This is a genomic window from Exiguobacterium sp. s127 (assembly GCF_018618695.1).
In the GTDB taxonomy this organism is placed as follows: domain Bacteria; phylum Bacillota; class Bacilli; order Exiguobacteriales; family Exiguobacteriaceae; genus Exiguobacterium_A; species Exiguobacterium_A oxidotolerans.
In genome coordinates this window covers 57,672-173,014 of record NZ_JACSMO010000003.1, presented here as the reverse complement: position 1 = coordinate 173,014, position 115,343 = coordinate 57,672, and the positions used below count along the sequence as shown (strand labels likewise).

The 115,343-nt window shown below is 47.5% G+C and carries 117 protein-coding genes, 1 pseudogene and 1 riboswitch (2 of these 119 cut by a window edge); of the genes and pseudogenes, 6 read left to right on the top strand and 112 right to left on the bottom strand.

Annotated features, from left to right (window positions below):
* The 78 genes from KNP98_RS05825 to smc form a co-directional block, all read right to left on the bottom strand.
* Positions 1 to 881 carry the 5' portion of a ribonuclease J gene (locus KNP98_RS05825; protein WP_029330716.1) on the bottom strand. The gene continues 784 nt to the left of window position 1, outside the view, so only the first 881 of its 1,665 coding nucleotides appear in the window; the start codon lies at positions 879 to 881; the stop codon falls past the left edge of the window.
* A 153-nt stretch (positions 882 to 1,034) separates the two neighbouring features.
* Positions 1,035 to 1,697: a M15 family metallopeptidase gene (locus KNP98_RS05820; RefSeq protein ID WP_088837339.1), complete on the bottom strand. Its 663-nt coding sequence runs from the start codon at positions 1,695 to 1,697 to the stop codon at positions 1,035 to 1,037.
* Positions 1,697 to 2,956 (bottom strand): lipid II:glycine glycyltransferase FemX, encoded by a 1,260-nt coding sequence (locus tag KNP98_RS05815; protein WP_029330720.1) that lies wholly within the window; start codon positions 2,954 to 2,956, stop codon positions 1,697 to 1,699. Before KNP98_RS05815 ends, KNP98_RS05820 begins: the two co-directional genes overlap by 1 nt.
* A complete protein-coding gene (locus KNP98_RS05810) occupies positions 2,953 to 4,416 on the bottom strand; it encodes a UDP-N-acetylmuramoyl-L-alanyl-D-glutamate--2,6-diaminopimelate ligase (protein WP_088837340.1) in 1,464 nt (487 codons plus the stop codon). The genes KNP98_RS05815 and KNP98_RS05810 overlap by 4 nt, the downstream gene beginning before the upstream one ends.
* Positions 4,417 to 4,477: 61 nt before the next feature.
* On the bottom strand, positions 4,478 to 5,710 hold the full coding sequence (locus KNP98_RS05805; RefSeq protein ID WP_214810849.1) for a M16 family metallopeptidase: 1,233 nt from the start codon (positions 5,708 to 5,710) through the stop codon (positions 4,478 to 4,480).
* A 74-nt stretch (positions 5,711 to 5,784) separates the two neighbouring features.
* Positions 5,785 to 8,004 carry a polyribonucleotide nucleotidyltransferase gene (gene pnp, locus KNP98_RS05800; protein ID WP_088837342.1) on the bottom strand — a complete coding sequence of 740 codons (2,220 nt, stop codon included), beginning with the start codon at positions 8,002 to 8,004 and terminating at the stop codon, positions 5,785 to 5,787.
* Between the two features lie 137 nt (positions 8,005 to 8,141).
* Complete coding sequence (gene rpsO / locus KNP98_RS05795) at positions 8,142 to 8,411, bottom strand: 30S ribosomal protein S15 (protein ID WP_023468676.1); 270 nt, start codon at positions 8,409 to 8,411, stop codon at positions 8,142 to 8,144.
* Between the two features lie 123 nt (positions 8,412 to 8,534).
* Positions 8,535 to 9,464, bottom strand: a complete 930-nt coding sequence (locus KNP98_RS05790) for a bifunctional riboflavin kinase/FAD synthetase (RefSeq protein ID WP_159172422.1) — start codon at positions 9,462 to 9,464, stop codon at positions 8,535 to 8,537.
* Positions 9,465 to 9,480: 16 nt separating this feature from the next.
* Positions 9,481 to 10,389: a tRNA pseudouridine(55) synthase TruB gene (gene truB / locus KNP98_RS05785; RefSeq protein WP_214810847.1), complete on the bottom strand. Its 909-nt coding sequence runs from the start codon at positions 10,387 to 10,389 to the stop codon at positions 9,481 to 9,483.
* Between the two features lie 56 nt (positions 10,390 to 10,445).
* A complete protein-coding gene (gene rbfA, locus KNP98_RS05780; protein ID WP_029330730.1) occupies positions 10,446 to 10,787 on the bottom strand; it encodes a 30S ribosome-binding factor RbfA in 342 nt (113 codons plus the stop codon).
* Positions 10,788 to 10,822: 35 nt separating this feature from the next.
* Positions 10,823 to 12,997 (bottom strand): translation initiation factor IF-2, encoded by a 2,175-nt coding sequence (gene infB, locus KNP98_RS05775; protein WP_251135141.1) that lies wholly within the window; start codon positions 12,995 to 12,997, stop codon positions 10,823 to 10,825.
* Positions 12,998 to 13,012: 15 nt separating this feature from the next.
* Positions 13,013 to 13,315 carry a YlxQ family RNA-binding protein gene (locus KNP98_RS05765; protein ID WP_029330734.1) on the bottom strand — a complete coding sequence of 101 codons (303 nt, stop codon included), beginning with the start codon at positions 13,313 to 13,315 and terminating at the stop codon, positions 13,013 to 13,015.
* Complete coding sequence (gene rnpM / locus KNP98_RS05760) at positions 13,308 to 13,577, bottom strand: RNase P modulator RnpM (protein WP_029330736.1); 270 nt, start codon at positions 13,575 to 13,577, stop codon at positions 13,308 to 13,310. The genes KNP98_RS05765 and rnpM overlap by 8 nt, the downstream gene beginning before the upstream one ends.
* 3 nt (positions 13,578 to 13,580) lie before the next feature.
* Entirely contained in the window at positions 13,581 to 14,693 is a 1,113-nt protein-coding gene (gene nusA, locus KNP98_RS05755; RefSeq protein WP_029330738.1) for a transcription termination factor NusA, read from the bottom strand.
* A 16-nt stretch (positions 14,694 to 14,709) separates the two neighbouring features.
* A complete protein-coding gene (gene rimP, locus KNP98_RS05750) occupies positions 14,710 to 15,177 on the bottom strand; it encodes a ribosome maturation factor RimP (RefSeq protein WP_088837345.1) in 468 nt (155 codons plus the stop codon).
* A 129-nt stretch (positions 15,178 to 15,306) separates the two neighbouring features.
* Positions 15,307 to 19,578 carry a PolC-type DNA polymerase III gene (locus tag KNP98_RS05745; RefSeq protein WP_483298136.1) on the bottom strand — a complete coding sequence of 1,424 codons (4,272 nt, stop codon included), beginning with the start codon at positions 19,576 to 19,578 and terminating at the stop codon, positions 15,307 to 15,309.
* 150 nt (positions 19,579 to 19,728) lie between these two features.
* The gene (locus KNP98_RS05740) at positions 19,729 to 21,429 is read right to left on the bottom strand and encodes a proline--tRNA ligase (protein ID WP_214810842.1); all 1,701 of its coding nucleotides are present in this window, start codon (positions 21,427 to 21,429) and stop codon (positions 19,729 to 19,731) included.
* A 30-nt stretch (positions 21,430 to 21,459) separates the two neighbouring features.
* Positions 21,460 to 22,701 carry an RIP metalloprotease RseP gene (gene rseP, locus KNP98_RS05735; protein ID WP_088837348.1) on the bottom strand — a complete coding sequence of 414 codons (1,242 nt, stop codon included), beginning with the start codon at positions 22,699 to 22,701 and terminating at the stop codon, positions 21,460 to 21,462.
* A gap of 13 nt (positions 22,702 to 22,714) precedes the next feature.
* Entirely contained in the window at positions 22,715 to 23,869 is a 1,155-nt protein-coding gene (locus tag KNP98_RS05730; RefSeq protein WP_214765126.1) for a 1-deoxy-D-xylulose-5-phosphate reductoisomerase, read from the bottom strand.
* A gap of 12 nt (positions 23,870 to 23,881) precedes the next feature.
* Complete coding sequence (locus KNP98_RS05725; RefSeq protein ID WP_088837350.1) at positions 23,882 to 24,682, bottom strand: phosphatidate cytidylyltransferase; 801 nt, start codon at positions 24,680 to 24,682, stop codon at positions 23,882 to 23,884.
* A 19-nt stretch (positions 24,683 to 24,701) separates the two neighbouring features.
* Positions 24,702 to 25,439: an undecaprenyl pyrophosphate synthase gene (locus KNP98_RS05720; RefSeq protein WP_029330752.1), complete on the bottom strand. Its 738-nt coding sequence runs from the start codon at positions 25,437 to 25,439 to the stop codon at positions 24,702 to 24,704.
* Positions 25,440 to 25,523: 84 nt separating this feature from the next.
* Positions 25,524 to 26,081 (bottom strand): ribosome recycling factor, encoded by a 558-nt coding sequence (gene frr, locus KNP98_RS05715; RefSeq protein ID WP_029330759.1) that lies wholly within the window; start codon positions 26,079 to 26,081, stop codon positions 25,524 to 25,526.
* Between the two features lies 1 nt (position 26,082).
* Complete coding sequence (gene pyrH, locus KNP98_RS05710; protein ID WP_088837351.1) at positions 26,083 to 26,802, bottom strand: UMP kinase; 720 nt, start codon at positions 26,800 to 26,802, stop codon at positions 26,083 to 26,085.
* A gap of 110 nt (positions 26,803 to 26,912) precedes the next feature.
* On the bottom strand, positions 26,913 to 27,794 hold the full coding sequence (tsf, locus tag KNP98_RS05705) for a translation elongation factor Ts (protein WP_088837352.1): 882 nt from the start codon (positions 27,792 to 27,794) through the stop codon (positions 26,913 to 26,915).
* Positions 27,795 to 27,876: 82 nt separating this feature from the next.
* Positions 27,877 to 28,611: a 30S ribosomal protein S2 gene (gene rpsB, locus KNP98_RS05700; protein ID WP_012370721.1), complete on the bottom strand. Its 735-nt coding sequence runs from the start codon at positions 28,609 to 28,611 to the stop codon at positions 27,877 to 27,879.
* 129 nt (positions 28,612 to 28,740) lie between these two features.
* Positions 28,741 to 29,172, bottom strand: a complete 432-nt coding sequence (locus KNP98_RS05695; protein ID WP_214810840.1) for a hypothetical protein — start codon at positions 29,170 to 29,172, stop codon at positions 28,741 to 28,743.
* 11 nt (positions 29,173 to 29,183) lie between these two features.
* A complete protein-coding gene (locus KNP98_RS05690; protein ID WP_029330769.1) occupies positions 29,184 to 29,957 on the bottom strand; it encodes a FliA/WhiG family RNA polymerase sigma factor in 774 nt (257 codons plus the stop codon).
* 13 nt (positions 29,958 to 29,970) lie between these two features.
* Positions 29,971 to 30,453, bottom strand: coding sequence for a chemotaxis protein CheD (locus KNP98_RS05685; protein WP_029330771.1), 483 nt, complete (start codon positions 30,451 to 30,453; stop codon positions 29,971 to 29,973).
* Positions 30,446 to 31,093 carry a chemotaxis protein CheC gene (locus tag KNP98_RS05680; RefSeq protein WP_214810839.1) on the bottom strand — a complete coding sequence of 216 codons (648 nt, stop codon included), beginning with the start codon at positions 31,091 to 31,093 and terminating at the stop codon, positions 30,446 to 30,448. The genes KNP98_RS05685 and KNP98_RS05680 overlap by 8 nt, the downstream gene beginning before the upstream one ends.
* Positions 31,086 to 31,514 carry a chemotaxis protein CheW gene (locus KNP98_RS05675; protein ID WP_029330774.1) on the bottom strand — a complete coding sequence of 143 codons (429 nt, stop codon included), beginning with the start codon at positions 31,512 to 31,514 and terminating at the stop codon, positions 31,086 to 31,088. Before KNP98_RS05675 ends, KNP98_RS05680 begins: the two co-directional genes overlap by 8 nt.
* Before the next feature lie 11 nt (positions 31,515 to 31,525).
* The gene (locus tag KNP98_RS05670) at positions 31,526 to 33,523 is read right to left on the bottom strand and encodes a chemotaxis protein CheA (protein WP_088837354.1); all 1,998 of its coding nucleotides are present in this window, start codon (positions 33,521 to 33,523) and stop codon (positions 31,526 to 31,528) included.
* Between the two features lie 21 nt (positions 33,524 to 33,544).
* Positions 33,545 to 34,396, bottom strand: a complete 852-nt coding sequence (locus tag KNP98_RS05665; protein WP_034800809.1) for a MinD/ParA family protein — start codon at positions 34,394 to 34,396, stop codon at positions 33,545 to 33,547.
* Complete coding sequence (locus KNP98_RS05660) at positions 34,396 to 35,442, bottom strand: flagellar biosynthesis protein FlhF (RefSeq protein ID WP_088837355.1); 1,047 nt, start codon at positions 35,440 to 35,442, stop codon at positions 34,396 to 34,398. The genes KNP98_RS05665 and KNP98_RS05660 overlap by 1 nt, the downstream gene beginning before the upstream one ends.
* 3 nt (positions 35,443 to 35,445) lie before the next feature.
* The gene (gene flhA, locus KNP98_RS05655) at positions 35,446 to 37,470 is read right to left on the bottom strand and encodes a flagellar biosynthesis protein FlhA (protein WP_029330780.1); all 2,025 of its coding nucleotides are present in this window, start codon (positions 37,468 to 37,470) and stop codon (positions 35,446 to 35,448) included.
* 14 nt (positions 37,471 to 37,484) lie between these two features.
* Positions 37,485 to 38,576, bottom strand: a complete 1,092-nt coding sequence (gene flhB, locus KNP98_RS05650) for a flagellar biosynthesis protein FlhB (protein WP_029330781.1) — start codon at positions 38,574 to 38,576, stop codon at positions 37,485 to 37,487.
* 1 nt (position 38,577) lies between these two features.
* Entirely contained in the window at positions 38,578 to 39,345 is a 768-nt protein-coding gene (gene fliR, locus KNP98_RS05645) for a flagellar biosynthetic protein FliR (protein ID WP_029330783.1), read from the bottom strand.
* Positions 39,342 to 39,614: a flagellar biosynthesis protein FliQ gene (gene fliQ, locus KNP98_RS05640; protein WP_012370733.1), complete on the bottom strand. Its 273-nt coding sequence runs from the start codon at positions 39,612 to 39,614 to the stop codon at positions 39,342 to 39,344. Before fliQ ends, fliR begins: the two co-directional genes overlap by 4 nt.
* An 11-nt stretch (positions 39,615 to 39,625) precedes the next feature.
* Complete coding sequence (fliP, locus tag KNP98_RS05635) at positions 39,626 to 40,294, bottom strand: flagellar type III secretion system pore protein FliP (protein ID WP_029330785.1); 669 nt, start codon at positions 40,292 to 40,294, stop codon at positions 39,626 to 39,628.
* Positions 40,291 to 40,713, bottom strand: a complete 423-nt coding sequence (locus KNP98_RS05630; protein ID WP_239456731.1) for a flagellar biosynthetic protein FliO — start codon at positions 40,711 to 40,713, stop codon at positions 40,291 to 40,293. The genes fliP and KNP98_RS05630 overlap by 4 nt, the downstream gene beginning before the upstream one ends.
* Positions 40,714 to 40,778: 65 nt before the next feature.
* Entirely contained in the window at positions 40,779 to 41,144 is a 366-nt protein-coding gene (locus KNP98_RS05625; RefSeq protein ID WP_029330789.1) for a response regulator, read from the bottom strand.
* A gap of 12 nt (positions 41,145 to 41,156) precedes the next feature.
* Positions 41,157 to 42,332 (bottom strand): flagellar motor switch phosphatase FliY, encoded by a 1,176-nt coding sequence (fliY, locus tag KNP98_RS05620; protein ID WP_088837357.1) that lies wholly within the window; start codon positions 42,330 to 42,332, stop codon positions 41,157 to 41,159.
* Position 42,333: 1 nt separating this feature from the next.
* Positions 42,334 to 43,317 (bottom strand): flagellar motor switch protein FliM, encoded by a 984-nt coding sequence (fliM, locus tag KNP98_RS05615; RefSeq protein WP_088837358.1) that lies wholly within the window; start codon positions 43,315 to 43,317, stop codon positions 42,334 to 42,336.
* Between the two features lie 9 nt (positions 43,318 to 43,326).
* Complete coding sequence (locus KNP98_RS05610; protein WP_029330792.1) at positions 43,327 to 43,776, bottom strand: flagellar basal body-associated FliL family protein; 450 nt, start codon at positions 43,774 to 43,776, stop codon at positions 43,327 to 43,329.
* Positions 43,751 to 43,987: a flagellar FlbD family protein gene (locus KNP98_RS05605; RefSeq protein ID WP_088837359.1), complete on the bottom strand. Its 237-nt coding sequence runs from the start codon at positions 43,985 to 43,987 to the stop codon at positions 43,751 to 43,753. The genes KNP98_RS05610 and KNP98_RS05605 overlap by 26 nt, the downstream gene beginning before the upstream one ends.
* Positions 43,984 to 44,880 carry a flagellar basal body rod protein FlgG gene (gene flgG, locus KNP98_RS05600; RefSeq protein ID WP_088837360.1) on the bottom strand — a complete coding sequence of 299 codons (897 nt, stop codon included), beginning with the start codon at positions 44,878 to 44,880 and terminating at the stop codon, positions 43,984 to 43,986. Before flgG ends, KNP98_RS05605 begins: the two co-directional genes overlap by 4 nt.
* Positions 44,880 to 45,347 carry a flagellar hook capping FlgD N-terminal domain-containing protein gene (locus KNP98_RS05595; protein ID WP_029330801.1) on the bottom strand — a complete coding sequence of 156 codons (468 nt, stop codon included), beginning with the start codon at positions 45,345 to 45,347 and terminating at the stop codon, positions 44,880 to 44,882. The genes flgG and KNP98_RS05595 overlap by 1 nt, the downstream gene beginning before the upstream one ends.
* Positions 45,340 to 46,446, bottom strand: a complete 1,107-nt coding sequence (locus tag KNP98_RS05590; RefSeq protein WP_214804421.1) for a flagellar hook-length control protein FliK — start codon at positions 46,444 to 46,446, stop codon at positions 45,340 to 45,342. The genes KNP98_RS05595 and KNP98_RS05590 overlap by 8 nt, the downstream gene beginning before the upstream one ends.
* 15 nt (positions 46,447 to 46,461) lie before the next feature.
* Complete coding sequence (locus tag KNP98_RS05585; protein ID WP_251132447.1) at positions 46,462 to 46,980, bottom strand: MotE family protein; 519 nt, start codon at positions 46,978 to 46,980, stop codon at positions 46,462 to 46,464.
* A gap of 35 nt (positions 46,981 to 47,015) precedes the next feature.
* Positions 47,016 to 47,450 carry a flagellar export protein FliJ gene (locus tag KNP98_RS05580; protein ID WP_088837363.1) on the bottom strand — a complete coding sequence of 145 codons (435 nt, stop codon included), beginning with the start codon at positions 47,448 to 47,450 and terminating at the stop codon, positions 47,016 to 47,018.
* A 12-nt stretch (positions 47,451 to 47,462) separates the two neighbouring features.
* Positions 47,463 to 48,776, bottom strand: coding sequence for a flagellar protein export ATPase FliI (gene fliI, locus KNP98_RS05575; protein WP_088837364.1), 1,314 nt, complete (start codon positions 48,774 to 48,776; stop codon positions 47,463 to 47,465).
* Entirely contained in the window at positions 48,769 to 49,494 is a 726-nt protein-coding gene (locus KNP98_RS05570) for a FliH/SctL family protein (protein ID WP_214765148.1), read from the bottom strand. Before KNP98_RS05570 ends, fliI begins: the two co-directional genes overlap by 8 nt.
* A complete protein-coding gene (gene fliG / locus KNP98_RS05565; protein WP_029330812.1) occupies positions 49,478 to 50,485 on the bottom strand; it encodes a flagellar motor switch protein FliG in 1,008 nt (335 codons plus the stop codon). Before fliG ends, KNP98_RS05570 begins: the two co-directional genes overlap by 17 nt.
* 4 nt (positions 50,486 to 50,489) lie before the next feature.
* Positions 50,490 to 52,058 (bottom strand): flagellar basal-body MS-ring/collar protein FliF, encoded by a 1,569-nt coding sequence (gene fliF, locus KNP98_RS05560; RefSeq protein WP_088837366.1) that lies wholly within the window; start codon positions 52,056 to 52,058, stop codon positions 50,490 to 50,492.
* 28 nt (positions 52,059 to 52,086) lie between these two features.
* Positions 52,087 to 52,377 carry a flagellar hook-basal body complex protein FliE gene (gene fliE / locus KNP98_RS05555; RefSeq protein ID WP_088837367.1) on the bottom strand — a complete coding sequence of 97 codons (291 nt, stop codon included), beginning with the start codon at positions 52,375 to 52,377 and terminating at the stop codon, positions 52,087 to 52,089.
* Positions 52,378 to 52,392: 15 nt separating this feature from the next.
* Positions 52,393 to 52,791, bottom strand: a complete 399-nt coding sequence (flgC, locus tag KNP98_RS05550; RefSeq protein WP_029330818.1) for a flagellar basal body rod protein FlgC — start codon at positions 52,789 to 52,791, stop codon at positions 52,393 to 52,395.
* 2 nt (positions 52,792 to 52,793) lie between these two features.
* Entirely contained in the window at positions 52,794 to 53,156 is a 363-nt protein-coding gene (gene flgB, locus KNP98_RS05545) for a flagellar basal body rod protein FlgB (RefSeq protein WP_214765150.1), read from the bottom strand.
* Between the two features lie 244 nt (positions 53,157 to 53,400).
* A complete protein-coding gene (codY, locus tag KNP98_RS05540) occupies positions 53,401 to 54,180 on the bottom strand; it encodes a GTP-sensing pleiotropic transcriptional regulator CodY (protein WP_029330822.1) in 780 nt (259 codons plus the stop codon).
* A gap of 16 nt (positions 54,181 to 54,196) precedes the next feature.
* On the bottom strand, positions 54,197 to 55,576 hold the full coding sequence (gene hslU, locus KNP98_RS05535) for an ATP-dependent protease ATPase subunit HslU (RefSeq protein WP_029330824.1): 1,380 nt from the start codon (positions 55,574 to 55,576) through the stop codon (positions 54,197 to 54,199).
* Entirely contained in the window at positions 55,563 to 56,114 is a 552-nt protein-coding gene (gene hslV, locus KNP98_RS05530) for an ATP-dependent protease subunit HslV (protein ID WP_029330826.1), read from the bottom strand. The genes hslU and hslV overlap by 14 nt, the downstream gene beginning before the upstream one ends.
* A 13-nt stretch (positions 56,115 to 56,127) precedes the next feature.
* On the bottom strand, positions 56,128 to 57,006 hold the full coding sequence (locus KNP98_RS05525) for a tyrosine recombinase XerC (protein WP_214765153.1): 879 nt from the start codon (positions 57,004 to 57,006) through the stop codon (positions 56,128 to 56,130).
* Positions 57,007 to 57,177: 171 nt separating this feature from the next.
* The gene (trmFO, locus tag KNP98_RS05520; RefSeq protein ID WP_214765154.1) at positions 57,178 to 58,482 is read right to left on the bottom strand and encodes an FADH(2)-oxidizing methylenetetrahydrofolate--tRNA-(uracil(54)-C(5))-methyltransferase TrmFO; all 1,305 of its coding nucleotides are present in this window, start codon (positions 58,480 to 58,482) and stop codon (positions 57,178 to 57,180) included.
* A gap of 3 nt (positions 58,483 to 58,485) precedes the next feature.
* Positions 58,486 to 60,582 (bottom strand): type I DNA topoisomerase, encoded by a 2,097-nt coding sequence (gene topA, locus KNP98_RS05515; RefSeq protein WP_088837373.1) that lies wholly within the window; start codon positions 60,580 to 60,582, stop codon positions 58,486 to 58,488.
* Positions 60,583 to 60,629: 47 nt separating this feature from the next.
* On the bottom strand, positions 60,630 to 61,457 hold the full coding sequence (dprA, locus tag KNP98_RS05510; RefSeq protein ID WP_214768595.1) for a DNA-processing protein DprA: 828 nt from the start codon (positions 61,455 to 61,457) through the stop codon (positions 60,630 to 60,632).
* Positions 61,458 to 61,521: 64 nt separating this feature from the next.
* Positions 61,522 to 62,439, bottom strand: coding sequence for a succinate--CoA ligase subunit alpha (sucD, locus tag KNP98_RS05505; protein ID WP_088837375.1), 918 nt, complete (start codon positions 62,437 to 62,439; stop codon positions 61,522 to 61,524).
* Positions 62,440 to 62,452: 13 nt separating this feature from the next.
* Complete coding sequence (gene sucC, locus KNP98_RS05500) at positions 62,453 to 63,613, bottom strand: ADP-forming succinate--CoA ligase subunit beta (RefSeq protein WP_029330843.1); 1,161 nt, start codon at positions 63,611 to 63,613, stop codon at positions 62,453 to 62,455.
* An 88-nt stretch (positions 63,614 to 63,701) separates the two neighbouring features.
* Positions 63,702 to 63,962 (bottom strand): EscU/YscU/HrcU family type III secretion system export apparatus switch protein, encoded by a 261-nt coding sequence (locus KNP98_RS05495; RefSeq protein WP_088837376.1) that lies wholly within the window; start codon positions 63,960 to 63,962, stop codon positions 63,702 to 63,704.
* Entirely contained in the window at positions 63,959 to 64,840 is an 882-nt protein-coding gene (locus tag KNP98_RS05490; RefSeq protein ID WP_214765157.1) for a flagellar hook-length control protein FliK, read from the bottom strand. The genes KNP98_RS05495 and KNP98_RS05490 overlap by 4 nt, the downstream gene beginning before the upstream one ends.
* A gap of 13 nt (positions 64,841 to 64,853) precedes the next feature.
* Positions 64,854 to 65,606 (bottom strand): ribonuclease HII, encoded by a 753-nt coding sequence (locus tag KNP98_RS05485; protein WP_088837378.1) that lies wholly within the window; start codon positions 65,604 to 65,606, stop codon positions 64,854 to 64,856.
* 61 nt (positions 65,607 to 65,667) lie between these two features.
* The gene (ylqF, locus tag KNP98_RS05480) at positions 65,668 to 66,534 is read right to left on the bottom strand and encodes a ribosome biogenesis GTPase YlqF (protein ID WP_088837379.1); all 867 of its coding nucleotides are present in this window, start codon (positions 66,532 to 66,534) and stop codon (positions 65,668 to 65,670) included.
* A gap of 244 nt (positions 66,535 to 66,778) precedes the next feature.
* On the bottom strand, positions 66,779 to 67,318 hold the full coding sequence (gene lepB / locus KNP98_RS05475) for a signal peptidase I (RefSeq protein WP_088837380.1): 540 nt from the start codon (positions 67,316 to 67,318) through the stop codon (positions 66,779 to 66,781).
* Positions 67,319 to 67,418: 100 nt separating this feature from the next.
* The gene (gene rplS, locus KNP98_RS05470; RefSeq protein WP_088837381.1) at positions 67,419 to 67,772 is read right to left on the bottom strand and encodes a 50S ribosomal protein L19; all 354 of its coding nucleotides are present in this window, start codon (positions 67,770 to 67,772) and stop codon (positions 67,419 to 67,421) included.
* Between the two features lie 112 nt (positions 67,773 to 67,884).
* Complete coding sequence (gene trmD, locus KNP98_RS05465) at positions 67,885 to 68,613, bottom strand: tRNA (guanosine(37)-N1)-methyltransferase TrmD (protein ID WP_088837382.1); 729 nt, start codon at positions 68,611 to 68,613, stop codon at positions 67,885 to 67,887.
* Positions 68,610 to 69,119 carry a ribosome maturation factor RimM gene (rimM, locus tag KNP98_RS05460; protein WP_214765161.1) on the bottom strand — a complete coding sequence of 170 codons (510 nt, stop codon included), beginning with the start codon at positions 69,117 to 69,119 and terminating at the stop codon, positions 68,610 to 68,612. Before rimM ends, trmD begins: the two co-directional genes overlap by 4 nt.
* 86 nt (positions 69,120 to 69,205) lie before the next feature.
* Positions 69,206 to 69,481 (bottom strand): 30S ribosomal protein S16, encoded by a 276-nt coding sequence (gene rpsP, locus KNP98_RS05455; protein ID WP_012370770.1) that lies wholly within the window; start codon positions 69,479 to 69,481, stop codon positions 69,206 to 69,208.
* A gap of 93 nt (positions 69,482 to 69,574) precedes the next feature.
* Positions 69,575 to 70,927: a signal recognition particle protein gene (ffh, locus tag KNP98_RS05450; protein WP_214765163.1), complete on the bottom strand. Its 1,353-nt coding sequence runs from the start codon at positions 70,925 to 70,927 to the stop codon at positions 69,575 to 69,577.
* Positions 70,928 to 70,939: 12 nt separating this feature from the next.
* Positions 70,940 to 71,260 (bottom strand): putative DNA-binding protein, encoded by a 321-nt coding sequence (locus KNP98_RS05445; RefSeq protein ID WP_088837385.1) that lies wholly within the window; start codon positions 71,258 to 71,260, stop codon positions 70,940 to 70,942.
* 101 nt (positions 71,261 to 71,361) lie between these two features.
* Positions 71,362 to 72,366, bottom strand: a complete 1,005-nt coding sequence (gene ftsY / locus KNP98_RS05440; protein ID WP_214765165.1) for a signal recognition particle-docking protein FtsY — start codon at positions 72,364 to 72,366, stop codon at positions 71,362 to 71,364.
* Positions 72,363 to 75,932 carry a chromosome segregation protein SMC gene (smc, locus tag KNP98_RS05435; protein ID WP_214765168.1) on the bottom strand — a complete coding sequence of 1,190 codons (3,570 nt, stop codon included), beginning with the start codon at positions 75,930 to 75,932 and terminating at the stop codon, positions 72,363 to 72,365. The genes ftsY and smc overlap by 4 nt, the downstream gene beginning before the upstream one ends.
* 126 nt (positions 75,933 to 76,058) lie before the next feature.
* On the opposite strand from smc, the gene KNP98_RS05430 reads away from it, so the two are divergent.
* Positions 76,059 to 76,259: a DUF1128 family protein gene (locus tag KNP98_RS05430; RefSeq protein ID WP_029330856.1), complete on the top strand. Its 201-nt coding sequence runs from the start codon at positions 76,059 to 76,061 to the stop codon at positions 76,257 to 76,259.
* 59 nt (positions 76,260 to 76,318) lie between these two features.
* On the opposite strand, the gene rnc is transcribed toward KNP98_RS05430, so the two are convergent.
* The 11 genes from rnc to KNP98_RS05375 form a co-directional block, all read right to left on the bottom strand.
* A complete protein-coding gene (gene rnc, locus KNP98_RS05425) occupies positions 76,319 to 77,089 on the bottom strand; it encodes a ribonuclease III (RefSeq protein ID WP_088837388.1) in 771 nt (256 codons plus the stop codon).
* A gap of 57 nt (positions 77,090 to 77,146) precedes the next feature.
* The gene (gene acpP, locus KNP98_RS05420; protein ID WP_012370777.1) at positions 77,147 to 77,386 is read right to left on the bottom strand and encodes an acyl carrier protein; all 240 of its coding nucleotides are present in this window, start codon (positions 77,384 to 77,386) and stop codon (positions 77,147 to 77,149) included.
* A 68-nt stretch (positions 77,387 to 77,454) separates the two neighbouring features.
* Positions 77,455 to 78,186 (bottom strand): 3-oxoacyl-[acyl-carrier-protein] reductase, encoded by a 732-nt coding sequence (gene fabG, locus KNP98_RS05415; protein WP_088837389.1) that lies wholly within the window; start codon positions 78,184 to 78,186, stop codon positions 77,455 to 77,457.
* Positions 78,183 to 79,106 carry an ACP S-malonyltransferase gene (gene fabD, locus KNP98_RS05410; RefSeq protein WP_088837390.1) on the bottom strand — a complete coding sequence of 308 codons (924 nt, stop codon included), beginning with the start codon at positions 79,104 to 79,106 and terminating at the stop codon, positions 78,183 to 78,185. Before fabD ends, fabG begins: the two co-directional genes overlap by 4 nt.
* Positions 79,107 to 79,125: 19 nt before the next feature.
* Positions 79,126 to 80,112, bottom strand: coding sequence for a phosphate acyltransferase PlsX (gene plsX, locus KNP98_RS05405; RefSeq protein ID WP_029330860.1), 987 nt, complete (start codon positions 80,110 to 80,112; stop codon positions 79,126 to 79,128).
* Complete coding sequence (gene fapR, locus KNP98_RS05400) at positions 80,112 to 80,678, bottom strand: transcription factor FapR (RefSeq protein WP_029330861.1); 567 nt, start codon at positions 80,676 to 80,678, stop codon at positions 80,112 to 80,114. The genes plsX and fapR overlap by 1 nt, the downstream gene beginning before the upstream one ends.
* 86 nt (positions 80,679 to 80,764) lie before the next feature.
* On the bottom strand, positions 80,765 to 82,795 hold the full coding sequence (gene recG / locus KNP98_RS05395; protein WP_088837391.1) for an ATP-dependent DNA helicase RecG: 2,031 nt from the start codon (positions 82,793 to 82,795) through the stop codon (positions 80,765 to 80,767).
* Positions 82,779 to 83,675, bottom strand: coding sequence for an L-serine ammonia-lyase, iron-sulfur-dependent, subunit alpha (gene sdaAA / locus KNP98_RS05390; protein ID WP_088837392.1), 897 nt, complete (start codon positions 83,673 to 83,675; stop codon positions 82,779 to 82,781). The genes recG and sdaAA overlap by 17 nt, the downstream gene beginning before the upstream one ends.
* A gap of 4 nt (positions 83,676 to 83,679) precedes the next feature.
* Entirely contained in the window at positions 83,680 to 84,342 is a 663-nt protein-coding gene (sdaAB, locus tag KNP98_RS05385) for an L-serine ammonia-lyase, iron-sulfur-dependent subunit beta (RefSeq protein WP_088837393.1), read from the bottom strand.
* Positions 84,343 to 84,434: 92 nt separating this feature from the next.
* Positions 84,435 to 86,108, bottom strand: coding sequence for a DAK2 domain-containing protein (locus KNP98_RS05380; protein ID WP_483298135.1), 1,674 nt, complete (start codon positions 86,106 to 86,108; stop codon positions 84,435 to 84,437).
* Between the two features lie 25 nt (positions 86,109 to 86,133).
* Positions 86,134 to 86,496, bottom strand: a complete 363-nt coding sequence (locus tag KNP98_RS05375) for an Asp23/Gls24 family envelope stress response protein (protein ID WP_029330866.1) — start codon at positions 86,494 to 86,496, stop codon at positions 86,134 to 86,136.
* 284 nt (positions 86,497 to 86,780) lie between these two features.
* On the opposite strand from KNP98_RS05375, the gene rpmB reads away from it, so the two are divergent.
* A complete protein-coding gene (gene rpmB, locus KNP98_RS05370; protein WP_023468758.1) occupies positions 86,781 to 86,969 on the top strand; it encodes a 50S ribosomal protein L28 in 189 nt (62 codons plus the stop codon).
* A 139-nt stretch (positions 86,970 to 87,108) separates the two neighbouring features.
* On the top strand, positions 87,109 to 88,521 hold the full coding sequence (locus KNP98_RS05365) for an amino acid permease (RefSeq protein ID WP_214810837.1): 1,413 nt from the start codon (positions 87,109 to 87,111) through the stop codon (positions 88,519 to 88,521).
* Positions 88,522 to 88,738: 217 nt separating this feature from the next.
* Here KNP98_RS05365 and KNP98_RS05360 read toward each other — a convergent pair whose 3' ends face one another.
* The 13 genes and pseudogenes from KNP98_RS05360 to gmk form a co-directional block, all read right to left on the bottom strand.
* Positions 88,739 to 89,338: a thiamine diphosphokinase gene (locus tag KNP98_RS05360; protein WP_088837396.1), complete on the bottom strand. Its 600-nt coding sequence runs from the start codon at positions 89,336 to 89,338 to the stop codon at positions 88,739 to 88,741.
* 2 nt (positions 89,339 to 89,340) lie between these two features.
* On the bottom strand, positions 89,341 to 89,901 hold the full coding sequence (thiT, locus tag KNP98_RS05355; protein ID WP_029330869.1) for an energy-coupled thiamine transporter ThiT: 561 nt from the start codon (positions 89,899 to 89,901) through the stop codon (positions 89,341 to 89,343).
* Between the two features lie 64 nt (positions 89,902 to 89,965).
* Positions 89,966 to 90,072, bottom strand: a riboswitch (TPP riboswitch).
* Positions 90,073 to 90,092: 20 nt separating this feature from the next.
* Positions 90,093 to 90,749: a ribulose-phosphate 3-epimerase gene (rpe, locus tag KNP98_RS05350; RefSeq protein WP_029330870.1), complete on the bottom strand. Its 657-nt coding sequence runs from the start codon at positions 90,747 to 90,749 to the stop codon at positions 90,093 to 90,095.
* Position 90,750: 1 nt separating this feature from the next.
* On the bottom strand, positions 90,751 to 91,656 hold the full coding sequence (gene rsgA, locus KNP98_RS05345; protein WP_088837398.1) for a ribosome small subunit-dependent GTPase A: 906 nt from the start codon (positions 91,654 to 91,656) through the stop codon (positions 90,751 to 90,753).
* Between the two features lie 36 nt (positions 91,657 to 91,692).
* Positions 91,693 to 93,609 carry a Stk1 family PASTA domain-containing Ser/Thr kinase gene (gene pknB / locus KNP98_RS05340; protein WP_088837399.1) on the bottom strand — a complete coding sequence of 639 codons (1,917 nt, stop codon included), beginning with the start codon at positions 93,607 to 93,609 and terminating at the stop codon, positions 91,693 to 91,695.
* A 2-nt stretch (positions 93,610 to 93,611) separates the two neighbouring features.
* Positions 93,612 to 94,346: a Stp1/IreP family PP2C-type Ser/Thr phosphatase gene (locus tag KNP98_RS05335; RefSeq protein WP_088837400.1), complete on the bottom strand. Its 735-nt coding sequence runs from the start codon at positions 94,344 to 94,346 to the stop codon at positions 93,612 to 93,614.
* A gap of 61 nt (positions 94,347 to 94,407) precedes the next feature.
* Positions 94,408 to 95,736 carry a 16S rRNA (cytosine(967)-C(5))-methyltransferase RsmB gene (gene rsmB, locus KNP98_RS05330; protein WP_214810835.1) on the bottom strand — a complete coding sequence of 443 codons (1,329 nt, stop codon included), beginning with the start codon at positions 95,734 to 95,736 and terminating at the stop codon, positions 94,408 to 94,410.
* Complete coding sequence (gene fmt / locus KNP98_RS05325; RefSeq protein ID WP_251135145.1) at positions 95,733 to 96,653, bottom strand: methionyl-tRNA formyltransferase; 921 nt, start codon at positions 96,651 to 96,653, stop codon at positions 95,733 to 95,735. The genes rsmB and fmt overlap by 4 nt, the downstream gene beginning before the upstream one ends.
* 33 nt (positions 96,654 to 96,686) lie before the next feature.
* A pseudogene (gene def / locus KNP98_RS16020) lies at positions 96,687 to 97,118 on the bottom strand (peptide deformylase); the annotation flags it as partial.
* Between the two features lie 9 nt (positions 97,119 to 97,127).
* Complete coding sequence (gene priA / locus KNP98_RS05320; RefSeq protein ID WP_214765178.1) at positions 97,128 to 99,452, bottom strand: primosomal protein N'; 2,325 nt, start codon at positions 99,450 to 99,452, stop codon at positions 97,128 to 97,130.
* On the bottom strand, positions 99,449 to 100,639 hold the full coding sequence (gene coaBC, locus KNP98_RS05315) for a bifunctional phosphopantothenoylcysteine decarboxylase/phosphopantothenate--cysteine ligase CoaBC (protein WP_214801877.1): 1,191 nt from the start codon (positions 100,637 to 100,639) through the stop codon (positions 99,449 to 99,451). The genes priA and coaBC overlap by 4 nt, the downstream gene beginning before the upstream one ends.
* Before the next feature lie 56 nt (positions 100,640 to 100,695).
* Positions 100,696 to 100,899 (bottom strand): DNA-directed RNA polymerase subunit omega, encoded by a 204-nt coding sequence (rpoZ, locus tag KNP98_RS05310; RefSeq protein WP_029330878.1) that lies wholly within the window; start codon positions 100,897 to 100,899, stop codon positions 100,696 to 100,698.
* Between the two features lies 1 nt (position 100,900).
* Entirely contained in the window at positions 100,901 to 101,518 is a 618-nt protein-coding gene (gene gmk, locus KNP98_RS05305) for a guanylate kinase (protein ID WP_200872407.1), read from the bottom strand.
* A 169-nt stretch (positions 101,519 to 101,687) separates the two neighbouring features.
* Between gmk and KNP98_RS05300 the strand changes: the two genes are divergently transcribed.
* The gene (locus KNP98_RS05300; RefSeq protein ID WP_214765182.1) at positions 101,688 to 103,382 is read left to right on the top strand and encodes an Rqc2 family fibronectin-binding protein; all 1,695 of its coding nucleotides are present in this window, start codon (positions 101,688 to 101,690) and stop codon (positions 103,380 to 103,382) included.
* A gap of 112 nt (positions 103,383 to 103,494) precedes the next feature.
* Here KNP98_RS05300 and KNP98_RS05295 read toward each other — a convergent pair whose 3' ends face one another.
* The 4 genes from KNP98_RS05295 to KNP98_RS05280 form a co-directional block, all read right to left on the bottom strand.
* Positions 103,495 to 104,406: an FUSC family protein gene (locus tag KNP98_RS05295; protein WP_214765184.1), complete on the bottom strand. Its 912-nt coding sequence runs from the start codon at positions 104,404 to 104,406 to the stop codon at positions 103,495 to 103,497.
* On the bottom strand, positions 104,403 to 105,302 hold the full coding sequence (locus KNP98_RS05290) for a DUF4097 family beta strand repeat-containing protein (protein ID WP_214765186.1): 900 nt from the start codon (positions 105,300 to 105,302) through the stop codon (positions 104,403 to 104,405). Before KNP98_RS05290 ends, KNP98_RS05295 begins: the two co-directional genes overlap by 4 nt.
* A 202-nt stretch (positions 105,303 to 105,504) precedes the next feature.
* Positions 105,505 to 106,194 carry a metal-dependent hydrolase gene (locus tag KNP98_RS05285; RefSeq protein WP_214810832.1) on the bottom strand — a complete coding sequence of 230 codons (690 nt, stop codon included), beginning with the start codon at positions 106,192 to 106,194 and terminating at the stop codon, positions 105,505 to 105,507.
* Positions 106,195 to 106,229: 35 nt separating this feature from the next.
* Complete coding sequence (locus KNP98_RS05280; RefSeq protein WP_214765190.1) at positions 106,230 to 106,532, bottom strand: winged helix-turn-helix transcriptional regulator; 303 nt, start codon at positions 106,530 to 106,532, stop codon at positions 106,230 to 106,232.
* Positions 106,533 to 106,639: 107 nt separating this feature from the next.
* On the opposite strand from KNP98_RS05280, the gene KNP98_RS05275 reads away from it, so the two are divergent.
* A complete protein-coding gene (locus tag KNP98_RS05275; protein ID WP_029330885.1) occupies positions 106,640 to 107,131 on the top strand; it encodes a lactoylglutathione lyase family protein in 492 nt (163 codons plus the stop codon).
* Between the two features lie 2 nt (positions 107,132 to 107,133).
* Complete coding sequence (locus KNP98_RS05270; protein WP_214810831.1) at positions 107,134 to 108,105, top strand: zinc-binding dehydrogenase; 972 nt, start codon at positions 107,134 to 107,136, stop codon at positions 108,103 to 108,105.
* Between the two features lie 205 nt (positions 108,106 to 108,310).
* Here KNP98_RS05270 and KNP98_RS05265 read toward each other — a convergent pair whose 3' ends face one another.
* From KNP98_RS05265 to carB, 6 genes are all read right to left on the bottom strand, one after another.
* The gene (locus KNP98_RS05265) at positions 108,311 to 109,123 is read right to left on the bottom strand and encodes a GNAT family N-acetyltransferase (RefSeq protein WP_088837412.1); all 813 of its coding nucleotides are present in this window, start codon (positions 109,121 to 109,123) and stop codon (positions 108,311 to 108,313) included.
* Between the two features lie 152 nt (positions 109,124 to 109,275).
* The gene (pyrE, locus tag KNP98_RS05260) at positions 109,276 to 109,908 is read right to left on the bottom strand and encodes an orotate phosphoribosyltransferase (protein ID WP_088837413.1); all 633 of its coding nucleotides are present in this window, start codon (positions 109,906 to 109,908) and stop codon (positions 109,276 to 109,278) included.
* Positions 109,905 to 110,603, bottom strand: coding sequence for an orotidine-5'-phosphate decarboxylase (gene pyrF, locus KNP98_RS05255; RefSeq protein WP_214810830.1), 699 nt, complete (start codon positions 110,601 to 110,603; stop codon positions 109,905 to 109,907). Before pyrF ends, pyrE begins: the two co-directional genes overlap by 4 nt.
* Positions 110,578 to 111,507, bottom strand: coding sequence for a dihydroorotate dehydrogenase (locus KNP98_RS05250; RefSeq protein ID WP_214810829.1), 930 nt, complete (start codon positions 111,505 to 111,507; stop codon positions 110,578 to 110,580). Before KNP98_RS05250 ends, pyrF begins: the two co-directional genes overlap by 26 nt.
* Positions 111,504 to 112,235, bottom strand: a complete 732-nt coding sequence (locus tag KNP98_RS05245) for a dihydroorotate dehydrogenase electron transfer subunit (protein WP_214765203.1) — start codon at positions 112,233 to 112,235, stop codon at positions 111,504 to 111,506. The genes KNP98_RS05250 and KNP98_RS05245 overlap by 4 nt, the downstream gene beginning before the upstream one ends.
* On the bottom strand, positions 112,232 to 115,343 hold the 3' portion of the coding sequence (gene carB / locus KNP98_RS05240) for a carbamoyl-phosphate synthase large subunit (protein WP_214765205.1). The gene runs 101 nt beyond the window's last position; the window shows 3,112 of its 3,213 coding nt (coding positions 102-3,213); its start codon lies off the right edge, out of view; its stop codon occupies positions 112,232 to 112,234. The genes KNP98_RS05245 and carB overlap by 4 nt, the downstream gene beginning before the upstream one ends.

Sequence of the window (115,343 nt, the reverse complement as noted above, 5' to 3'; positions counted from 1 at the left end):
ACTTGGTTATCATCGAGGCGATTGATTTCTGATAACTCAATCAATGTTTTTTGCTTGAACCGTAAATAGTTCAAACGTTGCGCGACTTCGACGATGTTGACCATACTTCGTCCGACGACTGCAACTTTCCGGTTATTCGCTTCGGCCGCTGCGAATACTTGTTGCAAGCGGTGAACGTTCGATGCGAACGATGCAACGATAACACGACCTGGTGCTTCATAGATGACGTCGTTCAATTCGGACCCGACCGTCGACTCTGAACCGGACATCCCTGGCCGCTCTGCATTCGTTGAATCAGATAGAAGACATAAAACGCCCCGTTGCCCGATTGCTGCAATCTTACCGAAATCTGCTTGTTTCCCGTCAACTGGTGTGTAGTCAAACTTGAAATCCCCCGTATGAACGATGGCTCCTTGTGATGTTTGGATACAAACCCCGACCGCATCCGGTATCGAGTGGTTGACGCGGAAGAACGTAATGAAATGTCCCGCAACGGTTAATTTCGTCTTGGCATCAATTGGACGAAGATCTGCCTTCTTCAATAAACCGGCTTCTTTTAATTTGATTTCAATCAATCCGAGTGTCAGGCGTGTCCCGTATACAGGCACTTTCAAGTCACGTAAGACGTAACTGAGTGCGCCGATATGGTCTTCGTGACCGTGCGTGATGAAAATCCCTTGAATCCGTTCTTTGTTTTCCTTCAGATAACTTATGTCTGGAATGACTTTGTCAATTCCAAGCATCTCATCTCCTGGGAACATCAAGCCAGCATCGATTACGAAGATGTCCTCGTCGAGTTCGACGACGTACATGTTCTTACCGATTTCACCAGCCCCACCAAGAGCAAAGACGCTTACTTTTTCCGTCTTTTTCTTTGACACAACATGACCTCCTATTTGTATTCACTTTTCGTGAGCCGTCCACTTATCACTATCACTATTCTAGCCGAACTTTGCCTTCCTGCCAACAACGGGACTAGGAAAATTAAAAAAAAACGTCATACCGAATCAGAACATGTCCGGTATGACGCTTCATCAGGATTCAAGCAAGTGCTCGATTTCCTCAGTTCGATTGGCCTTTTCTTGCTTACTCGGTCGTGCACCGGACTTCAATTCACTTAAAGAATAATTGAAATTCATCTCGAAATGCGGATAATCAACAAAACGCTTCCAGTCGCCACCCCACTCAAATCCAAGGGCTTTACCAACATCGGCGACCTCTCGCCAATCACTCTTGCCTGTTTGATTGCCATCGTAGTCAATGTCATATGAAATCCCGCCATCAATCATTTGTACGAAGTCAATCGCTAGACCGTAGTTATGCATTGATTCCCCGCCACGCGCATTTGTTACGATGTCACCAGGCGTTGAACGACCTTGTGCATAGAGGGCATCCTGTTGTTTTTCAGTGCGATAACCTTGCGTGATTCGAATATCGATATCGTAGCAAGAGTGGCTAATTCGAATCAAATCCTCTGCCCCTGCTTCGACTGCCGGGTGGAGCTGTTTGAGGTTGTCGCGACTAGCATTAATCAAACGGTTCTCCCCTGCTACATCCCGGGGACAGCTGTCAATTCCTAAATCTGGTTGGTCTAGTAGAACAGACGGTAAACGATTTGTTGAAGCGGCAAGAAACAACCCGACCGCGAACATCGCGAATAAAAACAAGATCCAGGCAAAGATTGTCCCTCTCTTCATTAGCGACGGAACTTCTTCCGTAATCGCTTCAGAATCGGTAGACCTGTTTCAAGCACAAGATAAAGAGGTTTGTTGAGAACGTAATCAAATTCTCCGATTTTTTCAATCATCGTACTGCCCCAGCCCGACTTGAATGCGTATAACCCTGCATAGTGATCATCCGGGTCCGTCGATCCACTGACGCCACCAAAATCATACGATACGGCGCCGTGCGCTTTGGCATATTGCATCATCGTCCACTGCATCAAGTGATTCGGCATGAACTCACGATACTCATTTGACGACGCACCATATAAATAGTAAGAACGACGACCGGCAAGCGTCAATAATCCGCCAGAGAGAATGACGCCGTCCGGATGCTTCGCGGCAATTGCCATCAACTCAGTTTTTGATTTCTCAGCCTTGTCGATTTGTGCTGTCGTCTGTTCGAGACGATTGTTCAGACTCTTGATTTTTTTCTCCGTCGTCTCCTTTTCAAGCTGTCGGTGGATTTTTGCCAATTCGCGATCAGCTTGTAACAATAATGCTTCCGTGCTTTCAAGTGCCTTCGCCGCATCAAGTTTTGTTAAAAAGAGTGCCGCATCCCCGTTCGGACGCAAATGATCATAGAGATTTTCGAAGTAGTCAAGACCACGGATCGAGAACCCGTCCCGTTCGCCCGTTTCGACCATCAACTTCGCGAACGTTTTCAGTTCTTCACGACTCGCTTCATAGCAAACAATTCCTTTTCGTTCAGCCAGTCGGACGTTGTAGCGAAACTTTGAATGAAACCGATCAAAGATTTCTTTCTCCGTTCCTTCAAGGCTCGTCTCCATCGTAAAACGCGGTTGCGCATGATCGAAGCCGCCACCAAAACCATTGTGCTTAAATCCGAGGGCCATCATTTCTGTCAGCAGTGTCGGGTCCTCATCACGATCAATGTTCGGATCCAATTTGATGGCGATGGCTTTATGTTGTTTTGCCACCTTAATCGCGAGATCACGCAGTGCTGTGACGGCTTCTTTATTTGCATAATCGACGACAAATCCGCGCGGTGCGTAACATAACGTAAACGGTAGTTTCGGCACTTGCTTAAATAAGAGTAAAGCGACACCGATTGGTTGACCGTCCGGCGTTCCAACAGCAATCCGCTGATGGGTCCATCCTGTCGCCTGTTTGACGTCTCCCCATGCCGGCAACTGTAATAAGTCCCCTTTTGGATGTGTTTTAACAAACGCTTCAAATCGTTCTGTCGTTAATTCAAGTGGTTGATAATTCACTGCTTTTCCTCCAATTGGCGTATCATCTCTTTGACGATTTGTTCTTCGTCGAGTGGTGTTTTTTCGTCACCAATGATTTGATATTTTTCATGCCCTTTTCCTGCGAGAATGACGATATTATCGGGACGTGCAAGACTCGCTGCATATCGAACGGCTTCGACTCGATCGCCAATTTCGACGAATTGGTCATGAAGCATCCCTGACGCAATCCCTGATGTGATCGACTCATAAGACTCAAAGCGCGGATCATCCGTCGTGACGATGACCGTCCCGGCATAGGTCGATGCCAATTGTCCCATCATCGGACGTTTCGTCACATCCCGATTTCCACCTGTTCCAATCAAGAAAATAATCTTCTCTTTCGGGACATCGACGAGTGCCTTCAGACATTGCTCGATTCCATCTGGTGTATGGGCGTAATCGACATAGACATTATACCCGTCGATCGGTAAACGTTGCATCCGCCCTTGGGCTGGCTGAATCTGAGTGATCGCGTTCGAAATCTCAGGTAAACGATAGCCGAGTGATAATAAGATACCTGTTGCGAGCAACAAGTTATAGACGTTAAAACGACCAATGAATTGGACCGTCAATTCAATCGACTCTTCTTGATAATCCATCGTAAATGTCGTCTCTTGAAGTGTCTGTGTAATGTTGTGTGCCTGCAAATCCGCGGGCTGATCAATGCCATATGTTAACACGCGCGCACCCGTCATCATCTCAAACAATTCACTTGTCGCATCGTCTGCATTCAAGACGGCTACCTTTTCATCCGATAGGCGCTGTCCGAGTTGTGCAAACAATAACCCTTTTGCGCGGGCGTAGTTTTCGAACGTCTTATGGAAATCGAGATGGTCATGCGTTAAGTTCGTAAATCCTGCCACATCAAAATCCGCGCCCGTGACACGTCCTAGCTCTAATCCATGCGACGATACCTCCATAATGACGTCTTCAACGCCCTCTTGGTACATCTGATGGAAAAATGCTTGCAGTTCCGAGCTTTGTGGCGTCGTATTCCGACTTGGAACGACACGGTCACCAATCTTCACTTCGACGGTCCCGATGATTCCTGTCTTACGCCCTAGGCGCGCCAAGACGTCACGAACAATCGTCGTCGTCGTCGTTTTTCCGTTTGTTCCTGTAATGCCAATCATCCGCATTTTTTCGGAAGGATAATCATAGAATTTCCCTGCAAGTTCAGCGATTGCCCGCGTCGTACTTCTGACAAGAATGACAGGAATCGTCACATCGAGCGCGTGTTCAGCGATGATTGCAATTGCTCCGCTCGATTCAGCCTGTCGAGCGTAATCGTGTCCATCTACTGTATATCCTTTAATCGCGACAAATAATGTCCCAGGCTTCACGTCACGTGAATCTGTCGTCAAAGAGACGACTTCCGCATCTACCATCCGTTCAATTTTTTGAATTTGGATGGCTTCGATTAATTCAGCTAAATTCAAGGGTATTCCTTCTTTCTCGACAACATGTTTTCTGTATGGTTTTTTTAGTTGAGAGCTTCTCTCACACGGTTTCTTCTTCCATTTCCGGTAAGATATACGCTTTTGCTGGTGGTTCTTCGAAGATATGTGTGATCAATCCTTGAATATCTTCTTTAGTGATGCGCTCCACCTCTTCGATGACTTCTTCTAACGTCGGGTGTTTTTCCAGATGAAGTTCATTTCGTGCATTTCGGTTCATGTGACTTGATGTTCCTTCATTCCCGAGAATGAGTGAACCTTTCAGTTGCTCGATGCCATCTTCAACTTCTTTATCCGTCAAACCATTCGCGAGCAACAGTTTGATTTCTGCTTCTAAGACATCTTCGACTTCCTTCAGTGTTTCGTGTGAAGTACCGACGTAAATCGTGAACGTCCCATGGTCGTCAAATGTCGTGTAGTACGAAAAGACAGAGTACGCCAGTCCGCGTTCTTCACGAATGGATTGGAACAAGCGGCTAGACATCGTCGCTCCGAAGGCATTATTCAATAATGCAAGTCCCGGTAAACGATCGTCCGTAGAATCGATTGCACGGAAATTATAACAAAGATGGACCTGTTCTGTATCCTTTTCCTTACGGATTACATCATTTTTTAGTTCGGGAAGCTGAATCGGACGCGAGATTTCACTCGGTGTCATGACACTGAACCGCTCCTTCACTTGTTCCACTAAAGCATCCGATACGTGACCCGCAATCGAGATGACGATTTGGTCCGGTGCATACGCCTGTTTCATGTATTCCGTAATCATCTGCCGATTGATTTTAAGAACACTCTCTTCCGTCCCAAGGATTGGTCGCGCCATGACGTCCTCGCCATAGGCTGCGATCGCGAGCAGTTCATGGACGAGATCATCTGGTGTATCTTCGTACATCTTGATTTCTTCGATGACGACCCGTTTCTCTTTTTCGAGTTCTTCTTCGTCGAACGTCGAGTCGAGGAACATATCCGCTAGGACATCAAATGCCGTCGCTGCATGTTCATCTAATGTCTTAACGTAATAACACGTTTGATCCTTACTTGTGAATGCATTAATATTTCCACCAAGTCGGTCGAAGTAAACCGCAATCTCTTTCGCCGAGAACTGTTCTGTCCCTTTAAAGACCATATGTTCGATTAAATGACTGATTCCATGTTCCTCAAGCGTTTCTGTTCGTGAGCCGGCCTTGATGAAAATTCCTGTTGCTATGCTCCGCGCGCTCGGCATCCGTTCGATGATGATTCGTACTCCGTTTTGTAGCTGTATCCGTTCGACCATAATAGTTTCCTCCTGAATCGGAAACAAGGTGGCCCTCGTTGCGACATCCGCACCGTTGAGCCACCTTGTTTTCATTAGTTACGACGTGGTGGACGTTGTCCGTCACGTGGTGGGCGAGATCCTGTATCCCGACGTGGCGGGCGGTTGTCACGCTCTGTTTTTTTCTTTTCATCGTATGCTGCACGGTCTTCCGCGCTCATTCCTTCAACGAGAAGGATTTTATGTGAGGCGTTGACACGACCTTTATCATCAACTTCTGTGACACGGACTTTCAGCTTGTCGCCGAGTTTGACGACATCTTCCGTTTGACCGACACGATCAAGTGCAAGCTCAGAGATGTGGACGAGTGCGTCTTTTCCTTTGAACAACTCAACGAACGCTCCGAATTTCTCAATCCGGCGGACTGTCCCGTCAAACTCTTCACCGATGACGACTTCACGAACGATGTCCTCGACGAGTTGACGTGCACGATTAATGCCATCTTGATCTGTCGATGCGATAAAGACCGTACCATCTTGGTCGATATCAATCTTGACGCCTGTTTCATCGATGATTGCATTGATGACTTTACCGCCGGGTCCAATCACATCACGGATTTTATCCGGATTGATTTTGAGGGTTACGATTTTCGGTGCATATTTCGACAACTCGACACGTGGTTCTGCAATGATCGAATTCATGTGTTCAAGAATGTGCAAACGGCCAAGGCGTGCTTGTTCGAGCGCCTCTTCAAGAATTTGACGCGTGATGCCGCCAATCTTCATATCCATTTGTAAAGCAGTTACACCATCTTTTGTTCCTGCGACTTTAAAGTCCATGTCGCCGAGGTGATCTTCCATACCTTGAATGTCTGTTAAGATTGAATAATTTTCGCCTTCTTTAATTAATCCCATCGCGATTCCTGCAACTGGTGCTTTAAGCGGGACACCGGCATCCATCATCGCGAGGATTGATCCACAGATTGAGGCTTGTGAAGAAGATCCATTTGATTCAAGCACTTCCGAGACGAGACGAATCGTATACGGGAAATCTGTTTCTGATGGCAAGACAGGCTGTAAGGCACGCTCTCCAAGTGCTCCGTGACCAATTTCACGACGACCTGGTGCACGCATTGGACGCGCTTCCCCGACTGAGAACGGCGGGAAGTTGTAATGGTGCATGAAACGTTTTTCTTCTTTCAAACCAAGTCCATCGATGATTTGTGCGTCTCCAGCGACACCAAGCGTCGCGACAGACAAGACTTGTGTTTGACCACGTGTAAAGAGTCCAGAACCATGAGCACGTGGCAAGAGACCGATTTCTGAGTCGAGCGGACGAATTTCAGCAAGTCCACGACCATCCGGACGTACTTTATCTTCTGTGATGAGACGACGAACTTCCGCTTTGACGAACTTATTCAATACACCAGAAACTTCAGCAAGTTGTGCTTCCGTGACCGACTCGTCGGCTGCGTAAAGATCAATATATTTTGAGATGACTTCGTTGATCGCGACGTCACGCGCTTGTTTTTCTTCGACTTGAACCGCTGTCGTGACTTCTGCTAATGCTTCCGTCTTCAGACGCGCAACAAGTGCTTCATCAAATGATGACACCGTGTAGGCAAATTTCTCTTTCCCGACGGCAGCAACGATTTCCTCTTGGAACGCAATCAATTCTTTGATGACGTCATGTCCGAGAAGAATCGCTTCGAGCATCGCTTCTTCCGGTACTTCCTTCGCACCGGCTTCGACCATGTTGACGGCATGTTTTGTCCCTGCGACTTGTAAATCGATATCGCTTGCTTCCGACTGACTTGCCGTTGGGTTGATGATGAACTCTCCATCAACGCGACCAATCGTCACACCAGCGATTGGACCGTCAAACGGAATATCCGAGATGGAAAGGGCAATCGAAGCACCAATCATCGCTGCGACTTCTGACGAGTTGTCCGCATCTGAAGAAAGAACTGTCGTCGCGACTTGAATGTCATGACGGAATCCTTCTGGGAAGAGTGGACGAATCGGACGGTCAATTAATCGTGATGTTAAAATCGCGTTTTCTCCAGGACGGCCTTCACGTTTTAAAAAACCTCCTGGAATTTTACCTGCTGCGTATAATTTTTCTTCATAGTTCACTGTTAATGGGAAGAAATCCAAGTCTTTCGGTTGCTTCGACGCAACGACTGTTGCGAGGACGGCTGTCTCGCCATAGCGAATCATCGCTGCCCCGTTCGCTTGTTTGGCCAGTTGACCGATTTCAATTGTTAAAGTACGTCCACCGAGTTCGGTCGAAAACGTCTGTTTTGTTTGTGACATGCACAAATCTCCTCTCACTACTATCCGTTTTTTCATTCAAATCTAATTATGTAGGTTCTTGCGCCAAATGTCCACGAATCGGCAAAAAAAAGAAACAGGAGACAATGCTCCTGCTTCCACTTGTCCTTTTAGTCGGATTAGCGACGAAGACCAAGACGCTCGATCAATGAACGGTAACGAGCAACATCCTTGTTACGAAGGTATGTGAGCAAGTTACGGCGACGACCGACCATTTTCAAGAGACCACGACGTGAGTGGTGATCCTTTTTGTGTGTACGTAAGTGATCGTTCAAAGTTGTGATCTGTTCAGTTAAAACAGCAACTTGTACTTCCGGCGAACCAGTATCGCCTTGTTTCGTAGCATAAGCTTCGATAATTTCGTTTTTACGTTCTTTAGTGAGTGCCATTGTCACTCCACCTCCATCTTTTGAATGACCGTATTGCCGAGCATCGGATGGTGAGACCTGATGCCAAGTCAATCGGCTGTACGTGATCGTACTGACTTATCATAACGAACCGCTATTCTTCTGTCAAACGTTTAAACGACGTGCCGCTTCGATTTTATCTTGAGCGAGTTGTGCTTTTAAGCTCTCGATCCCGTCGAATGCCCGTTCGTCACGTAAATAGGCGATCCACTCCAGTTTTAATTCTTGGCCGTATAAATCTTCGTCAAACTGAAGTAAGTGGGTTTCCACACTGACTTCTCCTGTTTCATAAAAGGTCGGTCTCCGTCCGATGTTCGTCATCGCGGGGAATGTCCGTCCATCTTCTAAATGGACATGTGTCGCGTATACCCCGAGTTTCGGAATGACATACGCAAACTCCGGACGGATATTAGCAGTCGGAAAGCCGATTTGTCTTCCTCGTGCATCGCCATGAATGACTGTCCCTTTAATTTGATACGGTTCCCCGAGTAAACTCGCTGCCGCTTCGACTTCACCAGCCGCTAACAGCTTTCGAATCCGCGTCGAACTGACTTTTTCATCATCTGCTTGCTGTTCAGCGACAGTCGTGTGTGTGAATTGACCGCGACTATGGAAATCGAGTGTTGCCATCTTTCCAGCTCCGAATCGTCCGTAAGAATAGTCAAATCCGGCGACGATATGTTTCGCACCCGCCGCAATCAAGTACGTATCGACGAACTCTTGCGGGGACAACTCGGAAAACGCAATCGTGAACTCAATCACGTAAGCCCGGTCGATTCCGAGGTCCGCCATCTTCTCGAGCTTTCGATCAAGCGGGGTGATGTAACGGATTTGATCGTCACTTTTTCCGAGGACCTGCTTCGGGTGCGGGTCAAACGTCATCACAGTGACAGGGAGATTGAGCTCCTCGCCTTTCTCGATTGCCGTTTGCAAGACATGTTGATGCCCTAGGTGAACCCCATCAAAGAATCCAAGTGCAATGACTCCCGACTCCGCTACCGGTTTTTCCGGATATGTTAAATGAATGATTTCCATCCCTATCTCTCCGATCTTAATCGATTTGTAACATGACCTCGACACGCCCCATATTGATTTCAGGGTCTCGGCGATAAATCGCTAACGGTACGTCCTCTTCATTATAGACAGTAAACAGTTCGAATTCATCCGGAATGCTTGCAAGCTTTGCTCCGTTTAAAACCCGAGTTGCCGTTTCAGCGTCAACAGTCATCCGTGGCCACTTTTGAATGACTTGTTCAATTGGTAAAACGTACGCCATCCGCTCCTCGACCGTCTCACAGCCTTCGAGCATCGCAAGTGTGACCGTATCACCCTCTTCAATCGCACCCGACGCTGTTCGTCGCAAGTGACTCATGTGCGCTGCATAACCGAGCAACTCTCCGATTTGAACAGCAAGCGTCCGGATATATGTTCCTTTTCCGCAGGCAATCTCCATGTGAAAGCGGCACGTGTTGTGATCGAACGTCAAAGGAGACGTTCGTTTTAATTCGTGAATCTCAACGATGCGCGTTGGTCGTTCGACTTCGATTCCTTTTCGTGCATATTCGTATAGCTTTCTTCCATTGACTTTAACAGCAGAGTAGTACGGCGGGGTCTGTTCGATTTGCCCAGTCAATTGCCCGAGAACTAAATCGATTTGCGCTTCCGTCACTGCCCCTTGCATCACGCCAGTCGTCTCGACCGTTTCCCCATGGGCATCTTCTGTCGTCGTCGAAAAACCAAGCGTCACTTCCGCTACATACCGTTTTCCTTCATCCGTGATGAACCGTGCAAGTTTTGTCGCCCGTCCTAAACAAATCGGTAAGACGCCTGTGACTTCAGGATCAAGCGTGCCGGTATGTCCGACTTTCTTTGTTTGAAACAAACGGCGCAATTTAAATACACAATCGTGACTCGTCATACCCGCTGGTTTGTCTAACGGTAGTACACCAATCGGTTCCATCTCTCATCATCTCCTAAAAAAAGGGCAACCACGCCTGTGGTTGCCCTGTTCATGTGTCAATCCTTGTTCAAGTTCCGGAGCAACTCATCAATCCGCGATCCATACTCGACCGATGTATCAATCTCGAACATCAATTCAGGAGTTTTGCGTAACCGGATGCGTGACCCAATTTCTTTACGCATGAATCCTTTTGATTTTTCAAGACCGATCCGTGCCTCTTCGCGTACTTTCTCGTCACCAAGCACTGAATAAAAAATCGTTGCTTGCTGTAAATCACCCGTCACTTCGACACCTGTTACGGTAATCGCTTTGACACGGGGATCATTGACGTCTTTGATGAGCATTTGCGTAATCTCTTTACGAACTTGTTCTGCAACACGATTTGAACGTACACTCATGTGAATTCCCTCCAGTTCGGATATTCTCCGTTCTGTTACTTCCGTTTTACTTCTTCCATGATGAAGGCTTCGATAACGTCATCGACTTTGATGTCGTCATATTTCTCAATCTTGATTCCACATTCGTAGCCGGTTGCGACTTCTTTGACGTCGTCTTTAAAGCGACGTAGTGTATCAAGTTTCCCTTCATAAATAACGATGCTGTCACGGACGACACGAACACCTGCTGCACGTGTCAGCTTACCTTCAGTCACGTAACCACCAGCAATCGTTCCGACTTTCGAAACTTTGATGACGTCACGGACTTCAGCTTGTCCAATGATTTTCTCAACGAATTCAGGGTCAAGTAACCCTTTCATCGCTTGTTCGATTTCTTCAATCGCATTGTAGATGATTTTGTGAAGACGAATCTCAACTTTTTCTTGATCTGCCATTGATTTCGCGTTGCCGTCTGGACGGACGTTGAAACCGATGATGATCGCGTTCGCTGCTGAAGCGAGGATGACATCACCTTCTGTGATGGCACCAACACCTGAGTGAACGATGTTGATTTTAACGCCTTCGACATCAATTTTCTTGAGTGAACCAGCGAGGGCTTCGACTGAACCTTGAACGTCACCTTTGATGATGATGTTTAAGTCCTTGACTTCGCCTTCTTTGATACGATCAAAGAGATCTTCGAGGCTGACTTTCGCCGAATCGCGACGTTGTGCTTCGATTTCACGTTGGTAACGTGCTTCACCGATTTGACGCGCTTTTTTCTCATCTTCAAACGCGAAGAATTGATCACCGGCTTTTGGTACATCGTTTAAGCCTGTAATTTCGATTGGTGTTGATGGACCGACTTCTTTCACACGGCGACCGATATCGTTGACCATTGCCCGGATACGACCGAACGTATGACCGACGACGACTGGATCTCCAACGCGAAGTGTCCCGTGCTGGACGAGTAACGTCGCAACCGGTCCACGACCTTTATCGAGTTTCGCCTCGATGACCGTACCACGCCCGTGCATTTCTGGTGTTGATTTGTATTCTTGAACTTCTGAGACGAGAAGAATCATTTCGAGTAACTCATCGATTCCTTCGCCTTTAAGAGCAGAAACCGGTACGAAAATCGTATCGCCGCCCCAATCTTCCGCAACGAGTTCGAACTCTGTCAATTCTTGCTTGACGCGGTCCGGATTCGCTCCTTCTTTATCCATCTTGTTGACGGCAACGATGATTGGTACGCCTGCTGCTTTAGCGTGACTAATCGCTTCTTCCGTCTGTGGCATGACACCATCATCTGCTGCAACGACGATGATTGCGATATCCGTCACATCTGCACCACGTGCCCGCATCGTTGTAAACGCTGCGTGACCTGGTGTATCGAGGAATGTGATTTTTTTGTTATCGATTTCAACTTGATATGCTCCGATGTGCTGCGTAATCCCACCTGCTTCGCCCGCTGTTACTTTCGTATTACGGATCGAGTCAAGAAGTGTTGTTTTACCATGGTCAACGTGACCCATGATCGTAACGACAGGAGGACGTTCCGAGAGTTCGTAGTTATCAAGGTCGAGTTCATACGCATCGAAATCCGTTTCGTCGACTTGGACTGATTTTTCAACTTCGAAACCGAAGTCTGATGCTAACAATTCAACCGTCTCATCGTCGAGATCTTGGTTGATTGTCGCCATGACGCCCATGCCCATCAATTTCATGATGAGTTCGTTTGGTTTTTTCGCCATTTTTTCAGCAAGTTCACCGACCGTCAAGTTATCCGCGTATTGAACGACGTTCGCCATCGCTTCTTCTTGTGCACGGCGTGCTGCTTTCCGTTGACTTGATTTCGAGTTCGGGTCAGCGACTTCTAACTTGCGTGGTTCTGTTTTTTTCTGGTTCGGACGACGTTTTCCACCGCGGTTGTTGCGGTTTCCGAATTCTGGACGTCCGCCTTTTGTATTACGTGATTGATTGCCTGCTGGTTTATTAGTAGTAGTTCCTGGTCTGTTCGGTTTATTGTCTGATTTCACTTGTTTTGGAGCCTCCGTTTTTTGAGCCCGATGTTTCTCGGGATTAAATACTTTGTCGAGTTGCTGTACTGTCTGTTCATCTAATACTGCCATATGATTCTTGACGGGTTTCTCAAGCTTTTCAAGCTGTGCGATGACCTGCTTACTTGTTACGTTTTGTTCCTTAGCGAATTCGTATACACGTTTACCCAAAGGATCCACCTCCAATTAGTCGTTCGAGAGGAGTTCAGTTAGCTTTTTCGCAAATCCGGCTTCATTGACTGACACGACAACACGCGCATCTTTTCCTAGTGCATGGCCAAGAATCGAACGATCCCCGACTTCAAGATATGGGACATGATAACTTGTACATTTATCCGTAACCTTTTTACGCGTGGCAGCCCCCGCATCTGCTGCTAAGAGGACAAGCTTCGCTTGTCCTCCCCGTACTTCTTTCAGCACGAGTTCTTCTCCAGTCGTCACTTTCCGCGCTCGGTTCGCGAGACCAAGTAGCGATTCCCATTTACTCATGTATACCTCCCGCGATCTCAAGCAATTGATCATACAATTCATCTGTCGTCTTGACTTTTAAATGATGATCGAGCGTTCGCTTCTTTTTCGCCTTAGTAATGACAGCTACATCTTTCGTTAAATAGGCACCTCGCCCATTCATCTTACCATTAAGATCGATGACAACCTCACTGTCAGGTGTTCGAACGACGCGAATTAGCTCTTTTTTGGTTTTCATTTCTTGTGTGATGACGCATTTACGTAAAGGTACCTTCTTTTGCACGAATTATTCCTCGCCTTCGACTTGGACCGCTTCCACGTCAACTGCTTCATCTTTAAGGAACACATCACGAAGACCCATCGATTCTGCTTCTGACTCACTCTTGATGTCAATTTTCCATCCCGTCAGTTTCGCCGCAAGACGTGCATTTTGTCCGCGTTTCCCGATTGCGAGTGACAATTGGAAATCAGGCACGACGACGATTGTCGCCTTCGCCGGTTCGTTGACATACACGCCTACGACTTGAGCAGGACTCAAGGCATTGGCCACGTATTCTTTCGGATCATCGGAATAGCGAACGATATCAATTTTTTCACCGTTCAACTCGTTGACGATGTTTTGAACACGTGCCCCTTTTTGACCGACACACGCACCAACCGGGTCGATATCATCTGACGCGACCGCGATTTTTGAGCGATCTCCGGCTTCACGCGCAACAGATTTCACTTCGACTTCGCCATCAGCGATTTCCGGCACTTCAATCTCAAACAAGCGTTTGAGTAAGCCAGGGTGTGTCCGTGATACAAGAATCGATGCGCCAGACCCTTTCACCATTGGGTCGACTTTCGTCACGTATACTTTGATGTATTCCCGAATACCGAACCGTTCATTCGGCATTTGTTCATGTGTTGATAGAACCGCTTCGATTCCCTCGAGATTAACATAGAGGTTACGTGCGTCTTGGCGTTCGACCATCCCCGTCATGATTTCATCTTCACGATCCGCAAAGTGATTGTAGATGCGCTCGCGCTCTGCTTCACGCATTTTTTGTGTGACGATTTGTTTTGCCGTCTGTGCCGCGACACGTCCGAAATCTCCCGGTGTGACTTCAACTTTATGGAAGTCTCCTAGTTCATAGGTCGGATCGATTTCATGCGCTTCTTCTAGCGAAAGTTGCTCTTCCGGTTGTGTCAACCGTTCGACGACTTCCTTCAGTGCAAAGACACGAATCTCTCCTGTTTTTTGGTCGAACTCAACCTTGACTGCCTCCGACTCTTTACCGAAGTTCCGGCGGTAAGCTGAAATCAATGCTTGTTCTAACGCATCGATGATGATGTTCTTATCGATTTCTTTTTCTTTTGCAATTTGCTCGATTGCTTCGAGTAACTGTGGTCCCATCGTTCTCTTCCTTTCCTTAGAACAGTACCGCAAGTCGCGCCATCGCGATCTTGGTCACCGGTATTTCAATTTTCAATTTTCGTGTTTTTACGCGGACTTCGATTTCAAGCATTTCGTCGTTATACGCAAGTAACGTTCCTTCAAATTCGGTAGCATCTTTAACCGGATCATTCGTTTTGACGTAGATATGTTTACCAATCGCCTTTTCGAAATCTTCCGCTTTTTTGAGTGGTCGTTCTGCACCTGGACTGGCAACATCTAGATAATAGGGTTCGTCAATCGGATCATCATTATTCAATGCTTCCGATAACTGTTCGTTGATGTTGACACAATCTTCAAGGTCAACGCCACCTTCCTTATCGATGGAGACACGTAGGAACCAATCCGCCCCCTCTTTGACGAATTCGACGTCGACAAGCTCCATCCCCTCTCGTTCCACGATTGGTTTTGCGAGCGCCTCGACCTTCTCAGTTACGTTCGTCATCTTCATCCTCCTTCAAAAAACAAACAAGAAAGGAGCAGGTCCCCCTACTCCTTCCAAGTCGTAGTATAAAAAACATTTCCTCACTCAATATAGCATAATGAACCGCTCTAAGCAAGTCTCCGCCTGGCTTTACAGGTCAAATAACGAAAGCTGGTTCTCGTCCGGAAGACCTTCGAGACAACCAAGATTGTCGAGCGTTTCGATAATCGTTTTCGATAATTTGGCACGTTTCTGTAAATCTTCTTTCGACAGGAACTCGCCACCTTTTCGGGCCTCGACGATTTGTTTTGCCGCATTTGTTCCGAGCCCTGTCACGGCGTCGAACGGTGGTAACAGCGAATCACCTTCAATTAAGAATTCACTGGCGCTCGACTTATACAAATCGACTTTTTGGAACGTAAAGCCGCGTTCAATCATCTCAAGCGCAATTTCAAGAACCGTATAGAGTCCTTTATCCTTCGCCGTCGCCTCGAATCCTTTATCTTTGATATCTTGTAAAACTTTTCGGACGGCAGCTGTTCCTTTGTTCATCGCGCCGATGTCAAAGTCACCCGCCCGGACCGTGAAGTACGATGCGTAGTAGTACATCGGATGGTGGACTTTGTAATAAGCAATCCGGACCGCCATCAAAACGTAAGCTGCAGCGTGGGCTTTCGGGAACATGTACTTGATTTTTTTACACGAGTCGATGTACCAAAGGGGTACACTGTTTTCAATCATCGCTTCTTCCATCTCAATCGAGAGCCCTTTCCCTTTACGGACGGATTCCATGATTTTAAAGGCAAGCGACGGCTCAAGACCGGCATAAATCAAGTAGACCATGATGTCATCCCGGCAGCCGATGACGTCTTTCAGTTCACAGGTTCCGTTATAAATCAACTCACTGGCATTCCCGAGCCAAACGTCCGTTCCGTGCGACAGACCGGAAATCTGGACGAGTTCCGAGAACGTCGTCGGTTTCGTTTCTTCAAGCATCTGTCGAACGAACTTCGTCCCGAACTCTGGAATCCCGAGCGTTCCGGTTTTCGAATCAATCTGTTCCGGTGTGACACCAATCGATTCCGTCGAACTGAAAATTTTCATGACCTCGGCGTCATCGACGGGAATCGTTTTCGGATCACGACCGGATAAATCTTGCAGCATCCGAATCATCGTCGGGTCATCGTGTCCGAGAATATCAAGTTTCAGTAGATTATCGTGAATCGAGTGGAAGTCAAAGTGTGTCGTTTTCCATTCCGATCCCATATCGTCCGCCGGGAACTGGATCGGACTGATATCATAGATGTCCATGTAGTCCGGGACAACGATGATACCGCCGGGGTGCTGTCCTGTCGTCCGCTTGACACCTGTCACCCCGCTGACGAGCCGGTCGACTTCCGCGTTACGGTAATTTAAATCATTTTCCGACTGATACCCCTTCACATACCCATAGGCCGTTTTTTCGGCGATCGTCCCGATCGTCCCTGCACGGTAGACATAATCATCCCCGAACAAGACTTTCGTATAGGCATGGGCTTTCGGCTGGTACTCCCCACTAAAATTCAAATCGATATCCGGTACTTTATCCCCCTTGAACCCAAGGAACGTTTCGAACGGGATGTCGTGTCCGTCTTTCGTCAATGGAATTTGACACGTCTTACATTCCTTATCCGGTAAATCGAATCCGGATCCGACCGACCCATCATCAAAGAACTCGGATTCTTGACAGTTCGGACAGACGTAATGCGGCGGTAATGGATTAACTTCCGTGATCTCCGTCATCGTCGCGACGAGACTCGATCCGACAGAACCACGCGATCCGACAAGGTACCCATCATCAAGCGATTTTTTTACGAGTTTATGCGAAATCAAATAGATGACGGCAAAACCATGGCCGATGATTGATTTCAATTCCTTTTCGAGTCGGGCTTCGACGATTTCCGGTAACGTTTCCCCATAAATTTTATGTGCCATGTCGTAGGACAGATTGCGAACCTCATCATCAGCACCGTCAATTTTAGGAGTAAAGAGATCTTTCGGGATGATATCGATGTTTTCGAACATCTCAGCGACTTTCTGACTATTCGTGACGACAAGACGTTCTGCAAGATCCGGTGCAAGGAACCGGAAGTCTTCCATCATTTCCTGCGTTGTCCGGAAATGAGCCGGGGGAAGCTGTTTCCGCATGTTGAGCATATTTGCCCCACCTTGCGTCCGAATCAAAACTTCACGGTACGTCGCGTCATGGCGATCGAGATAATGTACGTTCCCTGTCGCGACCGGCAGGATGTCGTTTTCTTCTGCGACCCGGATGACTTTTTTGATCAACTCACGAAGTTCGAGTTCATTTTGAACGATTTCCCGCTCGATTAAATGACCGTACATCGCCGGCGGCTGAATTTCGATGAAATCATAAAACTGCATGACCTTCGCTAAATCTTCATCCGATTTATTGAGCGCCGCATCAAACACTTCTCCATTGTCACACGCAGAGCCGATGATTAAACCTTCCCGGTGCGCAACGAGCTGCGAACGTGGCGTCCGAACGACACGATGGACGTGTTTCGTATGCGCAAGCGAGATGAGCTGGTAGAGATTTTTTAGCCCCGTCCGATTTTTAGCATAGACGGTCGCATGATATGGACGCGTCCGAGAAATGTCTTTTCCCATTTCCCGGTTGAGCGACAAGTGCGTTGTCATGTTGAACATCTCATCTGCCATTTGCAATAACTTCAACATCAAGTAGCCGGTTGCTTCCGCATCATAAATCGCACGGTGATGTTGTGTCAGTTCGATATCAAACCGTTTCGCGAGCGTATTCAAACGGTGATTCTTCAGTGTCGGCATCAAGACACGTGCCAGTTCAAGCGTATCGATAACGGGCAATGCCGATTCGTCATGTTCACCAGAACGAAGCGTCGCATTCAAAAACCCGATGTCAAAGGCCGCATTATGGGCGACAAGAATCGAATCCCCCGCCCAGTCCATGAATTCCTTGACGACTTGTTCCGGATCCGGTTTCCCACGGACCATGTCATCGGTGATGCCCGTCAAATCGATCGTCGTCGCAGATAATAAGTGTTTCGGATCAGCGAATGCCTCGAATTTATCAATCACGTCTCCGTCATAAATTTTTACGGCAGCTAATTCGATGATTTTGTTATACATCGCTGATAATCCGGTTGTCTCGACGTCAAAGACGACGAACGTCGCGTCCTCAAGACTGCGATCGACCGGGTTATAGGCAACTTGGACACCATCATTGACGACGTTCGCTTCGATTCCATACAATACCTTAATGTCATTTTTCTTTCCGGCATAATAGGCATCCGGGAAGCTTTGCGCTCCCGCGTGATCTGTGATGGCGACGGCCGGGTGTCCCCAAGCAGCAGCACGTTCGACGTACTTCGTCACGTTCATGACAGCATCCATCTGACTCATTTGCGAGTGCGCGTGCAATTCGACACGCTTCTCACCTGTCCAAGGGTCACCCGGAAGTTCAACCTTCACTTCAGACAATTGTGCAATCATCATACAGAGATCGCGGAGGAAGGTGTCGAACTCGACTCGTCCAGCCACTTGAATCCACATGCCCTTTTTGATTGCTGATAGGACTTTGACGTCCGTTTCATCTCGTGCAAACATCTTGACGACAAGCGAATCGGTATAGTCGGTCAATTTAAACGTAAAGATCGTTTTTCCACTTCGTAATTCCCGGCTCTCTGCTGAGAAGACAAGTCCCCGAATCGCAATCCGACGTTCTTCATCTTGAATCGTCTTAATCGGCACGATTTCATCTTGAATCGGTTTTCCGATCCGAATGTCGACCGGTCCCTCATCATCATCGCGCGACTGCTCACGTTTGAATTGAAGCTCGAGCATCCGTTTCGCTTCCTCGATGTCCTCTTGTTTGACTTGATTGCGTAACGCCTCTTGCGTCGATTGATCCATCTGGACAATCGGTTCACAAACAAACTTCGGAAATCCATAGGCACCGTATAATAATTGCATCTCTCCACACAGATCATTCTTTAAAAAACCAGCTTCCGGTTCACTCCGAACAGGGATGAAGAGTTTATTTTCCCTAAACTCTGGCAAAACACGACTGAGCTGGGTCCGCATTGCTGCAGACGCATCAGCTAAATCCTGAACGACGTATGGCCAATAGTCGATGAAAAGTTTGCTTTCCGGACGATCGTCCGAAACGAGGTTTAATTTGACTTCCGCAAATTGTTGATAACGACTCGTCAAACGACTGAAAAACATCTGATAGACGTTTTGCGGCAAAATCTTTGGAATTCGAATTTGGAACGTCCACGTTGAATTGCTTTTATTGACACGGAGCTTCTCAAGGGTAGCCCCCGTAAAATATTCTTCAGTAATTCCTGTCGGTAAATCTAAATCACTCATTAAAAGCGACATGCGTTGTTGTGTATCCACTCGCAATTGTGCTGTCCTATCGCATCACACCGTGACAGCAACTCCTCCTCCTCTTGCAGATTGCCCAAGGGGCGAATGGGTGTGAGACAAGAAAACAGTCACTTAAACGTTTTAAGTGACCGTTCCCATTACTTATTCTAAACCTTCATACAGCGAACGAACAGCCTGAACGAGATTTCCTTGTTCAAATTCTTCTGCTTCGCCGCCGCGGCGTGCTTTCAGCTCAACGATTCCGTCTGCCGCTTTTTTCCCGACGTTGATTCGAACAGGTAAGCCAACTAAATCAGCATCTGCGAATTTCACGCCAGCCCGTTCTTTCCGATCGTCAAACAGAACAGAGAATCCAGCAGCCGTCAGTTGACGGTAGACGTTTTCTGCCACTTCCATTTGCTCAGCGTTTTTCCCATTGACGGCAATCAAATGCACATCATACGGAGCAATCGCTTTCGGCCAAATGATACCACGCTCATCATAATGCTGTTCGACGACGGCAGAAAGTGTCCGTGAAACACCGATGCCGTAACAACCCATGATAAGGGGTTGCGCTTTTCCACCTTCATCAAGGAACGTCGCACCCATTCCTTGCGAGTAGCGTGTCCCGAGTTTGAAGACTTGTCCGACTTCGATACCGCGGGCGAACTTGACGTGCCCCTCGCCGTCTGGTGAAGCATCGCCTTCTTCGACGAAGCGTAAATCTGTATATTCCGCTTCAAAATCACGACTTGGATTTACATGGATGTAATGCGTTTCCGCTTTATTCGCTCCACAAACTGCGTTCGTCAAAGCGCGGACAGCATAATCCGCCACGACCTGCATGTCTGCTCCAATCGGACCGAGCGTGCCCGGTTTCGAATGCAGTGCTTGTTCGATTTCCTCATCAGAAGCCATCGTGATATCAAGCGCACCAAGGTAGTTTTTCAATTTAATGTCATTGACTTCGTGATCACCCCGGACGAGGGCCATGACGAGACCTTGTTCCGTCTTGAAGACGACCGTCTTGATTGATTCGGTTGCCGGTACCTGCAGGAACTCGCCTACCGCTTCAATCGTTTTTGCTTCTCCTGTATTAACGGTTTCCAGTGCTTCCGGTGCTTTGCCTTGTACGTCGTACGCGTCAACAGCTTCTGCCATCTCCAGGTTTGCTGCGTAATCCGACTGATCGGAATAAACAATCGTATCTTCACCGATTGCTGCAAGTGCATGGAATTCATGTGTGCCACTTCCACCAATCGCACCCGAATCGGCAACGACAGGGCGGAACTCTAATCCGACACGCGTAAAGATTTTATTGTATGTTTCAAACATGTTTTGGTATTCGTCATCCAGGCTTTCTTGTGTCGCATGGAACGAATACGCATCTTTCATGATGAACTCACGTCCGCGCAAGAGACCGAACCGTGGGCGACGTTCGTCACGATACTTCATTTGAATCTGAAACAGATTGACCGGTAATTTTTTGTACGAGTTCAACTCATCCCGAACGATTGACGTAATTAATTCTTCATGTGTCGCACCGAGCGCGAACCGTCGATCATGACGGTCTGTCAAGCGCATCAATTCAGGTCCGTAAATGTCCCAGCGCCCGGTTTCTTCCCATAGCTCTGCCGGTTGAATAGCTGGCATCAATAGCTCTTGTGCCCCAGCCGCATCCATCTCTTCACGAATGATCGTCTCAATCTTCGCTAAGACACGTTTCGCAAGTGGCAAGTATGAGTAAATTCCTGCTGCATTTTGACGGACAAAACCCGCACGTAATAAAAGTTGATGGCTAATAGCATCTGCGTCTGATGGTACTTCACGCAATGTTGGCATAAACATTTTCGATTGTTTCATAATGAGTCGTGAACCCCTTTGATTGAAAGATTAAAAGAACTTCTGGATGTCATTCCATGTGACGACGAGCATCAAGAGCATGAGCAGTGCAAATCCAACGAAGTGCACGAGCCCTTCTTTTTGCGGGTCGACCGGTTTGCCGCGTAACGCTTCGAGGAAGAGGAAGAGTAATCGACCACCGTCAAGCGCGGGTAGTGGTAATAGGTTAAAGACCGCTAAGTTGACGGACAATAGAGCTGTCCACGTCAAGAGCATCGAAAATCCGCTGTCCGCTACCTGGTCCGTCATCTTGACGATTCCGACAGGACCTGATAGTTGATCGACACCAACGACCCCTGTCACTAAGTCACCGACTGCGCCGACAATTAACGTCGACATCCGCCATGTTTCCGTTACACCCGTTTCGAGTGCCGTCCCGAACGACTTTTCCGTCTCGTTCGTCACACCGATGATTCCGACTTTTTGATCGCCTTGTTGTTGAATTTTCGGCGTAATTTGTGTTGTTGTTTCTTGACCATCCCGCTCATAGACGACGGTCGTTTCTTTTCCAGCTTCATCTTGGAAGCCAGCACGAAGGTCTTCCCATTTTGTCGTCTCGTCTCCGTTGACGGAAACGATCCGGTCGCCTTCGACGAGCCCTGCTTGGTCCGCCGGCGAATCTTTTTGGACGGTCCCGATGACACTTTCACCCGTTGGAGAACCGTTGTACAACGCTAATCCAAATAAGATGATGAAGGCGAGAACAAAGTTCATCGCTGGTCCGGCAGCAATCGCAAGTACCCGTTTAAAAACGGATTTCGAACCAAATGTCCGGTCGTACGGCGCAATTTGTGTTCGTGTCTGCCCTTCGACGAGGAAGGCGGTTTTTGAAATATCGTATCGTGTCGAGACTTCGTCTTGTAACCCAACGAGCTCTAACTTGTGCAATAAATCAATCCGTTCGACCGTCACGACTTGGTCTGCCTTCGGATGGCTTGCATCTAAATAGATCGCGTCGACAAGGCCCTCGTTCATGCCTAAGCCAACAGCCTGACCAGGTTTGACTTCAACGAACTCTGGTTCTTCGCCAGCCATCTTAACATATCCGCCAATTGGCAAGAGGCGAACCGTATACAATGTCTCATTTTTGAAAAACGAGAAGATTTTCGGTCCAAAGCCGATCGCGAACTCCCGGCAAAGGATTCCAGCGCGCTTCGCCATTACGAGATGACCCCATTCATGTACGGCAACAAGTACACCGAACATCAATACGATCGAAATAAAGGTCGTCATTGCTATCCCATCCTTAGTTAGCGAGTGAAAGTGACGCGACAAACGCACGTGCCCAGCGATCCGCCTCTAAAATTTGATCCAAAGACGGATCGTTGATCAGTTCATGCGCCCGTAACGCAGCTTCAACACTCACTTCGATTTCTAAAAAGCTGATTTCCCCTTTTAAAAAGCGGTCAACGGCTTGTTCGTTCGCGGCATTAAGTACTGAAGGCATCGAACCCCCCGCACTACCCGCTTCAAAAGCGAGGCGTAATAAGGGATAGCGTTCAAATGAAGCTTCAGCAAAGTTCAAGCGTCCGATTTCTTTTAAGTTTAACCGTTCTCCCCCTTTGATTTCAAGGCGGGACGGATATGTAAGGGCATATTGAATCGGTTCACGCATATCCGGCATACCGAGCTGTGCCATGACGGCACCATCATTGAACTCGACCATCGAGTGAATGATTGACTCTCGGTGAATGACGACATCGATTTCTTCATACGCAACATCAAACAACCAGTGGGCTTCAATGACTTCGAACCCTTTATTCATCATCGTTGCAGAATCAATCGTAATTTTCGCCCCCATCGACCAGTTCGGATGATTCAGCGCTTGCTCGACCGTAACATCCGCCAATTGATCGCGCGTCATGTCACGGAAACTACCGCCAGATGCCGTTAAAATAATTTGACGGACATCTTCACGTCGTTCTCCATTCAAACATTGGAAAATCGCTGCATGCTCACTATCGACAGGTAAGATAGCAACACCTTTTTCACGTGCTTTTTTCATGACAAGATGTCCAGCAGTAACCAAGGTTTCTTTATTCGCGAGACCAATCGTTTTTCCTGCTTCAATCGCTGCGAGCGTCGGACGGAGACCGACTGCACCGACGACTGCCGTGATGACAATATCTGCTTCTTCCATTGTTGCGACGTCAATCAAGCCTTGATCGCCCGTCAAAATTGTCGGACGATAGTCGAGTAGCTTTTGCAACTGTCCGCGCGTCACTTCGTCCATGACGGAGACAAGCATCGGACGTAAACGATTCAACCATGGAACTGCAACGTCAATATTTTTCCCGAACGCAAAACTGACGAGTTGAAACTGTTCAGGATTGGCGGCAATGACGTCCAGCGTCTGTGTCCCGATCGAACCTGTTCCCCCAATAATACTGACTTTCTTCATGTAACTTCCTCCTCAACTGAAGATGCCGAGTGTGATCAATACCGTAAAGACGATTAACATGCTATCAAAACGATCAAGAATCCCACCGTGCCCCGGAAGTAAACTTCCGGCATCTTTCACGCCATAATGTCGTTTGTATGCTGATTGTACGAGATCACCCAGTTGACCGACGACAGCCACGATCAGTGCTAATAAAACGACTTCTGCATACCCGATTGTCGGTGTAATCGCTTCAAAAATCACACCAAGAAGTACCGCGAGTAAAATTCCGCCTGCCGCCCCTTCAATCGTCTTATTTGGACTGATTGCCGGCCATAGTTTTGTTTTGCCGAAACGTTTCCCGACAAAATAGGCACCTGAATCTGTGAACCAAATCAAAAGAATGATTAACAGCGATAACGTCAGGCCATTATCCAGTAAACGGATGAACGCGAACGATGCAAAACCAACACCGACATAAACACTCGTTAGTAGCAAAAAAGCCACGTCGTCAAACGTGAACACATTTTTTGAAAATACAGTCCAAAATAGACCGACTAAAATAATCAGCATTCCCCAAGCAAGTGGAGATAATCCGCTTACCACTGTTTGTTCACTCGTTAATTCATAGACACGAATGAAGGGAAGCAATGTCCCAATCCCGAACAAGAGAACGGGAATCGACGAAAAGCTCAGTTGTCTCATCTTGACGAGTTCTGTATAACCGATCACTGTTAAGATTGCCATGAAGGCAAGAAATGGAAGACCACCCAAGTAAAGTAACCCTAAAAAGATGGCACCTGCCCAAATCCCTGTAATAATACGCGTTTTCATAAGCTATGTCCTCGTTTAGTCAGACGCCGCCGAATCGGCGTGTCCGTTGATTGTAATCCTCGATTGCTGTCAAAAATTGTTCCCGTCGAAATTCCGGCCACAAGACATCGGTGAAGTAAAACTCCGCATAGGCTGCTTGCCATAACAAGAAATTCGATAACCGCTGTTCTCCGCTCGTTCGTATGACGAGATCGACATCTGTCATGGAACCCGTCATCAATTCGTGTTCGATGACCTCATTTGTAATCTCAGTCGGAAGCAGTTGTCCGGCTTGTACTTTTTCAGCAATCTTTTGCATGACTTGAACGATTTCATCTCGCCCGCCATAATTTAATGCAAAAATTAACCGTAGTCCAGTATTGTCAACTGTATCCTGTTTCGCTTGTTGAACTGCCTCCCGTGTATAGACGGGTAAACGCGATATTTCACCAGCGACTTCTACTTTGACATTGCGTTCATTCAAGTCTTTTAAATCCGACTCTAAAAATTGAGCCGGTAACTTCATCAAGAAACTGACTTCTTCTTCAGGACGCGTCCAGTTTTCGGTCGAGAAAGCGTATAAGGTCAGACTCTTTACCCCTAACTCATTAGCGACACGGACGACTTCGCGAACTGATTTCATCCCCTCACGATGCCCCATGATGCGGGGAAGTCCTCGTTTTTTTGCCCAACGTCCATTTCCATCCATGATGATCGCGATGTGATCAGGTACGTGTTGTTCGATCACTTCTTTTGTCTGGTTTAACCATTGAAACATGTACTTCTTCCTCCCCTCATTCATTTATAAGAAGAAGGGGACTCTTCGTGTGACAAAGAGTCCCCAACATGACGACGATTCGCGTCATACTTCCATAATTTCTTTTTCTTTATCCGTCGCTGTTTGATCAAGCGCTTTGACGAATTTATCCGTCAATGTTTGGACATCTTCCGTATAACCACGTAAGTCATCCTCTGTTAACGCTCCATCTTTTTCTTCTTTCTTCAGTTGCTCATTCGTATCACGGCGAATGTTACGTAATGCAACTTTTCCTTCTTCCGTATACTTCTTGACGAGCTTAACAAGTTCTTTTCGGCGATCTTCCGTAAGTGGCGGAATCGCTAAGCGAATGACCGTACCATCTGAAGATGGGGCTAATCCTAAATCTGCACGCTGGATTGCTTTTTCGATTTCTGTAACCATCGATTTATCCCAAGGTGTGATTAAGATGAGGCGCGCTTCCGGTGTATTCACGTTCGCGACTTGATTAAGTGGTGTCGGTGAACCGTAGTAATCGACATGAACAGGGTCAAGGATTGCAACGTTCGCACGACCCGCACGGAGTGTCGCAAGTTCTTTTTTAAGTGAAAGATGCGCTTTTTCCATCCGATCTTCGGCTTGTTTCATGATTTGCTGTGACATATTATTTCCCCCTTACGAGTGTTCCAATTTCGTCGCCAACGACGACGCGTTTAATATTTCCTTCTTCCATCAATGAGAAAACGATGAGCGGAATATCATTATCCATGCAGAGTGACGTTGCAGTCGAATCCATGACTTGCAAGCCGTCTTTTAATACATCGAGGTAAGACAATGTCTCGAATTTTTTCGCATCCGGATCTACGTTCGGATCGGCCGAATACACACCATCGACATTGTTTTTCGCCATCAAGATGACTTCAGCTTCAATTTCAGCGGCACGAAGCGCTGCTGTCGTATCTGTCGAGAAGTACGGATTTCCCGTTCCGGCCGCAAAAATGACGACCCGACCTTTTTCTAAGTGACGCATCGCACGACGACGAATGTACGGTTCAGCAACTTGTCGCATTTCGATTGAAGTCTGAACGCGCGTTTCAACGCCTACTGACTCTAAGCTATCTTGTAATGCGAGCGAGTTCATGACCGTCGCAAGCATCCCCATATAATCGGCATTTGCCCGGTCCATTCCAAGTTCTGCCCCTGTTTTACCACGCCAAATGTTACCTGCACCTACAACAACGGCAACTTGTACATTCAATTCTACCAATTCGCGAATCTGTTGAGAAATTGAATTGACGATTGCGGGGTTGATTCCGAACCCTTGATCACCTGCGAGCGCTTCTCCGCTCAATTTTAACACAATCCGGTTATATTTCGGTTGCATGACTACGTCCTCCTTGCTAAATTCCGTAAAAAAGGAACACGAACCACTTCCACACGAAAGTGGATTGAAGCATACGTGTTCCTTCTCTTGTCATCAGGAAATCCTGATTCTTATTTTTTAAGTTGGTTCATAACTTCTTCAGCGAAGTTTTCTTCACGTTTTTCCATACCTTCTCCAACTTCGAAGCGTACGAATGAAACGACTTTTCCGCCTTTAGATTCTACGTATTTACCAACTTTGAAGTCTGGGTCTTTAACGAATGTTTGGTCGACGAGGCAAATTTCCTCGAAGTACTTGTTCATACGTCCAGCAATCATTTTTTCAACGATGTTAGCAGGTTTGCCTTCGTTGATTGCTTGCTCTGTCAAGACTTTTTCTTCACGTGCTTTTTCTTCTTCTGTTACAGAAGAACGATCGACGTAAAGTGGGCGTGCCGCTGCGATGTGCATCGAAACATCTTTTGCAACTGCTTCGTCTGTTGTTCCTTCGATGACGACGACAGAACCGATACGTCCACCCATGTGGAGGTAAGAACCGAACGCTGCGTTGTCTTCTTTCGTGAAGAGTGCTACACGGCGGAGTGAAATTTTCTCTCCGATTGTAGAAGCTTCTTCAGAAATATACGTTTCGATTGTTTTACCCGCTTCGTATTCAGAAACGAGAGCTGCTTCAGCCGTTTCAGAACCGTTACGGAGAACTGCATCCGCGATGTTTTGAACGAGTGATTGGAAACGTTCGTTTTTTGCAACGAAGTCTGTTTCTGAGTTGATTTCGACGAGTGCTGCTTTGTTTCCGTCAACTGCGACTGCTGTCAAACCTTCTGCTGCGATACGATCGCCTTTAGCTGCTGCTTTTGCGATCCCTTTTTCACGCAAGAAATCAACTGCCGCGTTCATATCCCCATCCGTTTCAACGAGCGCTTTTTTGCAGTCGAGCATACCTGCACCTGTTTTTTCACGAAGTTCTTTTACCATTGCTGCTGTAATAGCCATTCGATATTCCTCCTTATAACGTCCTTATTTTCAAAAAAAAGGTGATAAAAGGTCAATTCCCTTTATCACCTGGCATCACGAATTACTCAGCGTCTGCTACTACTTCTTCAGTAGTTTCAGGTGCTACGTTATCTTCGCCTTGTTTAACTTCGAGGATTGCGTCAGCCATTTTACCAGTGAGCAATTTGACTGCACGGATCGCATCGTCGTTCGCTGGGATGACGTAGTCGATTTCGTCTGGATCACAGTTAGTATCAACGATCGCAACGATTGGGATGTTGAGTTTGTGTGCTTCTGCAATCGCGATACGCTCTTTGCGTGGGTCAACGATGAAGAGTGCATCTGGAACGCCTGGCATATCTTTGATACCGCCGAGGAATTTCTCAAGACGAGTCATTTCTTTTTTAAGAATGATGACTTCTTTTTTAGGAAGAACTTCGAACGTACCGTTCTCTTCCATTTTTTCGAGTTGTTTCAAACGGTTAATCCGTTTTTTGATTGTAGAGAAGTTCGTGAGTGTTCCACCTAACCAACGTTCGTTGATGAAGTATTGACCAGCACGGATCGCTTCTTCTTTCACAGTGTCTTGAGCTTGTTTTTTCGTACCAACGAAAAGAACGTTTCCGCCTTCAGACGCTACTTCACGGATGAAGTTGTAAGCTTCGTCTACTTTTTTAACCGTTTTTTGTAGGTCAATGATGTAGATTCCGTTACGTTCTGTGAAGATGTATTTTGCCATTTTTGGGTTCCAACGGCGTGTTTGGTGACCGAAGTGTACACCAGCTTCTAACAATTGTTTCATCGAGATTACTGCCATGATGAATTCCTCCTTTTGGGTTTTGGATGTCCTCCGCGATGATCGTTGTCCCAGCTAACCTATTAAAGGCACCGCAGCCGGCGATACATGCGTGCGTAATTAACACCGTAGACTAATATAGCATAAACTTTACCGTCGGGCAACCTTCGTTTTTGAAGAAAGTTTCGCAATCAATGCCACTTCATCCGTTCCTCGATTTAAAGAACGCGCGAGTTGATCCAGATCGGCCCCTGCCGCAAGTTGATCTTTCACATCTGTCAGTACTGGCTGAACGGATTCAGCCGATTCTTCCTGCGCCTGTTCGAACTGTGGGAGTTCTGTTACATCAGGACTGACGACCGTTTCATATGAGGACTGGGCAGGCGCAGCCTCAGCAGTCGGTTGCTCCTCGCGTTCTGCCAATCCGTTCACTTGTTCCATGAAGCGAAGCAAGATTTCTTCCGTCTCTTGTTTTTGACGTTCAAGATCGGTCACACGATCTTTTAACAATGCTTGTTGTTTAAATAGAAGCAACAGACCATAACTAACGACCGCGGCCAGTAAAATATAAAAAATTGTCATAGTAGTTCCTTTCACATCGCGACACGATCAGACAAATAGGCACTTCCTAGCGCTTGCTTTAATTTACGTAACGCCTTCGAGTGGATTTGTGAGATACGTGAAGTCGACAGTCCTAGCACTTCTCCGATTTCCGTTAACGTCAGTTCTTCAAAGTAGAAAAGGGACACAACATATTGCTCTTTTTCCGATAGTTGCTCGACTTCTTCTGCAAGCTTCGAAATCAATTCACGCATCAGTAACGTATCTTCCGGCGTCGCTGCTTCCGGGTCGAGATACGATACGGCCATTGCTTTTCCCTCATCTTGGAGCGTCACCGCCTCGTCGATCGAGAGGACATTCGCAAAGTAACTTTCTGCAAGCGCCGTCTTGACTTCGTCCGGACTCATTTCGACGATAGACGATACTTCATCAAGCGTCGGCGTCCGTTGTAAGCTCTGCTCGAGAATTTCGACGGCCGCCTCGACACGTTTTGATTTTTCACGCAAAGAGCGTGGCAGCCAGTCAATTTTTCTTAATCCATCTAAAATGGCTCCACGAATTCGAAAGGCTGCGTATGTATCGAATTTATTGTTATGATTTTGATCGAACTTTTGCAGTGCGTCGTAAAGACCCATCATACCAAGACTTTTTAACTCATCACGATCGACACTTTTCGGAAGTGTCGCACTAAGACGTTGAACGTGGTATTGAACTAGAGGTTCATAATTCAGAAGTAATAGGTCAGCTACCGCTATATCGCGCGTCGATAGCCATTTATCCCAAAGTTGTTGTAGTTCCTCACGCATGACCATTCCTCCTCTAAATTTCCAGCGTTCCGACGTTGACCGTCCGAATGACGAGACGACCAGAGCTTGAATGGAACTCGATCGTCCGACCGTTCGTTCCACCAACATCTTCCGCGACGAGTGGGATTTTCGCTTGTTGCAATGCTGCTTTAACAGCAGCGATGTTCCGTTCACCGATACGCATCGATTCATGTTCATATTTGAATTGAAACATTTGCGCTCCCCCGGCAATCTTTGCCCGTAACCGAATCGCGCCACCTTGTCGTAAGCGCTTTACAAGCTCAGTTACTGCAGTATCTGCGAATTTCCCGACTTCAACGGTGATATCGCGACTGATTGCCGAGTCTGGAAGCATGACGTGTGCCATGCTCGATAGACCACGTTCTTGATCATAAATGATGACGCCGACACAGGAACCTAATCCTGCAGTACGAAGGACGACCGGTTTTCGACTAACGGCATATTCCGCTATTCCAATCCGAATGACTTCATCCATCAACTTCCACACCCAATCGTTGAAAGACCGCTGCAAAAGCATCTGCTTCTGGCAATAATAATAAATGACCGTTTAAGTCGTTGCCTAAACTTGAAAGACGCGTATCGATGTATACTGCCATGTTACCAAATTTTGTCGACTCAAGTAAGGCAACTTCCAAAATTGCTCCAACCATATCAAAAGCGGAGGCAGGAACCGTCACATGAACGGATAAATCCAGCCAGTCAGAAATCGCGCGAGCGTAAGCGCCGATTAAGATATTGCCGATTTCTTCCCAAGCGGAAACACCGATTAAGATATTGCCGATTTCTTCCCAAGCGGAAACACCGATTGCATGATGTTCCGAAAAAAACTGAAACGGCTGTTGCATCAACTGAGAAATCAGTTTTTCCGCATCTTGGAGCGGCATCAAAAAGAGTAGAGACGCCTTGATATCTCCTGTAAAGCGAAGTAAGGCTCCGGCAGTGTAAGCTTCCGCTCCGCCTACACGATCAATAATCGTCGAAAAGTGTTCGAGTTCTGCTGACGGTACTTCAATTTCAACAGGCTGTCCAAGAAGTGTCGATAATGCCGTAGCTGCATGCGCTGCCCCGATGTTTCCGACTTCCTTGAAAATGTCCTGTTCCATCCGATTAAGCATGAACGATGTCCTCGAATAAACGGTTCGGCTCAAGTAAGGAGAACAATTGATCTTCCCCTTTAGCGATTGCTGTCAAATAATTGGTTTCTTCTTGTTTTTGATCAGTCAACGGTTCAATCCGGACATCGATTGCTTCGACGACTTCATTCGCCCGATCGACGATGAACCCGGCATCTCCATGTTCGAGCGTCGCGATGATGATTCGTGTTTCTTCCGTTCCTTCGATTTCCTCAAAACCAAGACGTGTCCGTAAGTCAATCACCGGTGTCACGACCCCGCGCAAATTGATGACGCCTTTTACGTAAGGTGCAGCGTTCGGGATTCGTGTAATCGGAATCACGCGTTCGATGGAGCGGACCGATTGAACATCAATCCCGTAAGCATTTTGTTCCAGTTGAAAAACGACCCATTTTTGTTCCATTATCTATTCCCTCACTTTCGTAGCAGTGCATTGCTATCGATGATTAACGCGACTTGACCGTCCCCAAGAATCGTTGCGCCAGAAATCGCGCGAATTCCTTCCAAATAACTTCCGAGCGGCTTCATGACGATTTCCTGTTGACCAATTAATTCAGTGACCATCAATCCGGCTAATTTTTCACCACTTCGAACGACGACAACTGAGTAGGCTTCTGCTTCTACTTGTGGAAGACCATACACTTCATTCAACGAAATCAATGGAACGAGTTGTCCACGGAAATCAAACACCTTTTCACGATGCGCTTGTAAGATGGCATCTTGTCGAAGCGATGTCGTTTCGATGATTGCCGTCAGCGGAATCGCATACGTTTCTTGACCGAGCTCAACAAGCATCGCGGAAATGATTGAGAGCGTCAATGGAAGACTGATTCTAAAGATTGTCCCTTCGCCACGTTTCGTCTCGACGAAAACTTCGCCACCGAGCGACTCAATCTTCGATTTGACGACGTCAAGACCTACGCCACGTCCCGACAAGTCGGTTACTGTTTCTGCCGTTGAGAAGCCTGGTGCAAATAGTAGCATCGACGCTTCTTCCGGTGTTAAGACAGCAGCTTCTTCTTCCGTTAGCAACTCTTTCTCAATCGCAATCCGTGTGACCCGCTCATGGTTGATTCCTGCCCCGTCATCTTCAATCTCAATGAAGACCCGGTTTCCAGAATGATAAGCACGTAACGACAGATTGCCTTCGACTGGTTTCCCGGCTAAAATTCGATCCGTCTTGCTTTCAATGCCATGATCGACGGCATTACGGATTAAGTGAACGAGGGGATCACCAATCTCGTCAATCACTGTTCGATCAAGCTCCGTCTCTGCACCCGTGATATGCAATTTAATATTTTTACCGACATCTTTTGAAACCGATCGGACCATCCGTGGGAAACGATTGAAGACCTGTTCAATCGGCATCATGCGTAACGTCAAGACCAGCGATTGTAATTCATTCGTGCCGCGTTTAATGCGTTCGACGGTTTCCGTCAATTCAGATGAACCGACTTCGGCAGCAATTCGTTCTAAACGACCACGATCAATGATGAATTCTTCGAATAAGTTCATCAAACGGTCAATTCGTTCCAAGTTGACACGAATCGTTTTCGAGGCGACTGGTGCTGTTACGTCTGTTGTTTCGCTGACGACTTTCGTTTCTGACTCGACTGTTGATTTAGGTTCAACTAACGTGGATGTCGCAACTTCGGCTTCTATCGTTGTTTCAAAAGGCTGAATCGAGACATGTGCCACTTCCGACACTGACTGGATGCCTTCAGTCACTTCTTCCTCTGATTTCATCGTGACGAACAAGACATCGAAGCTTGTTTCAAATTGTTCTTGCTCTAATTCATCTGAAGTCGGATTCGAAAGGATGACATCGCCTAGACTTTGAAGACGGTCGAACACCATGTAGACACGCGCCGCTTTTAAAATGACATCTGCCGATAGTTCGACCGTGATGACGTATGCATGGTAACCGGACGCAATCGATTGTTTAACGACAGACTCTGAATAGACATCACATTCAAAATTACGTTTCGTCGCCACAGCCGTCGCTTCTTCAGTCGTCTCTACAGCAGTTTCTTCTGCTTGAATGAATCGTTTTAATCGTACGACCGTTTCTTTCACGTCGAGCTTTCCGGTTCCACCTTGACTGATGTCCTCAACCATCGTTTCGAGTTGTTCCGCCGCGATGAACAAAACATCAATCAGCTCTTGTGTAGCAGGTTGCGTCTTTGAGCGCACTAAGTCAAGCGCACTCTCCATTTCGTGTGTTAAATCCGCGATGGCATCGTACCCCATCGTACCGGACATTCCTTTTAATGTATGGGCAGAGCGGAAAATCTGATCGATGACGGCTTCATCATCGAGACGCTGTTCAAAAATGAGCAGACTTGAATTGATAGCTTGCAAATGTTCAATCGATTCGTCTAGAAACAATCCTAAATATTCATTTAAATCCATTGGTGATACCCTCCTTCATGATTAGCGCACACGATTGTTTCGATTTTTCAAGCGACTTACCAATCGATCTAAAAATTTCCGTTCCTGCACGCGAAGACCTGTTAATGCGGTGGTAATATGATCGAGTCGCCAGCTAACATCACTCGTCCGATCAAAAAGATAGAACGGTTTTTGTGCTTTGACGGCTCTGACGACTGTTGGGTCATCTGGTAAAAACCCAGCGAATCGTAAAGGTTTGTTCAAAAATTGTTTACTGACCAGTTCGAGACGATCAAATGTTTCGAGTGCCTCTTCACCGTTCATCGCACGATTGACGATGACACCGATCGGTAACTCCGTTGCATGATGGTGCGACAATTTAACGAACGCATAACCATCCATGATCGATGTTGGCTCTGGTGTAACAACGAGCCAGGCTTCATCGGCACTACTAATGAAATCGAATGTCTGGTGTGTTGCTCCAGCACCCAGGTCGAGGATGACAAAGTCGTATTCATAGAAAAAACGAAATTCTTTCATCATGAACGCAACATCCGGATCCGTTAAATTCGTTAATTCAGTAAAACCACTTCCACCATGGATGAAATGTAAGGTTGGTGAAACTTCAACCACTGCATCTGCCAAGGATTCACGACGCTTGACACAATCCATGAGCGACGTCTTCGATGATTTTCCTAACAGCACCCCGACGTTCGCCATCCCGATATCAAGATCGATGATGAGGACACGTTTTTCTTGAAGCGATAAGGCGACACCCAGGTTTACGGCGACGTTCGTTTTTCCAACGCCCCCTTTACCACTGACGATCGCAATCGTTTTTGTTTCTTTGACTGACACTTTTGAACGTAAGACACGCGCTTGATCATCTCGCATCACCTGCCCCCTCTTTCTACAATCATTCGAGACATGTCGGATTGATCGACCCACGTGATATCTTCTGGTACTTCTTGACCCGTCGTGATGCAGAGCACCGGCAGCTTCGCTTCGACGGCTAGACCGTAGATGGACCAAAACTCCGTCGTTTCATCTGCTTTCGTAAAGATAAACCCGTTGAGTGGAACTTGTTCAAAACGTCGTCTAATCTGCTCTAAGTCCCGGTATTTTGCCGTTAAGCTTAAAACAAGAAAAACATCCGTATTTGAAAAATCATGACGTGATTCAAGCTGTGTGATATAACCTGCGTCCAAGAAGTTCCGTCCAGCTGTATCAATCAAAACGATGTCACAATCTGCTAATTGTTCTTTCGCTCGTTCAAACTCTGCTAAATCGTAGGCGATATGTAGCGGAACATCGATGATTTCAGCATAGGTTTGCAACTGTTCGATTGCCGAAATCCGGTACGTATCCGTTGTAATCAATCCAACCGTCTTACCTTCCGTCAATCGGTAGTAAGCAGCAAGTTTAGCGATTGTCGTCGTCTTGCCGACCCCTGTCGGTCCTGTCAACATCACGTAACGTGATGTCACGGTCGTTACTTGTAACTCATGTTCAATCGTTTGGGCGAACGCTTGTTGAACTTGTTCAAGATCGTCTGTTTTGTAATACGTCGATAACAAAACGTCGTGCAATTGCTCCACCCGTGCCTGTAAAGCCGGTTCGGACAAAATCGCTTCATATGCCCCTAACTCTTCCGGTAAACGTCGAGAGGAAAACGAAATGATTTTCGGGACTGGCATTTCAATCGTTTTCTTAAGCTGCGGGGTCCGTTTAGGAGCCGGTTGCTGGACATCTTTTTCATGAATGATTGGATGTTCGTCAACAGAAGCAACGAGTTCGACCTTTTTTTGTGCAAACAATCCGAAGAGTCCACCCACTTTGATATGTCGTGTGTTTAAAATAATCGCCTCTTCGCCTAAATCACGTTTGACAAGTTCCATTGCTTCACTGACTGAATTTGCAATAATTTTTTTAACCATCATGTGTTAAATCACCCCAATGCTCTTGACTTCAATCGTCGGAATTAATTCGTTGTATGACAGGACAGGTACATCTGGGAAATAGCGCTCCGTCAACTGACGAACAAACATCCGAATGCTTGGTGAGGCCAAGATGATCGGTTGTACTCCATAACGTTCGAACTCTGACGACAGTTCATTAAACGACTCGATGAACCGTGTCGCTTTTTCCGGGTCAAGCGCAAGATAATTTCCGAACTCTGTTTTTTGAATCGCGGACTGAATATCGATTTCCATTTCACTCGATACCGTCACGACGTGTAAGACATCCCCTTGCAGCACCTGTTCCGTAATTTGCCGTGATAAGGCTTGGCGGACGTATTCAGCAAGCAATTCGCTATCTTTCGTCACGGCCGCATAATCAGCTAGTGTTTCAAAAATCAATGGCAAATTGCGAATCGATATTTTTTCTTTTAGTAATTGAACGAAGACTTTTTGCAGTTCTCCAATCGTTAAGAGTTGCGGCGTGACTTCATCGACTAAAATTGGATGTGTTTCTTTCAAGTGATCAACGAGTTGCTTCGTCTCTTCTCGTCCCAGCAAGTCTGCAGCATGTTTTTTAAGCAGCTCCGTTAAATGCGTTGCGACGACCGATGGTGGATCGACGACTGTATAACCAGACATTTCTGCCCGACTTCTCGTCTTTTCATCAATCCAAAGCGCCGGCATTCCAAATGCCGGTTCGACCGTTTCGATGCCTTGGATTTCAGGATCATCGACTCCGGGACTCATTGCTAAATAATGATCGAGCAAGAGTTCTCCCGTCGCCATCTCACTGCCGCGAATCTTAATCCGATAATGATTCGGCGGGAGTTGTAAGTGGTCGCGAATCCGAACGGTCGGGAGGACGAAACCAAGTTCCAATGCTAACTGGCGACGAATCATGACGACACGGTCGAGTAAATCGCCACCTTGTGCTTCGTCAGCAAGTGGAATCAATCCATAACCGAATTCAAACTCAATCGTATCGACATTTAAAAGCGAAATGACCGATTCACTTGAGCGTAGGTTTTCCGTCGATTCTTCTTCGACGGCGACTTCTTCCGTGGTCGCTTTTGGCGTCCGTCTCAGTTGCCAAGCAAAGAAGCCGGCTGCTGCTGCGACAGGAATTGTCACATAGTCTGGAATCGCCGTGAACAGACCAAGTAGGAAAATCGCGCCTGCACCAATCATGACGAGCAATGGCGTCCGCGTTAACTGACCGATGATGTCTTCACCTAGATTGCCGTCCGACGTCGAGCGTGTGACGATAATCCCGGTTGCGACAGAAATCAACAGCGCTGGAATCTGACTGACTAATCCATCTCCGACTGTCAAGAGCGTATATAAGTTGATTGATTCTGTCATCGGTAACCCTTGTTGGACGACTCCGATGACCATCCCGAAAATCAAGTTAATGATGACGATGATGATGCCGGCGATTGCGTCTCCTTTTACAAACTTTGACGCCCCATCCATCGCCCCGTAAAAGTCGGCTTCGGATTGAATTTTTTGCCGGCGTGTCCGTGCCTGGAGTTCATCAATCATGCCGGAGTTCAAATCGGCATCAATCGCCATCTGTTTCCCTGGCATCGCATCCAGTGTAAATCGGGCCGATACTTCCGAAACCCGTTCCGACCCCTTTGTAATGACGAGAAACTGGATCAAGACGAGAATCAAGAAGACGACGAACCCGACGAGTGCGTTCCCGCCGACGACGAAGCTCCCAAATGCTTCAATCACTTCGCCCCCATTCCCGTTCGAGAGAATCGAGCGGGTCGTCGAGACATTTAATGCGAGACGAAACAGGGTGACGATTAACAATAAAGTTGGGAAAACTGAAAATTCCAATGCTTCTTTGGCATTCATCGAAACGAGTAAGACCATCAAAGCAATCAAGATGTTGATGATGATTAAAAAGTCGAGTAAAAAGCCTGGCAGTGGAATGACCAGCATGAAGACGATCATGATGACGCCTAGCAGTACGGAAAGATCTCTTGTTGAAATAGTCATGATGCTTCATCCTTTCATTTTGCTTGTTTCATTTGGTAGACAAAGGCGAGTGTTTCAGCGAGTGCCTGATAAAATGATTCATCCACTGCCATACCTATCTCTGATTTTGCGAACAAGGCCCGCGCGAGCGGACGATTTTCGATGATTGGGATGTCAGCTGCTGTCGCCTTCTCCCGAATACGGAATGCGACAGCATCCACACCTTTTGCGACGACGATTGGTGCCGCGTGTTTTCCATCATCGTATTGAATGGCAACTGCATAGTGGGTCGGGTTCGTAATGACGACGTCTGCATTCGGTATTTCTTGCATCATCCGCCGCATCGCCATCTCCCGTTGTTGCTGTTTGATTTTACCTTTGATTTGAGGGTCACCCTCCGTGTTCTTATGTTCGTCTTTTAAGTCCTGTTTACTCATCCGAATCGATTTTTCAAAATCAAACTTTTGATAGGCAAAGTCTAAAACGGCAAGTGCAATCAACGCGATGCTGACCGAGAGACCCAGTAAAAAGGTCAAATGACCAATGATGGCTAACGCATCTCCAATCGGCTCAGACGTCAAGCGTGAGATTTCGACCTTGTTGTTCCATAAGATCGTCCCGCTCGTCATTCCGATGACAAGTAACTTAAAAACAGACTTTAAAAATTCGATCAGTGCTTTCATACTGACGATGCGCTTGACCCCTTGGAGTGGATTGATTCGATCTAACTTTGGTTGAATCGATTCTGCACTGAGTAAAGCACCAATCTGGACGAAGTTTCCTAAAATCCCGATGGTGACAGCCGTTAAAAAAAACGGGGCGACGAGAATCGCCATTTGCCCTAACATCTCAATTAATATCTGCTCGACACGCCCTTCCTCTACTGCAACAAGGACGGTCCTTGCACTCAATCCATTTTCTAAAACCAAGACGAAACGTTTGCCGAGAAACGGTCCAAAGAAAAACAAGACGAGGAACATCGCGAATAACATTAAACTACTCGTTAAATCAGCGGATTTTGCGACTTGCCCTTTTTTTCTTGAATCATCCCGCTTACGCGGTGAGGCTTTCTCTGTTTTTTCACCAGCGAAGTACTGGAGGTCGAGTTTTAAACGATATGTATTCATCTCAACCTCCCAGTAATCGAATGGCATCCGCTAAAACGTCTTGCAGTAGCGGAATGAACTTTGAAATCCCGGTAATCGTCGAACCGGCAAGTAAAAATAAAATCGCATAGCCCATTAGTAATTTGACTGAAAAACCAATCGCAAAAATATTGAATTGCGGTGCTGTCTTTGCTAAAAATCCAAGTGCAAGATCGACCAGGAACAAGGACACGATGAGCGGCATCGCCATTTGAAGTGCCGTTAACATCGCCAGACCGACGACTCGAACGACAAGACTCATACCCGCCTCGCCTGAAACTGCAATCGAACTGCCGGGTGGAAAGATTTGAAAACTGGTGTAAATGCCATCGAGTAAAATCAAATGCATGTCAGAGGCAAGTAACACGAGTAGTGTCAACATGTAATAAAACCGGCCAATGATTGGTGATTGACCACCGAACATCGGATCATAAGCTGATGCCATTGCGAGTCCCATCTGTAAATCGATGATGGAACCGGCGATTTGTGGGGCAAATAAAAGGAAGCTAGCTAACAAGCCAAGCGATAATCCAACAATGACTTCCGTACCCATCCGAAAGAAAAAATTGAAATCATCGACTTCAACGGTCGTTTTGACGGCATAGCTCGCAAAATAGGCAAGACCGGCAGCTAATGCTAATTTATGTTGGGCCGGCAGTTGTTTTGATGAAAACAACGGTGCCGCGACCAAAAATCCGACGATGCGACCAAATACGAGTAAAAATACGCTGACAAAAGACAATAACGTCATTTCCTTGAAACCTCAGCAATCTGTTTAAAGATTTCAATCGTAAACGTTTTTAATTCTTCCATGATCCATGGTCCGAAAAAGACGAGTGCTAAAAATACAGCAACGATTTTCGGGACGAACGAGAGGGTCTGCTCTTGAATTTGTGTCGTCGCTTGTAAAATACTGACGAGCAGACCAACAACGAGTGAGACGAGCAAGAGCGGTGCCGATACCTTTAACAAGGTCCAGACGGCCGAACTCGCTAGTTGAATAATCATTTCCTGCGTCATATCGTTCCTCCCTACTTCATGCTGACAAGCAATGACTCGACAATTAAATGCCAACCATCGACGAGGATGAATAGTAATAATTTAAACGGTAAAGCAATCATGACAGGCGGTAACATCATCATCCCCATCGACATCAACACACTTGAGACGACCATGTCGATGACGAGAAATGGAATGAAAATCATGAACCCAATCTGAAAAGCCGTTTTCAACTCACTGATGGCATAAGCAGGAACTAACGCGACAAGCGGGATGTCTTCGACTTTTTCCGGCTTATCGTAATTTCCATACTTCAAAAATAATTCTAAGTCATTGGTACGTGTATGTTTTGACATAAAACGTTTCATCGTTCCACCTGCTCGATCAAACGCTTCGTCCTGACTAATTTTTTCACCCATGTATGGTTGAAGTGCCGTCGTGTTGAGTTCCGTCAGCACCGGTGACATGACGAATAATGTAATGAATAAGGCAAGACCGACTAGCAACTGGTTCGGTGGTGTCTGTTGCGTCCCGAGCGCCGAACGTACAAAGGATAAGACGACGACAACGCGCGTAAAACATGTCATCAAAATCAATAACGAGGGTGCTAAGGATAATAATGTCAACAAGACAAGTAACTTAACTGATGTCGCTGTTCCTGATGGTGTGTCTAAAGAAATCAGACTTTCAATCGTTGTCATGAACGACCTCGTTTCTTCTGGAATTGATCAAGTTGTTGCTTGAACGACTCCAAGAAAGGCGATTCGCTCGTCGACTGTTTCATATCATGCATCTCTTCAGTCGACCATTCCGTATCCGCTTCGAGCGTGTCGAGTAGCTCAATGTTTTGCCCGACACCGACGACGTAAACTTTATCGTGGACGCGTACGAGTTGCACCGATCGATCTTTTCCGAGCGGCACACCTCCGAGATGGGAAAGTTGATTGGATTGGCGGACACCTCGCGTCCGATCATTGATCAATCGGACAGCCAGGAGAAATCCCCCGATTAAGACCACGAGCGTGACGATGACTTTAATGACCGTCACAATCGTCGACGACCCATCGACCTGTTGAGTTGTTGGTTCACTCTTCTTAGATGGATTCAAATTCTCTTCCACTGTTTCTGCCCCAACTTGTGCTGAGAGCAGAAACAACAGGAGACAGGTCAAAAAGGTCAGTCTTTTCATGACGAAACAGTTTTCGAAACGGCTTCAAGCACACGGTCTGCTTGGAACGGTTTAACGATGAAGTCTTTTGCACCGGCTTGAATCGCATCGATAACCATCGACTGTTGTCCCATTGCCGAACACATGATGACTTTTGCTGCTGGGTTAAAGGCTTTGATTTCTTTTAGTGCTGAAATGCCGTCCATTTCTGGCATCGTGATATCGAGCGTTACGAGATCCGGTGTTAATTCTTTGTATTTCGCTACGGCTTCGCGACCATTTTCTGCTTCACCGACGACGTCATATCCATTCTTCGATAAAATTTCCTTAATCATCATTCGCATGAAAGCTGCATCATCTACGATCAATACTTTTGCACTCATCTTATTTCCTCCTTAGAACATCCGAAGACGTTCTTTTGTATTTACGATTTCTGTAATTCGTACTCCAAAGTTTTCTTCAATGACTACGACTTCACCTGTCGCAATCAATGTATTGTTGACAAAAACATCAACCGGCTCTCCAGCCAACTTATCGAGTTCGATGATTGAACCTTGTGTCAATTCCAATATGTCGCGTACAGAGCGACGTGTTCTGCCAAGTTCGACGGTTACATTCAGTGGTACATCATACAACATCCCGATGTTACCCGGTACGCCTTCTTGTTGCACTTCTTCAAATTGACCAAACTGGACCGGGCTGACACCTACCGGTTCCTTCTTCGGTGCAACAGGCGTTTCATAACGTTGTTCCTGCTGTGGCATTTGTTGCGTTTGTTGCGTTTGTTGCGTTTGTTGCGTTTGTTGCGTTTGTTGCGGTGCTACTTGTGGCGACGGTTGAACCGGTTCATGCGTCGCACCTTTTGCTTCTTCAGTCGTCGTCGTACTTGCGCTGAATAATTTCTGAATCAACTGCTTTGAAAATTCGAGTGGTGCAAGCTGAACGATTTTCGAATCGATCAACGTCCCGATTTTTAAATCGAATTCGATGATGACCATGCTTTCCCATAAAGAAAAGCTGTCGACAATACTTTTCTCTTGCGAAAAGTCGAAAATTTCAACGGCTGGTGGCGAAATATCAATTCGCATCGAGAAGACCGTTGACATCGACGTCGCCGCTGCTCCCATCATTTGGTTCATCGCTTCTTGAACGGCAGAAAGGGCGATTGGCTCCATTTCATGGTTTTCCTCGACCATCCCGTCGCCGCCCATCATCAAGTTCGCGATGACAGATGCGTCACGTTGCGTCAAGATTAAGACGTTTTCACCTTTGAAGCCTTCTGTGTACCCGACGCGCAAAGCAACGTGCGGAATCGGATAGCGACTGCGTAATTCGTCCATCGTGATCATCCGCACATGTGGCGTCGTGATCTCGACCTTTTGGTTGAGTAATGCAGATAACGCTGTTGCTGAATTCCCGAGTGAAATATTCCCTACTTCACCTAAGGCATCAATTTCCATCTCGTCTAATTCTTCTAATCCATCATCCGAACTTGTATCAGTCGGCTCATCATCCGACGGGGTCCCGCGTAATAACGCATCGATTTCATCTTGCGAAAGCATATCGCTCATGTTATTCCTCCTCAATTCGTTGTATGACTTGTAAAGCGAGATGCTTCCCATTCAGACCAGGTCGCGCTTTGAACATTTTCCGATCATCAACAAACAATTCAACCGGGTCGGATGTACGTGTCTTCAGGGACAGGCAGTCGCCTACCTCGAGGTGTAACAATTCTCCAAACGACAATTCCGTTTGGCCGAGCACAGCTTTTAAATCGACGATTGACCCCATCAACTGAGTTTGCATCTGTTCAGATTCTTGGTTATCGACCGCTTTACGTTTTTCTTGTTGCATCCAAAAATGACTCGATAGCTTCGGAATGATCGGTTCGAGTGTGACGAACGGAAGACAGACATTGAGCGTCCCACTGACTTCTCCAACCGTCACATAAATCGAGACGAGGATTACCGTCTCATTCGGCGAAACGAGTTGAAGGAATTGCGGATTGATTTCTAAATCGTCATACTCTGCTTCTAGTTCTGTGATTGACTCCCAAGCTTCGCCATATTGTACGAATGCCCGCTTAAACAATTGTGTCAAAATGCGTGTCTCGATTTCAGTCAAATTTTCAATCTTATTCATCCCTTCGCCAGGACCACCGAGGAGACGATCGAGCATTGCATAGGCGATGTTCGGGTTGACTTCAAAGATAACTTTACCATCGAGCGGTTTCAGGTTAACTAGATTGATTAAGGTCATGTTCGGAATGGAATGGATGAATTCATCGTATGGCAACTGTTCGACCGTATTGACCGTGAACTGGACGTACGTTCTCAGCTGCGCTGAAAAGTGTGTTGTCAGTACACGTGCGAATTGCTCATGAATTCGAGTCAAGTTCCGCATTTGATCTTTTGAGAAACGAAGTGCCCGTTTGAAATCATACACTTTGACACGCCGTTCCTCTTCTTGACTTCGTATCTCCTCGACTTCCATATCTCCGCTCGAAATGGCTGATAGCAAGGCGTCAATTTCATGTTGTGATAATACTTCGCTCATGCTGCCACCTCACTGGATGATTTTTTTCGTCGTATAGACGCGTTGAACATCGCCTTCTTGAAGAAGTTTTTTGAATTGACCACGTAATTTTTCTTCAAGCTTTGCCATATCTTGTTTTGAATCCAAGTCTTGCTTTTTCATCGATGCTAAATCACCAAGAATGATGTTGTTGATTTGAAACTTACGTAGTTCTAACTCTTCCTTCGTTTTCACATCATCCGTGACAATCGTAAACTGAACATTCAAAAACCGTTCGTCTGCGATGTTCGTCGTCAAGTCATCTGTTTGAAAACTTCGTTCTTCGAGCTCGGCACCTGTCGGTTGTTCAACTTTTGCTTCCGTCTCATCTCCGACTAACCAATACTTCGTGAGCATATACCCTGCGCCGATCATCATGAGGGCCACGATAACCATGATCAACGGTATTTTTAACTTACTCTTCTTCTTTTCTTCTGCCATCTTCGAGCCTCCTAATGCTGTTCAAGCCCGCTAGTCCGACTTGTCGGTAAAAATCGATTGTTGCCGCTTTTACCTCTTCTAACGATTCTTTGACGATGTATGTCTGCCCTCCAACGAGTTGAATCGTCGTATCTGGTGTCGATCGAATCGATTCGATTAATATAGCATTCAATACGAGCGGTGCTTGACGTAACGTCGTCAGTGTAATCATCGTTTCAAGTTAACGAGTTCTTCTAAGATTTGGTCGGATGTCGTAATAATCCGTGTATTTGCCTGGAATCCACGTTGCGCGATAATCATTTCCGTAAACTCTTCCGATAAGTCGACGTTCGACATTTCGAGCGTCCCAGACGTCAGTTGCCCAAGTCCGTTCGTGCTTGGCGTCCCTGTTGCTGGAATCCCTGAGTTCTGTGAGGCTGAAAAGAGGTTCACCCCTGATTTTTCAAGTCCACCCGGGTTCGCAAAGTTTGCCATCGAGACGTAACCGACGCGTTGCAACGCACCTGTCGCATCAACGAATGTGACCAATCCATCTTTTCCGATTGCTAAGTTCTGCGCGCCAGTCGGAATTTGGAGTTTCATGTAGCCATCATTCACTTTTGTCGTAATTTGTCCTTGTGCATCGTACTGGTTTGCCGGTAAGTTTGCTTGGTTCGCTGGTGGCTGTCCTGGATTCGCTGGTGGCGGATCAGATAGTCCGACGAGGTAGTTCCCGTCTCCCGTGACGATATTCCCTTGCAAGTCCGTGTAAAAGTTTCCTGAACGCGAGTAACGAACGCCATCTGCTGTAAGCACTTGATAGAACCCTTCGCCTGAAATCCCGACATCGAGTGTCCGTCCCGTGTTTTGAAGTGCGCCTTGGTTGTAGACGTTATCGACCGTCGACATTGATGCCCCGAGTCCGACTTGTTTCGGGTTTGTACCACCGACACCGCCACCTGCTCCTGAAGCTGAACCGACTGATTGGTTAACGAGATCTTTAAAGGTAACCCGCCCTTTTTTGTAACCGAACGTATTGACGTTTGCGATGTTATTCCCGACGACGTCAAGCTTTGTCTGGAAGTTCTTTAACCCACTGATTCCTGAATACATTGAACGTAACATTATTTTTCCTCCTTTGTTTTAATCTCCGTTAATTCATAGACACTGACTTGCTTCCCGTTCGAGAGTTCCGCGATGACGTCAATTCCGTCTCGCTTGACGCTTATGACATTCGCTGTCTCCTTGACCGTCGCGCCCGTCGCCGTTCCCGTCGCATCCTCAACCGTTCCATCTGTTTCGTAACTAACTGATTTCCCGATTAAATTACTGTATGTCAGCAAGGAATTCGCATGTTGATTCAAGACCATCGTGTCCATCCCTTTTCCAATCGCTTGCATTTGTTCAAGGGAAGAAAATTGTGCCATTTGTGAGATGAACTCTTTATCTTCCATCGGTGCAGTCGGATCTTGATTCGATAACTGGGCAATCAAGATTTTCATGAACATGTCTTTGTCCATCGAATTATTCGGGACAGCTGTCGTTTTATCCGGCAACTGGTAGGACGATGCCGCATTAATGGAATCAGTCATCTTCTTCCTCCTCTAACTCCTCATCTTGAGGTTTCGGTTGTTCCTCTTGCGCTGTCTCTTGCCGCTCTTGTGGTGTCGATGTATCAAACTCTTTTACGGTCGAGGCCAGTAATCCCGTCTCGATTTTAACGAGCGGCGCTTGATTTTGCAGCGAACCTTGTAATTTACCTAGCTGTTGCTCAATCAGTTGTTTTGCCTGCTCGGTGCCCGCAAACAACTTCACTGTCAACACACCTTCTTTTCGCTCGAGTTGAACGACGACTTCACCTAGCTGTTCTGGGTATAAACGAATCGACATTCGTGTCGAACCGTCTGCTCCTTTTAAGAACGGGGCTTGTTGGAGTGCTGCTTCGATTCGTTTTGCCAATTGTTCATCGACATTACTTTGCGGAACGAGGGGAGGCATCGTAACGGTACGATCGCTTTTCACGAACAGTGTCGATGAAAAGGCGAGCGGTAACGCCGTCCCTTCCGAATCAACTGTTCCTTTCAACGGCTCACTACGCGTCAAGCCTTCGCCTAACTTCATCGAAGCCGGTAAGGTTTGAGCCATGGCGACTTGTCGTGTCACCGGAAGAACCGTCTGCACGACCCTCCCCGTCTTCAATTCACCTTCCGCTGTCTTAACACCTTTTCCGACGGGCATATCTTCTACTGGTTGCAGTTGACCTGCTACCGGTTTTGTAACACCAAGAATCGACACGATTGTCGCCGTAATCAATTGACCGACGGACGCCGGTAATTGTTGCAACATCGCCGTCGCTTGTTCCGCATCTCCTTCTTGGATCGTTTTTACGAGTTGTACGAGCTCCGTCATTCCTTTTGGATCCTGCTCTAGTGCTTCTAATTGCGGATGATCCAGTAAAAGCAAGGCTTGTTCGGGTTGTGCTGTGAGCATCTTCACCAGCTGACCTTCATTTAATTGTGGCATCGTCGTGCTAGGGACGGTGTTCTCAGGCAGAAGACTCGGTTCTGGCGTCGTGAACAGTTGTAGCAAAGAAGCAAAACTCCCCATGCCTTCAGCCGAAGGAGCACTTTGGCCGACTGATTTCGCCGTACCTTTGACTGTTTGATTTTGTTGCACATCTGTCAAATTCATCGTGTTCGCTCACCTCTATTTCGTCGCGAGTAGTTGCGTCAATGCCGCAGCCTTTTTCGCATCCATTTTTGCGATGATGGCTGCTTGTTGTTCCGCATCGATAGTCTCGATGATAGGAACGACCTCTGTCGGACTGAGTTCATTTAAGATTGTCGCTGCTTCCTTAGGCGACATCTCTGCATAAACATCGGTCACACTTGCCGTTTTTGTTGTCTTCTTGTCTTCCTCGGTTGTTTTATCCGGGGAAGGCGTTTGTTTTAATTGATCGCGCTCCGCGATTAATCGCGTAATCTCTTGTTCTTTCACTTTGAGTGTATCCGCTTGTTCCGTCGCTTCATTTCGCAATTTTTTAATTTCTTGATTCGCTATTTTTAATCGACTTTCTAAATCAGACGTTTCCTTACCAGGCGTTCCCGTCGTTTGTTTCGACGTTTCCTCTGTCGAAAACGGGAGTGCAAGCATCGGACGACCGTTAGCATAATTGAGCACGAGATAGGCTGTACCTAAGATTAAGATCAAGGGAATGATCAACAACGGTAAAATCCATTGTTTCGATGATTTTGAATTACTTATGATGTCCGCCCTCTTCCAAACTGTAACAGTGCCAGTTCATCTAATTGATTTTGTTCGAGTAGTGCATTGATTTGCCGTGCTTCTTCTAGTTGATTCGCCTGAAGACGCGTGAACTTCTTTTCCTCAATCATCGCTTCTTTTAAATCGACTTGTGCGCGTTCATACTGATTTTTTGCTTGAGTGACATATAATTGTTGACGTTCGATTTGCTGTTTGACGACGTCACGCGCACGTTCACGGTATTGAGAAGCAAGTAATTCGACGGTACCCGTCTCATTTTGTGCCTTCAAAAATGTTTCGTAACGAACGAGCAGGTGATACAACTTTTCGACTTCAATCTCGTAGCGTTTCTTTTTTTCAGCCGTTTGTTTCGATACACGATCTTTCTCCGCCTCGGCTAAAGGAATGATTCGCTCATATATTGTTTTCATGCCTTTTCCTCCTTAGCGAATCGTCGTGATTAAACGGTTCATGGCTTCTTCAAATTGACTTCCTTCTTCAACACGTTGCTTCAAAAAGCCGATTAATTCCGGATATTTTTCGACGGCACGATCGATTTCAGGGTTTGTCCCACTTTTATATGCACCGATATTGATCAAGTCTTCTGCATCTAAGTATGTCGAGAGCAATTGCCGAAAGACGATCGCACTGTCTTTATGTTCCGTCGATGTGATTTGATTCATAACCCGGCTAATCGAACGTAAAACATGAATCGCCGGATACTGCCCTTTGTTCGCCAAACTTCGATCAAGGACAAAGTGACCATCTAAAATCCCGCGGACTGCATCCGCAATCGGTTCGTTCATGTCGTCTCCATCGACGAGTACGGTATAAAAAGCTGTAATCGACCCGGCTGTCGTCTTTCCGCTTCGTTCGAGTAACTGAGGTAGTAGAGCGAATACACTCGGCGTGTATCCTTTTGAAGCAGGCGGTTCTCCTGTCGCTAGACCGATTTCACGTTGCGCCATCGCGAACCGCGTAACGGAGTCCATCATCAAGACGACATTCTTACCTTGATCCCGAAAGTATTCTGCGATTGCTGTCGCCGTATAGGCTCCTTTTAAACGGACAAGCGGTGGTTGGTCACTCGTCGCGACGACGATGATGGAACGCTTCATCCCTTCTTCGCCCAACTCCGCTTCGATGAACTCTTTCACTTCCCGCCCTCGCTCTCCAATCAAGGCGATCACATTGATGTCAGCAGTCGAACGTTTTGCAATCATTCCGAGCAGTGTTGATTTCCCGACACCAGACCCGGCAAACAAACCGACGCGTTGCCCTTGACCGACTGTCAACAGACCATCAATGGCGCGGATACCTGTCGACAACACTTCATTGATACGTGGTCGTTCAAGTGGACTCGGTGGTTTTCGCACGATTGATGTTGTCCGGAGGTGAGTCAACTCCTCACCATCAAGTGCTCGACCTAATCCATCTAATACTTTCCCGATCAGTTCCTCACCGACGGGTACGTGAAGTGGTTTTCCTGTTGCGATGACGATTGATCCTGGTGCAATTGCTGTCGTTTCACCGTAAGGCATCAATAAGACGTGCCCTTCTCGGAAGCCGACAACCTCTGCTTCGATTTCTTGACCTCGGTGCAGTTGAATCAAACACCGTTCCCCGATTGCGACTGCCGTCGGTCCTCGTGATTCAATCATTAAACCGATTACTTGCACGACTTTACCGGAATGCCGGACTAAGTCATCCGTCCGAATATCTCGAACGGCCGCTTGCAACTGCTTCACGTTATACATCTTGTAGCACCTCAGTCACCTGGTTAATCAATGCCTCATAACTAGAAGTAAGCCCGCCCGTAATCGCTCCATTTTCTGAATCGATACGGAAATCGCGAGGCGCGAGTTCCGGATCAATTCGTAAGCTGATTGTCGCAGCACCACCTAAAATCGTATGTAGACGTTCATCCAGTAATACAACCCGTTCAAAATCTTCTGCAGACGTGTAAACAATGATCTTTTCACGGTCACGGAACTGAATAATCAATTGGTGAATCGATTGATAGAGTGCTTCCTCATCTGTATCATGTAATTTTTCTAAAAAATGATGGGTCACTTGCAGTGACAATACACATAATTCATCTTCCATCGCTAACAAGCGGTCCGTCTGCATCTGCTCAAGACGCATTGCAAATTGATTCGTTTCCTCGAGTTTTCGTGCATAAGCGTCTAGTCCGTCTTGCTGCCCTCGCTCATAACCCGCTTGATAGCCTTGTTCCTTCGCTTCCTGTAAAGCCATTTCACGTTCCTGTTCAAAAGCCTGTCGACGCGCTTCTTCTTGTTGACGCATCAGCTGAAGTTGCTCGTCGAGCTCATTTTGACCTTTTGCCATCAACGCCTCATAAGAAATACTCGGCTCGGCATCCCGTTCAATCGCTCGCTCTTCTTGATGAAGAATTGTGCGCTGATGACCTTCGATGACAATTTGTCGTTTAATGACGTTAGACAACGATATCATCTCCTCCACCACGTGCGACGACGATTTCACCCATATCCTCTAGGCGACGAATGATTCCAACGATTCGGCTTTGAGCTTCTTCGACATCGCGCAATCTGACGGGTCCCATGAATTCCATATCTTCTTTGAACGATTCGACCATTCGCTGAGACATGTTTCGGTACACCATTTCTTTGACATCGTCCGACGAGACTTTAAGCGCAAGCAACAAATCTTCGTTTGAAACTTCGCGGATGATTCGTTGGATTGCTCGTGCATCGAGTGTGACAATATCTTCGAAGACAAACATTCGTTTTTTGATTTCTTCGGCGAGTTCCGGATCCTGAATTTCGAGCGTATCGAGGATTGTCCGTTCCGTCGTCCGATCGACACCGTTCAATACTTGAACGACTGCCTCGATACCACCAGACTGCGCATAATCCTGCATACCGGCTTGAGATAAGTTCCGCTCAAGAATCTGTTCGACTTCGCTGATGATTTCCGGGTTCATTCGGTCCATCGTTGCAATTCGTCGTGCTACATCCGATTGCGCCTCAGCTGGAAGCTCCGAAAGAATCTGACCGGACTTTCCCGGGTCGAGATGTGCCAAGACGAGTGCAATCGTCTGTGGATGTTCGTTTTGAATGAAGTTCAGTAATTGCTTCGGATCTGCTTTACGGGCAAACTCGAACGGCCGGACTTGCAAGGTCGAAGTTAATCGATGAATCAATTCCATCGCTTTTTCTTCACCTAATGCTTTTTCAAGCACATTTTTCGCAAAGCCGATACCACCTTGCGTAATGTAGTTTTGCGCCGTTGCCAACTCATGAAATTCTTCGAGTACTTCTAGTTTTTCTTCAGGATCAATTCGTTTCATGCTCGAAATTTGGAGTGTCAACCATTCCATTTCTTCTTCAGTCAAATGTTTGTAGACGTTCGCCGCCACTTCTGGACCTAACGAAATCATCAAGATCGCTGCTTTCTCACGACTATTCATATCTAGTTTCTTCATCTCATCAATCCTCCGCTAACCATGTGCGTAATAACTTCGCAAATTCATCTGGATTTGAGGATGCTAATTTTTCAAGCTGTTTCCGTTTGACTGCTCCGCCACTCGTATCTTCTGTCGATAGTTCTGGAATCTCTGTTTCGATTGGTGTCCATTCTTCTAACTCTTCGACTTCCGTCGTACGACGTCGTCGCATCATCATGAAGATGGCGCCGATGACGATCAGTGCTGCTGCACCAAGCGCGAACCAAACCCACATCGGCGTGACTGTAGTCGTCGCTTTTTGTGTTGGTGTTTCAGCGAACGGTCGGGACATGACGACGACCTTGTTCGTCAATTCGGCATCCGTCAACGTCGCTTTTGCATCCGTTTTCGTGATGGACGTCCGAATAATCGAGTAGAGCATCGTTTGAAGGTCCGTTTGAAGTTGCGGATCGATTTGAGCTTGACCTTTTGGTGGTTCAACGATGACTTGAATACCTAAATCACGTATTTCATAAGGTGCTCCCGTAATCTGTTTCGTAATCCGGTTTACTTCATAATTGATGATATCGTGCGTTTTCTCACTCGTATCACCTGTCGTTCCTGTACCGGCCGGGAAGTTGATGGTCTCATTTTCACCAGTACCGGCTGTTCCTTCATTCGCTGCACCCGTGTAGGCTTCGGCAACCTTTTCTGCCGAAGTTACAATCCCCTCGATTTTATCAGGGTCAACGGGTTCGACTAGTTTTTGTTCTTCTTGGCGCTGTGTGACATCGACGTCTGCCGTGACTGACACAAGCGCTTTTTGTGGTCCGAGAACGACGGATAACATTTGCTGGATTTGTTTTCGTAAATCATTTTCCGTTGTTTTCTTTAATTGCATCGGATCTGCGCCCCCAGCCGTCTGTGTTCCCTGGCCCGGTTCGTAGTACGTAAAGTACTGATCCATGATTGTAATATTTTCTTCTTTCAAATTAGGAATACTTTTTGCGATTAAGTGGTAAAGACCTTGTACAGTCTGTTGATTCAAATCACTCCCAGCGCTTGACGTTAACACAACCGATACGGTTGACGTCTCTTCGGCGTCTGATAAAAAGACGCTTTTTTCAGGAAGTGTAATCATTACCTTCGCTGCATCAATCCCGTTTACTTGAGTAATCAAGTTCTCAAGTTCAGTCTGCATCGTATCGCGCTCTAAAATATTCATTTCCTTGTCAGTCGTACCAAATCCAGCATTTTCACTAAAGAATGAATAATCGATTTGACCGGACTTCGGTATGCCAGCAGTAGCCAACTCTACTTTCAAATTTTCCGCATTCGCCTCCGGCACAAGAATCGTCACTCCGTCTGAAGCTGTCACAACTTCCGAACGAACGCCATCTTCATTTAATTTTTCAGTGACTTGTCCAGCCTCTTGCGGTGATAGTTTTGAATACAAGGGCGTCATTGTCGGTGTCGACAACCAAATGATGGCAGCAATAAGAGCCGATAAAATGATTAAGGTAATACCGATGATGGTCGCCTTTTTTGTGAGTGACCATTCGTTCCATGTCGTGTTGATTGCGCTAAAACGCGCCTTTAGCCGTTCGTTCATCAAACATCTCCCACGCTTTCCTTAGCAGTCACAGTTGCATACGCATCATTTCTTGGTATGCCTCAATCCCCTTATTCCGGACTTCAATGGCGAGTTGCATAGAAAGCGATGCTTCTTCTGTTTTAATCATGATGTTATGTAGATCTGTTGTCTTCCCTGTCGCAAGGTCCACACGTGCTTGTGAGGATGCTTGTTGCGCGTCGTTCAAGCCGTTAATAGCTTGGCTTAGCACATCGCTAAAATCTCCTGGGGACGCCTTAGCGACTGATTGTGATGGTAAGACCATTTGTTGCATCCCTTGAATAGGTTGAATTGCCATGATGTCATCTCCTCGTTATTTACCGATTTCCATCGCTTTTACTAACATCGCCTTTGTCGCATTCAGCGCCGTGACGTTTGCTTCATACGAGCGGGTCGCGCCCATCATATCGACCATTTCCTTCAATAAATCCACGTTCGGCATTTTTACATAGCCAAGTTCGTCTGCATCTGGGTGGTTTGGATTGTACTCTAATTTAAACGGCTCTTGATCCTTCCGGATTTCACTGACTGTGACGCCGTTACCTGTTTCTTTTAATACGGCTAATTTTCGTGCATACGGTTGCCATTCTCCATTCACGAGTTCGCCTCGTGTCGTTTGAGCATTGGCGATGTTTGCTGATACCGTATCGAGTCGGAGCCGCTGCGCTGTTAATCCTGTAGCGGATGTATGAAATCCTGAGAACATCGTCATCTTTATCGCCCTCCTCGAATAACAGATTGAATGCCAGAGAATTTACGATTCAATTGTTCGACTAGCGCTTCATATTCAATTTGATTGCGTGATAATTCAGACATCTCAAGGTCAATATCGACGCCATTTCCATCATTTCGCATCGATGTGCTTTGTTCGACGATCGTTCCTGAAGTATTAATCGTCGCATGTCGTTGTAAACTCATTTTCATCTCTGAATTCAATACATCACCAAAAACGAGGCGTTTTGCTTTGTATCCGGGTGTATCCACATTCGCAATATTCGTTGAGATTACTTTTTGAGCTGCAACCGTCCGATCGACGGCTTGTGTCATGAGTGAATAATCTGAGCCTAACCAATTCATCCCTTAACCTCCACTTGATTTTATATCGAGTATTTAGTTTTTTTGTAATCATTAGTAACACTTCTGAAATAATTGAAACAAATAGGTCAATGTTTGGAAAGAACTTTTTTGAAAATCAGGGTAATGAGATGTTAAATTCCTGTTTTTTATTACCTTTTCTTATAAAAATGATAAATAATACCTATATAAGAAAAGAAGACCTAGTATTTACTAGGTCTTCTTGATCGATTCCAGTTTTCGTTGTTTAGTTTGATTTAATCCGTTCTAATTCATAGAGGAAATTATCGTTTAAGATTTTGATATACGTCCCTTTCATACCGAGTGAACGCGATTCGATGACACCCGCACTTTCAAGCTTGCGCAGTGCATTGACGATGACGGAACGTGTAATCCCGACACGGTCTGCAATTTTTGATGCGACGAGTAATCCTTCATTGCCGTCGAGTTCTTCAAAAATATGCTCGATTGCTTCAAGCTCTGAATATGATAACGAGTTGATTGCCATTTGGACGACAGCTTTTTTACGTGCTTTATCCTCAGCTTCATGTGCCTTCTCTCGAAGAATCTCCATACCGACTACCGTCGCTCCATATTCAGCTAGGACGAGATCTTCTTCGTCGAAATCATCGACCATTCGTCCGAGGACGAGTGTCCCTAAGCGTTCGCCGCCTCCGATGATTGGAACGATTGTTGTTTTAGATGATTCGAACGTATCACGATTATCAATCGGGAATGCCGTATGTTCACTATCAATCGTAATATTCGCTGTCGTTTCCATGACGTTAAATAAACGTTTTGTGTAGTCTTCTGGGAATTGACGTTCTTCGAGGAATCCACGGATTCGTGCATTCTCAATTTGTTGCTTGATGGCAATACCGAGTAATTTCCCACGGCGGCTAACGATGAATGTATTCGACTCCATGACTTCACTTAACCGTTCCGCCATAATTTTAAAGTCTACATGTGTACTAGCTTCCTGTTGTAACATCGTATTAAGCTTTCGTGTTTTTGCCAATAAATTCATGATTTTCTTCCTCCACTTATAAGATGAACTGACTTAAGTCACGATCATCTGCTACTTTTCCAACTCGGTCCATTACATATTGTGGTGTGATCGTAACATCCGACTCTGGCATATCTGCCGCTTCAAAGGATAGTTCCTCTAACACCCGTTCCATGATTGTATATAAACGTCGTGCACCGATATTATCAGTTTCATCATTGACCTGAGCAGCAATCCGCGCGATTTGACGAATCGCATCCTCGGTAAAGGTGACGTGGACCTGTTCTGCTCCAAGCAACGCTTTGTATTGTTTCAGTAACGCTTGATTCGGTTCTGTCAAAATCTTGACGAAGTCTTCTTCCGTTAAACTATCCAACTCGACTCGAATCGGGAAACGTCCTTGTAACTCTGGAATGAGATCAGACGGCTTCGCCATATGGAACGCTCCTGCGGCGATAAACAACATATGGTCCGTTTTGACCGAGCCGTATTTCGTCACGACGGTCGAGCCTTCGACGATTGGTAAGATATCTCGCTGGACACCTTCGCGTGAAACGCCGGCGCTATCTTGACCTTTCGTTGCAATTTTATCGATTTCATCGACAAAGATGATCCCCATCTGCTCCGCACGTCGAACGGCTTCGTCATGGACTTCGTTTAAGTCAAGTAAACGTTCCGCTTCTTCAGCAGTCAAAATCGGTCGTGCTTCTTTGACGGTCAGTTGTCTTTTTTTCGTTTTCTTCGGCATGACTTGACCTAGCATATCTTGTAAGTTTGATAAGCCTTCCATCCCTTGTTGTCCCGAAAATAAATCCATTTGGCGCTCTTCGACGTCGACATCAATCATGCGGTCTTCTAGTTGACCACTGATTAATTGTTGACGAATGACTGAGCGGTCCGCCGTATCATTCGCTGTTTCTTGTTCAGGTTGTGCTTGATTACCACCAAACAACATTTCGAATGGATTACTTCCACCACCAAGACCCGACGTCGATTTTTTCCCGACTAACGCATCCACGATCCGTTCGTTCGCAACGGCTTCTGCTCGATCTTTTAAGGCTTCTTTCTTCTCATCTTTGACAAGTCGGAGTGAAGCTTCGACTAAATCACGAACCATTGATTCAACGTCACGACCGACGTATCCGACTTCTGTGAATTTTGTCGCTTCGATCTTAACGAATGGTGCGCGAACGAGTTTCGCTAGACGTCTTGCGATTTCCGTCTTTCCGACTCCAGTCGGTCCAATCATCAAAATATTTTTAGGTGTTACTTCGTCGCGTAATGCCGGGTCGAGTAATTGGCGACGGTACCGATTACGAAGTGCGATTGCGACGGCGCGTTTCGCATCCGATTGTCCAACGACGTGCTCATCTAATTTGGCTACGATTTGTTTTGGTGTCAATTCATGCATCTGCACTTCCTCCAATCGTCTCTAAAACAATTTGATCATTCGTGAACACGCAGAGCTCTCCGGCTGTTTCAAGAGCGGCTCGTGCGATTTCTTCTGCTGACATCTGTCCAGCGTGACGTGCCAATGCTCGACCAGCAGCAAGCGCGTAATTACCGCCTGAACCGATTGCAAGAATTCCATCATCCGGTTCGATGACTTCACCATTTCCGGAAACGAGCAGTAAATGTGTCCCGTCCATGACGAGTAGCAATGCTTCGAGTTGACGTAACATTTTGTCGCCGCGCCATTCTTTTGCTAGCTCGACTGCGGCACGTTGGAGATTACCATTATACATCTCTAGCTTCGCTTCAAACTTCTCAAACAGCGTAAAGGCATCTGCTACACTTCCAGCAAATCCTGCAATCACTTTTCCCCCATAAAGGCGTCTTACTTTCTTTGCACTTTTCTTCATGATGACTTGATTACCAAATGTCACCTGACCATCTCCACTCATCGCGGATTGACCATTATGTTGAATCGCAAAAATCGTCGTTGCATGAAACATTCCGTTTCCTCCCTTAGGCACGCGGATGCGCTTGCTGATAAACATGACGCAACCGCTCAGTCGTTACATGAGTATATTGTCCCGTCGTCGATAGAGAGGCATGACCTAAGAGTTCCTGAACCGCCCGAAGGTCCGCCCCTCTCTCTAACAGGTCTGTCGCGAAGCTATGTCGAAGTGCGTGCGGCGTCACATGTTTCGAAAGCAAATGATCGCCTTTTTTTAAGATTTTACGAATACCGTCTGTCGTCAGTCGTCGTCCCGATTTCGAAACGAACACAGCCTGTTCCTTTTCATCTTTTCCTCGACGCTCTTGCAAGTAAACCTGCAACGTCCGTCTAGCGAAAGAACCAATCGGCGTGATGCGTTCCTTACGACCTTTTCCATATACATGGACATACTCTAAGTCTTGATCTAAATCTTGAAGATTTAGTCCTGCCAACTCACTGACACGCATCCCGGTCGCATAGAGCAGTTCAATCATTGCGACATTTCGGTTGCCTAGTGTATCTTCCGTTCGAAAGGCTTCTAAAAATCGTTCGTATTCAGATGGAACTAAAAAGGTCGGTAACGATTGGGCACGTTTGGGCGCTTTCAATCCTTCAAACGGGTTGACTGCATCCGTGTCGCGCGTCAAAAAGCGACCAAATTGCTTCAAGCATGATACTTTTTGGGCAATTGTCGATTTTGAAGCTTGTTGCTCGTAGAGTGCATACAAATAACGCCGTGCAGTTGCCAATTCAATCGATCGTAGTTGATGATCGAGGCAAAAAGCGGCGTATTGTCGAAGGGTTTGATCATATGAGCGACCCGTATTCGGAGATAGTTGACGTTCGATATGCACGTACCGCAAAAAGTCTTTCCGCAGCCGCTCAAACTCTGAGTCTAATCCCATTTCCGAGCCTCCTCCTGACCATGTGTTCTCGAATCGACCTTAGCATAGCACACCGCAAGTAGTCTGACAATAGACCAAAAACCGAAAAAATGACGAAATTATCACGCTTTTATGAAAAATTAAGAAATGGGGGAAAAGTCCGCTGTTTCTGCGGCTTTTCCCCCATCCTCTTTACATATCGGTAAAGTCTTTGATGGATTCTAACGCTCGTTCTGCGAGGAGCGCATATTTCTCAGGTTTCTTCATTCGGACTGGATGACCGACGAGCCCGGGAACAAGTCCAAAGTTCGCGTTCATCGGTTGGAAGTTCTTTCCTTCGGTCGTCGTGATGTAGTGCGCCATCGCCCCCATCATCGTCTCTTTCGGGAACGCGATTGGATCTGCTTCATTCACTAACCGTGCCGCATTGATTCCTGCCGTCAAACCGGATGCTGCTGACTCGACATATCCTTCGACCCCTGTCATTTGACCGGCAAAGAATAAATCATGTCGTGTCCGTGTTTGATACGTCGCTTGCAATAAGTTCGGTGAATTGACGAACGTATTCCGGTGCATGACACCATATCGGACGATTTCGGCATTTTCTAAACCAGGAATCAAACGGATGATCCGCTTTTGCTCGCCCCACTTCAAGTGCGTTTGGAAACCGACGAGGTTGAAGAGTGTTCCAGCCGAGTTATCTTGACGAAGCTGAACGACTGCGTAAGGACGTTCGCCTGTTTTCGGGTCTTCAAGACCGACCGGTTTCATTGGTCCGAACAACAATGTTTTTGGTCCGCGTGAAGCGAGTACTTCAAATGGCATACAGCCCTCGAAGTAAATTTCTTTTTCAAATTCTTTCAGCGGAACGACTTCTGCCGCAATCAGCTCGTTATGGAAATGCGTAAACTCTTCTTTTGTCATCGGACAGTTCAAGTACGCGGCTTCTCCTTTATCGTAGCGTGACTTGAGGTAGACCTTGTCTCGATCAATCGTATCCCCATCGAGAATCGGTGCTGCCGCATCGAAGAAATACAGATAATCTTCTCCCGTGAACTGTTTGAGTGATTCAGATAACGCAGCACTCGTAAGTGGTCCAGTTGCAACGATCGTCGGACCATCCGGAATCGCTTCTAGCTCTTCATGATGGACCGTGACGTTCGGATGATTCTTCAGTGTTTCTGTCACATAGCCTGCGAAGTCATGCCGATCGACAGCGAGTGCGCCCCCTGCAGGGACACTCGCTAAATCAGCCGCTTTCATGATGAGAGAGTCTAATTGACGCATCTCTTCTTTTAATACACCAACTGCATTCGTCAATTGATTCGCACGTAAGGAATTCGAACAGACGAGCTCTGCAAATTGATCGGTATGGTGAGCAGGGGTCTGCTTCACCGGTCGCATTTCATATAAATCTACTTGGACGCCTCGCTTCGCAAGCTGCCATGCTGCTTCAGAACCTGCGAGCCCGGCGCCAATTACCGTTACTCGTTTCAACGGTCATTCCTCCTCTTGCTCTTGATCGATGCGTGTTTCATGATGTCCACAAGATGTACATTCTACTTTTACACCGTTCTTGATTTTCTTTTGTACCATCATACTGCTACAGACGGGACACGGCTCTTCGACCGGCTTATCCCATGAGACGAATTCGCACTCTGGATAATTTGAACACCCATAGAACAACCGGCCTTTTTTACTACGACGTTCGACGATGTCCCCTGTACCACATGTCGGACACTTGACCCCAATCTCGACTTGGATCGGCTTCGTGTTTCGGCATTCCGGGAAGTTTGAGCACGCCATGAACTTGCCGTACCGTCCCATCTTGATGACCATCGCATGACCGCATACTTCGCAATCTTCTCCGGCTGGTTCATCTTTGATTTCAATTTTCTCGATTTCTGCTTCCGCCCGCGTCAAACGTTTCGCGAATGATTTATAAATCGGATCGACGACTTCCGTCCACTGCATGTCGCCTTTTTCAATCGCATCAAGCAACGCTTCCATGTCTGCCGTGAATTGAACCGTGATGAATTCTTGGAAATAATCACTAATCATATCAATGACGAGCTCTCCGAGTTCAGTCGGTAAGAATTTCTTTTCTTCGAGCGTCACGTACCCTCGTTTTTGAATCGTGTCGAGTGTTGGAGCATATGTCGAAGGACGACCAATCCCGAGTTCTTCCATCGCTCGTACTAAACGTGCCTCTGTATAGCGTGGCGGTGGCTGCGTGAAGTGTTGTTTCGGGTCAATCGATTCCTGTTGCAAGACTTCACCGTCCTCGAGTGGTGGTAAGAGTCCTTCTTTGACGTCCGTCACTGCTTCATCATCTGTATCCTCGATGTAGACTTTCATGAAACCAGGGAACTTGACGGTCGAACCGTTCGCCCGGAACATGACATCGTTCGAATTCAAATCAACTTTGACCGTGTCTAAAATCGCCGGTGCCATTTGACTGGCGACGAATCGTTCCCAAATGAGTTTATACAGTCGGAACTGGTCTCGCGACAAATACGATTTAACGAGTTGTGGGTCACGCATCGTTGACGTCGGACGAACTGCTTCGTGAGCATCCTGTGAATTGGCCGCTTTTTTCTCTTTACGTTTTTCACTGGCGATGTATTCTTTTCCGTACGCATTTTCGATGAAACCATGCGCTTCGAGGTTCGCTGTTTCAGACGTTCGTGTCGAATCGGTACGCATATACGTAATCAAACCGATTGTCCCTTCTTTCCCTAACTCGATTCCCTCGTAGAGTTGTTGGGCAATCATCATCGTTTTCTTCGCCCGGAAATTAAGCTTACGTGCCGCTTCTTGCTGGAGCGAACTTGTTGTAAACGGTAACGCTGGATTACGTTTGCGCTCTTTCTTCGTTACCGAGTCGACCGTAAAGGATTCTGAAAGTTTTGCCAACACCTCGTTGACATCTTCTTCAGAATGGAGTTCACGTTTTTTACCGTCGACGCCATAAAAGTTTGCTTCGAGTTTTTCACCGTTCGCATCAAGCTCAAGTTTAATCGTCCAGTACTCTTCTGGTAAAAAGGCATTGATTTCTTGTTCCCGATCAATAATCATCTTCACGGCAACCGATTGAACACGTCCCGCAGACAATCCTTTTTTAATTTTCTTCCAAAGTAACGGACTCATGCTGTACCCAACAAGACGGTCCAAAATACGCCGCGCTTGTTGCGCGTCGACAAGATCATAGTTGATCTTGCGGGGTTTCTTGAACGAATCCTTGATGGCGTCTTTTGTGATTTCATTGAAGACGACCCGACACTCTGTCGATTCATCGACACCGAGGGCTTTCGCTAAATGCCAAGCGATCGCTTCCCCTTCACGGTCAGGGTCGGCCGCGAGATAGATTTTTTGTGCTTTTTTAGCAGCAGTTTTCAATTCTTTCAAGACCGGACCTTTACCACGAATCGTAATATATTTTGGTTCATAGTCATGTTCGACGTCGACACCCATTTGGCTTTTTGGCAAATCGATGACATGCCCCATCGATGCTTTCACGGTATAGTTCGAACCGAGATAACGTTTGATGGTTTTTGCCTTTGCAGGTGATTCGACGATTACTAAATATTTTGCCATTGCAATCGCTCCCTATTAGAGGCGTACTCGTATTTTAATCTCACTTATCATAGTAGTCTCGATTCCCATTTGTCAACGTCCATCAAGATACTTTTTGAAACTTCTTCCGGATTCAGGAGCGGAATCGCCCCTTCCGCAATCAATTGATTCGTTCCACAAAACATTTTTTCAGTCGGACAACCCGGCAAGCAATAGACGTCTTTCCCTTGGTCGAGGGCGTGTCCTGCCGTGTTCATCGTTCCGCTTTTCAACGCTGCTTCGACGATGACGAGGGCTGATGATAATCCAGCAATGATGCGATTACGTTCTAAAAATTGGAATTTTTGAATGGGGGTCTCGGGAGGGTACTCGGAGAGCAACAAACCAGCTTGTGCGATGCGATTAAAGAGGGCCGCGTGTTGTTTCGGATAAAGAGAATCGAGTCCTGTTGCCATGACGGCGATGGTTGGTTGGTCATACTTCAAGGAAAGGCGATGGACGAGGGAATCAATCCCGTAAGCTCCACCAGAGACAGTGACGAAAGGGGAATTAAAAAACGGGCGTAAGAACGATAGACGTTCTTTATGGGACGGGGATGGGGTTCGGCTACCGATGATGCTGATTAAAGGGTGACGCAGAAGCGACGGGTCACCTACGTAATACAGACCGTAAATCGGTCGTGGTATGTGGAGTAACTGTTGCGGGAACTCGGGATCGGTCGGGACAAGTAACTGAGACGGGAGGTGTTCGAGCGAAAGAGCTGCTTGATATCGCTTTTTACTCTCGGCATTTGTCGGAAGATCAGCGACCGATAAAATACCGTATTGTTCTACTAAGGCGACGATTGGATAAGGAACACGACAGGCTGCAAATCGGACATACCATTCTCGCTCCATTAACATACACTCCTTTTATATAGAAGAAAGCTGTCCTGAATCTTCAGGACAGCTCTCGACGTTTTTATTTGACCGTTGAACCCGTGACACATTGATCGTAGATACCAGCATCTTTGATGACACGAATTAACGTTTCACCAATGACTGCCGGAGAGTCTGCGACTTCGATACCATTTGCACGAAGTGTCTTGATTTTTTCCGATGCCGTACCTTTACCACCTGAGATGATGGCACCCGCATGACCCATACGTTTTCCCTCAGGAGCAGTTTGTCCACCGATGAATCCGATGACCGGCTTCGTCATGTTGGCTTTGACCCACTCAGCCGCTTCTTCTTCTGCCGTACCACCGATTTCACCAAGCATGATGACCGCTTTTGTTTCAGGATCTTCATTGAACGCTTTGAGCGTGTCGATGAAGTCTGTCCCATTGACAGGATCACCACCGATACCGACAGCAGTCGATTGACCGATTCCAGCCGTCGTCAATTGGTGAACAGCTTCATACGTCAATGTCCCAGAACGTGAAACGATTCCGACATGACCTGGTGTGTGGATGTAACCAGGCATGATGCCAAGTTTCGCGACACCTGGTGTGATAACGCCAGGACAGTTCGGACCAATCAAACGAACTGGTTTTCCGTCAAGATAACGTTTTACTTTTACCATATCAAGAACTGGAATTCCTTCTGTGATACAGATGATGAGAGCGATGTCTGAATCCGCTGCTTCCATGATTGCATCCGCAGCGAATGCTGGTGGTACATAGATAATCGATGCATTTGCCCCTGTTTTAGCGACTGCTTGCGCAACCGTATCAAAGACAGGCACGCCACCGAGCACTTCTGTTCCGCCTTTACCTGGTGTAACACCACCGACGAGGTTCGTTCCGTAATCAATCATTTGTTCACCGTGGAACATCCCTTGATTACCTGTAATTCCTTGAATGATCACTTTTGTTGATTCGTTTACCCAAATACTCATCCTTAGCTCCCCCTTACTTCACGAGCGCAGCGATTTTTTCTGCGCCGTCTGCCATTGATGTAGCTGCTGTAATCGCTAGACCTGAATCTTTGAGAATTTGTTTCCCTGCGTCAACATTTGTTCCTTCAAGACGAACGACGAGTGGTAACTCTAAGCCGACTTCTTTTGTTGCTGCAACGATCCCTTCCGCGATGACATCGCACTTCATGATGCCGCCGAAGATGTTGACAAAAATTCCTTTGACGTTATCATCTGAGAGAATCAATTTGAACGCTTCTGTTACTTTCTCTTTCGTCGCGCCGCCACCTACATCGAGGAAGTTGGCCGGATCGCCACTGAAGTGTTTGATGATGTCCATCGTTGCCATCGCAAGACCTGCGCCATTAACGAGACAGCCGATATTCCCATCAAGCGCGATGTAGTTCAAATCGCTTTTTGAAGCTTCGACTTCACGTGGATCTTCTTCCGTTTCATCACGGAGTGCGACGATGTCCGCATGACGATACAACGCATTCGAATCGAAGTTCAACTTCGCGTCAAGTGCAACGACATCACCGTCTTTTGTTGTAACGAGTGGATTGATTTCAGCGATTGAGCAATCCTTTTCAACGAAGAACGTGTAGAGTTTCGTCACCATACCAACGAATTTGTTAACGAGTTTAACGGGTACACCCATTGCGAACGCTAATTTACGTGCTTGGAAAGCTTGAAGTCCGACTGCTGGATCAACGATTTCCTTGATGATTTTTTCAGGAGTCGCTTCTGCCACTTCTTCAATGTCCATTCCGCCTTCACTTGAACCCATGATGACGACACGACCTGTCACACGATCAAGGACAATCCCGAGATAGTATTCCTTATCGATCGCACAACCTTCTTCGACGAGAAGACGTTGAACGACTTTACCTTCTGGTCCTGTTTGATGCGTGACGAGCGTTTTGCCGAGTAACTCCGTCGCGAATTCTTTTACTTCTTCTTGCGATTTTGCTAGTTTGACACCACCGGCTTTACCGCGTCCCCCTGCGTGAATCTGTGCTTTGACAACTTTAATTGGGCCTGACAATTGTTCTGCTGCATCGACAGCCTCTTCGACCGTAAATGCTGCGATTCCGTTCGGTACAGGTACACCGTATGAACGAAGTAACTCTTTTGCCTGATATTCATGTACATTCATGAAAAAATCCCCCTTAACCCCTTTAGTTTCGGCTCTTTCATTGTAGTTAAAATTGGAAGCGCTGTCTATCGTTATCGACCGAAAGCATTTATTTTTTCGTGATTCCCTCATGATCGAGCTGATACAAAAAGGCAAACAGCTCGGCGATGACCCCGTATAACTCCGGCGGAACTTGCTCAGATACCTCGATTGCATCAAGTAATGTTACCAATGTCTGATCTTGCCGAATCGGAATGTTGTGTCGGATCGCTTCTTCTAAAATCCGCTCGGCGACGATTTCGGAACCTTTGGCGACGACTTTTGGAGCTGCCATTTGTTCTTCATAAGATAAAGCAATCGCTTTTTTCATGCTTGATAATCCACCCTTCCACTCCGACGTGTCAAATCGATAGGCACCCGCTCTTTCGTTTGTTCGACCAATTCAAAACGAATCAACTCATATCCCTGCTCCTTTAAGCGTTGTTCCATCATCGGTTGATAAGCGTCCATGAATGCGCTAATCCGTTGATCCGGATGAAAGACGGAAACAGCCATCTTTCGATCAGTGATTAATAAGTCAATCGCAATTTCGCCCAACTGAGGCAGTTTGAGATAAAAAGCGATTCGGGCATGGTCCGGATTGAATTCTTTTTTGTCGAACGGTGCTTCCATCGTCACATCGACATCTTCAAAGGGACCAAACTGTGGTAGTTGCAACATAAAGATGCCGCGTCCCGGTTCATTCGTCGCTTGAACGAGTTGTTGCGTCAAGATTTGATCACTCGTCTTTCGGTCAAGGGACCCTTGCCCATCTGCCTCTGCAGTACGCGCTAACTGAATGAGCTCAACAATTGTCTGTTTGAGTACTTGACCCGATCCTTCCATCGCGCGTTGGCCAAGTTGTTGTAACAGCGCACGTGTCGTCTGCGGTACTCCCTCTGACGCTGGTCGCAAGAGACTTTCAAGCATCGAAGGCAGGATTTGTTTCGCCGCAGTTTGTGGAGCTTCCGATAAAATCTTCAGCACCGGTTGCCCTTCCGTGCTCGTCACGACGAATCGGTACGACATTCCTTCTTTTAAATCAGCCGTTGTTCCAGCCGTTAGGACCCGTTGTCCGACTTGCAACTCCATTAACCCGTCCGGCAATAATTTCAATACTTTCCCGACGACATTTGCCCCTTCGCGTAACGGCATGTTGGCTTGATCAATAATCTTAAAGGGAAGTAAGGCCCGATGTTCGATTTGCACACGCATTCACCTCCTAGAGTCGATCAAGAACCGGTTTGAACGTTTTGCGATGAATCGGTGTCACACCGTATGTATCGAGTGCCTGCAAATGCTGTGCTGTCCCGTACCCTGCATGTTGCTCAAACCCGTATCCCGGATACTGTTTCGCATAGTCCTCCATCATCGCATCACGCGTTTCCTTCGCAATGACGCTCGCCGCTGCGATTGAGATGCTACGCGCATCCCCTTTAATCAGTGACGTTTGAGGTAGATTGAGATCAAGCTCCATCGCATCGACGAGCAATGCCTCGGCAGACACGCCATTCACCGCTTGTAACATCGCCTGTTTCGAGGCTTGGTAAATATTGATCCGGTCAATTTCTGCTGGTTCGATGATGCCGATGGCGACCTCTGCGACTTTACGAATATGCTGATACGCCAGTTGCCGTTGTTTTTTTGACATTTGTTTTGAGTCCGTCAACGCGGGGTGATAAAAATCTTTTGGTAAGATGACTGCTGCCGCGACGACAGGTCCAGCAAGCGGACCTCGCCCGACCTCATCGACACCAGCAATCTTCTCCCACCCCTGTGCCCGGTAAGCTTCTTCGAACTGCGAGCGTTCAATAAAACTGAGGCGCAATTGTTCTTCGAGATCGAGGCGACGGCTTGTTTGTTTCAATAACAGCCTGATCCCTTTTCGTTCATCATGCATCAGATCCTGTTCGATGGCTGCGAATTGTTCGCGTGAAATCCCTTTGAGACGTTCTCTTAAGTCTTGAATCTTCATCTGACATTCACTCCTATTTCGAAAAAAGCTTGGACCTTCTAGAGAAGGTTCCAAGCTCGTCTTATTCTGCTGTTGTTGCCCATTCTTCGACTGTTTCAAGTGTCACACGTCCGACTTTTTCCGTCCGTAGCTCATGTAACAACATCTCGCTCGTCCGTTCGAAATCGACGTATCCACCTGAATTGAACCCTCGTTTGTTCCCGATTGCTTCTAGTACATCAACGGCTTCACCGGACACATCGTCTAAGCGATAGCGTTCCATCAATTGCTCCGGATAACGCGATTTGAGCTCACGGATGGCAAACAGCGCGATGTCATCGATGTTTAAGATATCATCTTTGATTGCACCTGTTGCTGCTAGACGATAGCCAACCAACTGATCGTCGAACTTCGGCCAGAGAATACCTGGTGTATCGAGCAACTCCATCTCACCCGTCTTCATTTTGATCCATTGCTGACGTTTCGTCACACCCGGGCGGTCACCCGTGATGGCAATGTTTCGTCCGGCAAGGCGATTGATTAATGTTGATTTCCCGACGTTCGGGATGCCGATGATCAACGCTCGAATCGCACTCGGATTTCGTCCCTTTTCACGCATGCGATCATGTTTTTCTTTCATCAGGCGTAATGCACCTTCATGAATTTGTCCAAGACCCTTATTGTGTTTCGCATCGACAGCGATGACATCGACTCCGTCCTTACGAAGGGCCTTCATCCAGCGCTCCGTCAAACGCGCATCAGCCATATCGGCTTTGTTCAAGACGATTAACCGCGGTTTTCCTGCCGTAATTTGCTCGACCATCGGATTGCGACTCGACATCGGGAGACGTGCATCGACCAATTCGATGACGACGTCGATTAATTTTAATTTTTCCTGGACTTCACGACGTGCTTTCGCCATGTGACCAGGGAACCATTGTATCGTCATATATTCCACCTCAACTCATCATATTACTGGACTGCTAACTTCATGTTGTGTGACGCGGTAAGACCTGCTTCAGTTACCGTCACTTCGTTCTCAAGAAACGATCCATCCCTTAGTATACGCAAAAAAAGCCAAGAAAAGAAGTAGTGTCGTGCGGACACTACTCAATTCCTGACCTTGTTCCATCAAACGCACGGTTGATGGAGCTGTTTCTGCTAGACTCACCTTACTACGCGCCCATGATTTTTTAATCAACTGATCGTAAATCACCGAACGGATAAAAGACGAAATTTGTCGTTCCGACGATTTGATCTTCATCGACGAACCCGATGTCACGGCTATCTTTCGAGTTTTGACGGTTGTCCCCCATGACGAATACTTTACCGGCGGGTACTTTCGTTTCGCCGGTCCGTTCTTCTAATGTAAAGTCTTCCGTCAAAGGAACACCATTCATTTGCGCTTTAAATTCTTTTAAATATGGTTCTTCCACTTTTTTATCGTTGATATACAGCATATCATCCTTGTAGTACAGCGTATCGCCTGGGACAGCGATGACACGTTTAATATAGTCACGTGTTTCCGTCGCATGGAAGACGACGATATCGCCACGCTCTGGTTCATTAAAGTAATAGGGAACCTTATTGACGACCATCCGGTCTGAATTGTGCAGTGTCGGCATCATCGACTCGCCGTCCACGATGACCGGGACGAATAGAAACGTTCGGATGATGAACGCAATCACGAGCGCTACGACAAGCGCCTTTACCCAACTAAATAACTCCTTCACGCGTTCCACTCCTTTGATTAAATCTTTAACCTAGACTTAGTATACGCATAAACGATAAAAAAAAGAAGCTTGTCCGAGGACAAGCCACTTTTTCACATGATTAACGACGAACTTCTTTAATACGCGCCGCTTTACCACGAAGGTTACGGAGGTAGTAAAGTTTCGCACGACGGACTTTACCGTAACGAACGACTTCGACTTGTGCAACACGTGGTGAGTGGAGCGGGAAAGCACGCTCTACGCCAACTCCGTAAGAAATCTTACGGACTGTGAAAGTTTCACTGATGCCGCCACCGTGACGTTTGATGACTACGCCTTCGAAAAGCTGGATCCGCTCACGCGTACCCTCGACGACTTTAACGTGTACACGGACTGTATCCCCAGGACGGAACGAAGGGACGTCTGACTTGATTTGTTCTTGTGTAATTTCACGGAACAATTGTTGTGTGTTCATGAATGATTTCTCCTTTTTTCACCAATGTTCTTATCTTCATTTGCTTATTGCATCCAACAGCGGAACATCGTTAATAGGTGGCTTTTGCCACATGTTTTAACTTATCACAATTTCATTCTTTTGACAATCCTGAAATTGACTGGAGGTACTTTAAATCACTTGCGGACAAGTCGGCTGTCTCGAGTAAATCAGGGCGTCGCTCGAGCGTCCGCTTCAAGGCTTGCTGTCTTCGCCACTGCTCGATTTTTGCATGATTCCCGGATAATAAGACGTCCGGTACCCTTGATCCGTTATAGTCGGCAGGACGGGTATAATGGGGGTATTCGAGCAATCCGGTCGAAAATGAATCGTCTTCATGACTGGCCGACTTGCCGAGGACATCAGGTAACAAACGGACGACGGCATCAATCATCGTCATCGCAGCTAATTCCCCTCCCGTCAAAACGAAGTCTCCAAGCGACACCTCGTCCGTCACCAGTTCGTCATGAATCCGTTGATCAAACCCTTCATAATGTCCACATAAGAAAACAAGTTCCGATTCCTGCGCCCATTCTTCTGCTACTGCTTGATCAAAACGCTGCCCTGTCGGTGTCATCGCAACGATGCGACGGTTCGCTTTTGGCAAGGCCGCAACAGCGTCAAAAACAGGTTGCGGCGTCAACAACATCCCTGCACCACCCCCGTAAGGAGAATCATCGACACGCCCATGTCGATTCGTCGAATAGTCTCGGAAGTTAATATACTCGAGATGTATCCGCGCATCTTCTTGTGCCCGTCCGACGATTGAATGATCGAGTGCTGTGAACATGTCCGGAAAAAGCGTCAAGACTTTGATGTTCATCCTTCAATCAATCCAGGTAATGGTGTGATTTGAATCCGCTTTTCTTGCACATCGATCGACGCGACGACTTGTTCGATGTACGGAATCAAGACGTCTTTTTTTCCCGGACGTTTAATCGTCCAGACATCGTTTGCTCCGGTCTCTAAGATTTCCGAGACGACCCCGATTTTCTCATCTCCGTCATAGACGTCGCAACCGATGATTTCGTGGTAGTAATATTCATTTTCCGCAAGCTCTTGTAAGACTTCCGGCTGCACGAAAAGTTTCATCCCTTTATACTTTTCGACGTCGTTGATGTGATGCATTCCTTTGAAGGTCACCATGACGAATTGTTTATGTTTCCGGTAACTGCTCACCGTCAGCGGTACATACGTCCCCTCCGTCTCGAGAAATACGTCATTTCCGACTTTAAAGCGTTCTTCCGGAAAATCTGTACTCGCAAGTAATTTCAATTCTCCCTTTAGACCGTGTGTATTCGCGATTTTCGCGACTTCTAACCATTGCATCTTCTTCACTTCCTTCCTTTAAAATCGTCATTCTTCTATTTTTCTGCAACAAAAAGGAGGTAAGCTTTCGCTCACCTCCAAATGTCTTACTTCGCGAGTTTCGCGTTGTGGAATTTCTCCATGATACCAGCTTTTGAGAAGAGGTTACGAACTGTGTCTGATGGTTTAGCACCTTCAGCGAGCCATTTAAGAGCGAGCTCTTCGTTAAGTTTTACTTCTGCTTCTGGTTTAGCAACCGGGTTGTAGTATCCGATTTGCTCGATGAAACGACCATCACGTGGTGCACGTGAGTCTGCTACTACCACACGGTAGAAAGGTGATTTGTTTGCGCCCATGCGCTTAAGACGAATTTTAACTGCCATTCGTAAGTCCCTCCAGATATTAAATAGTTTTTTGGTTTAGTCAAATTGACAACTTCACTAGTATACAACGTTACAGCAAAAGAGAAAAGACTTTTAGAAGAATGGGAGGCCAAAGCCGCCTTTCTTTTTCCCTTTGCCCATTTGGCCGGAGAATTGTTTCATCATCTTCCGCATGTCTTCAAATTGCTTGATCAACCGGTTCACTTCTTGAATGCTACGACCACTGCCGCGCGCAATCCGTTTCCGACGACTCGCATTGAGGATTTCCGGTTCAGTCCGCTCCCGTTTTGTCATCGATTGAATAATCGCTTCGACATAAACAAGTTGCTTCTCATCGATTTGAGCATTTTTCAAGCCCTTCATCTTTCCTTTACCGGCACCCGGAATCATTCCTAACAACTCATCCAAAGGACCCATCTGTTTCACTTGCTGCAACTGCTCGATGAAATCGTCAAACGTGAACGATGCATCGCGCATTTTGCCTTCGAGCTCCTTGGCGCGTGTTGCGTCCATTTGGAACTCTGCTTTTTCAATCAGCGTTAACATATCTCCCATACCGAGAATCCGTGACGCCATCCGCTCTGGGTAGAATGGCTCGATTGCGTCTAGCTTCTCTCCAAGACCGACGAACTTAATCGGTGCTCCGGTGACTGCCTTGATGGAGAGTGCTGCTCCGCCTCGAGTATCTCCGTCGAGTTTCGTCAGGACGACCCCTGTCACGCCGAGCTTTTCATTAAAGCTTTGTGCGACATTGACCGCATCCTGACCCGTCATCGAGTCGACGACAAGGAAGATTTCGTTAGGCTTGGCGATTTCCTTCACATCGACAAGTTCCTGCATCAGATCCTCATCGACATGTAAGCGTCCCGCCGTATCGATCAACACGATATCGTGGTGATGCTCTTTTGCATAGTCGAGCGCGCCGGTTACGATTTCTTGTGGACTTACCTGATCTCCCATCGAGAAGACCGGTAATTCAAGTTGTTTTCCTAGCGTCTCAAGTTGTTTAATCGCAGCCGGACGGTAAATGTCCGCTGCTACGAGCAGTGGACTGCGATTGTGTTTTTTTCGTAAATGATTGGCGAGTTTTCCGGTTGTCGTCGTTTTACCTGCCCCTTGAAGACCAGTCATCATAATGACTGTCGGCGGACGGTTAGCGAGCGTCAACGGAGATACTTCTTCCCCCATCAATTTCGTCAATTCGTCATGGACGATTTTGACGACTTGTTGACCGGGTGTTAGAGACGTCATCACGTCTTGACCGACGGCGCGCTCCTTCACATCATTTACGAACTGTTTCACTACTTTGAAGTTGACGTCGGCTTCTAACAACGCGAGGCGGACCTCACGCATCATTTCCTTTACGTCCGCTTCAGAAATCTTACCTTTACCTCGCATTTTGGCGAGACTGGCTTGAAGCCGTTCCGATAATCCTTCGAATGCCATTGATGATGCCTCCTACTCTAATTGCTCCAGTGATTCAATCGTCACCAGTGCCTCGCTTGGAAGGTCGAGCTGCTTCAGTTCATCAAGAAGGATCTTTCGCTGCTCATATTTTTGAAACAAGGAAAGTCGTTCTTCATATTGCTCAAGCATCGCTTCCGTACGTTTTATGTTGTCGTAGACTGCTTGTCGGCTGACTTCAAACTCATCGGCGATTTCACCTAACGAAAAATCATCTAAATAATAGAGTGACATATAATTTCGTTGTTTCGGCGTCAAAAGCTCCTGATAAAAGTCAATCAGATAATTCATCCGGTTCGTTTTATCAAGTGTCATCCGAGCACCTCCACGGTTGTTAAGTGAAATTCCTTTACAGATAGTATAGTACAGCCCTCACAGTGTGTTGTCAAGTTTTTTTCTTTACAAGCAAACCTAGCTTATTCCTCTTCTGATGCCTCGTCCGTCGTTTGCTTTTCTTCGAATACGTCACCGAAGAGACCGTGGACGAATTGCTCGGCATTAAACGGTTGGAGATCGTCAATCTTTTCACCTAATCCAACGAACTTCACGGGGAGATCCAGTTCATTCTTAATCGCGAGAACGATGCCACCTTTTGCTGTCCCGTCAAGCTTCGTCAAGACGATGCCGCTGACATTCGTCGCTTGTTTGAACGCTTTGGCTTGCACCATCGCATTTTGTCCGGTCGTCGCGTCGAGCGCAAGCAGGACTTCATGCGGGGCCCCCGGGATTTCACGTTCAATGACCCGTTTGACTTTTTCGAGTTCATTCATCAAATTGACTTTGTTTTGCAGACGTCCTGCCGTATCACAAATCAAGACATCGACTTTCCGCGCTTTTGCCGCTTGAACAGCATCGAAGACGACGGCAGCAGGATCCGATCCTTCTCCCTGACGGATGACCGGTACACCGGAGCGCTCGCCCCAGACTTGCAACTGATCGATGGCGCCTGCTCGGAATGTATCCCCTGCTGCGAGCATGACGGTTTTTCCTTCGTTCTTCAATCGATTCGCGAGCTTCCCGATTGTCGTCGTTTTCCCGACACCGTTGACACCCACGAATAAGATGACACTGAGGTCGTGGTCTAAATCAAGTTCCGTTTCTTCTTCTTCAATCAACATGTTGGCGACGACTTCGACGAGTACATCACGGACTTCTTTTGTGTCTTTAACATTTTTTCGTTTGACTTCAATCTTTAATTTTTCGACCAAATCCATCGTCGTCGTCACACCGACGTCAGCTTGAATCAGCACTTCTTCTAACTCTTCAAAAAATTCTTCATCGACTTCCCGGAAACGGTAGACGAGATCATTGACGGCACTCGCAAGCCCGTCACGCGTCTTCGACAACCCTTCCGTAAACTTAGACGTGACTTCTTGTGTCGACGTCGTCAACCGGTCTTTTAGTTTCTTAAAAAAACTCATTGTTTTAGCTCCTTTGATTCTACTTCTTCAGTCAATGTTCGCCGTGCCTCTTCTAGTTTAACGGATAACACTTCCGAAATACCGTTTTGTTGCATCGTCACGCCGTATAAAACATCCGCTGACTCCATCGTACCTTTCCGGTGTGTGATGATGATGAATTGTGTATCACGCGCCAACTGATGAACGAACTCACCGAACCGGGCAACGTTCGCTTCGTCAAGAGCTGCTTCGACCTCATCAAGTACACAAAACGGGACGGGACGCGTCTTCAAAATCGCGAACAACAAAGCAATCGCCGTCAACGCGCGTTCCCCACCAGATAAGAGTGACAAGTTCTGTAGTTTTTTACCCGGTGGTTTCGCGACGATGTCAATCCCGCTCGTCAAGAGGTCGCTCGGATCGACAAGAATCAAGTCCGCTTCTCCTCCACCGAACAATTCGCGGAATGTCTCACGGAAGTGTTCCCGTACAGCCGTAAACGTCTCTTTAAAGAGTCGGACGACTTCACGATCCATCTCATCGATGACGGCATATAAATCCGTTTTCGCCGTCACTAAGTCATCACGTTGCGTCGAGAGGAACGTAAACCGTTGATCGACTTCAGCGAACTCTTCAATCGCACCGATATTAACAACTCCGATTTCTTCTAATTGACGCTTGAGGAGGTGTACTTCCTCTTTCGCCTCTTCGAATGGAATCGTCAGCGGTTCAATCAATTCGAGAATCAGCCCCATCTCGTCGAGCATTTCTTGACGTGTTTCAAGACGTGTACTGATTCTGCCGTGGTTGAGGCGCGCTTGATCGACTTGTTGTTTCGCCGACTGTTGCTCCTCTTTCAGCTTCGCTTCACGGATCCGTAGAAGTCGTAAACTTTCGCCGTCACGTTGGATTTGGTCCGTGATTGCTTTCAATTCTTGTTCAACCGTTGTTTGTTCTTTAAGCATCTGCGCCTGCTCTGCATGCAATGCTTCGATTTGACCTTCACCAAACCCTTCGAGCACATGTTTTAAATCACGCCGCTTATGACTCCGTTCGAGTTTCGCATGATTCAACGATTCTTCGATTCGTTCGACTTCACGATTGACTTGATCTAACTTCAAGATCATTGTCCGTTCTTCGAGCAAGGCATCTGCTTGTTGTTGTTTCAAGTCTTCGATTGTCACAGCACCCCGTGCCTGTGCCTCTTTTAGCTGATCGAGATCACGTCTGAGTTCTTGTTGCCGCTTCGTCAAGTTCGCGATATCGTGCTCAGCTTGTTCAATCGTCGCCTTCGCTTCCCGTTCTTGCTCCGCCAACCGTTGCAACTGGCCATCTTGGACGGACAGTTCCGAAGCTGTGATTGCGAGACCATGTTTCGCCTCCGTCAATTCATCCCGAAGTGATTCAAGTGTCGTTCGCGTCGTTTTCATTTCTTGCGCAAGCGTCTCAAGCGTAACGTTCAATTGTTCATCTACTACTTTCATCTCCGCGAGGCGGCGCTCTTGTTCACGAATGACCGCCTGCCCTTGCGTCAGCCCTTCGCGGAGTTCGTCTAACTCCCGTGATTGACTAAAGAGTGGCGTCCCTTTTTTTCGGCTCCCCCCTGTCATCGAACCACCGACGTTGACGACATCTCCGTCGAGCGTCACGAGACGATACCGATGTCCCGTTGCACGGGCAATCGCGTTCGCTTGTTCAAGCGATTCGACGACAAGCGTCGTCCCGAGCAAGTTCTGTTTTAATTTCGTCAGCTCATCGGTCGTCGTCACGAGTTCACTCGCAACGCCGATGTATCCTTGCATCGCAGATAGTTGATTGCGAACCGATTGATTCAAATCGCGCCGTTGAATCGAACTGAGCGGCATGAACGTCGCCCGTCCCGCATTTAGACGGCGTAATTCCTGAATCAATTTCCGCCCCGTCGCGTCTGTATCGACGACGACGTTTTGCATGGCTCCACCGAGTGCCGTTTCGATCGCCGCTTCATATCGGGCCGGTACGGAAATCAATTCGGCAACCGCTCCATATATGCCTGAAATGTGATCACGCTGTTTCAAAATCGTTTTGACGGCACCGAAATAACCACTGTAATCTGCCTTGACGGACTCCAAAAATTCAATCCGGTCCTCTGTTTTATCACGCCGGCGATGGAGATCGACGATGGATCGTTCGACTTGCGTCATCATCGTTCGCTGTTCGTGTTGTTTCGTTTCAACTTGCGTCTCTTCCGCTACTAAAGCATCGAGCTGTTGCCGCACGTTGAAAGAGCTCGCTTCTAGTCGGTCGACCTCGGCCGCATAAGCTGTTTGCGCCGATTGTTTCGACCCTGTCCCTTCCGCGAACGTCCGGCGTAACTCTTCCGCACTCTGTAAATCTTGTTTTGCTCGGTTATAGGCGTTATTCGTCGCCGCCAGCCGACTCGCTACTTCAAACGCTTCAGACCGTAGTTGCTCTGCTTCTTTTTCAAAATCACGTTCCGAATACGTTAATGCGGCATCTGCTTGTTCACGACGTTTGACAGTTCCCTCGTATGTTTGCTTCGTTTCGTCTCGTAAGCGAACTGCTTTTTTCGCCTCATCCTCAATTAGGGAAACACGCGCTTCAAGTGTCGCCACTTCTTGTTCTAAACGCTCTTTCATTTGCGTCCCATGTTTCTCACGTTCTTTTGCCAAGTTCAGCGAACCTTGAATTTCAACGAGCGTCGTCGAGACGGTTCGTAACCGTTCCTGCATCTCTGTCTCTGTCCGGCGAATGTTTTCAAGCATTGTTTCTTGTTCTTCTCTCGAGGTTTGCGTTTTCTCAAGACGTGCCTGTTCATTTGACAACTCACGCTCAAACGTTTCGATTTCCGTCGTCAATCGGGCAATTTGTTCCATATAGTTTTGAATTTCTTCTGCAATGATGCCACGTTCTAAAAAGTCGAACCGGTCGCGGGCAATCAGATACTCTTTTGCAAGCGCTGCTTGTTCTCGTAACGGTTCGATTCGTCCACCGAGTTCAAATAAAATATCATCGACACGTGAGAGATTCGTTTCCGTGTCACTCAACTTCCGCTCCGCTTGTTTTTTCCGGTGCCGGTATTTTAAGACACCCGCCGCCTCTTCGATGACGGACCGCCGCTCTTCCGGTTTCCCGGAGATGACTTGTTCGACACGTCCTTGACCAATGATTGCGAAGGCATCACGGGACAGTCCCGTATCCATGAAGAGATCGAGGACGTCCTTCAAGCGACATGGTTTTTTATTAAGAAAATAATCACTGTCTCCATTTCGACTGACGCGTCGCGTCACGCTCAACTCTTGGTAAGGTAACGCAACCGTTCCCGACTCATTATCGAGGACAAGCGTTACTTCTGCGAACTGCTTTCGATGTTCTGACATACTGCCGGCGAAGATGACATCTTCCATCTTCGCGCCGCGTAATGATTTAGCCGATTGCTCACCGAGCACCCAGCGCACTGCATCCGATATATTCGACTTCCCACTACCGTTCGGTCCGACGACTGCCGTCACTCCCGGTAGGAAGTCAAGTTCTGTCCGGCTCGCAAAAGATTTGAAGCCGTTGATTTCAATTCGTTTTAAGTACATCTTTACCACCCGTATGTTTAAATTTCTTTTAATTTTCTTTTAGTTTACCATAGCCGAAAGGTCTACAAAATGGTAGGTTTTATGGTAATGTTAACGGTAAAGACGTGAAGAGGAGAATTCAACGATATGACAATTGAACAAATGATTGAAGCAATCTTGGATAAATTAAATATTATTAATAAAGGCGTCATCAAAGCCGAGCAGTTCGACGGCACGAAAAATGACGACTTAAAAGAAATTTATGAGTTCGTCATGATGCGTGAATCGTTATCACTCGCTGAGGTCGATGCAATCGTCGATGAACTAAAATCACTGAAGACGGTGTAAGAAACCATATAAAAAAAGGCGTTCCCAATCGGGCGCCTTTTTTTATATGGTTTTTTTACTTAAAATTGTTTTTTCAGCTCAAGCAAGGCTTGTTTCGCTGCTTGCTGTTCTGCTTCTTTTTTCGAACGACCGGTCCCGATTCCTTCAAGCTTATCCGGGACTTGAACACGCGAGATGAATTCCCGGCTATGTGCGGGACCACGCTCTTCGATGATTTCGTATTCAATTTGTCCGAGTCCGACCCGTTGAATCGCTTCTTGTAATTGGCTCTTGAAGTCTGTCTGCTCTTCGAAGAAACCAGATGCCACTTTCGGAAAAACCGCTTCGGCGAGGAATCGCTCTGCTGCTTCAATGCCTTGGTCAAGATAAAGTGCACCGATAAACGCTTCAAATACGTCAGCAAGTAATGCTGGCCGATTTCGTCCGCCTGTCAGTTCTTCCCCTTTACCTAGCAAAATCATGTCAGAGAATTCATAATGATTGGCAAACTGGACGAGCGATGGTTCACACACGATAGCTGCTCGCAGTTTTGTTAATTCCCCCTCGGAACGTTCCGGGTAGTGTTCAAATAAATATCTTGAGACCGTCAATTCTAAGACCGCATCCCCTAAAAATTCAAGTCGTTCGTTATCCCCATCCGATTCACGTTGTTCATTGACGAACGAAGAATGGGTAAACGCTTGCTTCAACAATTCGACATTTGAAAAATGAATCGAAAGGCGCGTTTGTAACTCTTCGAATTTTTGCTCGATTTGAGCAAACGTCCGCGCATCTTTTCGACGTTTTACGTAAGGTCCTTTTCGGACACGACGTCCTTTTTGATTCGTCATAATTCCTCCTAAACAGCTAAATCCCACCGCAAAAGAGCGGTGGGTCAGCGTCAATGATTAGACTTGTGTTTCGATGTAGCTGACGACATCGCCGACAGTCTTCAAGTTTTCTGCTTGATCGTCTTCGATTGTGATTTCGAATTTATCTTCGAGATCCATAACGAGTTCCATTACTTCAAGTGAATCTGCACCGAGATCGTCTTTGAACGATTTATCGAGTGTGATTTCACTTTGCTCTTTACCTAATTTTTCTGCGATTGCCTCTTGTACGTCTACTAAAATTTGTTCTTTTGTCATTTGAAATCCCTCCATGAGTTGAGTATATAAGATGATTGCCGATTTGGCAAAGTACTACCGGTGTTCAGTTACATTGTCATGCCGCCATCAACTGCGAGCGTTTGCCCTGTGATGTAACGGGCTTCATCCGAAGCGATGAAGCTGACGAGTGCTGCGATGTCTTGCGTTTGCCCAAACCGTTTCAATGGAATTTGTCCAAGTGACAGATTCCGTTGATCGTCCGTCAATTCATCGGTCATATCTGTTTCGATGAATCCTGGGCAAATCGCATTCGCTGTGACCCCTTTACTTGCGAGTTCACGGGCGACCGATTTCGTCAACCCAATCAAACCGGCTTTCGCGGCCACATAGTTCGCTTGCCCCGGATTACCCGTGATGCCGACGACCGAAGCGATATTGATGATGCGACCACCCGTCTTCATCAACGGGCGTGACGCCGCTTGTGTGACGAGGAACGCCCCTTTTAGGTTCGTATCAACGACAGCATCAAAATCGGCTTCTTTCATACGCATCAACAAACCGTCGCGTGTGATACCGGCGTTGTTGACGACACAATCCAGTTGACCGAATGCATCGACAGTCTGTTTAACCAACGCCTTGACTTGATCAGCGTTCGCAACGTCGGCTTGGATGGCGATTGCCTCACCACCAGTCGCGATGATATCCGCGACGATGGCCTCTGCTTTTTCAGTGCTACCGGCATAGTTGACGACAACTTTAAAACCATCTGCCGCGAGACGTGTTGCGATCGCCGCACCGATTCCTCGTGAGGCGCCTGTTACGAGTGCTACCTTACTCATCCACGAATTCCCTCCGCTTCTAGTTGTTCAAGTGTCGTGATACTAATGATTTTAACGTCTTTTTTGATACGTTTGACAAGCCCACTAAGTGGTGAAGACGGTCCGAATTCGATGAAGGTATCAACACCCTCTTCAATCAATTGCTCAACACATGCCTCAAAGCGAACAGGTGAATACAATTGTTGAACGAGCAGACGTTTCAAGTCGTCCGGTTGATCGTGAAACGATCCGTCCACGTTTGAGATAAACTTCGCTTGCGCCGCTTCGAATGGTGAAGAAGCAAGGAAATCTTCGAACCGTGGTGCGAACGGTGTCATTAAAGAGGAGTGGAACGCACCGGAGACATCGAGTGGTAAGACACGCTTTGCACCGAGCTCTTTTAATTTCGCTGTCGCCGATTCGACGGCTGCGACGTGCCCTGAGATGACAAATTGGCCGGGACAGTTGTAGTTCGCGATTTGCACGATTTCACCTGTCGCCGCAATCGATTCGACGGCATGGTGTGCCGCTTCGACATCGTTTAATCCGATGACGGCAGCCATCGTTCCACCTGAAACCTGGTTCATCAACTTACCACGTTCATGGACAAGATAAACGGCTTCACTCGGCGTAAGGACCGATGCTGCGACAAGCGCGCTGTACTCCCCGACGCTATGCCCAAGGACATAGTCCGGTTTGTTACCGAGTGCCGCATAACGAGTGGCGAGAAGTGTACTATGTGCGACGATTGCGGGTTGAGCAAGCTCCGTCGCCTTTAGTTCTTCTTTTGTACCCGTCGTTAACAGCGTTGTTAAATCTAGGCCGATTCGTGTTCCGAGATCGACTAACGTTTGTTTAGTTTCTTCCTCACTGACAAGTGTCTGTCCCATACCGGGCATTTGTGACCCTTGCCCCGGAAACATCCATACCGTTTTCCCCATCTCGCTCACTCCTTTAGCTCTATTTTGTCTTCGCTTCAATGATTTTCGCAACGACGTGTTGCTCGACCATCATTTCAGCCTGTGCCAGCGCACGACTGAAGGCATAGGCATTGCTCGAGCCGTGTGCTTTGATGACAGGTGCCGCAATTCCGAACAACCCGGCCCCACCATATTCTTCGTACGCGAGCAATTGCTTCATTTTTTTAAGTTTCGGCTTTAAAATTAACGCCGCGATTTTCGAACTGAATGAACTCATGAACTGTTCCTTCATGACACCCATAATCATGCTTGCAGCACCTTCCGTACTTTTCAACAATGTATTCCCTGCAAATCCTTCTGTGACGATTACGTCCACATCACCACTCATCGCTTCTCTCGCCTCGACATTCCCAATAAAATGAATAGGGGCAGTCTCAAGTAAGGGATATGTTTCCTTCGTCAGTGCATTGCCTTTACCAGCTTCTGAGCCGATATTGAGCAGACCAACTTTCGGTTGTTTGATACCACGTACTTGTTCTGCGTAGACTGATCCCATGATGGCATAATCAAGCAAATGTTCTGCTTTTGCATCCGGATTAGCACCGACATCTAAGATGACGACACCTTTTCCGTTTCTTGTCGGGAAAGTCGGGGCCAGCGCAGGACGGTCAACCCCTTCGATTCGACCAATCACAAACAATCCGGCAGTCATCAGTGCTCCCGTGTTGCCTGCTGAAATCAAGGCATCCGCCTCTTTTGTTTTCACCAGGTTTGCAGCCACAACGAGTGAGCTATCTTTTTTCCGTCGAATCGCACGGACCGGTTCGTCTTCTCCAGTAATGACAGTCGCCGCGTGAACGATCGTCACACGGGAATCCTTGATGTCGTAAGAACGTAACTTCAATTCATCTCCAACCAATCGAATTTCAATGTCCGCCTTCGGGCGCTCCCCTAAATACTGGATCACACCTTCGACAATCGCACGGGGGGCGTTGTCACCACCCATTGCATCTACTGCTAAAATCATCATGATTCCTCCTTACTACTACGATACACCGTAAACTCACCGATAAAGACACACTCATCACCGACATAACTTTCGACGTTGATGTCTGATCGTCCATCTTGTCGATGGGAACTGACGAACGCTTTCGCGACGACGCGTTCTCCAACATGGACAGATCGTGTAAATTGCACGTTTGCTCGTGTCGTCAATGCTAACTCGTCATCAATTAACGCGATGGCGAGCGAATTGGCTTGAGCGAACAGAATATGCCCGCGTGCAATCGCGTTCCGGCTAAAAGCGTGTTCCGGCAAAATTTCTAAAATCGAAATCGCAGATGTATCAAGTTTCAGGTCAATCATATCACCAATGACTTCGCTTTCGGTCAAAGTACGCACGTCATCGAGTCGTTCTGTCGCGACGTGTTTAATCCGTTCCCGTAATTCAGGGATTTTCAATTCCATTCGATCGAGCCGAATCGTCTGAATGCTGACGTTAAAATGAAGCGCAAGTGCTTCATCCGTGATGAATGGGTTTTGTTCAATCGTATGCTGTAGTTCTACTTGCCGTTCTTTTTTAGGTACCCGCATGTACGTTCCTCCTACAAGAAGGATAATCACTATTATCACCTGGTACTAATAGTAGTATATATCCCCCGTTGTTCACTTTCAAGTATTTATTCAATTCTTTCTCCGTCAAGCAGTCCTTGCTCTTCGATATAATGGCGTAACACGTCGTAGTCCGATGTTTGCCAAAAGGCATCCGAACGTAACAAACGGACGGCGTCGTTCCGGGCTGTTTCCATGATTTGAATATCAAGAGCAGGATCTGTCAGGACGAAACGTGGCAATCCACTTTGTTCTGTCCCAAAGAAATTACCCGATCCGCGTAGTTCTAAGTCTTTTTCCGCTAATTTGAAGCCGTCGTTCGTCTCTGTCATCGTCTTAATTCGCTCTTTCCCGGTGTCAGACGACGGATCAGCAATCAAGATACAATATGACTGCGCATCCCCTCGTCCAACACGTCCACGCAATTGATGCAGTTGCGCGAGACCGAATCGTTCTGCATCGTAAATGACGATGATTGAGGCATTCGGGACGTTCACCCCAACTTCGACGACAGTCGTCGAGACGAGGACTTGGACCTGATTGTCCTTGAAAGCTTGCATGACCTCGTCTTTTTCAGACGAGCCGAGACGTCCGTGCATCAAACCAACTTGATGATCGCGGAAACGTTCGACGAGAACGGCATGCAATTCCATTGCATTTTGAACATCAAGCGATTCAGATTCCTCGATCAATGGCGTGATGACATAGGCTTGCCGCCCGAGAAGTAATTCCTTCTCAACAAAACCAAAGACACGTTCAATCTGTTCTGGTTTTGCCCAGTACGTTTCAATTTCTTTACGCCCTGCTGGCATCTCGTCGATGATCGAAACATCCATATCGCCAAACACAGAAATCGCAAGTGTTCGCGGAATCGGTGTCGCCGTCATATAGAGGACATCTGCTTGCGCTGCTTTTGCTCGGAGGCGCTTCCGTTGTTCGACACCAAACCGATGTTGTTCGTCCGTAATCACTAAATGTAAGTCCTTGAAGACGACTGTATCCTGAATCAAGGCATGGGTGCCGACGAGGATGTCGATTTCTCCTTGCCGTAAGGCTTCTAGCAATAACACACGAGCCTTTCCTTTGACAGAACTCGTTAAGAGACCGACTTTAATCCCGAATGGTTCGAGTAACGGGGCAAGTGACGAAGCATGCTGCTCCGCTAGTATTTCAGTCGGAACCATCAAGGCACCTTGCTTGTTCGCACGAATCGTCGCGAACAGGGCAATCGCCGCGATGACGGTCTTCCCACTTCCGACATCTCCTTGCAGCAACCGATTCATTCGCTCTGCTCGATGCATATCACTCAAAATTTCTTCTGTCACTCTTTTTTGAGCGCCTGTCAACGGAAATGGCAGTCCTGCAATGAACTCGTCGACGGCTGCTTGATGTAACGGTAAAGCAATGCCTTGTCCCTGCCGCTTTCCAAGTCGTAATGTCTGAAGCTTTAACTGAAAATAGAGGCACTCTTCATACACATAACTTCTTCTCGCCGCCGTCAATTCTTTTCGATGCGTCGGGAAGTGTAGCGCCTTCAGCATCGTCATCCGGTCGAGAAGACGATACGCCGTCCGAATCGAATCGGGCACCCGCTCCCCGACTGATTCTACTGCTGCGAAAGCGAGTTCGACGACACGGCGGAACGTCTTCATCCGCATGTCACCTTTTAAGGAATAGACGGGTGTCAGTTCACCTTCGATCGCCCCGAATTGAAGTTCCGTCGCTGAAATCGTCATCCGGTGCAAATCCCACTTGCCGCTGACCGTCACTTCTTCCCCTAACTTCAACTGGGCTTTGTAGAAGGCACGGTTAAACATCGTCACCGTGACGCTGTACCGTTCTTCGACAAGTAACCGGAACGTTAGCCGATTCTTACCTTTTCCGTAATAACGAACGAGCGGTTCTGATTGAACTTGACCTGTGAACTTGACCTTATCTTCATGGATGGCTTCCGTCAAACTCCCCGTAACGAAATCATCGTAACGAAATGGGACGTGCTCCAGCACGTCCGAGATCGTTACGATATCCATTTCTGCAAGCTTAGTTGCCAAATCACGCCCGACTCCCTTAAGTGCCGTGACCTCACTTGATGGATTCATTCGATAAATCTCCAAAAATCTTCGACTCGAGCCAGCGTCCAGTCGGTGTATTCGCAAGACCGCCTTTCGCCGTTTCACGTAAGGCAGAAGGCATCATTTGACCGATTTCATACATTGCCGAGATGACTTCGTCACACGGAATACGTGACGTGATTCCAGCCAGTGCCATATCTGCTGCGACGAGCGCATTCGCTCCTCCCATCGCATTTCGTTTGACGCACGGGACTTCGACAAGTCCAGCGACTGGGTCACAGACGAGACCAAGCATATTTTTTAAAGCAATTGCAAACGCATGCGCCGATTGATCCGGTGTGCCTCCTGCCATTTCGACGATGGCAGCTGCAGCCATTGCTGTCGCCGAACCTACTTCCGCTTGGCATCCGCCTGCCGCACCTGAGATGGAGGCATTATTGGCAACAACGAACCCGAACGCACCCGATGTGAAAAGGTATCGGAGCATCTCCTCGCGTGAAGGCTGAAGCCGTTCTTTGACGGCGAACAACGTCCCTGGGACGACGCCCGCGCTCCCTGCTGTTGGTGTCGCACAGATTTTCCCCATTGCCGCGTTGACTTCATTCGTTCCGATGGCTTTGCTGACGGCATCTAACAAAAGATCTCCCGATAACCCGTTCCCTGACGCCCGATATCGTTGCAGTAAGACTGCATCCCCGCCTGTCAAACCGGTGACCGATTCGACACCGTCGCCTGTCAATGACCGTTCGACAGCTTCTTCCATGACTTGTAAATTCCGTTCCATCATTGCGTATACTTCATCACGCTCTAAGTGGCGGACCGTCATTTCTTGTTCAATCATGATTTCTGAAATCGGTACATTCTTTTCCGTAGCGAGTGCTACGAGTTCTTTTACTGATTTAAACATTTCTTCACTCTCCCATCATGACGGATCGTTCGACTTGTGGTAACCGGTTAATTTCTTCAAGCACTTCTTTAGGCATCCGATCATCGATTTCAATCGCCATCAAGGCTTGACGTCCTTTTTCGTGGCGCGACACTTCCATGTGACCAATGTTAATTTCATAGTCTGCGAGAATACTTGTGACTGCCGCAATCGCCCCGAAACGGTCGTGGTGCAGGACGACAAGTGCCGGCCCGCCACCTGAGAGGCGCAACGGTACACCATTCAATTCTGTAATTTCAATCGTTCCTCCGCCAATTGAAATGCCGACGAGTTCAAATTGATTTTCTCCGTCAGTCAAATGGACTCGCGCCGTGTTCGGATGGTCCGTCAGTGCTTCACTCGTTTCAAAATGAATCCGAATCCCTTTCCCTTCGGCGATTTTAATCGACTCAGGAATCCGATCATCAAACGTATCATAACCAAGCACCCCACCAATGATCGCTACGTCGGTTCCGTGCCCCCGGTACGTATCGGCAAATGATCCATAAAACGTGATATAAATGTCTGTTGGCGTTTCCCCGAACAACTTACCCGCCATCAAACCGATTCGTGCTGCTCCTGCCGTATGGGAACTCGATGGTCCTACCATGACAGGACCGATGATATCAAATACACTACGATACTTCATTTCATTTCCCCCTCTCTTTTAAACAAAACAAAATCCCACCTCTATTATCGCAGATGGTGGGATTCGTGAAAAGGTAACTTCACCTTTATTCTTTATTCAACACTAAGAATATATGAATAGAGCGGTTGCTTTCCGTCGTGAACTTCGACTTCAGCGTCCGGATTGACAGATTCGATGTAAGCGACTAACTCGTCGACTTCATCTTGGGCTACGCCTTCTCCAAATAAAATCGTTACGATTTCGTCATCTTCCGTGACGAGCGTATCGATGAGTTTCTTCGCTGCACCGAGACTCGAGTGATCCGTTGCGACGATTTGTTTTTCCGCAATCGCCATGTGATCATCTTTTTTAATCTCGACACCATCGATACTCGTATCACGGACAGCATATGTGATTTGTCCTGACTTGACAGCACCAATCGCATCCATCATGTGACGCTCGTTCTCATCGACTGTCGCTTCCGGGTTGTAGACGATTGTCGCAGCCAGTCCTTGTGGGACCGTTTTTGATTTCACGACCGTCACGCCGCATGATGCAACAGATGCTGCTTGTTCAGCCGCCATGATGATGTTCGAGTTGTTCGGATACACATAGACGTGCTCCGCATGCGCGTCTTCAATCGCTTTGACGATATCTTCCGTCGATGGATTCATCGTCTGTCCACCTTCGATGACGATGCTGACACCGAGTGATTTAAAGAGCTCACTGATCCCTTCGCCCATTGCGACCGTGACGAGTGCAGATTTCGCTTTCGCTTTCGTTGCAACTGGAGCTGTTACGTGATTGACGCCTTCTTCTTCTAAAATCGTTGAGTGTTGTTGGCGCATGTTTTCGATTTTAACCGCGACGAGCTCACCAAATTTTTGTCCTTTGTTGATGACATCACCTGGTGTCTCGACATGGACATGAACTTTGAGCAACTCTTCATCTGCGACGACGAGCAGTGAATCTCCGAACTCAGATAATTCGTTACGGAATGCTTCTTCACTGAACGGTGCATTCGCTAACTTATCATCTTGGAAACGAACCATGATTTCTGTACAGTAACCGTAATGGATTTCCTCTGTCGACATGAAGCTTTGAGCCGATTTATGATGCTCTGCTTCGACGAGTGCTTCCATGACAGGAGCATGCGGTTTTTCAAGTTCTTTTCCTTCGAGTGTCGCAAGGAAGCCTTCATAAATACAAACAAGTCCCTGTCCACCAGAATCGACGACACCGACTTCTTTTAAGACCGGTAAAAGATCGGGTGTTCCTTCGAGTGAAACTTTTGATGCTTCGACAATCCCGCGCATCAATTCAAGTAAGTCCGTCGTTGTTTCCGATTGTGCGATCGCAGCGACTGCTGTTTCACGAGCAACTGTTAAAATCGTCCCTTCGACTGGCTTCATGACGGCCTTGTATGCTGTATCAACACCTTTTTGCAAGGCATTTGCGAATTCCTTCGTATCGATTGTTTGTTTTCCTTCAATCGATTTCGAGAAACCACGGAATAATTGACTTAAGATAACACCAGAGTTCCCACGTGCCCCCATTAAAAGACCTCGTGCGAATATTGATGCGACGTCTGCGACAGAATCAGATGTTGCGTTTGTTGCTTCTTTCGATCCAGATGTCATCGTCAAGTTCATGTTCGTTCCTGTATCGCCATCCGGCACAGGGAACACGTTCAGTGAATCGACGAAATCTGCATTTTGATAGAGATTTGCCGCGCCATTTTGAATCATCTTGACTAATTGGGCTCCTGTTAAACGATCTACACTCACTAAAGTTTCCTCCTCTATTTCCGTCTTAGACATTCGTCAAACGGACTCCTTGGACAAAAATATTTACAGATGTCACTTCTAACCCTAACGCTTGGTTCAACGTATATTTAACACGGCTTTGAACATTGTTCGCGACTTCAGAAATTTTCGTACCGTAACTCACAATGATATGCATATCGATGTGAACTTGTTCTGAAGATTGTCGAACGATGACGCCACGTGCAAAATTCTCACGTTTCAATAATTCAGCTAGCCCATCTTTGATTTGTGATTGTGATGCCATACCAACGACACCAAAACATTCCATTGCTGCTCCGCCCGCCAGTTGCGCGACGACATCATTATCTACATCAATCTTTCCATAGGTCGTTTTCATCTCGATCGCCACCTGAGTAGCCCCCTTTAACTAATTGTGTTCTTCTCGTAATTCTACTATAAGGACCTACTATTGAAAAGTCGCCGTACTGACTATACAATGAATAAGTGAAAAATAGTAGCGGTCAAATGAACTTTTACCATCATCCTCATCCATTATTTTAAATTTTGAGGTTCTCTGTCAAGTTTTTTTCTTGTCAGCTACTTTTTTTATGTTGCAACCGTCCTGACACCATGCTAAGATAGCAAAGTGTCTATTAGGACGAACGCAAAACAACATAAAAGGAGGCGGAACGCATGGCACGTAAATGCTACGTTACTGGAAAATCGCCGAAGTCGGGAAACAACCGTTCACACGCATTGAACAAAACGAAACGCACTTGGGGAGTCAACGTACAAAAAGTACGTATCCTCGTTGACGGTAAACCTAAAAAGGTTTGGGTTTCAGCTCGAGCTCTTAAATCAGGTAAAGTCGAACGCGTATAAGGCGCAAAAACCGGACGGGAATCTTCCCTTCCGGTTTTTTTGTCGTCTTTTTTATTTTTCTCCTAAAGTAATTGTCGCAGCATTTGAAAACGCTTACAATAAGTTGGCAGTTACTTTATTGCTCAAGGGGGAATTCATCATGCAGTTAAAAAGAGCCATGACAAGCCGACATCTATTCATGATTTCGCTTGGTGGTATTATCGGGACGGGGTTATTTCTCGGTTCAGGGTTGACGATTTCGCAAGCAGGACCACTCGGGGCGGTCCTCAGTTACATCGTCGGCGGAACAATCATGTACTTAACGATGCTCTGTCTAGGAGAGATGGCTGTCCACATGCCTGTGTCCGGTTCATTCCAAACGTATACGACACGTTTTATCGGTCCAGGCATCGGTTTTGCCGTCGGTTGGATTTATTGGCTCGGCTGGGCCGTAACCGTCGCTCTTGAAATCACAGCTGCCGGTAGTCTGATGGATCGCTGGTTTCCACAGGTTCCCGTCGTCATCTGGTGCGCCTTATTTACCGTCATCTTATTCGGATTGAACGCGATCTCTGCGAAAGCATTCGGAGAAGCAGAATTTTGGTTTTCAAGTCTTAAAGTACTCGCCATCCTGTTCTTCATCGGACTCGGGGGAGCCGCATGGTTCGGATGGATTGATATGGCGGCTGAACGACCAGCTACGTTGTTCGCGAACTTCACGGCGAACGGCTGGTTTCCGAACGGGGCTCTCGGCGTCTTGACGACGATGATTGCCGTCAACTTCGCTTTCCAAGGAACAGAATTGATTGGTGTCGCTGCCGGGGAATCGAGTGATCCAGAAAAATCGATTCCGAAAGCGATTCGTAATACGGTTTGGCGGACGTTTATTTTCTTCGTCCTCTCGATTACAATTATCGGGGCTTTAATTCCGTATGAATCGGCGAGCGGCATCAGCAGTCCCTTCATCATGGTATTTGACGCAATCGGTATCCCATATGCTGCAGATTTGATGAACATCGTCGTTTTGACGGCACTCTTATCCGTCGGAAACTCTGGACTGTATGCTGCGACACGCATGCTCTGGTCGATGTCGCAAGAAGGCATGATTTCAAAGAAACTCGCCATCGTCAATCAGCGGGGTGTGCCGATGCGCGCCTTAACGTTCACGATGCTGTTCGCGATGTTATCCTTATTGACGGCATTCTTCGCAGAAGATACCGTCTTCATCTGGCTATTATCCATCGCCGGTCTCGGAGCACAAGTCGGTTGGATCTCGATTTCCGCTTCGCAAATCGCTTTCCGACGCCAATTCATCAAGGCAGGACACACGCTTGACGAACTGAAGTTCAAAACACCGTTCTTCCCAGTCTTACCCATCCTCTCATTCTCACTCAATCTGCTCGTCTTAATCAGTTTAGGTTTTCAAGCCGATCAACGCGTCGCCTTATATCTCGGCGTCCCTTTCTTCCTACTGACATGGGTAAGTTACCATCTTTTCGTCAAAGGAAAACATATCGCTGCAAAAAGCGAACAACAAGCAGCCAGTTCGACACTTCAAAACGAACAACGATGACTTGTTATCTGGCCCTGGATACACCGGGTGCCGGAATCCGTTGAACTTAAACAGTCGACTGACTAATAAATCAAAACGCCGATGCTTCCGTTTTACATACGGAGTCATCGGCGTTTGCCATACCTATCTTTTTGTTCATGACGTCATGACGTGTACTTGAAGAACGCATGTCCCGGTCGCATCAGCGAGATATGATGGAATCGCGTCTATCGCGTTTTTATTTTTCATGCGTGCGCAGGACGAGGACTTCCCCTTCGACGACCGTCACTTGCGCAACACCAACCCACTCATTGCTGACCGTCAGCGAACCACCGACCGGAACAGGATGCTCCGTCAAGGGGTATTTGACGCCGCGTAACGTCAAGTTCGACGGGACAAGGGGAATGAATGACAGGTAATGATACCCTTCAGACGCGAGTTCGTACTGACCGGTTTTCCAGTACCGGACATCCTCACGTTTCGTCACGAGTCGTGCCATCGGAAATTGTTTTAACAAATAGACGTTCTGTAGCGTCATGTCGAGCCGACCACCCGTCGCACCAAAGATGAGTAGTTCAGCACCTGCAGCCTGTTCGGTAGCGTAACGTAACGCTAGTTCTAAGTCCGTTTCATCTTTTTCTGCCGGATGAAGCAATCCACCATCCGGAACGTATCCGAGCGAATCAAAGTCACCGATTGCCACATCAAAATCAAGTCCTTGCTCCACTAATGTCGCAATCCCGCCGTCAACACCGATAATCATCGTCTTGTCTTTCACGAATGGTGCGAGCGTCGGGACGTCTTCTACCGGTCCTGCCGCAACGATTAAAACTCTCATCTTTAAATACCGCGAGCGGAGTAACGTAAAAGACGTGGTGCTGTCGTAAGCAAAATACCTGCAACGACCCCACATAAAACGTACGACGGAGCCATATACGTCGCGTTATAAATGAACGAGTAAGGAACGACCGGTCCTTTGGCATACTCTGCAAAAAAGACGATTCCACTGATGACATGACAGATGTAACGTAGACCGGCACCTAACAAGGTCGCAAACAAAACAATCGTCATGAGACGCTTTTTTTGACCTTCTGTTGCTGCTTTTTTGACTTGGCCTGCAAACACTCCACTCAAACCGACGACACCATATGCAAGCGTATAGTCAAGCAGCGGTTGGACGACCGTCAAGACTTGCGGAGCGAACATCAATTGAATCGTTCCGACGAGCGCACCCGTGATGACACCACCAACGACGCCGTGACGAAAGGCCATGACGAAAATCGGTAACATCGCTAAGCTGATGGATCCGCCTTGTGGCATTTTGAACGGAATCAATAAATCAAATACAACACCGAGACTCGCGAAAATCGCAATCTCCATTAACATTTGTAATCGTTTCATACTGTGTTCCTCCTAAAAATAAAATAATGATGACAACAAAAAGGCAGTACGACGGACGCCGTACTGCCTGCGTGCGCCACATCCCTACGTCCGTCTGAACGGAACAGGTTCGAAGGGTTAAAGTCTACTCACTTCTCTCAGCCGCTTGACGCGACACCCCTTGCGGTCAAAATTTAATTGTCTTGGCTCTATTATACGTGAGCCGCGTTTCGAATACTAGTGATGGCTTCCGCATAGTCTGGTGCATTGTAGATTGCAGAACCTGCGACAAGGACGTTTGCCCCATTGTCGATACACAGTTTTGCCGTTTCCGCGTTGACACCACCATCGATTTCAATTTCGAACGTCAAACCGCGCTCTGCTTTGATCATCGCCAATTGCTTCAGCTTCGTCATGACGCTCGGCAAGAAAGCTTGTCCGCCAAATCCTGGATTGACCGTCATCAACAAGACCATGTCGACTTCTTCTAGGACATGTTCAATCGTCGACAGTGACGTGTGTGGATTCAGCACGACGCCGGCCTTTGCTCCAGCCCCTTTAATTTGTTGCAAGACACGATGGACATGATTCGTCGCTTCGACATGGAAGGTGACGATATCCGCTCCTGCCGCTACAAACGCTTCGACGAAGTTTTCTGGTCGATCGATCATTAAATGAACGTCAAGGACCATGTCCGTCTTTTGACGAAGACTACTGAGGACGGGTAGACCAAATGAAATGTTCGGGACGAACTGGCCGTCCATGACGTCGAAATGGATGTAATCTGCTCCTGCCGCCTCGACAGCTTTAACGTCTCGTTCTAGGTTGGCGAAATCTGCTGATAAAATAGATGGTGCGATTTTAATCATTTCAATACCTCCGCGCTCGATTCTTGATTTCCTCTACAAACATACCATAATTCGTATAGCGTGAGGACATGATTTCTTCTCCCTCAACTGATTTTTTGACAGCACAGCCTGGTTCGTTTAAATGCAGGCAACCACGGTATTTGCACGTATCTTGCCGTGCGACGAATTCTGGAAAACACCAACGTAATTCTTCGATTTCCATCTCGTGTGGAAAATCGAGGTTCGAAAACCCTGGCGTATCAGCAATCAAGCCCTCTGCAAGCGGAATTAACGTCACATGACGCGTCGTATGTCGTCCGCGTCCGAGCGATTTCGAGATGTGGCTCGTCTCGAGATCGAGCGTCGCATCGAGCGCATTCAACAATGAACTTTTTCCGACTCCCGACTGTCCCGCGAGCACACTTGTTTTTTCCTTGAGTAGCGGGCGGACTTCCTCTACCCCTTCTAGCGTCTCACTCGACGTCTCAATCACCTGATAACCGATTTGTCGGTAACCGGCAATCGCCGTCCGGACTTCTGCTTCCGCTGTTCCTTGCAACAAATCCATCTTCGTCAAGATAATGATAGGTTGAATCTCTTTTGCTTCGATTAAGACTAAAAATCGATCGAGCAAATGGGCTGAAAAGTCCGGTTCTGCTGCTGAGACGACAAGCAACGCTTGATCGATGTTTGCGACCGGTGGACGAACCAGGAAATTTTGCCGTTCCTTCACTTCTAAAATGTATCCAGTTTCGCTTTCGATATGCAATACGACCTCATCTCCTACAACAGGACTGATACCACGTTTTCGGAAGTTTCCCCGAGCGCGCGATCGCACCTCGCCCTGCGTCGTCATGACATCATAAAACCCACCTTGTAGACGAATGATCGTCCCGTCCCGATTTTCTTCGATACGATTTTCTGCCATCCCATGCCCTCCTTCAATTTGCGGTTCGTAGCACACTCATTGTTCTGCTTTCGCTTGTTTATAGGTAATCGTTTTCGAGCGATACACTACATCATCTTTATAAATTGTGATTTTTCCTTCTTCGCCCGGATCAATCGTCACCGGAACATCAAATGTTTCATCACTGTCAATCGACTCTTCAATCACCGTACGTTTCCCTTTAGCATCATCCGTCTCGATTCGAATGACTTGCCGCGGCGGATCTTCATCCCCTTCACCTACAGCATCGTAGGCTACTTTTTCCGGGAAGGTCGCCGTCACGGTTTGTTCTTCCTCCCCTTTTGAAATAAAGACCGTCACGGAATCGTTCGGCTCGACTTTGACACCCGCTTGCGGAAATTGACGAATGACTTGGTCCAGTTCGACTTCACTCGAAAATTCTTGTTCGAATGTACCGTCGAGACCTGTCGCGTCCAAGTACGCTTTTGCTTCAGCACTCGACATGTTCGTCAAATCCTTCAATTCAAACGCTGACGAACCTTCGGATACCGTGATTGTAATCGTCTGTTCCTTTGCAATCACTTCTGTTCCGGCTGAAATCGATTGCCGGATGACATTGCCTTGTTTGATGTCTTCCGACTCTTCTTTTTCGACATCTACTTTTGAGAACCCAGCATCCTTCAAGATCGAGGTCGCTTTTTTCTCTGTTTCGTCCGTTACATCCGGCACTTCGACCGGATCACTGCCCGTCGAGACAACAAGATTGACCGTCGAACCTTTTTTGACGGTCACTTTTGCCCGCGGTGCTTGACTGATGACAAGTCCTTCATCAATCGTATCACTCGATCGCTTAGTCGATTCGACGATAAAACCGAGTTTCTCAAGTTGTTTTTCGGCCTCGTCCGCATCTTCTTTTGCGACATCCGGCACAACGACTGTCGGATCCGGCCACATCGCGAACGTTGTCGCGGCACCTCCGAGTAGGAGGAGGAATACGAGCACAATCCACCATCGCTTTTTTTTCTTTTGCTTCGGTACAACTGTCGCGACCGTAGCTTCTTCTTCCTTGACCGGAGTTCCGGACGGAGCCGAGACTGGACTTAACACCATCGTTTGCTCCATCGGATCTTCCCCGCGAACCCCTTCATCTGCTCGTTCAACAGATAATGCCGTCACCATATCTTCCCGAAATTCAGCAACGGATTGTTGCCGATCGTGCGGGGCCTTCGCTAGTGCCTGCATGATACAGTTTTCTAGCGCTTGCGGCACGGAAGGATTCAAGACGGATGGCCGCCGCGCTGTATCTTGCAAGTGTTTTAATGCCACGGCAACGGGTGAATCTCCTTCGAACGGGACGTGTCCTGTCACGAGTTCATAAAGGACAGCACCGAGCGAATAAATATCCGATTTTTCATCGGCAAATTTTCCTTTTGCCTGCTCAGGTGAGAAGTAATGCACTGAACCAAGAACGGACATCGTATGTGTCAATGTCGCGTTCGACATCGCGACGGCAATACCGAAGTCCGTCACCTTGACCGTACCATCCTCTCGGACGAGCATATTTTGTGGTTTTATATCTCTGTGGATGATGCGATGGGCATGGGCATGATCAATCGCGTCACAAATCTGACTGATGATTTCAACCGCTTTATTGATTGCGAGCGGTCGTCCTTCACAGTAGGTTTTCAACGTCATCCCATCGATGAACTCCATCACGATATAGTAAATCGAATCCTCTTCACCGACATCATAGACGGCAACGATATTCGGATGGTTCAAACTCGTCGCAGCATGAGCTTCGCGCTCAAAGCGCCGAATGAATTGTTCATCATGCGAAAATTCAGTCCGTAAAATTTTGATTGCGACATTCCGTTTTAAGATTTCATCATAAGCTTGATAGACATTCGCCATCCCGCCATTTCCAACTAGCCGTTCTATGCGGTAGCGGTCATTTAATCGATCTCCGTATCGCATATTCAGCCCCTCTTTCTTTCTTTGAAACGGATGGCAGCAACGGTGATGTTGTCTGCTCCACCCCGCTCATTCGCCTCAAAAACTAATCGTTCAACGATTTGCTCGAGTGGCGCATCTTCTTGTAGCAGCTGTTGTATTACTTCATAAGGGACTTCATCCGTTAATCCGTCACTACAGACGAGGACAATTTCATAATCTGGTGCATCCCGGACTTGGACGTCGACGTCGACGAGTTCGTTCGAGCCAATCGAGCGCGTGATGACGTTTCGACGTGGATGATTTTCGACTTCTTCTTCCGACAGTTCACCTAATTGCTTAAGCATATTGACATAAGAATGATCATCTGTCAGTTGCTTCAGTTGACCTTCTTCAATCGCATAGACTCGACTATCCCCGACATGACCGATAACGAGGAGTTCGTCCGACCAACAGACACACGCCATCGTCGTTCCGACGACGGCCAAGTTTTCTGTCTTGGAGTACTGTAAGATTTTAGAATTGGCTTCCTGCACTTGCTGTTCAATCCAAGAAGATAATTCAGCTGGTCGGCTTGGCATGTCCGCATAGGCATCAGCAAATACTTGATGCACAATCGCGCTTGCCTTCTCACCTGCCGCGTGACCACCCATTCCGTCAGCGACGACGGCAAGCCCTTGTTTTTCATCACCAACGAGTAACACCGTATCCTCGTTTTGCAATCGCACTTTTCCCGTCGTCGTCAGATAAGCTAACTCCATGACCGTCCTCCTCTTCTATCTCACCTACTGTTGATGCATTTAAGAAAATTCAGCGTGCGTGTCATCCTTGCTTTTTAAAGGCTGCGATGTAAAATCCGTCGGTCCCAAGCGTCGTCGGAAGCAACTTGAGCTCCGCCCGTTCTGAAATCAACGGCTGCACGCTTTCTGGCATTCGCCCTTTGAACGACTCATCAAAAACAAACCCTTGGCTTAAGATAAATTCCGTTTGTTGTTCATTTTCGACTGGATCAATCGTACACGTCGAATAGACGAATGTCCCTCCGCGCTTGACGAGTGGAAGAACTGCCTCGATGATTTGTCGCTGAATGACAGGTAACTGTGTTAAATTTCCTGGTTGCTTTGTCCATTTAATGTCGGGTTTCCGGCGGATGACACCGAGTCCAGAGCACGGTGCATCAACGAGAATCCGGTCAAACGATTCTGCATCGAACCGGTCGCCGACTTTTCGTGCGTCGAGGGCTTCTGCTTCTACCGTATCGAGTTCAAGCCGTTCTGCCTGTTTTTTTAGTAATTTAATTTTATGTGTGTGTAAATCAAGTGCCGTCAACGAACCTGTCGTCAAGCCTTCCGCAATATGCATCGCTTTCCCACCCGGTGCTGCACAACTGTCGAGCACATGGTCAGACGGTTCTGCTCCGACGGCCCGCGCAACGAGCATCGAACTCTCATCTTGAAGCGAGAGATACCCACGGTCGAGCAAATCCGTTTGTTGGACACTGCCACTGATGATTTCAAGTCCGTCCGGGGCGACGGCGGCTGGTTTAGCAAAGACACCTTGGGCTTCGAGTAATTCGACGGCTTCTTCGACGGTCGCTTTATTCCGATTGACGCGGACCGTGACGGGTGCCGCTTCGTTGTTGATTTGACAAATCTTCAACGTCTCGTCTTCCCCGAACAATTCAATCCAGCGCTCGACAAGCCACTCCGGGTGACTCGTCTCAATGCTGATTCGTTTGCTCGTTGAAGGAATCGCCGAGAAGTCTGGTTTCCCTTGACGTAAAACGTTACGTAAGACACCGTTGACAACTTTTGCGATATGCGGTTTTCCACGCGTTTTCGCGATTTCGACCGCTTCGTTGATGACGGCGTGATCCGGAATCCGGTCTAGATAAAATAACTGATAGACACTCATCCGGAGCAACGGTCGCATGAAGGGATCGAGTTTTTTTTGTGACGCGAGCAACGGATCGAGAATATAGTCGAGTGTCAACTCACGGCTGAGTGTCCCATAGACGAGTTCCGTATATAAACCGACATCCGCTTTCGAGATTGCTCGTTTTTCAAGCATCTGGTGGACGGAGATTGTCGAAAATGCACCACCTTGTCCAATTTTCAATAACGTCGTGACTGCAGCATCGCGTACATTCATGCATCTTCGCCTACTTTCTGTCCGATTTCGAGCGTCTGACCAATCCCACGCATGAAGGTCGCACCATCCATCCGTTTCTTTCCGGCAGGTTGGAGATCGACGAGTTTCAAGGCGATATCCGAGCCCGTCGCAATGACCGGACCATCATTTTCGAGCGCAATGATTTCTCCTGGTGTTCCGGTCCCTTCACACTTCTCAGCGAAGTAGACTTTAAGTCGATCTTTGCCAAGCAATGTATAGGCACTCGGAAACGGATTCATCCCCCGGATGTGGTTATAAAGTTCTTCCCCCGGGCGAGAGAAGTCAAGCCGTTCCCGTTCCCGACTGATATTCGGAGAAAATGTTACATCCTCTTCCCGTTGTGCTTCCGGTGTTAATGTCCCGGCAAATAATTGTGGGAGTGTTTCAATCAATAAACGTGCTCCAGCGTCACTCAATTTTTCGAACATCGTACCGACCGTATCCCGTTCTTCGATCGGGACGATGATTTTTGATAACATGTCTCCCGCGTCCAAGCGATCGACCATATACATGATCGTCACGCCCGTCTCCTTCTCACCATCGATGATGGCTTGATGAATTGGCGCCCCACCACGGTACTTTGGTAACAAGGACGCGTGGACATTGATTGCGCCATATTTCGGAGCCTCAAGTACGGCAGACGGAACGATTTGTCCGTAAGCTGCCGTGATGATGATGTCCGGGTTCAGGTCGAGCAAGTCTTGGTAATCCTCGCGAATCTTCATCGGTTGCAAGACAGGAATCGCGTGGGCAAGTGCGACTTCTTTGACCGGTGTCGGTTTAATTTCGCGTTTGCGTCCGACCGGTTTATCCGGTTGCGAGACGACACCGACGACATTGTACCCAGCATCAATCACTTCACGGAGCGTACTCGCTGCAAATTCAGGCGTCCCCATGAAAACGACACGTGGTGCCGCATCCTGCTCAACGAGTTTATCCGTGAACAACACGCCGTCGAGATGATCCATCTCATGCTGGATTGCACGCGCGAAAAAGCCACTCGCTTTGATTTTGACGTTGCGTCCAAGGCGGTCTTGTGTTTTGACGACGATGTGGTCGAATCGTTCGACAGGACCGAAGACACCAGGCATACTCAAACACCCTTCGTCATCGATTTGCGATCCACTTGATTCGATGATTTCCGGGTTGATCAACTCAATCGGACCTGTCTCGTCATCGGTATGGACAACGGCGACACGGATCGGCTGATTAATTTGTGGTGCTGCGAGTCCGACGCCGTCATACTCATACATCGTGTCGAACATTCGATCGATCATCTTGCCTAACTTTTTATCAAACTTCGTGACGCGTTGACACGTCTGACGCAATACGTCATTTGGAACTTCTACTACTTTATACATACTGCCACCTCACATAAATACGAATGGATTTAAATCCACTGTTACTTGGATCTTTTGTTTGATGCGTAATGCGAGCATCGCGCGGAGTGCCTCCCGCACCTCTTCTTGACCTTTGTGTTTTATAATGACTTGCTGCCGATACATGTTTTTCAGTCGGGCGAGCGGTGCATCGAGCGGACCATTGACGACGAGGTCGTCTGACTCAAGATGTCGTAGTTGTGCCGCAATTGCTTCAGCCTCTGCTTGTGCTTCTAGTGGATGCGCCGCTGAAATCGTTATGAGTCCTAAAAACCAAAATGGGGGATGCCCACCTAGTTTACGTAATTGCATCTCACGTTTATAAAACGTTTCATAATCATGTTGCTTTGCGGTTTGGATGACGTAATGCTCGGGATTGTACGTTTGGATGATGGATTGCCCAGCCAGTTCACCGCGACCGGCGCGTCCGGAGACTTGCGTAATCAACTGGAACGTCCGTTCACTCGCCCGAAAATCAGGAATTCCAAGTGTCGCATCTGCTGCGATGACACCGACGAGTGTGACATTCGGAAAATCTAGCCCTTTCGCAATCATCTGCGTCCCGAGTAAAATGTTTCCCTCGCGTCGTTCAAACGCATTGAGTAACTTTTCGTGTGCGCCTTTACGCGACGTCGTATCTTGATCCATTCGAATGATTTTCGCTTCCGGAATCAAATGTGCCAGTTCTTCTTCAATCTTTTGCGTCCCCGTCCCGAACTGTCGAATTTTTTTCGACGAACAGGATGGACATTCTTTTGGCATCGCTGCCTCGAAACCACAGTAATGGCATTTGAGACGATCGGCTTGTTGATGATACGTCAAGTTGACGGCACAGTGCGGACACTGCAACGTCTCTCCACAATCACGACACAGGACAAACGTCGTATAACCACGTCGATTGAGTAGCAGGACTGTTTGTTCGCCCCGCTCAATCCGTTGTTTGATTCCTTCGATCAGCGGCAAGCTAAACGGTGTCCGGTTCCCGCGCTCGAGTTCTTTACGCATGTCGATGATATCGACCGGAGGCAACTCGCCACCGAATCGTTCCTTGAGCGGTAAATACTGATAGACCCCTTTTTGCGACCGGGCGTATGTCTCAAGAATCGGTGTCGCACTTCCGAGGACGACCGGACAATGATGGAACGCAGCCCGCCACGTGGCGACATCTCGCGTATGGTACCTTGGATTTTCTTCTTGCTTATACGTTGTTTCATGTTCTTCATCTAAGATGATGATGCCGACATTCGTCAGTGGTGCAAACACGGCGGAGCGTGCCCCGACGACGACATCGACTTCCCCTTGCGCAATCTTGCGCCATTCATCGTACTTCTCACCGAGCGACAACCCGCTATGCAAGACGGCGACCCGTTCCCCGAACCGACGCTTGAATCGTTTGACCATCATCGGTGTCAGACTAATTTCGGGCACAAGCAAAATCGCCTGTCGTCCCCGTTCAAGCATCGCGTGAATCGACTCGAGGTAAACTTCCGTTTTTCCACTGCCGGTCACACCATGCAGTAAAAAGGTCGCCGTTTCGTCCGGCGCCGTAATCGCGTCGACCGCCGCCTGTTGATCGTCTGTCAGCATCGCAGGCGTAAAGATATCCTGCGTCAAATGTTCGTAGGGATTGCGATGGATGTCCACCGTTTCGACACTGAGGACACCTTTACGTTCTAGCGTATGGACGATGCTTAATGTCAAATCGAGCTCATGCATGACGTGACTCCACATCGTCTCCTTTTGTTCGATTAAATAGTCCCGCAACAATACTTGTTTCGTTGCTTGACTCGACAACGGAATCGACGGATCGAGCAGGCGAATCCGTTTGTCCGTTTTCGTCGTCTTTTTTTCTTTGACGACCGGTTGGAGCTCAATCTCGCCTTGGCGTGCGGCGAGTAAGATTTCCTGTTGGACTTCACTCGGGAACTGACTGATTTTTTTGCGGTTCCAGTTCGAAAATCGAGCAGTTTCCGTCAAAATCAGTTTATCATAACTGACCTTTAACGCCGCGGGTAACATCGCGAGTAACGCCGTCGCTTGATAACAAAGTGTCGTCTCCGACAGATACGAGGAAAGTTCTAACAGTTCCTCCGTATAGGTCGGAACTTCATCAAGAACACGGACAATCGGTTTAATCCGTGTCAAATCGCTTTCTTCCTTTGTCGCGACGACGATGCCAAGTAACGCCCGTGGCCCAAAGGGTACTTCGACTCGCATGCCGGGAACGACAAGATTCTGCCACAATTCCGGTACTTCATAATCGAACGGTCGGTCGACGGTCGCTGCTGCTACGTCGACGATGACTTCAGCAATCATCGTAAGACCTCAGCGAATTGTTCCAGTAAAACTTTCGCTAAATCCGTTTTCAGTTGTTGACCGTAGTGTCTAGCGGGACCATTTTTCCCGAAAACCGTCACTTGGTTTTCGTCACTTGAAAATCCGATGTCCGGACGGGAGACATCATTTGCGACAATAAAATCAGCATGCTTTCGCTCTAGTTTTTTCAGAGCGTGAACTTCGACTTGTTCCGTCTCAGCCGCGAACCCGACAAGCACTTGATGCGTCTTCTGCTCACCCAACGTCCGTAAAATGTCCGTCGTCTCTTCGAGTTCAATCCGTAACGGCCCATCGATTTTTTTCTGTTTTTTCGTATATTGAACCGTTGGACGATAATCGGCCACTGCTGCCGCCATGATGACTAAATCTTGTGCCGCATAACGCGTAAGCATCTCATGGAGCATCTCGTCTCCTGATTCAATCGCCACTGTCGTCATCCCGCTCGGCAGTTCGCCTTTAATCGGTCCATGGACGAGTGTCACCGTAGCGCCAAAATCACGTGCTGCTTCTGCTAGCGCAACACCCATTTTTCCGGACGAATCATTTGTTAGATAACGGACCGGATCAATCCGTTCGATTGTCGGACCGGCACTGACTAATACATGACGCCCGGCAAGTGGTTTCGTCTCGAAGAGCCCTTTGATGGTCTCGACTAAATCCTCAGGCTCCGGAAGACGTCCTTTCCCGACCCATCCACAAGCAAGATTACCGACTCCTGGTGCAATCACCTGGACGCCGTCTGCCATCAATTGATCGAGATTTCGGACTGTCGCCGGATGTTCGAGCATATTGACGTTCATCGCCGGTGCGACGACGACAGGACACTTCGCAGCGAGAATCGTCGTCGTGATGAAATCGTCGGCGATGCCTGTCGCGAGTTTGGCAATCAAATTCGCTGTCGCTGGAGCGACGACAATCAAATCCGCCTCGTCCGCTAAATCGATATGCGCGATTTTCGAAGCATCATGTTCGATGAAGACATCATCATAGACCGGCTTCCGTGTCAATGCCTCAAACGTCGTCTTCCCGACGAATTGTTGCGCATTTTTCGTCATTGCGACTTGGACGTTCGCCCCCGCCTGGACAAGTTTCGAGGCGAGTGCTGCTGCTTTATAGGAGGCAATTCCACCTCCGACGCAGAGTAAGATATTACGATTCGTTAGCATATTGAACTCCTCCTTATTGAAAAAAACAGCCACAATGAGGAGTGGCTGCTTCAAAATTAGTCTTGCGGTTGGTTCGTGACCAATACCTCTCCGAAGTAGAGCTCTTCAAGGGCTTTTCCGACTGGCTTATGTGATTTCGGATTCGCGACTTTCACACGTTTTCCGTCTTGAATTTGACGCGCTCGTTTAGCAGCGACCGTCACGATTGTGTATTTAGAAGGGACTTTCTTTTGTAGCTTATCTACTGATGGATATAACATGTTATTTAACCTCCATGGCTTTTTTATAAAGGGACGCAACGCGTTCCCGACTACAATGTTCCGCAGTGACGATTGCTTGAATCCGATCACACGCTTTGTGAATTTCATCATTCGTCACGACATAATCATAAGCATCCATCATTTCAATCTCTTCTTTTGCAACGAGGAGACGTTGTTTGATGACTTCTTCTGATTCAGTCCCTCGCCCGATGAGACGATTGCGTAATTCTTGAAGACTCGGAGGCGCCAAGAACAAGAAGACCGCTTCCGGGAAGTGCTCCTTCACTTGCATCGCACCTTGTACTTCGATTTCTAAGATGACATCTTTGCCTTCATCTAAGATTTTGTTCACCCAGTCAACTGGTGTACCGTAATAATTCCCAACAAATTCTGCATGCTCAAGTAATTGATTGTTTTCAATCATATGCTCGAACTCATCACGTGTTTTGAAGAAATAATGAACACCATCAATTTCTCCTTCACGCGGTTTCCGTGTCGTACATGACACCGAATAATGCAAATTATTGTCCTCGTCTTCACGTAAGGCACGACAAACCGTCCCTTTACCAACACCACTTGGACCAGATAATACGAGTAATAAGCCACGCTCTTTGAAAATCACTTCAGAACCCCTCCATCTAACAAACTTCACATTGTTTCATATTAGCAGTATAGACAGGAAGTTCGCAAGTAATCTTTTTCTAGCTCGACTGCTTTATCATACCATAACGAAGCCGTTTCTGTTACCTTTAGAAAGTGGAAACGAAATCAGGAAAGAAGGTAATATCATGGCTTTTGATGGATTGATGACGACACGTGTCGTCAACGAACTACAGATGCTCGTCGGTGGGCGGATCAACAAGATTCATCAACCGTACGCACTCGATTTAATTTTTAGCATCCGGGCCGATCGTAAGAACGTCACCCTACTCGCATCTGCGAACGCAATGTATGCACGTTTGCATATGACGAGCGAATCGACGAGCAATCCTAGCGAACCCCCGATGTTTTGCATGATGCTCCGGAAGCATCTAGAAGGTGGCTTCATCGAATCAATTGAACAATTAGGACGGGACCGTGTCATTTTGATGCGTATTCGTTCCCGCAATGAACTCGGTGACGAAGAAGCTAAAAAATTGTACATCGAATTGATGGGACGTCACTCGAACATTCTATTGACGGATGGTCAGGACAAAATCCTTGATGCGATTAAGCATCTTCCACTCAGTCAAAATACGTTCCGGACGATCATGCCGGGACTACAATATCAACTCCCCCCGCAACAGGATAAAGTCGATCCATTGACTGGGGATATTGAAACAGCCTTACATCGTATCGATTGGAACGCCGGTAAGATTGACCGTCAATTACTCGGGCTGTTCAGTGGACTATCCCCACAAATCGCTGAAGAAGTCGTCTTGCGTGCAGGACTTGCCAATCGAACTTCGCTCGCGGAAGCACTCCGGTCCGTCTTGAACGAACTGGAAGGACCGTACTATTTCCAACGGCTCGCGAGTGGGAAAGAACGGTTTTCGCCCGTTGCCTTACAGCATGGCGAGATTGTCGATGAAAAAACGTTCACGACGAGTGGTGACGTCCTCGATGCCTTTTTCCATCAAAAATCGAACCGCGACCGTGTCAAACAACAGGCCGCGGATTTAGAACGCTTCATTAAGAGTGAATACGAGAAGAACCTCTTAAAACGGACGAAACTCGAACGGGACCTTGCGGCGACTGAGAAGATGGATGAACTGAAGCATAAAGGTGAGCTCTTGACGACCTACTTGTATCAATTACAACGCGGGATGAAAGAAGCGACCGTCGTCGATTATTATGATGAGGACGGGAAAGAAATCACGATTGCACTCGATCCCCGTTTCTCACCGAACGAAAATGCACAGCGTTACTATAAACGCTACAACAAACTAAAGACAGCCAAAGTTGAAGTCGCAAAACAATTGACGAAGAACCAACTCGAAATCGATTACTTCGAGTCGTTACTCGCCCAACTCGAGGTTGCATCACCCGATGATATCCGGGAAATGCGCGAAGAACTCGTCGAAGAAGGCTACTTACGCGAGCGCAGTAAAAAGAAAAAGAAACCGCTCGTCCCAAAACTTGAAGCTTATCAATCTTCAACGGGCATCGACTTCTTCGTCGGTAAGAATAACAAACAAAATGACTATGCGACGTTCAAATTCGGACGACGCTCCGAAACCTGGTTGCATACGAAAGACATACCCGGCTCGCACGTCATCATTCGGAGTGATGAACCGGATGAAACGACATTAAAAGAAGCTGCAATCGTCGCTGCTTATTATTCAAAAGCACGTGAATCGAGTCAAGTCCCTGTCGATTTCACGGAACTCCGTCATGTCAAGAAGCCAAGTGGTGCCAAACCCGGTTTCGTCATCTATACGGATCAAACGACGTTGTACGTCACTCCGGATGCGAGTCTCGTACAAACGCTTCGCCTAAAATGATATTTACACGCTAAAAAAGATGGAACATCACTTTGAAGTGACGTTCCATCTTTTTTAGCGTGTTCGTCTTCTTTTACGAAAATATTATGAGACGCCCGCTCGGAGAGAACATCTACTTGATTTTTTCGAGCTGTTCACGGTAATCAAGGAGATGCCCATTGATGATATCCTTCGCTTCATTCACTTCTTCATCAAACGAGAACATTGATTGTTTCCGTTCATGCGAAAAAATCACATCATAATGATGACTCAACAAAAAGTCGATCTCTTGACCGAGCATTTTTTCTTGTTCATCCGTCATCGGGATATCTCGGTGACTGGCGATACTCTCAAGCAGTAACAGTAATTTATCTTCTAAATCGACGAGTTGCTTCAGTTCAATAAACGGTTCACTTTGTCCACTCGTCACGAGCGGATATTTTTGATCTTCTTGAAGCATCAACATCATCTCTTCATGTTTCAGCACTTGCTTACGGACTGCCAGCAGTTTTGCATCGTCCTTAACGAGACTCCGCCAGTCCTCCATTAATTGTTGCGTCGTTTTTTTGACGAGCAACATCAAACGGTTTTCATAGTGCGGTGGGAAGACGATATAGTTGACGGCGACCGCCGATAAAACACCAACGACCGTCAACAGAGACCGCGTCAAGGCATAATGGACATAATCGGCAGTCGGACTTTCAAACATCAAAACGATGGCAAAGGCAGCAAACGTCGACATGTCCGTCCGACCAATCATCGAGTTGAAGACGAGCGACACGATAACGGCTAACCCAATCGTCAAGGGGTTTGCCCCTAACGTCGCAACGACTACGAGACCACAGACAAGGCCTAAAATCGTTCCGAACACTCGATTAAAGAACATTTTAAAGGAGCGGTGAATCGTCGGTTGCATCGCAACGATTGCTGCGACGGCTCCCATTCCAGAATAGATGTCAAAGACGTACCAAGAGAAGCTGAGCGCAATCGCGACGGCGATCCCTGTCTTAATGGTACGGAGACCGATTCGAAATTGGATGTTCACTCGAGCGTCACCTGCCCGACTTCACTTTCAACCGTCACTTCCGGCTTTTCTTGTTTCGACAGCTCATAAATAACTGCACTGTCGTCTTTTAATTTCGTGTAACGTTTTGCAACTTTCACATCTCCATCCGTTTCAACCGTAATTGTCCCAGCGGTTTTTGCAGGATTTAATCGAATCGCTCCATCAATCGTCTTGACGCTTAAATCAAGTTTCACACCATATTCGTCGAGTTTGACACTCTTTCCTGTGATATCAGCATGAACAGCATTCAAATCCTCGATGTCAACAGATCCGCTCCCAATCAATGTCACGTCATCTGCGTTAATTTTGTTCAGACGAATCGTCTCCGCGTCAAGCTGAATCACTTTGGCAAAAACGCCCATCCCTGTTAACGAGGCCGCATCGACATCAATCCGATTCATATAGCTGGGTAAACCAACTTCAATCTCATAATCCCCTGTTTTCAAGCTCGGGCGATTTCCGAATCGGGCCAGCCAGCCGTCACGTCCTGTCACGGTAATCGTATTTCCTGACGTCCCGACTTTTAAGCGTTTTTTACTTGAAGCACTATCGACCAGTTTCAATTGAACATTCCCATCCGTGCTTCTAACGAAGTTGATGCTCGCGTTCGGTGCTTCGATTTGTAATGTTTTATAGCGGTTCGTCGTCTTGAATGTCTCACCACGAGATAAAGAATCTGTCGTAAGTAAGAGTGTCACCGCGTATAGAAGAATAAGGGCTGATCCGACCGAAGCATATAGTATCCACGGACGGCGAACAGGCTTGCGCTGACCAATTCTTTCAAAAGAATCATTTTGTTTTCGTCGTTTTGCTTTTAAACGTGTAAACGTCGACTGTTTTCGTTTTCGTTCTGATCTACTCGTTGTATCGTCCATCCGTTTACCTCCATCCAGTTCACTTCCATTATTCCGAATTTATGATTGTCCTGTCAACATCCTCTCTCCATCATACGAAAATCGTAAATGTCTTGGCATCGGGCGGAAGAATGAACGGCGGTAAAAAAAAGGAAGAAGAAGAATCAGCTGAAATGATTCTCCTTCTTCCTTTTAAGTTAGCTCTAATTTTTCAAAATCTGCTTTACAGTTCAAGCGATTCATCAATCGCTAAAGGATGACCTGTCTGCCCTTGCGCTTCAAGCTCATCACAAAAAGATTTGGCATCTTGTTTGATTAAGTCGAATGTATCGTAATGAATCGGTACAACCGCGTTCGCCTGCAACATATCGGCAGCGATTAAGGCATCTTCCGGTCCCATCGTGAAATTGTCGCCGATTGGTAAAAATGCAAGAGCAATGTCATGATGTGCCCCATACAATGCTAAATCGCCGAACAACGCCGTATCTCCTGCATGGTACAGTACCTTATCTTCAATCGTCAGTAAGAAGCCAGCCGGCATTCCCATGTACATGATGGTCTGCTTCTCTTCATCAATGATGCTTGAAGAATGGAAGGCTTGCGTCATTTTTACTTTTCCGAATGGAAATTCAAATTGACCGCCGATATTCATCGGATGAACATTCAACCCTTTAAAACTTAAATACGTCGCTAGTTCATGTGTTGCGACAATCGTCGCGCCCGTCGACTTCGCAATCGTTTCCGCATCCGCCATATGATCGGCATGGGCGTGGGTCAATAGAATAAAATCTGCTTTGACGTCTTCCGGTTTTGTCATCGCTTTGTCATTCCCACTAAAAAACGGGTCAATCACGATGTGTTGTCCATTCGTTTCAATCGTTACCGTTGACTGTCCGTGATATGTCACTTTCATTTAAAAGACCTCCCCTAACAAATAATCGGAACGAGTTATTTTTTCCCCTCTCCCCAAGCACATAAACCTTTCATCGCCGGTTGAAGCGTAAACGCAGCATCTGTCAGTCGGTATTCGACATGCAGGACTGCTTCATCAAATTCAATCCGTTCGACCATGCCAAGTCGTTCAAGTTCCTTTAATTGATCTGTCAACACCTTCCTTGAGATGCCCGGAATCGACCGATGCAATTCTAGAAAACGTTTAGGACCGTCCTCTAACGTGCAATATAACTGTGGACGCCATTTTCCACCAATGATTTCGAGCGCTCGATTAACTGGAAATTGTTCTGTCGTCATTACTTTTCGTCTCTCCTTCAAGTAGTTACTTCAAAGTGCGTACTATGCAATCGAGTGTATCGTAAGTTACCGTTAGCGTAAATCAAAAAGCAAAGGAGACAACAAACATGACTTACCCACGTAATTTTTCACACATCGGACTTTCGGTCCCAGATTTAGAAGCTGCTATTACATTTTATTCGGAGGTTATGGGATGGTATGTCATCATGGAACCATCTGATGTCGTTGAAGACGATTCCCCAATCGGCGTCATGTGTACGGACGTATTTGGAGCAGGATGGGGCAAATTCCGCATCGCGCATATGGCGACAGGCGACCGGATCGGGATCGAGCTCTTTGAATTCCCGAACAATGAACAACCGGAAAATAACTTCGAATTCTGGAAAACAGGTATTTTCCATTACGCGATTCAAGACCCGGATATTGAAGGCATGGTCGAAAAAATTGTGGCTCACGGCGGCAAACAACGGATGCCGATTCGTGAATACTACCCGGGTGAAAAACCGTACCGCATGGTATATTGTGAAGATCCGTTCGGTAACCTCGTCGAACTCTATTCACACTCATATGAATTGACGTACTCCGAAGGCGCCTATTAATCATGAAGGCCTGGCTCAATCAAGAGGGAACATCTATTGAAAATTGGCAGTACCGTGACGTCGAGATGCCGCAACTTAAAGCACATGAAGCGTTGATTCGTGTTAAAGCCGTCGCCCTGAATCCTGTCGATTACAAAGCGACGAACAATCCCGCTTGGACGTTCCCGCACATTCCCGGTGTCGATTTAGCCGGAGTCGTCGAACAGGTCGGTTCAGACGCAGGTGATTTGTCGGTCGGAGACCGTGTCGCGATTCATACGAACCTTCAAAAAAATGGAGCGTTCGCGGAATACGCTGCAGTCGATTCACGGGCACTTGCCCTCATTCCGGAAGACGTCAGCTTTACCGATGCCGCAGCCATTCTCTGCGCCGGGATGACGGCTTATGAAGCGATCCATCAAAAGATGAACACGACGGATAAAGAGACGATTCTCATCCACGCCGGTGCCGGTGGTGTTGGCGGGTTCGGCATCCAGCTCGCGAAACGTCTCGGCTTACGTGTCGCGACAACAGCGTCGACTGAAAATCATGACTGGGTCAAGCGGTTAGGGGCTGACTTAGCGATTGATTATAAACTGGAGAACATCACCGATGTGATTCGCGACTGGACGGATGGACGTGGTGTCGATTTAATCTTGAATACGGTCGGCCGAGCTGAAGCGACGGACGATTTAGGACGGCTCGCCTTTTCCGGTCAACTCGCTTATATCGCCGGCGGTCCGGATTTGTCGATCGTCAAACCGTTTACGTTGTCACCGTCAATCCATGAAGTCGCGCTTGCCGCTGCTTACGCGAGTCAAAATGACCGCGCCATCCGTAACCTTGGTCAAATGGCATCGGCGTTGCTTCTGCTCGTGCAACAGAATGAACTCGATCCACTCGTCACAGATATCATCCCAGCCGATCAACTGGTCGAAGGGCTAAAGCGGTTGGCAGAACGACACGTCCGCGGTAAAATCATCGCGACGTTTTAAGTAGGCAACATCCAAAATTGAAACGCCGATGCTTCCATTTTCAGACGGCAGCATCGGCGTTTTTATATTTATCATGATTTGATGCATAGCTGTAACACCGCAACAACAGTTTTCATCCCGTGTTGAAAAAATCATTCGCTTCGCCCGCACCAAACAGGAAAAAAGCTTATGTTCCGTTGTCAAAGACAAACAGACCGACTCTTGACTACCGGTATTTATCGGTTTTTGTGATTTGTAACGAGCGACCGACGAGTTGAAAGCCGATTGCTTGATAGATTTTATTGGACGTCGGGTTCGACCAGTCCGTATAGAGTGTGATCATCGGGTACGCTTGCTCCAGCAAATAGGTACAGACACGGGCCACGAGATCAGAAGCAAGACCTCGCCCTCTAAGTTCCGGCGGCGTATAGACGTAAGAGACGGTCACGCCTGACGTCGTCGGTCGACTAGCTGACGTCATGGATATGAGACGGTCCCCGTCGAACAGACCAAATAACGTCTGCTTTGAACTATGACGACGAATCGTCTGTTCATTTTGAAGACGATTCCGCTCCGTCACGGCTAATGCACCGGTCTCGCAAATGAAGTCCCATCCGAACGAGACGGCTTGGTCGACAGCCTGTTCGTCAACGATACGAAAAGCGTATTCAAGTTGCGGTGGTCCCGTCACGTGATGTAAGGCATACATTCCTTGATCCATCTTCACACGGTATTTCGTATGCGGAGCAAGAAGCGGCTTGACGAGCGCATGTTCTCCGACATATCCCTTACAGTCAAAAATCCGGGCAAGTTTTCGCATGCTTGGATCCGAAAATGCTTCACCTGCCAAAATCGCCTGTTCTTCAATCGTTTGTAGGATGATGATTTTTCGGTCGTCTTCTTCAGCGATCGCCATCAAAAGTGGCGTATCCCCCCGTGCCAAGATACCGAGCGGCAATTGGTGGACCTCACTGCGCTGTTCAAGGAAAGGAACAGCCACGCGTTTAAAACTCTCATAATCCCGATAATGCGTTACCATCTGAAGCGACCTCCTTTGTTCTACAACTAGTGTAACAAAAAAAGTTTCCACCCCATACGACAAGTCAAAAAACATTCATCTAAAATCGTCAAGGCTCCTTACCCGTCCGGATAAGGAGCCTCTATTTACACTCTGGTATTTGATTCACTCAATCAAATCGTCGCTGTGAAACGGTCACTCCAAGCAACTGGATCAATTGACCACGCGAGCAGTTGTGTCTGTTCGTCTCTCGAGATCGCACTTGTCGCAACTGCCGTTTCGAGTAACTCCGAAAAATTCAGTAGCGATGTCGCCTTCAGATTCGCTGCCGTTAAATTAGCTTGCAAACGACTCATGCCATAGGAGAAGATGGCTTGAATCTGCACGACTTCCGCCCCTGCCTGTTGCAAAGCTTCAGCCGCTTCAATCGATGATTTACCTGTCGATAACAAATCTTCGATGACAACGACGCGTTGGCCCGGTTTAATGCGCCCTTCGATTTGATTCCCTTTTCCATGTTGTTTGGCACTACCGCGGACATAGACCATCGGTAAGTTGAGTCGGTCCGCGACGAGCGCGGCGTGTGGAATACCCGCTGTCGCCGTCCCTGCGATGACGTCGACTTGTAACGATTTGACTTGCTGCGCCAATAAATCGGCAATCATCGAACGGACATCCGGACTCGACAATGTCAGACGATTATCACAGTAGATCGGTGAACGGAGTCCGCTCGCCCATGTGTACGGTTGACTCGGTGAAAGTGTGACGGCTTCGATTTCGAGTAATGCAGTCGCTAATTGATTCATTGTCGGATCCCCTTCCATTGTGCCAGTAAGTCTTCGTACATCGCTGCCGGATCATCCGCCTGCGTGATGGCGCGTCCGATGACAAGATCCGTCGCTCCCGCATCGCGGGCAAATTCAACCGTTGCGATTCGTTTTTGATCATGCGCCGCTGTCCCTGCCGGTCGAATCCCCGGTGTGACGAGTTGAAATCTGTCGCGGCAACTCGGCTTGATTTTTTCAACATCGAGTGCTGAACAGACAACTCCGTCTAAACCAGCTTGTTCGGCTAGTTGTGCATATGCGACGACGACGGTATCCAATTCCTCATGAATCAGTAATTGTTCGACCATCGCCTGATCCGTCGACGTCAATTGTGTCACGGCAATCAACCGGGTGCCCGCAGCTGTTTCGTCTAATCCTTCCCGTGCCGCGCGCATCATTTCGAGTCCTCCCGCAGCATGAACGTTCGTCAACTCAACGCCGAGCTGACCGATGACGCGAAGTGTTCGTCGCGCCGTTTCCGGGATATCATGGACCTTCAAGTCCAAAAAGACGGCATGTCCCCGTTCGACCAATTGTCGGACGAATGTTGGACCTTCGGCATAATAGAGTTCCATGCCAACTTTGACGGCAGGTCGGACTGGGCCGAATTTTTCTAAAAATCGAGTAACGTGTAATCCTGACGGAAAATCAAGCGCGATGTAAAGCTGATCCATAAGCGTTCCCCCTAATGTCTAAAATATGTTCGATCCCGAGTTCGTCCATCCGTTTCGGGAGTGCCGCAATCAACTCTTGGCAAATGAACGGATTGACGAAGTTCGCCGTCCCGACCGCTACAGCCGACGCACCGGCATAAATCATTTCCAGCACATCATCGACCTCCATGACGCCGCCCATCCCGATGATCGGAATCTCGACGACTTGTGCGACATCATGAATCATCCGGATTGCAACGGGTTTGATGGCGGGGCCAGATAGACCGCCAATCCGATTTGCAAGAATCGGTTGACCAGTCCGGACATCAATTCGCATCCCGACTAGCGTGTTGATCATCGTCAGCCCGTCCGCTCCTGCCTGTTCGACGGCCTGTGCCATCTCGACGATTGACGTGACGTTCGGTGACAGTTTGACGTAGACGGGTTTATCCGACACTGCTTTGACGCGTCGCGTCAATTCTGCTGCCATCCGTGTGTCTGTTCCGAACTGCAGTCCGCCGGATTTGACGTTCGGACAAGAAATATTTAACTCGATTGCTTTGACGACCGGATTTTGACTGATTAACCGGGTGACCGTTTCGTATTCTTCCGGTGTTGATCCGGCGACATTCGCGATGATTTCCGTGTCGAACTGGCTTAAGAACGGTAACTTCGTTTCGATGATGCCCTCGACGCCTGGGTTTTGCAACCCGATTGCGTTCAACATCCCCATTCCGCTCTCCGCGACGCGTGGGGTTGGGTTTCCGTACCGTTCCTCGCCTGTCGCTGCCTTAATCATGATTCCGCCAAGGACAGATAAATCGTAGAACTTGGCAAACTCTTCCCCGAAGCCGAAGCAACCGGATGCTGGCATAATTGGATTTTTCAAATTCAATCCCGGTAACGTGACCGCTAATCGATTCATAAAATCACCGCTTCCGCCCGAAAGACAGGACCATCGGAGCATGTCTTCACGTAGTTTCCGTCCGGTGTCTTACAGACACAGGCGAAACAAGCACCAATCCCACAACCCATCCGGTTTTCAATCGACAGGAAACGATCTTGAATCGGGACCGTTTGCAAGGAACGTAACATCGGTTCCGGACCACACGCGAGTAACGTATCGAACCGCTCTGGTGTCAGTGCCGCCGTCACAAATCCTTGAACACCCGCTGTCCCGTCGACCGTCGTAATCGTCGTCGGCCCGAGCTTTTTAAACGCCTCTTCATAAAACACACTGTCTGCCGTATCAAACCCTAGAATCGCTTCACACGTCACCCCACGTTCGACAAGTTTACGCATCGTATAATACAGTGGCGGAACACCGATTCCCCCACCAACGAGGACAACGCAACTCGTCGGCTCAATCAAGTTCACCGGGAAACCGTTCCCGAGTGGTCCGAGGGCATCGACGAAATCCCCAGGCCGTAAGGAAGCGAGTTCTTTTGTTCCTTGACCAATCTCTTTGAATAAAAAAGTGATTAGATCGCCTTCGACGTTTGCGATTGAAATCGGACGCCGTAATAACGGGCCGACACGCAGGTGCATGAAGCGACCCGGCTCAATCTTTTTTACCTCCGGCATCCGACAAATCAACTCTGTCGCATTAACTGCGACCTTCTTCGTTGAGACGACCGTTAGTAGTTCAATCATCGCGTCACCGCCTTTTTCATATGCGTGAATGCTTGAATCGAACTTGCTTCGAACGAGAGACTTTCAATGACTCGGAGTAACGCTTCTGCCGTATCGAGCGATGTCAGACAGACGACATTGTTTTCTGCGGCTGCCCGGCGAATGATGAAACCATCTTTCGTCACTTGGGAGTCGCGACTCATCGTGTTGATGACATACTCGACTTCCGCTTTTTCGATTAAATCAAGCATTGACCCTTGATCGGAACCAATTTTTCCGACGACCTGGACGGCTAACTCATGTTCTGTCAAGAAGCTTGCTGTTCCGGCTGTTGCGAGCAATGTGAATCCGAGTGTTGCAAACCGCTTGGCGAGACCCAGCATTTCTTGTTTATCTTGATCAGCGACCGTCATCAAGATACGACCATGTTCAGGAATCGCCATTCCGGAAGCGAGTAACCCTTTATACAGTGCTTTCTCGAGCGTCCGGTCCGTTCCGATGACTTCACCGGTCGACTTCATTTCCGGTCCGAGTGACGGATCCACTTCCTTCAGTTTCGCGAATGAGAAGACCGGTACTTTGACGGACACGAGCTTCTCTTCCGGCAGGAGACCGCTTATCAGTCCGTAAGACGCGAGTGTCTCACCTAAGATGACGTTCGTCGCGAGACGTGCGACCGGTAATCCCGTTACTTTTGAGATGAACGGTACAGTCCGACTCGCCCGCGGGTTGACTTCAAGCACATAGAGTTCCCCGTCAGCGAAGACGAACTGGATGTTGAGCAATCCTTTGATGCGGAATGCTTTTGCGATACGCGTCGTGTAATCAACGATTTGATCTTTGATTGCTTGTGCGACACGTTGCGGGGGATACACCCCGATCGAGTCCCCGGAGTGTACTCCCGCACGTTCGATGTGCTCCATGATACCCGGGATGACGACATCTTCACCGTCGCAAATCGCATCCACTTCAAGCTCCATTCCCGTCAAGTAACGGTCGACGAGGACCGGTCGTTCCGGCGAGGCGATGACGGCATGTTTCATGTAATGTTCGAGCTCTTGTTGCCCGTAGACGATTTCCATTGCACGTCCACCGAGGACATAAGACGGACGGACGAGGACAGGATAGCCGAGACCCGCTGCCGCTGCCGTCGCTTCTTCGACCGTGACCGCTGTTTTTCCGGGCGGTTGTGGAATCTCAAGTTTTGTCAAAGCGGCTTCGAATTGTTTCCGGTCTTCTGCCATATCAAGATCTTCTAACGCCGTTCCGAGAATCTTGACCCCTTCGTCAGCGAGCGACTCAGCTAAGTTGATGGCGGTTTGCCCGCCGAACTGGACGATGACGCCGATCGGTTGTTCATTTCGGATGACTTCGAGAACATCTTCCGTCGTCAGTGGTTCAAAGTAGAGCCGGTCCGAAATCGAGAAGTCCGTCGAGACCGTTTCCGGGTTATTGTTGACGATGATCGCTTCATAACCCGCTTCGCGAATCGCTTGAATCGAGTGGACCGTCGCATAATCGAATTCGACCCCTTGTCCAATCCGGATCGGCCCGGAACCCAGTACGAGAATCGACGGGCGTGTCGTCGGTGCCGCTTCATTTTCGACTTCATACGTCCCGTAGTAATACGGTGTATCGGAAGCGAACTCTGCTGCACACGTATCGACCATCTTGTAGACGGGATGAATCTGTTCTTGATTTCGCGTGTGGCGAATCACGGTCTCACTTTTCTTCGTGATCCGGCCAATCATCGCATCGCTGAAGCCGTAACGTTTTGCGTGTAATAAACGCTCGCGTGTCAGCTCTTCGCGTGCCAACTCCTGTTCAATCCGGAAGATATGGTGTAACTTCTCTAAAAACAGCCGGTCGATGCTGGTCCATTCGTGAATTTGTTCGACCGAATAACCCCGCTCCATTCCCGCGTAAAGGGCGAATAGCCGTTCATCCGTTGCTTTGACGATGTACTGGTTGAGTGTCACTTCATCCATGTCGAGAAAACGGTCCATCCGGAGATCCGACATCCCGATTTCGAGCGAGCGGACTGCCTTCAGCAAGGCTTCTTCCATCGTCCGTCCCATCGCCATGACTTCACCTGTCGCCTTCATTTGCGTCCCGAGCGTCCGGTCTGCCGATTCGAACTTATCAAACGGCCAGCGCGGAATCTTCGCGACGACATAGTCGAGTGCCGGTTCAAACGAGGCAAAACTCGTTTCCGTGATCGGGTTCTTCAGTTCCGATAAGGCATAACCGACAGCAATTTTTGCCGCAAGTTTTGCAATCGGGTAGCCTGTCGCCTTCGACGCCAAGGCCGACGAGCGCGAAACGCGCGGGTTCACTTCGATGACATAGTAGTCGAAACTATGCGGATCAAGTGCAAACTGGATGTTACATCCGCCTTCGATGCCAAGGGCACGGATGATGTCGAGTGAAACATTTCGCATCATTTGATAATCGCGGTCGGACAGTGTCTGGGTCGGTGCAAAGACAATCGAGTCGCCCGTATGGACGCCGACCGGGTCAAAGTTTTCCATCGCACAGACGATGATCGCTTGGTTCGTCGCGTCACGCATGACTTCGAACTCAACTTCTTTCATCCCGGCAATCGATTTCTCGAGCAATACTTGGTTCGCCGGACTCGCTTTGATACCGCCCTCGACGATTCGGACGAACTCGTCCATCGTCTCAGCAATCCCGCCGCCTGTACCACCGAGCGTGTAAGCCGGTCGAATGATGATCGGCAGACCGATTTTCGCGCAAAATTGTTCCGCTTCTTCTACTGTATGAACGATTTCACTCTCCGGGACACCGTGTCCCAGTCTGAACATCAATTTTCTGAACAAATCACGATCTTCTGCCTCTTCAATCGCGGACAGTTTCGTTCCGAGCAGTTCGACACCATATTCAGCCAAAACGCCGAGTCGGTCGAGTTCGACCGCTAGATTCAATCCAGTCTGCCCACCGAGTGTCGCAAGCAAGGCATCCGGACGTTCCTTGCGGATGATCCGGGACACGAACTCCGCTTGGAGCGGTTCGATGTAAACCCGGTCCGCGACAGTCGGGTCTGTCATGATCGTTGCGGGGTTCGAGTTCACGAGGATGACTTCGTAACCTTCTTCCTTGAGTGCTTGG

Bases quoted from the DNA above. Each gene is read 5' to 3' on its own strand.
- KNP98_RS05820 (WP_088837339.1), bottom strand. From the start codon at position 1,697: ATGAAGAGAGGGACAATCTTTGCCTGGATCTTGTTTTTATTCGCGATG.
- KNP98_RS05805 (WP_214810849.1), bottom strand. From the start codon at position 5,710: ATGGTCGAACGGATACAGCTACAAAACGGAGTACGAATCATCATCGAA.
- pnp (WP_088837342.1), bottom strand. From the start codon at position 8,004: ATGTCACAAACAAAACAGACGTTTTCGACCGAACTCGGTGGACGTACT.
- rpsO (WP_023468676.1), bottom strand. From the start codon at position 8,411: ATGGCACTCACTAAAGAACGTAAAAACGAAATTATCGAAGCTTATGCT.
- KNP98_RS05790 (WP_159172422.1), bottom strand. From the start codon at position 9,464: ATGGAAATCATTCATTTAACATATCCGGAAAAACCGGTAGCGGAGTCG.
- truB (WP_214810847.1), bottom strand. From the start codon at position 10,389: ATGGAACCGATTGGTGTACTACCGTTAGACAAACCAGCGGGTATGACG.
- rbfA (WP_029330730.1), bottom strand. From the start codon at position 10,787: ATGAGTGTACGTTCAAATCGTGTTGCAGAACAAGTTCGTAAAGAGATT.
- KNP98_RS05765 (WP_029330734.1), bottom strand. From the start codon at position 13,315: ATGAGTAAATGGGAATCGCTACTTGGTCTCGCGAACCGAGCGCGGAAA.
- nusA (WP_029330738.1), bottom strand. From the start codon at position 14,693: ATGGGACCACAGTTACTCGAAGCAATCGAGCAAATTGCAAAAGAAAAA.
- rimP (WP_088837345.1), bottom strand. From the start codon at position 15,177: ATGACGAACGTAACTGAGAAGGTCGAGGCGCTCGCAAAACCAATCGTG.
- KNP98_RS05745 (WP_483298136.1), bottom strand. From the start codon at position 19,578: ATGTCGCTTTTAATGAGTGATTTAGATTTACCGACAGGAATTACTGAA.
- KNP98_RS05740 (WP_214810842.1), bottom strand. From the start codon at position 21,429: ATGAAACAATCGAAAATGTTTATGCCAACATTGCGTGAAGTACCATCA.
- rseP (WP_088837348.1), bottom strand. From the start codon at position 22,701: ATGACGACCTTTATTTCGATCGTATTGATGTTCGGTGTACTTGTTGCC.
- KNP98_RS05730 (WP_214765126.1), bottom strand. From the start codon at position 23,869: ATGAAGAAAGTCAGTATTATTGGGGGAACAGGTTCGATCGGGACACAG.
- KNP98_RS05725 (WP_088837350.1), bottom strand. From the start codon at position 24,682: ATGAAAACGCGTATTATTACAGGGATTTGGGCAGGTGCCATCTTTTTA.
- KNP98_RS05720 (WP_029330752.1), bottom strand. From the start codon at position 25,439: ATGTTTCAATGGTTAAACCAGACAAAAGAAGTGATCGAACAACACGTA.
- frr (WP_029330759.1), bottom strand. From the start codon at position 26,081: ATGTCACAGCAAATCATGAAACAAGCCGAAGATCGGATGGAAAAAGCG.
- pyrH (WP_088837351.1), bottom strand. From the start codon at position 26,802: ATGCAACCGAAATATAACCGGATTGTGTTAAAATTGAGCGGAGAAGCG.
- tsf (WP_088837352.1), bottom strand. From the start codon at position 27,794: ATGGCTATTACAGCAGCAATGGTAAAAGAACTTCGTGAAAAAACAGGT.
- rpsB (WP_012370721.1), bottom strand. From the start codon at position 28,611: ATGGCAGTAATCTCGATGAAACAATTGTTAGAAGCTGGTGTACACTTC.
- KNP98_RS05695 (WP_214810840.1), bottom strand. From the start codon at position 29,172: ATGACAATTTTTTATATTTTACTGGCCGCGGTCGTTAGTTATGGTCTG.
- KNP98_RS05690 (WP_029330769.1), bottom strand. From the start codon at position 29,957: ATGCGTGAGGAACTACAACAACTTTGGGATAAATGGCTATCGACGCGC.
- KNP98_RS05685 (WP_029330771.1), bottom strand. From the start codon at position 30,453: ATGGATGAAGTCATTCGGATTGGAATAGCGGAATATGCCGTTAGTCGA.
- KNP98_RS05680 (WP_214810839.1), bottom strand. From the start codon at position 31,093: ATGCTTAATCGGATGGAACAGGACATTTTCAAGGAAGTCGGAAACATC.
- KNP98_RS05675 (WP_029330774.1), bottom strand. From the start codon at position 31,514: ATGGAACAAAAATGGGTCGTTTTTCAACTGGAACAAAATGCTTACGGG.
- KNP98_RS05670 (WP_088837354.1), bottom strand. From the start codon at position 33,523: ATGGATTTAAATGAATATTTAGGATTGTTTCTAGACGAATCGATTGAA.
- KNP98_RS05665 (WP_034800809.1), bottom strand. From the start codon at position 34,396: ATGCGAGATGATCAAGCGCGTGTCTTACGTTCAAAAGTGTCAGTCAAA.
- KNP98_RS05660 (WP_088837355.1), bottom strand. From the start codon at position 35,442: ATGATGGTTAAAAAAATTATTGCAAATTCAGTCAGTGAAGCAATGGAA.
- flhA (WP_029330780.1), bottom strand. From the start codon at position 37,470: ATGACTATTTCAACAAGAGATCTTTCCGTACTGCTAGGCGTCATCATG.
- flhB (WP_029330781.1), bottom strand. From the start codon at position 38,576: ATGAATACATATCGTTTAAAACTCGACCTCCAGTACTTCGCTGGTGAA.
- fliR (WP_029330783.1), bottom strand. From the start codon at position 39,345: ATGACGTTATTGTCTTTTGTCAGCGTATTTTTACTCGTATTTGGTCGC.
- fliQ (WP_012370733.1), bottom strand. From the start codon at position 39,614: ATGACGCAGGAAATGATTATTCAACTAGCGAGTTCGGCCGTCTGGACC.
- fliP (WP_029330785.1), bottom strand. From the start codon at position 40,294: ATGACAACGATTGAAAGTCTGATTTCTTTAGACACACCATCAGGAACA.
- KNP98_RS05625 (WP_029330789.1), bottom strand. From the start codon at position 41,144: ATGAGTGCAAAAGTATTGATCGTAGATGATGCAGCTTTCATGCGAATG.
- fliY (WP_088837357.1), bottom strand. From the start codon at position 42,332: ATGAGCGATATGCTTTCGCAAGATGAAATCGATGCGTTATTACGCGGG.
- fliM (WP_088837358.1), bottom strand. From the start codon at position 43,317: ATGAGCGAAGTATTATCACAACATGAAATTGACGCCTTGCTATCAGCC.
- KNP98_RS05610 (WP_029330792.1), bottom strand. From the start codon at position 43,776: ATGGCAGAAGAAAAGAAGAAGAGTAAGTTAAAAATACCGTTGATCATG.
- KNP98_RS05605 (WP_088837359.1), bottom strand. From the start codon at position 43,987: ATGATTACACTGACGACGTTACGTCAAGCACCGCTCGTATTGAATGCT.
- flgG (WP_088837360.1), bottom strand. From the start codon at position 44,880: ATGTTACGTTCAATGTATTCAGGAATCAGTGGGTTAAAGAACTTCCAG.
- KNP98_RS05595 (WP_029330801.1), bottom strand. From the start codon at position 45,347: ATGACTGATTCCATTAATGCGGCATCGTCCTACCAGTTGCCGGATAAA.
- KNP98_RS05590 (WP_214804421.1), bottom strand. From the start codon at position 46,446: ATGAATTTGACAGATGTGCAACAAAATCAAACAGTCAAAGGTACGGCG.
- KNP98_RS05580 (WP_088837363.1), bottom strand. From the start codon at position 47,450: ATGAAAACAATATATGAGCGAATCATTCCTTTAGCCGAGGCGGAGAAA.
- fliI (WP_088837364.1), bottom strand. From the start codon at position 48,776: ATGTATAACGTGAAGCAGTTGCAAGCGGCCGTTCGAGATATTCGGACG.
- KNP98_RS05570 (WP_214765148.1), bottom strand. From the start codon at position 49,494: ATGATATCGTTGTCTAACGTCATTAAACGACAAATTGTCATCGAAGGT.
- fliG (WP_029330812.1), bottom strand. From the start codon at position 50,485: ATGAAGAAACTAGATATGAATAGTCGTGAGAAAGCAGCGATCTTGATG.
- fliF (WP_088837366.1), bottom strand. From the start codon at position 52,058: ATGAACGAACGGCTAAAGGCGCGTTTTAGCGCAATCAACACGACATGG.
- fliE (WP_088837367.1), bottom strand. From the start codon at position 52,377: ATGGCAATTCAACCTATTCAAGGGATGCAACAAATGGTCTTACCATCA.
- flgC (WP_029330818.1), bottom strand. From the start codon at position 52,791: ATGACGATGTTCTCAGGATTTCATACATCCGCTACAGGATTAACAGCG.
- flgB (WP_214765150.1), bottom strand. From the start codon at position 53,156: ATGAATTGGTTAGGCTCAGATTATTCACTCATGACACAAGCCGTCGAT.
- codY (WP_029330822.1), bottom strand. From the start codon at position 54,180: ATGAATTTATTGGCAAAAACACGAAAGCTTAATACGATGTTACAACAG.
- hslV (WP_029330826.1), bottom strand. From the start codon at position 56,114: ATGTTTCATGCAACGACGATTTTTGCGATTCAACATAATGGTCAATCC.
- KNP98_RS05525 (WP_214765153.1), bottom strand. From the start codon at position 57,006: ATGGGATTAGACTCAGAGTTTGAGCGGCTGCGGAAAGACTTTTTGCGG.
- topA (WP_088837373.1), bottom strand. From the start codon at position 60,582: ATGGCAAAATATTTAGTAATCGTCGAATCACCTGCAAAGGCAAAAACC.
- dprA (WP_214768595.1), bottom strand. From the start codon at position 61,457: ATGGAGCGAGAATGGTATGTCCGATTTGCAGCCTGTCGTGTTCCTTAT.
- sucD (WP_088837375.1), bottom strand. From the start codon at position 62,439: ATGAGTATTTGGGTAAACGAATCAACAAAAGTGATCATTCAAGGAATT.
- sucC (WP_029330843.1), bottom strand. From the start codon at position 63,613: ATGAATGTACATGAATATCAGGCAAAAGAGTTACTTCGTTCATACGGT.
- KNP98_RS05495 (WP_088837376.1), bottom strand. From the start codon at position 63,962: ATGAAAAAAGCGATTGCTTTATCTTATGAAGAACAAATGGCAGCTCCA.
- KNP98_RS05485 (WP_088837378.1), bottom strand. From the start codon at position 65,606: ATGAAGATTCAAGACTTAAGAGAACGTCTCAAAGGGATTTCACGCGAA.
- ylqF (WP_088837379.1), bottom strand. From the start codon at position 66,534: ATGACGATACAATGGTTCCCTGGTCACATGGCGAAAGCACGTCGTGAA.
- rplS (WP_088837381.1), bottom strand. From the start codon at position 67,772: ATGAACACACAACAATTGTTCCGTGAAATTACACAAGAACAAATCAAG.
- trmD (WP_088837382.1), bottom strand. From the start codon at position 68,613: ATGAACATCAAAGTCTTGACGCTTTTTCCGGACATGTTCACAGCACTC.
- rimM (WP_214765161.1), bottom strand. From the start codon at position 69,119: ATGCAATGGTTAGAAGTCGCGAAAATCGCGAATACACACGGTCTAAAG.
- rpsP (WP_012370770.1), bottom strand. From the start codon at position 69,481: ATGGCAGTTAAAATTCGTCTTAAGCGCATGGGCGCAAACAAATCACCT.
- ffh (WP_214765163.1), bottom strand. From the start codon at position 70,927: ATGGCATTCGAAGGATTATCGGAACGGCTTCAAGCCAGTCTCGCCAAA.
- KNP98_RS05445 (WP_088837385.1), bottom strand. From the start codon at position 71,260: ATGACACTTGATAAAACGAACCGGATGAATTATCTGATTGACTTTTAT.
- ftsY (WP_214765165.1), bottom strand. From the start codon at position 72,366: ATGAGTTTTTTTAAGAAACTAAAAGACCGGTTGACGACGTCGACACAA.
- smc (WP_214765168.1), bottom strand. From the start codon at position 75,932: ATGTACTTAAAACGAATTGAAATCAACGGCTTCAAATCTTTTGCGAGC.
- KNP98_RS05430 (WP_029330856.1), top strand. From the start codon at position 76,059: ATGACAATTGAACAAATGATTGAAGCAATCTTGGATAAATTAAATATT.
- rnc (WP_088837388.1), bottom strand. From the start codon at position 77,089: ATGACGAATCAAAAAGGACGTCGTGTCCGAAAAGGACCTTACGTAAAA.
- acpP (WP_012370777.1), bottom strand. From the start codon at position 77,386: ATGACAAAAGAACAAATTTTAGTAGACGTACAAGAGGCAATCGCAGAA.
- fabG (WP_088837389.1), bottom strand. From the start codon at position 78,186: ATGAGTAAGGTAGCACTCGTAACAGGCGCCTCACGAGGAATCGGTGCG.
- fabD (WP_088837390.1), bottom strand. From the start codon at position 79,106: ATGGGGAAAACGGTATGGATGTTTCCGGGGCAAGGGTCACAAATGCCC.
- plsX (WP_029330860.1), bottom strand. From the start codon at position 80,112: ATGATTTTAGCAGTAGATGCAATGGGTGGTGACAACGCCCCCCGTGCG.
- fapR (WP_029330861.1), bottom strand. From the start codon at position 80,678: ATGCGGGTACCTAAAAAAGAACGGCAAGTAGAACTACAGCATACGATT.
- recG (WP_088837391.1), bottom strand. From the start codon at position 82,795: ATGAATCCATCAAGTGAGGTCACGGCACTTAAGGGAGTCGGGCGTGAT.
- sdaAA (WP_088837392.1), bottom strand. From the start codon at position 83,675: ATGTTTAAATCAGTAAAAGAACTCGTAGCACTCGCTACGGAAAAGAAT.
- sdaAB (WP_088837393.1), bottom strand. From the start codon at position 84,342: ATGAAGTATCGTAGTGTATTTGATATCATCGGTCCTGTCATGGTAGGA.
- rpmB (WP_023468758.1), top strand. From the start codon at position 86,781: ATGGCACGTAAATGCTACGTTACTGGAAAATCGCCGAAGTCGGGAAAC.
- KNP98_RS05365 (WP_214810837.1), top strand. From the start codon at position 87,109: ATGCAGTTAAAAAGAGCCATGACAAGCCGACATCTATTCATGATTTCG.
- KNP98_RS05360 (WP_088837396.1), bottom strand. From the start codon at position 89,338: ATGAGAGTTTTAATCGTTGCGGCAGGACCGGTAGAAGACGTCCCGACG.
- thiT (WP_029330869.1), bottom strand. From the start codon at position 89,901: ATGAAACGATTACAAATGTTAATGGAGATTGCGATTTTCGCGAGTCTC.
- rpe (WP_029330870.1), bottom strand. From the start codon at position 90,749: ATGATTAAAATCGCACCATCTATTTTATCAGCAGATTTCGCCAACCTA.
- rsgA (WP_088837398.1), bottom strand. From the start codon at position 91,656: ATGGCAGAAAATCGTATCGAAGAAAATCGGGACGGGACGATCATTCGT.
- pknB (WP_088837399.1), bottom strand. From the start codon at position 93,609: ATGCGATACGGAGATCGATTAAATGACCGCTACCGCATAGAACGGCTA.
- KNP98_RS05335 (WP_088837400.1), bottom strand. From the start codon at position 94,346: ATGGAGTTAGCTTATCTGACGACGACGGGAAAAGTGCGATTGCAAAAC.
- rsmB (WP_214810835.1), bottom strand. From the start codon at position 95,736: ATGAATGTACGCGATGCTGCAGTCACGACGTTATTGAAAATTGGACAA.
- fmt (WP_251135145.1), bottom strand. From the start codon at position 96,653: ATGGGGACGCCTGAATTTGCAGCGAGTACGCTCCGTGAAGTGATTGAT.
- priA (WP_214765178.1), bottom strand. From the start codon at position 99,452: ATGATTGCTGAAGTCATCGTCGACGTAGCAGCAGCGACCGTCGACCGA.
- coaBC (WP_214801877.1), bottom strand. From the start codon at position 100,639: ATGCTAACGAATCGTAATATCTTACTCTGCGTCGGAGGTGGAATTGCC.
- rpoZ (WP_029330878.1), bottom strand. From the start codon at position 100,899: ATGTTATATCCATCAGTAGATAAGCTACAAAAGAAAGTCCCTTCTAAA.
- KNP98_RS05300 (WP_214765182.1), top strand. From the start codon at position 101,688: ATGGCTTTTGATGGATTGATGACGACACGTGTCGTCAACGAACTACAG.
- KNP98_RS05290 (WP_214765186.1), bottom strand. From the start codon at position 105,302: ATGGACGATACAACGAGTAGATCAGAACGAAAACGAAAACAGTCGACG.
- KNP98_RS05285 (WP_214810832.1), bottom strand. From the start codon at position 106,194: ATGAAAGTGACATATCACGGACAGTCAACGGTAACGATTGAAACGAAT.
- KNP98_RS05280 (WP_214765190.1), bottom strand. From the start codon at position 106,532: ATGACGACAGAACAATTTCCAGTTAATCGAGCGCTCGAAATCATTGGT.
- KNP98_RS05275 (WP_029330885.1), top strand. From the start codon at position 106,640: ATGACTTACCCACGTAATTTTTCACACATCGGACTTTCGGTCCCAGAT.
- KNP98_RS05270 (WP_214810831.1), top strand. From the start codon at position 107,134: ATGAAGGCCTGGCTCAATCAAGAGGGAACATCTATTGAAAATTGGCAG.
- KNP98_RS05265 (WP_088837412.1), bottom strand. From the start codon at position 109,123: ATGGTAACGCATTATCGGGATTATGAGAGTTTTAAACGCGTGGCTGTT.
- pyrE (WP_088837413.1), bottom strand. From the start codon at position 109,908: ATGAATCAATTAGCGACTGCATTACTCGAAATCGAAGCCGTCACACTT.
- pyrF (WP_214810830.1), bottom strand. From the start codon at position 110,603: ATGGATCAGCTTTACATCGCGCTTGATTTTCCGTCAGGATTACACGTT.
- KNP98_RS05250 (WP_214810829.1), bottom strand. From the start codon at position 111,507: ATGAATCGATTAGCGGTCACGTTACCGGGATTGAATTTGAAAAATCCA.
- KNP98_RS05245 (WP_214765203.1), bottom strand. From the start codon at position 112,235: ATGATTGAACTACTAACGGTCGTCTCAACGAAGAAGGTCGCAGTTAAT.